General features: G+C 63.1%; 71 protein-coding genes, 3 tRNA genes and 2 pseudogenes (1 of these 76 running past the window's edge). 30 read left to right on the top strand and 46 right to left on the bottom strand.

All coding sequences use genetic code 11. From position 1 onward, the window contains the following. The 4 genes from BMZ70_RS08865 to BMZ70_RS08880 form a co-directional block, all read right to left on the bottom strand. Positions 1–2,775, bottom strand: the 5' portion of a protein-coding gene (locus BMZ70_RS08865) for a TonB-dependent receptor domain-containing protein (RefSeq protein WP_092272567.1). The gene continues 162 nt to the left of window position 1, outside the view; 2,775 of the gene's 2,937 nt are visible here — the first part of the coding sequence; it begins with the start codon at positions 2,773–2,775; its stop codon lies off the left edge, out of view. A gap of 154 nt (positions 2,776–2,929) precedes the next feature. After that, a complete protein-coding gene (locus BMZ70_RS08870; RefSeq protein WP_092272570.1) occupies positions 2,930–4,114 on the bottom strand; it encodes an ABC transporter substrate-binding protein in 1,185 nt (394 codons plus the stop codon). Between the two features lie 18 nt (positions 4,115–4,132). Further along, positions 4,133–5,089 carry a PDR/VanB family oxidoreductase gene (locus BMZ70_RS08875; RefSeq protein ID WP_092272572.1) on the bottom strand — a complete coding sequence of 319 codons (957 nt, stop codon included), beginning with the start codon at positions 5,087–5,089 and terminating at the stop codon, positions 4,133–4,135. Further along, positions 5,086–6,117, bottom strand: a complete 1,032-nt coding sequence (locus BMZ70_RS08880) for an aromatic ring-hydroxylating dioxygenase subunit alpha (RefSeq protein ID WP_092272575.1) — start codon at positions 6,115–6,117, stop codon at positions 5,086–5,088. Before BMZ70_RS08880 ends, BMZ70_RS08875 begins: the two co-directional genes overlap by 4 nt. A gap of 78 nt (positions 6,118–6,195) precedes the next feature. Between BMZ70_RS08880 and BMZ70_RS08885 the strand changes: the two genes are divergently transcribed. Next, entirely contained in the window at positions 6,196–6,678 is a 483-nt protein-coding gene (locus BMZ70_RS08885) for a MarR family winged helix-turn-helix transcriptional regulator (protein WP_092272578.1), read from the top strand. A gap of 44 nt (positions 6,679–6,722) precedes the next feature. Then, the gene (locus BMZ70_RS08890) at positions 6,723–7,175 is read left to right on the top strand and encodes a cache domain-containing protein (protein ID WP_092272581.1); all 453 of its coding nucleotides are present in this window, start codon (positions 6,723–6,725) and stop codon (positions 7,173–7,175) included. A 98-nt stretch (positions 7,176–7,273) separates the two neighbouring features. On the opposite strand, the gene BMZ70_RS08895 is transcribed toward BMZ70_RS08890, so the two are convergent. From BMZ70_RS08895 to BMZ70_RS08925, 7 genes are all read right to left on the bottom strand, one after another. Next, positions 7,274–7,975, bottom strand: coding sequence for an ABC transporter ATP-binding protein (locus BMZ70_RS08895; protein ID WP_092272584.1), 702 nt, complete (start codon positions 7,973–7,975; stop codon positions 7,274–7,276). Beyond that, complete coding sequence (locus tag BMZ70_RS08900) at positions 7,968–8,726, bottom strand: ABC transporter ATP-binding protein (protein WP_092272587.1); 759 nt, start codon at positions 8,724–8,726, stop codon at positions 7,968–7,970. The genes BMZ70_RS08895 and BMZ70_RS08900 overlap by 8 nt, the downstream gene beginning before the upstream one ends. Continuing rightward, positions 8,723–9,733, bottom strand: coding sequence for a branched-chain amino acid ABC transporter permease (locus tag BMZ70_RS08905; RefSeq protein WP_092272590.1), 1,011 nt, complete (start codon positions 9,731–9,733; stop codon positions 8,723–8,725). Before BMZ70_RS08905 ends, BMZ70_RS08900 begins: the two co-directional genes overlap by 4 nt. After that, positions 9,730–10,596 carry a branched-chain amino acid ABC transporter permease gene (locus BMZ70_RS08910; RefSeq protein ID WP_092272593.1) on the bottom strand — a complete coding sequence of 289 codons (867 nt, stop codon included), beginning with the start codon at positions 10,594–10,596 and terminating at the stop codon, positions 9,730–9,732. The genes BMZ70_RS08905 and BMZ70_RS08910 overlap by 4 nt, the downstream gene beginning before the upstream one ends. A 61-nt stretch (positions 10,597–10,657) precedes the next feature. Then, positions 10,658–11,860, bottom strand: coding sequence for a 3-oxoadipyl-CoA thiolase (gene pcaF, locus BMZ70_RS08915; RefSeq protein ID WP_092272596.1), 1,203 nt, complete (start codon positions 11,858–11,860; stop codon positions 10,658–10,660). 1 nt (position 11,861) lies between these two features. Further along, positions 11,862–12,509 (bottom strand): CoA transferase subunit B, encoded by a 648-nt coding sequence (locus BMZ70_RS08920; protein ID WP_092272599.1) that lies wholly within the window; start codon positions 12,507–12,509, stop codon positions 11,862–11,864. Continuing rightward, the gene (locus tag BMZ70_RS08925; protein ID WP_092277680.1) at positions 12,506–13,171 is read right to left on the bottom strand and encodes a 3-oxoacid CoA-transferase subunit A; all 666 of its coding nucleotides are present in this window, start codon (positions 13,169–13,171) and stop codon (positions 12,506–12,508) included. The genes BMZ70_RS08920 and BMZ70_RS08925 overlap by 4 nt, the downstream gene beginning before the upstream one ends. A gap of 133 nt (positions 13,172–13,304) precedes the next feature. On the opposite strand from BMZ70_RS08925, the gene BMZ70_RS08930 reads away from it, so the two are divergent. After that, the gene (locus BMZ70_RS08930) at positions 13,305–14,132 is read left to right on the top strand and encodes an IclR family transcriptional regulator domain-containing protein (RefSeq protein ID WP_092272601.1); all 828 of its coding nucleotides are present in this window, start codon (positions 13,305–13,307) and stop codon (positions 14,130–14,132) included. A 71-nt stretch (positions 14,133–14,203) separates the two neighbouring features. On the opposite strand, the gene BMZ70_RS08935 is transcribed toward BMZ70_RS08930, so the two are convergent. Beyond that, positions 14,204–15,295, bottom strand: a complete 1,092-nt coding sequence (locus BMZ70_RS08935) for a porin (RefSeq protein ID WP_092272604.1) — start codon at positions 15,293–15,295, stop codon at positions 14,204–14,206. Between the two features lie 166 nt (positions 15,296–15,461). Between BMZ70_RS08935 and BMZ70_RS08940 the strand changes: the two genes are divergently transcribed. Continuing rightward, entirely contained in the window at positions 15,462–16,613 is a 1,152-nt protein-coding gene (locus BMZ70_RS08940; protein ID WP_229205462.1) for an ABC transporter substrate-binding protein, read from the top strand. An 87-nt stretch (positions 16,614–16,700) separates the two neighbouring features. Continuing rightward, complete coding sequence (locus BMZ70_RS08945; RefSeq protein WP_092277684.1) at positions 16,701–16,892, top strand: hypothetical protein; 192 nt, start codon at positions 16,701–16,703, stop codon at positions 16,890–16,892. On the opposite strand, the gene BMZ70_RS08950 is transcribed toward BMZ70_RS08945, so the two are convergent. From BMZ70_RS08950 to BMZ70_RS08980, 7 genes are all read right to left on the bottom strand, one after another. After that, on the bottom strand, positions 16,889–17,587 hold the full coding sequence (locus tag BMZ70_RS08950) for a Crp/Fnr family transcriptional regulator (protein WP_307183682.1): 699 nt from the start codon (positions 17,585–17,587) through the stop codon (positions 16,889–16,891). The two genes, BMZ70_RS08945 and BMZ70_RS08950, sit on opposite strands and share 4 nt — an antisense overlap. Before the next feature lie 122 nt (positions 17,588–17,709). Continuing rightward, positions 17,710–17,952: a hypothetical protein gene (locus BMZ70_RS08955; protein ID WP_092272610.1), complete on the bottom strand. Its 243-nt coding sequence runs from the start codon at positions 17,950–17,952 to the stop codon at positions 17,710–17,712. Positions 17,953–18,046: 94 nt separating this feature from the next. Beyond that, on the bottom strand, positions 18,047–18,934 hold the full coding sequence (locus tag BMZ70_RS08960) for an alpha/beta hydrolase (RefSeq protein ID WP_092272613.1): 888 nt from the start codon (positions 18,932–18,934) through the stop codon (positions 18,047–18,049). Next, entirely contained in the window at positions 18,924–21,974 is a 3,051-nt protein-coding gene (locus BMZ70_RS08965; protein ID WP_207231516.1) for a glycosyl hydrolase family 28-related protein, read from the bottom strand. Before BMZ70_RS08965 ends, BMZ70_RS08960 begins: the two co-directional genes overlap by 11 nt. Before the next feature lie 4 nt (positions 21,975–21,978). After that, complete coding sequence (locus BMZ70_RS08970; RefSeq protein ID WP_092272618.1) at positions 21,979–23,328, bottom strand: gluconate:H+ symporter; 1,350 nt, start codon at positions 23,326–23,328, stop codon at positions 21,979–21,981. Positions 23,329–23,331: 3 nt separating this feature from the next. Continuing rightward, complete coding sequence (locus tag BMZ70_RS08975) at positions 23,332–26,304, bottom strand: TonB-dependent receptor plug domain-containing protein (RefSeq protein ID WP_229205349.1); 2,973 nt, start codon at positions 26,302–26,304, stop codon at positions 23,332–23,334. A 39-nt stretch (positions 26,305–26,343) separates the two neighbouring features. Further along, the gene (locus BMZ70_RS08980; RefSeq protein ID WP_229205350.1) at positions 26,344–26,844 is read right to left on the bottom strand and encodes a gluconokinase; all 501 of its coding nucleotides are present in this window, start codon (positions 26,842–26,844) and stop codon (positions 26,344–26,346) included. 295 nt (positions 26,845–27,139) lie between these two features. On the opposite strand from BMZ70_RS08980, the gene BMZ70_RS08985 reads away from it, so the two are divergent. The 5 genes from BMZ70_RS08985 to BMZ70_RS09005 all read left to right on the top strand — a co-directional run bounded on the left by BMZ70_RS08985 (position 27,140) and on the right by BMZ70_RS09005 (position 33,193). Then, a complete protein-coding gene (locus tag BMZ70_RS08985) occupies positions 27,140–28,417 on the top strand; it encodes an MFS transporter (RefSeq protein WP_092272624.1) in 1,278 nt (425 codons plus the stop codon). Between the two features lie 197 nt (positions 28,418–28,614). Beyond that, positions 28,615–29,253, top strand: coding sequence for a response regulator (locus tag BMZ70_RS08990; protein WP_092272627.1), 639 nt, complete (start codon positions 28,615–28,617; stop codon positions 29,251–29,253). A 42-nt stretch (positions 29,254–29,295) separates the two neighbouring features. Beyond that, a complete protein-coding gene (locus tag BMZ70_RS08995; RefSeq protein WP_092272630.1) occupies positions 29,296–30,960 on the top strand; it encodes an ATP-binding protein in 1,665 nt (554 codons plus the stop codon). A gap of 67 nt (positions 30,961–31,027) precedes the next feature. Continuing rightward, a complete protein-coding gene (locus BMZ70_RS09000) occupies positions 31,028–31,405 on the top strand; it encodes a response regulator transcription factor (RefSeq protein ID WP_092272633.1) in 378 nt (125 codons plus the stop codon). A 12-nt stretch (positions 31,406–31,417) separates the two neighbouring features. Further along, on the top strand, positions 31,418–33,193 hold the full coding sequence (locus tag BMZ70_RS09005) for a methyl-accepting chemotaxis protein (protein ID WP_092272636.1): 1,776 nt from the start codon (positions 31,418–31,420) through the stop codon (positions 33,191–33,193). Positions 33,194–33,304: 111 nt separating this feature from the next. Here the strand turns inward: BMZ70_RS09005 and BMZ70_RS09010 are convergent, their stop codons facing one another. From BMZ70_RS09010 to BMZ70_RS09030, 5 genes are all read right to left on the bottom strand, one after another. Next, positions 33,305–33,748, bottom strand: a complete 444-nt coding sequence (locus tag BMZ70_RS09010; RefSeq protein WP_092272639.1) for a cache domain-containing protein — start codon at positions 33,746–33,748, stop codon at positions 33,305–33,307. After that, positions 33,738–34,034: a DUF1932 domain-containing protein gene (locus tag BMZ70_RS28555; protein WP_207231515.1), complete on the bottom strand. Its 297-nt coding sequence runs from the start codon at positions 34,032–34,034 to the stop codon at positions 33,738–33,740. The genes BMZ70_RS09010 and BMZ70_RS28555 overlap by 11 nt, the downstream gene beginning before the upstream one ends. Before the next feature lie 177 nt (positions 34,035–34,211). Beyond that, positions 34,212–34,895, bottom strand: a complete 684-nt coding sequence (ligK, locus tag BMZ70_RS09020; protein ID WP_092277688.1) for a 4-carboxy-4-hydroxy-2-oxoadipate aldolase/oxaloacetate decarboxylase — start codon at positions 34,893–34,895, stop codon at positions 34,212–34,214. A gap of 11 nt (positions 34,896–34,906) precedes the next feature. Beyond that, positions 34,907–35,932, bottom strand: a complete 1,026-nt coding sequence (locus tag BMZ70_RS09025; RefSeq protein WP_092272642.1) for an amidohydrolase family protein — start codon at positions 35,930–35,932, stop codon at positions 34,907–34,909. Positions 35,933–35,944: 12 nt separating this feature from the next. After that, positions 35,945–37,054 carry a 4-oxalomesaconate tautomerase gene (locus BMZ70_RS09030; protein WP_092272645.1) on the bottom strand — a complete coding sequence of 370 codons (1,110 nt, stop codon included), beginning with the start codon at positions 37,052–37,054 and terminating at the stop codon, positions 35,945–35,947. Between the two features lie 119 nt (positions 37,055–37,173). Here BMZ70_RS09030 and BMZ70_RS09035 point away from each other — a divergent pair, with 119 nt between their 5' ends. From BMZ70_RS09035 to BMZ70_RS09050, 4 genes are all read left to right on the top strand, one after another. Further along, positions 37,174–38,379, top strand: coding sequence for a LysR family transcriptional regulator (locus BMZ70_RS09035; RefSeq protein ID WP_092272648.1), 1,206 nt, complete (start codon positions 37,174–37,176; stop codon positions 38,377–38,379). 131 nt (positions 38,380–38,510) lie between these two features. Next, entirely contained in the window at positions 38,511–39,845 is a 1,335-nt protein-coding gene (locus tag BMZ70_RS09040; RefSeq protein ID WP_092272651.1) for an MFS transporter, read from the top strand. Between the two features lie 12 nt (positions 39,846–39,857). Beyond that, entirely contained in the window at positions 39,858–41,141 is a 1,284-nt protein-coding gene (locus BMZ70_RS09045) for a gallate dioxygenase (RefSeq protein WP_092272654.1), read from the top strand. Between the two features lie 22 nt (positions 41,142–41,163). Continuing rightward, complete coding sequence (locus tag BMZ70_RS09050; RefSeq protein WP_092272657.1) at positions 41,164–42,258, top strand: porin; 1,095 nt, start codon at positions 41,164–41,166, stop codon at positions 42,256–42,258. On the opposite strand, the gene BMZ70_RS09055 is transcribed toward BMZ70_RS09050, so the two are convergent. Continuing rightward, positions 42,259–42,966 (bottom strand): siderophore-interacting protein, encoded by a 708-nt coding sequence (locus BMZ70_RS09055; RefSeq protein WP_092272660.1) that lies wholly within the window; start codon positions 42,964–42,966, stop codon positions 42,259–42,261. It lies immediately after the preceding gene. A gap of 32 nt (positions 42,967–42,998) precedes the next feature. Between BMZ70_RS09055 and BMZ70_RS09060 the strand changes: the two genes are divergently transcribed. The 3 genes and pseudogenes from BMZ70_RS09060 to BMZ70_RS27970 all read left to right on the top strand — a co-directional run bounded on the left by BMZ70_RS09060 (position 42,999) and on the right by BMZ70_RS27970 (position 44,439). Further along, positions 42,999–43,451, top strand: coding sequence for a MarR family winged helix-turn-helix transcriptional regulator (locus BMZ70_RS09060; protein WP_092272663.1), 453 nt, complete (start codon positions 42,999–43,001; stop codon positions 43,449–43,451). Between the two features lie 126 nt (positions 43,452–43,577). Next, positions 43,578–44,021: pseudogene (locus BMZ70_RS09065) on the top strand (manganese catalase family protein); the annotation flags it as partial. Positions 44,022–44,124: 103 nt separating this feature from the next. After that, on the top strand, positions 44,125–44,439 hold the full coding sequence (locus tag BMZ70_RS27970) for a hypothetical protein (RefSeq protein WP_130300838.1): 315 nt from the start codon (positions 44,125–44,127) through the stop codon (positions 44,437–44,439). Here BMZ70_RS27970 and BMZ70_RS09070 read toward each other — a convergent pair whose 3' ends face one another. Beyond that, the gene (locus BMZ70_RS09070; RefSeq protein WP_092272666.1) at positions 44,440–45,993 is read right to left on the bottom strand and encodes a PAS domain S-box protein; all 1,554 of its coding nucleotides are present in this window, start codon (positions 45,991–45,993) and stop codon (positions 44,440–44,442) included. 130 nt (positions 45,994–46,123) lie between these two features. Then, positions 46,124–46,423, bottom strand: coding sequence for a hypothetical protein (locus BMZ70_RS27975; RefSeq protein WP_130300836.1), 300 nt, complete (start codon positions 46,421–46,423; stop codon positions 46,124–46,126). Here BMZ70_RS27975 and BMZ70_RS28560 point away from each other — a divergent pair, their 5' ends adjacent. After that, positions 46,424–47,725 carry an arsenate reductase/protein-tyrosine-phosphatase family protein gene (locus tag BMZ70_RS28560; RefSeq protein WP_207231514.1) on the top strand — a complete coding sequence of 434 codons (1,302 nt, stop codon included), beginning with the start codon at positions 46,424–46,426 and terminating at the stop codon, positions 47,723–47,725. Next, positions 47,722–49,983, top strand: coding sequence for an acyltransferase family protein (locus BMZ70_RS09080; RefSeq protein WP_092272669.1), 2,262 nt, complete (start codon positions 47,722–47,724; stop codon positions 49,981–49,983). Before BMZ70_RS28560 ends, BMZ70_RS09080 begins: the two co-directional genes overlap by 4 nt. A 1-nt stretch (position 49,984) precedes the next feature. On the opposite strand, the gene BMZ70_RS09085 is transcribed toward BMZ70_RS09080, so the two are convergent. Next, positions 49,985–52,306, bottom strand: a complete 2,322-nt coding sequence (locus BMZ70_RS09085) for a glycoside hydrolase family 31 protein (protein WP_092272672.1) — start codon at positions 52,304–52,306, stop codon at positions 49,985–49,987. Between the two features lie 190 nt (positions 52,307–52,496). Here BMZ70_RS09085 and BMZ70_RS09090 point away from each other — a divergent pair, with 190 nt between their 5' ends. Continuing rightward, positions 52,497–53,648, top strand: a complete 1,152-nt coding sequence (locus BMZ70_RS09090) for a GGDEF domain-containing protein (RefSeq protein ID WP_092272675.1) — start codon at positions 52,497–52,499, stop codon at positions 53,646–53,648. 410 nt (positions 53,649–54,058) lie between these two features. Then, positions 54,059–54,358 (top strand): annotated as a pseudogene (locus BMZ70_RS29295) (DUF2971 domain-containing protein); the annotation flags it as partial. 55 nt (positions 54,359–54,413) lie between these two features. Here the strand turns inward: BMZ70_RS29295 and BMZ70_RS29300 are convergent. After that, a complete protein-coding gene (locus BMZ70_RS29300) occupies positions 54,414–54,647 on the bottom strand; it encodes a type II toxin-antitoxin system RelE/ParE family toxin (protein ID WP_092272679.1) in 234 nt (77 codons plus the stop codon). Positions 54,648–54,981: 334 nt separating this feature from the next. Here BMZ70_RS29300 and BMZ70_RS09105 point away from each other — a divergent pair, with 334 nt between their 5' ends. The 3 genes from BMZ70_RS09105 (at position 54,982) to BMZ70_RS29190 (ending at position 60,654) form a co-directional block, all read left to right on the top strand. Further along, entirely contained in the window at positions 54,982–57,789 is a 2,808-nt protein-coding gene (locus BMZ70_RS09105; RefSeq protein ID WP_165403495.1) for a TonB-dependent receptor domain-containing protein, read from the top strand. A 145-nt stretch (positions 57,790–57,934) separates the two neighbouring features. Then, complete coding sequence (locus tag BMZ70_RS09110; RefSeq protein WP_165403494.1) at positions 57,935–58,984, top strand: ABC transporter substrate-binding protein; 1,050 nt, start codon at positions 57,935–57,937, stop codon at positions 58,982–58,984. Positions 58,985–59,085: 101 nt separating this feature from the next. After that, positions 59,086–60,654, top strand: a complete 1,569-nt coding sequence (locus BMZ70_RS29190; RefSeq protein WP_092272688.1) for a methyl-accepting chemotaxis protein — start codon at positions 59,086–59,088, stop codon at positions 60,652–60,654. On the opposite strand, the gene BMZ70_RS09120 is transcribed toward BMZ70_RS29190, so the two are convergent. The 10 genes from BMZ70_RS09120 to BMZ70_RS09160 all read right to left on the bottom strand — a co-directional run bounded on the left by BMZ70_RS09120 (position 60,651) and on the right by BMZ70_RS09160 (position 71,384). Then, the gene (locus BMZ70_RS09120; RefSeq protein ID WP_092272690.1) at positions 60,651–61,604 is read right to left on the bottom strand and encodes an AEC family transporter; all 954 of its coding nucleotides are present in this window, start codon (positions 61,602–61,604) and stop codon (positions 60,651–60,653) included. The genes BMZ70_RS29190 and BMZ70_RS09120 overlap by 4 nt on opposite strands. 66 nt (positions 61,605–61,670) lie before the next feature. Next, a complete protein-coding gene (locus BMZ70_RS09125; protein WP_092272693.1) occupies positions 61,671–62,036 on the bottom strand; it encodes a cupin domain-containing protein in 366 nt (121 codons plus the stop codon). Positions 62,037–62,073: 37 nt separating this feature from the next. Further along, positions 62,074–62,298, bottom strand: a complete 225-nt coding sequence (locus tag BMZ70_RS09130; RefSeq protein WP_092272695.1) for a hypothetical protein — start codon at positions 62,296–62,298, stop codon at positions 62,074–62,076. Further along, a complete protein-coding gene (locus tag BMZ70_RS27980; RefSeq protein ID WP_130300832.1) occupies positions 62,285–62,596 on the bottom strand; it encodes a hypothetical protein in 312 nt (103 codons plus the stop codon). The genes BMZ70_RS09130 and BMZ70_RS27980 overlap by 14 nt, the downstream gene beginning before the upstream one ends. Before the next feature lie 165 nt (positions 62,597–62,761). Further along, positions 62,762–63,205 (bottom strand): FKBP-type peptidyl-prolyl cis-trans isomerase, encoded by a 444-nt coding sequence (locus BMZ70_RS09135; protein ID WP_207231513.1) that lies wholly within the window; start codon positions 63,203–63,205, stop codon positions 62,762–62,764. 69 nt (positions 63,206–63,274) lie between these two features. Further along, positions 63,275–65,860, bottom strand: coding sequence for a bifunctional aconitate hydratase 2/2-methylisocitrate dehydratase (locus BMZ70_RS09140; RefSeq protein WP_092272701.1), 2,586 nt, complete (start codon positions 65,858–65,860; stop codon positions 63,275–63,277). Positions 65,861–65,989: 129 nt separating this feature from the next. Beyond that, positions 65,990–68,182 (bottom strand): OsmC domain/YcaO domain-containing protein, encoded by a 2,193-nt coding sequence (locus BMZ70_RS09145; protein WP_092272704.1) that lies wholly within the window; start codon positions 68,180–68,182, stop codon positions 65,990–65,992. Between the two features lie 73 nt (positions 68,183–68,255). Further along, a complete protein-coding gene (locus tag BMZ70_RS09150; protein WP_092272707.1) occupies positions 68,256–69,191 on the bottom strand; it encodes a PDR/VanB family oxidoreductase in 936 nt (311 codons plus the stop codon). A 4-nt stretch (positions 69,192–69,195) separates the two neighbouring features. Then, the gene (locus BMZ70_RS09155) at positions 69,196–70,215 is read right to left on the bottom strand and encodes an aromatic ring-hydroxylating oxygenase subunit alpha (RefSeq protein ID WP_092272710.1); all 1,020 of its coding nucleotides are present in this window, start codon (positions 70,213–70,215) and stop codon (positions 69,196–69,198) included. A gap of 11 nt (positions 70,216–70,226) precedes the next feature. Beyond that, positions 70,227–71,384 (bottom strand): ABC transporter substrate-binding protein, encoded by a 1,158-nt coding sequence (locus tag BMZ70_RS09160; RefSeq protein WP_092272713.1) that lies wholly within the window; start codon positions 71,382–71,384, stop codon positions 70,227–70,229. Positions 71,385–71,501: 117 nt separating this feature from the next. Between BMZ70_RS09160 and BMZ70_RS09165 the strand changes: the two genes are divergently transcribed. Beyond that, positions 71,502–72,401, top strand: coding sequence for a LysR family transcriptional regulator (locus BMZ70_RS09165; RefSeq protein WP_092272716.1), 900 nt, complete (start codon positions 71,502–71,504; stop codon positions 72,399–72,401). Here the strand turns inward: BMZ70_RS09165 and BMZ70_RS09170 are convergent. Continuing rightward, positions 72,395–73,699 carry an MFS family transporter gene (locus BMZ70_RS09170; RefSeq protein WP_092272719.1) on the bottom strand — a complete coding sequence of 435 codons (1,305 nt, stop codon included), beginning with the start codon at positions 73,697–73,699 and terminating at the stop codon, positions 72,395–72,397. The genes BMZ70_RS09165 and BMZ70_RS09170 overlap by 7 nt on opposite strands. A gap of 167 nt (positions 73,700–73,866) precedes the next feature. Here BMZ70_RS09170 and BMZ70_RS09175 point away from each other — a divergent pair, with 167 nt between their 5' ends. The 5 genes from BMZ70_RS09175 to BMZ70_RS09195 all read left to right on the top strand — a co-directional run bounded on the left by BMZ70_RS09175 (position 73,867) and on the right by BMZ70_RS09195 (position 80,114). Then, on the top strand, positions 73,867–75,996 hold the full coding sequence (locus tag BMZ70_RS09175; protein ID WP_092272722.1) for a sensor histidine kinase: 2,130 nt from the start codon (positions 73,867–73,869) through the stop codon (positions 75,994–75,996). After that, the gene (locus BMZ70_RS09180; RefSeq protein WP_092272725.1) at positions 75,993–76,592 is read left to right on the top strand and encodes a response regulator transcription factor; all 600 of its coding nucleotides are present in this window, start codon (positions 75,993–75,995) and stop codon (positions 76,590–76,592) included. Before BMZ70_RS09175 ends, BMZ70_RS09180 begins: the two co-directional genes overlap by 4 nt. 300 nt (positions 76,593–76,892) lie before the next feature. Beyond that, positions 76,893–77,456 (top strand): PEP-CTERM sorting domain-containing protein, encoded by a 564-nt coding sequence (locus BMZ70_RS09185; protein ID WP_165403493.1) that lies wholly within the window; start codon positions 76,893–76,895, stop codon positions 77,454–77,456. Between the two features lie 14 nt (positions 77,457–77,470). Further along, on the top strand, positions 77,471–78,334 hold the full coding sequence (locus BMZ70_RS09190; protein WP_130300829.1) for a GNAT family N-acetyltransferase: 864 nt from the start codon (positions 77,471–77,473) through the stop codon (positions 78,332–78,334). Further along, complete coding sequence (locus BMZ70_RS09195; protein WP_165403492.1) at positions 78,324–80,114, top strand: tetratricopeptide repeat protein; 1,791 nt, start codon at positions 78,324–78,326, stop codon at positions 80,112–80,114. Before BMZ70_RS09190 ends, BMZ70_RS09195 begins: the two co-directional genes overlap by 11 nt. A 125-nt stretch (positions 80,115–80,239) precedes the next feature. On the opposite strand, the gene mqo is transcribed toward BMZ70_RS09195, so the two are convergent. The 6 genes from mqo to BMZ70_RS09225 all read right to left on the bottom strand — a co-directional run bounded on the left by mqo (position 80,240) and on the right by BMZ70_RS09225 (position 83,519). Further along, positions 80,240–81,955, bottom strand: a complete 1,716-nt coding sequence (mqo, locus tag BMZ70_RS09200; protein WP_092272736.1) for a malate dehydrogenase (quinone) — start codon at positions 81,953–81,955, stop codon at positions 80,240–80,242. A 367-nt stretch (positions 81,956–82,322) separates the two neighbouring features. Continuing rightward, positions 82,323–82,823: a GNAT family N-acetyltransferase gene (locus BMZ70_RS09205; protein WP_130300825.1), complete on the bottom strand. Its 501-nt coding sequence runs from the start codon at positions 82,821–82,823 to the stop codon at positions 82,323–82,325. Beyond that, positions 82,786–83,094, bottom strand: a complete 309-nt coding sequence (locus BMZ70_RS09210) for a type II toxin-antitoxin system TacA family antitoxin (protein WP_139212876.1) — start codon at positions 83,092–83,094, stop codon at positions 82,786–82,788. The genes BMZ70_RS09205 and BMZ70_RS09210 overlap by 38 nt, the downstream gene beginning before the upstream one ends. A 133-nt stretch (positions 83,095–83,227) precedes the next feature. Beyond that, positions 83,228–83,303, bottom strand: a tRNA-Gly gene (locus BMZ70_RS09215). A gap of 10 nt (positions 83,304–83,313) precedes the next feature. Then, positions 83,314–83,387: transfer RNA gene (locus BMZ70_RS09220), tRNA-Cys, on the bottom strand. A gap of 56 nt (positions 83,388–83,443) precedes the next feature. Then, positions 83,444–83,519: transfer RNA gene (locus BMZ70_RS09225), tRNA-Gly, on the bottom strand. Between the last annotated feature and the right edge of the window lie 2 nt (positions 83,520–83,521).

An 83,521-nucleotide genomic window follows, 5' to 3' on the forward strand; every position in this document is an offset into this window, starting at 1 on the left:
GCCAAGGTCGAAGATATCGTACTTGGCCACGCCGGCGGTCGGACTGGCGGGACGGGTCACGGTGGTGACGTCGTCCATCGCCGGGATGTGACGCCAGCGCAGGTTGCCGGAGAAGGCGCCCAGGTCATAACGGAAGGTGACGGTGGACTGCCACGCCGGACGAATCACCGTATCCACCGTGCCCTTGAATTCCTTGATGGCGTCGCCCGGCAGCGCTTGCGATTGATAGCTGTTGGTGAAGCTGACCGCCGTGTTGATGTTGAAGGTGCCGGCATCCTTGGACAATCCGACCGCCGACAACGGGAAGCGCCAGTCCAGCTGCACGTCCACGCCGGAAGTCTTCAACAGGCCGAGGTTCAGGTACGGCGCCGAAACTTGCGTCAGCAAGCCGTTGGCGTCGCGCGAGATCAGCTGGCAGAAGGCATTCGATGCCGAGTAAGTCGGATTGGAGCCATCGAGGTTGTAGCACTTGTTGAGCGCCGATGCCGCCGGCACCGCCGAAATGGTGTCCTTGATCTTGATGGTGTAGTAGTCGACCGAACCGCTCAGCTGTGAGAACAGCGGCCAAGGCAGCTGCGGCGTGAACACCAGCCCCAGGGTGCGGGTATCCGCCACTTCCGGCTTCAGGTTCGGATTGCCCGAGGAGACAGTGGACGTGGCGACAGTCGGGAAGGTGTAGCTGTCAACCACATTGGACGGCACGCCGGTTGCGACGCACAGTGCGCGCAGCTGCGCCGCGTTGGCGCCGGTGCGGGCAGCGGTGCGCACGTCGCAAGGCTCGCCGCCGTTTGGCGGGCTGCCGAACTGCACCTGATTGCCGCTGGCGGCGCTGTACAACTCACCGATATTCGGCGCGCGGATCGCGTGCTGCACGCCGCCGCGCACCAGCCAGTTCTTCACCGGCGTCCATTCCACTTCCACCTTGTAGGTGCCGGCATTGACGCCGGTATCGTAGTTGGAGCGGCGGTAGCCCGGTGTGACGCCAAGCGATTTGGCGAACGGCGCATCGGCCAGCAGCGGGATGCGCAGTTCCAGCGCAATCTCTTTCACAGAGGTCTTGCCCGACGAGCGCTGCGAGGCAATCACCGCCTCGATGTTCTGCGCCGCCAGCTGCGAATCCGGCACGTAGTCGTAAGTGTTCTTGCGGTAGTTGGCCGATGCCGAGAACTGCATGTCGCCTGCCGGCAGCGTGGCCAGTGTGCCTTGCAGGCTGGCTTCAGCGATACGTTGGGTGAGACTCTCGCGGCTCAGGGCATTCGTCGAAATGTAGTTGCGGCAGGCGTCCGACAGCGACTGCGAATTTGCATCGCCGAACGGATTGAAGCCGCCGGCGCAGATCGAGGCGCCGCCGTCCTTGGCGTTCAGCAGTTCCTGCACGCGCGAAGTCAGGACCGCGTTGTACTGGGTCTGGTCGTGCACCGTGCGGTCGGCCGACACGTAGGCGTCCCAGCTCCAGTCGCGGAATGGCAGCTCGCCGCGCGCGCCGACGATCAACTGGTCAACCGTGTAAGCCTCGTCCCACTGTTTGTTCGGCACGCCGACAAAGCGGGTATTCCACAGGAACGGCGCGCTGGCGTCGGGGCGTGAGGACAGGATGGTCTTCAGGTCGGCCGGGACGAAGGGATTGGTCAGCGGCACCAGCGTATTGGCGCCCTGCCCGAACTGGGTCAGCGTGCGGCCGGAGTTGGTGTGCGCCACCGAGTGCGTATGCAGGAACTGGGCGTAGCCAGTCAGCTCCGGCATGAAGCGGTAATCGAGTTTTTCAAACAGGCTTTCCCGGCGCAGGCCATTCAGCAAGTCATTCTGGATCAGCACCGGCATGCGCACATTGCCGCCGACGAGAGCGTAGTTGCCGCTGGTGGCGCCAAGATAGTTGACCGCGCCGCTTTGGCTGAACAGCGTGCCGTTGTCGTTGAAGCCGAGGTTATTGGTGCGCGGGACCGTCGCGGTTACGCCGTACTTGGCGAACACGCTGTTGACGGCGGCCTGCGTCGGCAGGTTGTTGGCGGACGGCAGATAGGTGCTGGTGCCCAGATAGCTCGACGGCACGCCGAGCGCGAAGAACGGACGCGCGCGGCCCGGCAGGCTTTCACGGTCGTCATAGCTGACCGAGAACAACGAGAAGCCTTTGCCTTCATCGAACTCGGTGCCCGCCGTCAGCGAGGGGCTGACCTTGCGCAGGTCGTTCTTCTGCGAGTTACCGTATTGGACGTCGAACACGATGCCCTTCATCTTGCGCAGCGATTTGAAGTTGATCACGCCCGACATCGCATCCGAGCCATACACGGCGGAGGCGCCGCCGCTGATGGTTTCGATGCCGTCGATGACGGCCTGCGGCACGGTGTTGATGTCGACCTGGCCGAAGGCGCTGGCCAGCGGCAGGCGGCGGCCGTCCAGCAGCACCAGGTTACGGTTGTCGCCAAGGCCGCGCAAGTCCAGCGTGGCGCGCGCGCCGGTGCCCTGCCCGCCGGTGGCGGCGGTGCCGGACGGTGTGAACTGCGGCAGCTGGTTCAGCGTCGCTTCCAGCGTGACGTTGCCGCTTTCCTGCAGCACGTCCTTGGTGGTGGCGACGATGGGGCTGGGCGAGGTGTAGTTGCGGGTGGCGATACGGGAACCGGTAATCACCACCGACTCCACCTTCGGCATATCTTCGGCTGCTGGCACCGCCGGCGCTTCCGCCACGGTCTGCGCCTGCGCGCTGATTACTGCACTAAAACCAAGCACACTGCTCTTCAGGGCGAAGCCTTGCCACGCACCGATGCGAATCTTGTTCATCTGCTGTCTCCGTCGTTGTGGTTGTTTTTTTGATCCTGAGCAGACATTACACTAACTAGATAGTTAACTTCAAACAGAATCTTTGCAGCGCGCTAAAAAAAATCGCGCCACACAGGTGCGGCGCGATTCTCGCGTAGCTATTCCGCCACAGGTTTTACACGCCGGGATCGCGCACTTTATCGACCTGGTCGAACTCCACGTTGAACCACGCCCCGCCATTAGCTTCAGCTTTGCGGATGTAGACCGTCTGCACGATATCGCGCGTGGCCGGGTCGATGCTGACCGGGCCACGCACGCTGGTCCATGCCATGCCCTTCATTGCCGCCAGCAGCTTGTCGCCGTTGCTGTCGCCGCCGGTTTGCTTGAGCGCCTGGTACAGCAGGTGCATGCCGTCGTACGCGCCGACCGAGTGGAAGTTCGGTCGCATGCCCTTATTGGCCTTGCCGAATGCCTCGACGTAGGCCTTGTTCTCCGCCGACGGATGCGCGGCAGAGTAGTGATGGCTGCTGACCACTCCCGCAGCGGCGGGACCGATGCTGGCCATCAGGTCATCGTCCAGCACATCGCCGGTGCAGATCAGGCGAATACCTGCGGCGGCCAGTCCACGGTCGGTGAACTGCTTGAGCACCGCAGCGCCCTCGCCCGACGGCACGAACACGAACAGCGCATCCGGCTTGAGGTCCTTCACTTTGGCGAGGAACGGCGCGTAATCCGGATTGCGCAGCGGAGCACGGAGGCTGTCGATTACTTTGCCGCCCGTTTCGGTGAAGCCCTTGACGAACACCTTCTCGGCATCCAGCCCCGGCCCGTAGTCGCTGACGAAGGTCACGACCGACTTGATCTTGTTCTTGCCAGCCCATTGCGCCATTGGCGCGGTCACCTGCGCCAGCGTGAAGCCGGTGCGGACGATGTACGGCGAACGCTGAGGAATCACCGAGGTGGCGGCGGCCATCACGATCATCGGCACCTTGGCTTGCGTGGCCACAGGCGCGGCAGCGAAAGCCAGCGGCGTCAGGCCGAAGCCGGCCAGCACCTGCACCTTGTCGCGCGCGACCAGCTCCTGCGCCAGGCGCTTGGTCACGTCCGGCGACACGCCGCCGTCGTCTTTCAGGATGATTTCGACTGGGCGGCCGCCGGCCACCGCACCGTTCTGCTGCATGTACAGCTTGACCGCCGCCTCGATCTGGCGCCCGGTGGAAGCGAACGGGCCGGACATCGGCACGATCAAGCCGACCTTCAAAGGCTCGGCGGCGCTGGCGATGGACGGCAGCACACCCGCCGACAACGCGGCGGCGCCCAGCAGGATATGGCGACGTTGCTGATTGAATTCTTGTGTCATGTTGTCTCCTCTACTTTTTTATAAATCCAGCAGCAAGCTGGCGGTTTTGGAACGGGAACAGCAAGGTGCAAAAATATCGTTGGCCGCCTGTTCGGCTTCGGTCAGATACAGGTCGCGGTGATCGGGAACGCCGTCCAGCACGCGCGTCAGGCAGGTTCCGCAAACGCCCTGCTCGCACGACGCCGGTACGAACACGCCCGCGTCGTTCAGCACGCGCAGCACGGTGACGCCGGGAGGAATGGTATAGCACTTGCCGCTGGACTTCAGCTTGACTTCGAACGGCTGGTCGCCATCGATCGGCACGGCGGCGGCCGCGCCAAAGTATTCGAGGTGCAGTTGCTCCGGTGGCCAGCCTGCGGCGGCGGCGCTGGCTTTCACGTGGTCGATAAAGCCCGCCGGGCCGCAGAAGTAGATGTGCGTGTCGCGTTCCAGCCCAGCCAGCAGCGCCGGCAGGTCCAGCGGCTGCACGCTGTCGTGATGGAAGCGCACTTGCGCCGCATAGGGTGCGCTCAGGAGGCGGTCACGGAAGGCGGTGCGCTCGGGCGAGCGGGTACAGTAGTGCAGCGCGAACTGCGCACCTTGCGACGAAAGCGTTTCCGCCATCGCCAGCAGCGGCGTGATGCCGATGCCGCCGGCCAGCAGTACGCTGCGCGGCGCATTCACCAGCGGGAAGTGGTTTCGCGGCGCGCTGATAGTGAGCGCGGCGCCGGCGCGAATCTGTTCATGCATGGCTTGCGAACCGCCACGCGAGGCCGGATCGCGCAGCACGCCGATCACGTAGCGGTGCCGCTCGTGCGGCGGATTGCACAGCGAGTACTGGCGCACCAGTCCAGGTGCGACATGCACGTCGATGTGCGCACCGGCGGTGAAAGCTGGCAGCGGCGTACCGTCCGCGCTGACCAGCTCATAGCTGCAAATGCCTTCGGCTTCGTTGTCGCGCCGCTCGACCCGCACGGTCAGCAAGTCGGCGTTCATGATGCCTGCTCCTGCGCCAGCCATTGATCGAGGATGCGGCGCGACTGCACGCCGCCGGCGTCGATATTCAGCATCAGCAGCTTGCGGTCAGGATGGCGCAGGATGTTCTGCTGCTGCAGTTCCAGCATTTCGCGGTCTTCGGAGAAGATCTTGCCCTGCCCTTCGCGGATGGTGGCGGTGAGCTCCTTGTCCTCCGGCCTGAAATTACGCGCCATGCCCCAGAAGTACCAGTGCGAGGTTTCCGTCTCCGGCGTGATGAAGTCCACCACGATACTGGACGCCTTGTGCTCCGGCGCGGCGTCGTAGCCGCCCTTGCCCGCATGCGCCACGCCGACCTCGATCATTACATGGCTCGGCGGCGAGAAGCGGCAGATCTGCCAGCGGTCGACCGGCACATCATCGGCCAGGCCGTTGCCGCGCAAGGCCGCGCGCCAGAAAGGCGGCGCCATGATGTTCTCCATGTAACGGCTGGTGATGACCTGCTCGCCCTCGACGCGCGTGTTGACCGGCGCCTCGTCGATTTCCTTCTGGCCGATGCTGTTCGCATGCACATAGGTCTCGTGCGTGAGGTCCATCAGGTTGTCGATCATCAGGCGGTATTCACAGTTGATATGATACAGGCCGCCGCCATAAGCCCACTCAGGATTGTCGGCCCATTCGAGATGATGGATCAGCGCCGGATCGGCCTTCTCCTTGTCGCCGGTCCAGACCCAGATAAAGCCATAGCGCTCTTCCACCGGATAGCTGCGGATGCACGGGAAGCCGCGCACGCGCTGGCCCGGCATGCTGACCACCTTACCGTCGCAGCCCATCTCCAGGCCGTGGTAGCCGCACACCAGCTGTCCCTCGCGCACAAAGCCCAGTGACAGCGGCGCGCCACGATGCGGGCAGAAGTCCTCCACCGCAGCGACCTTCCCTTCCGCGCCGCGATAGAACACGATCTTCTCGCCGCAGATAGTGCGGCCCAGTGGTTTGCCGTCGATTTCGTCGGGCGTGCAAGCCACGTACCAGGTGTTTTTTGGGTACATCTTCGTCTCCTTGCGTTTTATATTCAGTACACTGAATATAGTAGACTACGAAGTCACGCAGCACAAGCAGAGAATTCCATGCCTGAAACCGAAAGCAAATTAATCAACCTGTACGAGCATCCGGGCCACTTGCTGCGTCGCGCGCAGCAAATCTCGGTGTCGATTTTTTACGACGAAATGGGAAGCGAGCTGACGCCGGTGCAGTATGCGATGCTGCGCAACCTCGCGGCCCAACCGGGCATCGACCAGGTCTCGCTGTCGGCCGCTTGCGGCATCGATACCTCAACCGGCGCCACCGTGTGTGCGCGGCTGGAAGAGAAAGGCCTGTTGGAGCGCAAGGTGATACCAACCAATCGCCGCCAGCGCGCGCTGACCATCACGGCGGCGGGCGAACAGCTGCTGGAAGACCTGATTCCGGGAGCGCAGCGCCTGCGCCGGCGCATCCTCGCTCCCCTCACCGGTGCGGAGCAATTGCAGTTCATGGAGCTGCTGACCAAACTCGTACAAGAAAACAACGAACAAAGCCGCGCGCCGCTCGCGCCGCGCGACACAGTGCGCTAGCATAGTCCCTGCAGTACCTTGAAAAAAACTAGACAGGAGACAGCATGAAACTCAAACACCTGGCGGCAGCGATTGCGATGCTGGCGGCGCTGCCCGCGTTTGCACAGGACAGCAAGCAGGACGCCATTGCGCTGGTCGATAAGGCCGTCGCGAACATCCAGAAAAAAAGTATCGAAGACGCGTGCAAGGATTTCGCCGATCCGAAAGGCGGCTATATCCAGGGCGAGCTGTATGTGTTCGTGTACGAGGCGAACGGCTTCATGAAATGCCACGCCACGAATCCCAAGCTGAACAACAAGGACATGAACCAGCTGCGCGACGCCAACGGAAAATACTTCTCGAAAGAGATGCGCGATCTGGCCATGTCGGGCAAGACCGGCTGGGTGGATTATGTGTGGGTCAATCCAGTGAACAAACAGCTGGAGCCAAAGTCCTCCTACGTGAAGAAGGTGAACGACAGCTACTTCGTCGGCGTAGGCATCTACACTAAGAAATAAGATATGTCGCCCCGGCGAAGGCCGGGGGCCATAGAACGTATGCGATAACACAGCTCATATGTTCTATGGGTCCCGGCCTTCGCCGGGACGACGCGCGGCTACGCTACTGCGACCAGCTTATCCAGCTTGTCGCCGTCGGCCAGCAGGCTGGCGCTGTCCGAGTCGTGCACGATGCGGCCACGATCGAGCACGATGGCGCGCTGCGTCAGCGACAGCGCCAGGCGCGCATGCTGCTCCACCACGATCACCGACATACCCTCCTCCTGTACCAGCTTGCGGATCACGCGCACCAGCTCCTGCACGATGATCGGCGCCAGGCCTTCCATCGGTTCATCCAGCAGCAGGATGCGTGGATTGGTCATCAGCGCGCGCGCAATCGCCACCATCTGCTGCTCGCCTCCCGACAACTGGTTGCCCATGTTGTTGCGGCGCTCGAACAGACGCGGGAAGATCTGGTAGATCTTCTGCAAATTCCACGGCCCCGGACGCGCCACCACCGTCAAGTGCTCCTCCACCGTCAGCGACGGGAACATATGACGCTCCTGCGGCACCCAGCCCAAGCCAGCGCGCGAGCGCTTGTGGGTCGACACGCGCGAGATATCGCCGCCGGCCCAGCGGATGCTGCCCTTGTGCAGGCGCGTGAGGCCCATCAGCGTCACCAGCAAGCTGGTTTTGCCGACGCCGTTACGGCCCAGCAGCGCCAGCGAATCGCCTTCCTTCAAGGTGAACGACACATCTTCCAGCACGATCGATTCGCCATATCCGGCGGTGACCTTATCCAACACCAGCAACTCAGTCATGTTCCGACTCCCCCAGATAAACTTCCTTGACGCGTGGATCCGCCGCGATTTCCGCCGGCGTGCCCTCGGTCAGCACCTTGCCGCCCACCAGCACCGTGATGCGGTCGGCGAAGCGGAACACCAGGCTCATATCATGTTCGATGAACAGCACCGTCACATCGCGCGGCAACTGCGCCAGCACTTCGAACAGCTCCTTGCTCTCCGCTTGAGGAATGCCGGCCGCCGGTTCATCCAGCAGCAGGATGCGCGGCTTGGTGGCCAGCGCCAGCGCAATCTCCACCAGCCGCTGCTTACCGTAAGCCATGCTGCGCGTGATGCTGTTGGCCTGGTCGCTCAGTTTCAGGGTCGCCAGCAGTTCCATCGCTTCGGCGATGACTTCAGGATGATTCTCGACCGTCTTCCACCACACATTCTGCAAACCGCGACGCTCGTTAATCGCCAACACCACCGATTCCAGCACCGTCATGCCTGCGAACAGGGTGTTGAGCTGGAAGGTGCGCGTCATACCGCTGTGGACGCGTGCGTGCTGCGGCAGATGCGTGATGTCCTCGCCGCCCAGATACACCTTGCCGCTGCTTGGGCTGAAGGCGCCGGTCAGCAGGTTGATGAAGGTGGTCTTGCCGGCGCCGTTAGGGCCGATCAGCGCGTGGCGCGCGCCCGGTTCAAACGTCAGCGACACGTCGCTGTTGGCGACGAACGCGCCCCACTTCTTGCTCAGGCCTTCGGTACGTAAAGTGATATCGCGGCTCATGGCTTCTCCTTGCGCAAGCGTTCCAGTCCACCCAAGATGCCGCCGCGTGCGAACAGCACAATCAGCACCAGCAACAAGCCGATATAGAACTGCCAGTAGGTTGGATTCAAACCGGCGATGTAATCCTGCAGCAGCATGAACACCGCCGCGCCTACCAGTCCGCCGTACAGGCGACCGGTCCCGCCCAGCACCAGGATGATGACCAGTTCAGCGGAGCGCGGGAAGCCCAGCGCATCGAGGCCGACGAACTGCGTGGTCTGCGCCAGCAACGCACCGGCGACACCAGCCACCGCAGCACCCACCGTAAAGATGACAACAAGGCGGCGATTGACGTTCACGCCCAGCGACGGCATGCGGCGCACGCCTTCACGGATACCGATCAGGGTCAAACCAAACGGCGACTTGACCACCCGGCGCAGCACCGCGAACAGCACGAACAGCACAGCGAAGCTGTACCAGAAGGCGACGTTGCCGTTCAGGTCAAACTCGAAAGTGCCGAACAGCTTACCGACCATCATGCCAGACAGTCCATCGACGCCGCCAGTGATGGACGACGCCTTGTTGGCCGCTTCAAACAGCATCAGGCCGATGCCCAGCGTGACCATCAGGCGCGTAAGATCCTGGCCGCGCACCACCAGGAAGGAAGTCAGCAGGCCGGCAACGCCGGCCACCACCGCAGCAGCCAGCAAGCCGCTCAACGGCTCGCCCCAGCCGTGCACCGCCAGCAGGCCGGCGGTGTAGGCGCCAAGCCCGAAGAAAGCGGCGTGGCCCAGCGAAACGATACCCGCATAGCCGAGGATCAAATCCAGCGACACCGCAAACAGGCCGACGATCATGATCTGGCTGATCAGCACCAGATAACCGGGGAAGGCAAAGTACGCCGCAATCGGCAGCAGCCAGAAGACGATTTCCAGCGGCTGCCAGCGGTCGTTAGGCAATTTAGGCGCAGGCAGCATGGCGGCAACCTTGGCGACAGGTTTGGTTTCAGTATCAGCAAAAGCGTTCATGCTTTCCTCCGCATCAGGCCAGCAGGGAACAGGATCAGCAGCACCACCATCAGCGCGTAGATCACGAAGGCGCCGACTTCAGGCACGTAGTATTTACCGGCGACGTCGAACACGCCAAGAATCGCAGCTGCCAGCAGCGGCCCTTTGATGGTGCCGGCGCCGCCCACTGCCACCACGAGCAGGAAGTAGACCATGTATTTAACCGGGAAGGTCGGATCGAGGCCCAGCACGTCGATACCCAGGCCGCCGCCCAGACCGGCCAGGCCGGAGCCCAGCGCGAAGGTCAGGCTGAACACGAGGCTGACGTTGATGCCCAGGCCCGCAGCGGCGGTCTGGTTGTCCACCGAGGCGCGGATCTGCGCGCCGAAGCGGGTGCGTTCGATCAGCAGGCCAAGCGCCACAGTCACCAGCACCACCACGCCAATCAGGAACAGGCGATACGCGCCGACGTCGAGGCCCAGCAGCGATACCTGGCCGCGCAGCCAATCCGGCAGCACCACCGGCTGCTGGGTCGGACCGTAGATGTAGGTCGCGCCCGCGACGGCCATGAAGGTCAGGCCGATCGAGAACAGCACTTGATCCAGATGACTGGCTTTGTACAGACGGCGATACAGCACCCGCTCCAGCACCAGCCCTACCACCGCCGAAGCGATGAAGGCCAGCGGCAGCGACGCCAGGAAGGGCACGCCGAAACGCGACAGCAACGTCACGCTCACATACCCGCCCAGCATCGCGAACGCGCCGTGGGCCAGGTTAATAAAGTTCATCATGCCCATCGTGACCGACAGGCCGACACTGATCAGGAACAGCAGGCTGCCATAGGCAATGCCGTCGAACAGCACGCCGGCGAAGTTAGCTAACATGGCTGCCTCCTGTGATTGTTATGCTTTTCATTGTTGTCTCCACTACTTCCTGCAAACCAAATTACACTCTTTCGATAATCATCGCAATTCCCTGCCCCACGCCGATGCACATAGTGCACAGCGCGTAGCGGCCGCCGGTGCGGTGCAGCTGGTAAGTCGCGGTGGTGACGAGGCGTGCGCCGCTCATGCCCAGCGGGTGGCCCAGTGCGATAGCGCCGCCGTTCGGGTTGACACGCTTGTCGTCATCCTTCAGGCCCAGTTCACGCAGCACGGCCAAGCCTTGCGCGGCAAACGCTTCGTTCAATTCGATCACGTCCATCTGATCCAGCGTCAGGCCGGTCTGGCGCAGCAGCTTTTGCACTGCCGGCACCGGGCCGATGCCCATCACGCGCGGCGCGACACCGGCGGTGGCCATGCCGACGATGCGGGCCAGCGGTTTCAGACCGTGCTGCTTGGCCGCCTCGCCGCTGGCGACCAGCACTGCGCAGGCGCCGTCGTTGATGCCCGAGGCGTTACCGGCGGTGACCGAGCCATCCGCACGGACTACGCCTTTCAGCTTGGCCAGCGCTTCGGTGGTGGTGGCGCGTGGATGCTCGTCCTGGGCGAACACGATCGGATCGCCTTTTTTCTGAGCGATCGATACCGGCACGATCTCCTGCTTGAACACACCGGCCTCAATGGCGGCAGCGGTCTTCTGCTGGCTGGCCAGCGCAAACGCATCCTGGTCGGCGCGGCTGACGCCATAATCGGCGGCGACGTTTTCCGCCGTCTCCGGCATAGTCTCGGTACCGTAGACTTCCTTCAGCGCCTTGTTGACGAAACGCCAGCCCATCGTAGTGTCTTCGATCTTGGCGCTGCGCGAAAATGCGCTGTCGGCCTTGCCCATGACGTAAGGCGCGCGCGTCATCGACTCCACGCCGCCAGCGATAATCAGGCTGGCATCGCCGGCCTGGATGGCGCGTGCGGCGGTGCCGATGGCGTCCATGCCCGAGCCGCACAGGCGGTTGATGGTGGTGCCCGGAACTTCCTGCGGCAGGCCGGCCAGCAGCGCCGACATGCGCGCCACGTTGCGGTTGTCCTCACCGGATTGATTGGCGCAGCCGTAGAACACATCGTCCACCTGGTCCCACTGCACGCCGGGATTGCGTTCCTTCAGCGCGCGCATCGGAATCGCACCCAGGTCGTCGGCACGCACGTCCTTCAGTGCGCCGCCGTAGCGGCCGATGGGAGTGCGGATGGCATCGCAGATAAATGCTTCAGTCATTTCATTGTCCTTTCAAAAGCTGGGCGCCAGTGGCGGCCTGCAGTTCTTCAAACGTCAGGCCCGGGGCCATTTCGCGCACGGCCAGGCCGTTCGGCGTCACGTCCAGCACGGCCATATCGGTGTAGATGCGGTTGACGCAAGCCACGCCGGTCAGCGGATAAGTGCACTCGGCGACGATCTTACTCTCGCCGGTCTTGGTCTGGTGTTCCATCATCACGAACACCTGCTTGGCGCCCAGCGCCAGGTCCATCGCGCCGCCCACCGCCGGAATCGCATCCGGCGCGCCGGTGTGCCAGTTCGCCAGGTCGCCCTTGCCCGACACCTGGAAGGCGCCCAGCACGCACACGTCGAGGTGGCCGCCGCGCATCATCGCGAACGAGTCGGCGTGGTGGAAGTAAGCACCGCCGGTCAGCAGCGTCACCGGCTGCTTGCCGGCGTTGATCAGGTCATCGTCTTCCTCGCCTTCGGCTGGCGCAGGACCCATGCCCAGCAGGCCGTTCTCGGAATGCAGGAACACTTCGCGGTCGGTCGGCAGGTAGTTCGCCACCTTGGTCGGCAAGCCAATGCCGAGATTGACGTAGGCGCCTTCCTGAATGTCTTGCGCGACGCGGGCGGCCATCTGGTCGCGGGTATAACGATTTGCGCTCATGCCGATTCCTTCACCACGCGTTGTACAAAGATGCCCGGAGTGACGATGTTTTCCGGATCCAGCTCGCCCAGCGCCACCACGTCCTGCACCTGCGCGATGGCGACCTTGGCGGCCATCGCCATGATCGGGCCGAAGTTACGCGCGGTCTTGCGGTACACCAGATTACCCCAGCGGTCGCCCTTCAGCGCCTTGATCAGCGCGAAGTCGGCGTGGATCGGCGATTCCAGCACGTACTGGCGGCCGTTGATCAGGCGCGTTTCCTTGCCCTCGGCCAGCAGCGTGCCGTAGCCGGTCGGTGTGAAGAAGCCGCCGATGCCGGCGCCGGCGGCGCGGATGCGCTCCGCCAGATTACCCTGCGGCGTCAGTTCCAGCTCGATTTCGCCGGCGCGGTACAGCGCGTCGAAATGATGGGAGTCGGACTGGCGCGGGAACGAGCAAATAATCTTGCGCACGCGCTTGGCCTTGAGCAGCGCGGCCAGGCCGGTCTCGCCGTTGCCGGCGTTGTTGTTGACGATGGTGAGCTCTTTCGCGCCCTGCGCGATCAGCGCGTCGATCAGCGCCGATGGCATGCCGGCGTTGCCGAAACCGCCGATCATGACGGTGGCGCCGTCATGGATGTCGGCGACCGCGCGCTCCAGTGATTCAAAAGTTTTATCGATCATATCTTCTTTCCAGTGCATGTTGTGCGATAATCGAACTAATGATTGATTATCGCACACCCAGTGTAGAACTTGCGCTGGCCGGGGTCAAGAAAAAAACGCCTATCGCATCCAACGCCTGCATTAAAATCACGCCATGTCCAAAGCTACCCAACCTCTCGACGCGGAAGACGACCGCGAACCAACCATCGCCGAGCAGATCGACGCGATGACCGATCCCAGTTTCATGACCTCGCTGGCGCGCGGCCTGGCGGTGCTGCGCGCCTTCAGCGACGCGCGCAAACCGCAGACCATCGCCAGCATCAGCCAGAAGACCGGCATCCCGCGCGCCGCCGTGCGCCGCTGTCTGCACACGCTGCGCGAACTGGGCTACGTCGACGCGGAGCTGAACAACTTCTCGCTGCGCCCCAAGGTGCTGACGCTGGGTTATTCCTACCTGTCATCGACGCCGCTGACGGTGTCGGCCCAGCCCTACCTGAACAACATCAGCCGCGCGCTCAATGAATCGAGTTCGCTGGCGGTGCTGGAAGACGGCGAAGTGCTGTACGTCGCGCGTGCGGCGACCTCGCGCGTGATGTCGGTGGCGCTGAACACCGGCAGCCGCCTGCCTGCTTACTGCACCTCGCTGGGCCGGGTGATGCTGGCGCATTTGCCGCCGGAGCAGCTGGACGCTTATCTTGAGCACACGCGCCTGCGGCCGATGACGGTCAACACCATCGTCAACCAGAAGCGCCTGCGTGAAGTGCTGACCCAAGTGCGGCGCGACGGTTATGCCATCAACGATGAAGAATTGGAACTGGGACTGCGGTCGATCGCGGTGCCGGTGCGCGGCGCGTCCGGCACGGTGCTGGCGGCGCTGAACGTGGGCGCGCAAGCGGCCCGCGTCAGCGTGGAGCAGCTGCAGCATGAGTTCCTGCCGGTGCTGCAACGGGGCGCGCAGGAACTGGCGGTACTGCTGCCGTAATCCGCACGTCGCCCCGGCGGAGGCCGGGGTCCAATTAAATTGGGTCCCGGCCTCCGCCGGGACGACATCGATTAGAACGAGTGGCGGATGCCGGTCATGACGCCATTCTGCGTTTTGCCGGCGCCGACGGTGCCGCCGGCATCCAGCGCCACCGCCGACAGACCCGAGTTTTTCATGCGCCCCACGCCGCCATATACAGCGGTGCGTTTGGAGAAGTAGTAGGTCAGGCGCGCGACCAGCATGGTGGCGTCGTCACCGCTGTTCTTCACATCCTTGCGGGCCCACTGCGCATCCAGCGTGGTCAACGGCGTGACCGGATAGCTCACACCAAAGAAGTACAAGTCCGACTCGGTCAGGCCGGTGGCCGCACGCGTGGTGCGATCAACCACGCCGCCGGCCAGCTTGCCCTCGCCGACCTTGACGTAGGCATTGGCGGTCACGCGCTTGTCGCTGTTGTTGCTGGAGGTCAGGCCGCCAGCCGCGCCGGTGTTGCCGTACAAGATATCGTACGAAGCATTCAGGCCGAACGCCGGAGTCTCGTAGCCGAACAGGCCGGTCACCTGACGGCAAGCCTTGGAATTACCCGCCACTTCACCACCGCAACCAGTAGCAGCCGGGCCGCCGGCAGCCGAACTATCGCGACCAGTACTGTAGGTGGCGCCGACGATGAAGTTATTGAAGCTGCCCAGGTAGCTGATCGAATTGTCGCTGCGCGCATTCGGCAGATAGGCGTCGATGCTGCCGATGGCGAACAGGTTAGGCCCCATCACGTCCGACTTCAGCATGGCGATGTAGGTCATGTTGATCTGGCGGCCGATGCTGACGGTGCCGAAGTCGCCCTTCAGGCCGATGGTGGCCTGGCGGCCGAACAGGCGGTTACCCTGCCCCATCGTGCCGGTGTCCACGGCCAGGCCGCTTTCCAGGGTGAAGATGGCCGACAGGCCGCCGCCCAGGTCCTCGGTGCCGCGGAAGCCGATACGCGACGGGAAGCTACCGGTCAGCGACGGTACGCGGGTGACGGCGTCGCCGGCCGCGTTCACATTGGTCACGTGCTCGACGCCGCTATCCAGCAGGCCGTAGATGGTGACGTTACTCTGGGCCATAGCGGCCGATGCGCCAATCCCGCACAGCAGCGCAACCGCGCCGCGAATGGTGTTTTTCATTGCTAGTCTCCTCGTTTTATTAATGTTGTGCGATTATCGAACAAGTGGTTGTTAATCGCACGTGTATTGGATACTATGATTCTCACGGTATATTGTCAATCGCCGTCATCAGAACAACACAGGAACCAGACAGGAGACAACGATGAGCATGAAAAATGTAGTGAAAATGGCGACACTTGCAGCATTTACCCTGGCCGCCGTGCCGGCCGCATGGGCGCAAGACACCATCAAGGTCGGCGTGATTGCCGCGTTCTCCGGTCCGTTCGCCGACTACGGCAAGCAGATGGAAGGCGGCATCAAGGCCTATATGGCGCAATACGGCGATACCGTGGCGGGCAAGAAGATCCAGATCATCATCAAGGACACCACCGGCCCGGCGCCGGAAGTGGCCAAGCGTCTGGCGCAGGAATTGGTGGTGCGCGACAAGGTCGACTTCCTGGCCGGCTTCGGCCTGACGCCGGAGGCGATGGCCGTGGCGCCGATCGCCCAGCAGGCCAAGAAACCGATGATCGTGATGAACGCGGCCACCTCGGCCGTCACCACCAAGTCCGACTACATCGCGCGCTTCTCGATGACGCTGCCGCAAATCTCCGCCCCAATGGCCACCTGGGCGGTGAAGAACAAGATCAAGAAAGTGGTCACGCTGGTGGCCGACTACGGTCCGGGCATCGATGCCGAAGCGGCTTTCAAGGCGGAACTGGTCAAGGGCGGCGGCACGGTGACGGAAGCGATTCGCGTACCGCTGCGCAATCCGGAGTTCGCGCCGTTCATCCAGCGCATCAAGGATGCCAAGCCGGACGCGGTATTCGTGTTCGTGCCGGCCGGCGAGCAAAGCATCGCCTTCATGAAAGGCTACCGCGAGCGCGGCCTGGCCGAAGCGGGCATCAAGGTCATCGCCACTGGCGACCTGACTGACGACCACGTGCTGCCGGCGATGGGCGACGCCACGCTGGGCGTGATCACCACCTTCCACTACTCGGCGGCGCACAAGTCGCCGGAGAACGCCGCCTTCCTGAAGAGCTTTGCGGCGGCCAATCCGAACGGCGGCCGTCCGAACTTCATGGCCGTGGGCGCATATGACGGCATGGCCGCCATCTATGAAGTGGCACGCAAACTGAACGGCAAGATCGATGGCGACCAGGCGATGGCCATCCTCAAGAACATCAAGCTGAACAGCCCACGCGGCCCGATCGCCATTGACCCGGCCACCCGCGACGTGGTGCAGACCGTGTATGTGCGCAAAGTGGAAAAAGTCGGCAACGAGGTCTACAACATCGAGTTCGACCAGTTCGCCGACCAGAAAGATCCGGGCAAGTAAATCCGGGGCAAGCCGTGTCCGTGTAGGTGAGCCAGCGTACAGCCGCAGCATCGTGCGCTGGGCAGAATATGCTGCATGGACACGCACATGACAATTCGCCCGCGCCGCAAGGCCCCGCCCGCCGTGTATGCGCTACAGCGCCAGATGGCGGCGGTGCGCCGGACTGTGACGGCGCTCACCGTCGACGAATCGCAGCGCGCGGCGCGCTGGGCGCAAGCCTGGTACCAGGTGGTGCAGCGCAAGCTGGACCAGCTGCAGCACCGGACTCACTTGCATTAAGCGTGGGAGTAGCAGCCGCCGGCGCGCTGCTCCATGCCGCTGCGGTCGATGACGGTGACGCAGCCGCGCCGGTACTCAATCAAGCCCTCTTCCTGCAGCTTGCCGGCGCAGCAGGTAATCGACTCGCGCCGCACGCCCAGCATATTGGCGATCAGCTCCTGCGTCACTTTCAATTCATTGGACAGAGAACGGTCCAGCCGTTCCAGCAGCCAGCGGCACAGGCGCTGTTCGATGCTGCCGTGGCGCACACCGGCCACCGTCTGCGCCAGCTGGGCGAACAGCGCGCTGGTGTGACGCATCAACTGCTGCGCCAGCGCGCCGCCACTGAAGAAGGCTTCGCGCAGCACCGCGGACTTGATGCGGTAGCCGTAGCCGGCGGTTTGCACCACCGCGCAGCAATGGGAGCGTTCCTGCTCATACATCGACACCCCGACCACACCTTCGCGGCCAACCACCGCCACCTCCGCCACGCCGCCGTCTTCGGTCACATGCTGCAGCGAGACGATGGCGTTGGTGGGGAAGTAAGCGTATTCCATCAGGTCGCCGGCGTCGAACAGGCGCTTGCCTGCTTCCAGCGGCACCAGGTCGAGGTGGGTGAACAATTCGAGCAATTCTTCGCGCGACAGGGCGCGCAGCAATTCATTCTGTTGAGCGCCAGCCAGACTGATCGTGGGCGCAGCATTGCTTGCGTACATAGCGTGCCTCATCCATAAAGTTTTGAGATGAGTTGCACTATATCGCTGCTATGTGCGCTGGCTTATAGGAGCACGGACCAGCCCTGTGTAGGCTGGGAACATAGTCGTATGTCAGCGTGTTCCTACAGGAATTTGTTGGCGCGCGAGCTTTCTTCGATCATGCGTTCGTCGCGCGAGCGGCGGCGGCCGGGGTTGCGCCGATGTTCCGGTTCGGAAATAACGCGTTTGATGACGTCCTCGGCCACGCCACGGTGGCTCAGGTATTCGGCCGCGCTCTCGGGGCCAAGCCGGTCGGCCCGCTCGATGCCGGCCTCCACCAGCTCGGCCGATTGATGGTCGGGGCGGAAAGTTTGCGTGGTAGACATCGCTGCCTCCTGAATTGGGAGAGGGAAATCCAATTCTCGGATTCTACCGCAGCGGCCGCCGTGCGGAAACGCACGTAGTGGCGGCCGCGCAACTCTACTGCGGCGACGGCACGCCGAGCGGCGCACGGCCGTTGCGCGGGATCAACCAACCGCCGTCGCTGAGCCAGTCGGCCAGCCGGTCCGGCCAGTGCACGTCGGAAAGCCGCTCCGAGCGCTGGCCCATGTTGAAGGCGTGGTCGGTGTCGGCGTACAGGTGCAGTTCGGCCGATACGCCGGCGCCTATAAGTTGCTGGTACAGAGTCAGCGCCGGCGGCATGCAGCACTTGTCGGCCGAGCCGGCCACGATGAAGGCCGGCGGCGCGTCCTGCGGCGCCCTGGCTGGCGAGCCCAGCGGGCCGGGATAGACCAGGATCTGGAAGTCCGGCCGCGCGCTTTGCTTGTCGATAGCGTCCTGACGTACCGGTGGAGATGGCTCGGGATTGTCCGCCACCAGCGACACCAGCTCGCCGCCGGCCGAGAAGCCCATCACACCCACGCGCTGCGGATCGACGCCATACTCGGCCGCATGGGCGCGCACCCAGCGCACGGCGCGCCGCAGGTCGGCGGCGGCGTCGTTCTCGATCGAGTAGCTGGAGCCAGAATCGCGCGCCAGCCGGTACTTCAACACGAAGGCCGTCACGCCGACGCGGTTGAGCGACTTTGCCGCCACCATGCCCTCGTTCTGGAATACCAGCATACGGTGGCCGCCGCCCGGCGCGATGATGACCGCCGCGCCGTTGGCATGGCGCGGATTGGCCCGCGCCACCGTCAGCGACGGATCGTGGATGTTGCTGACGTAGGTGTTGTCGACTTTCTCCGCTTCGTTGTGGCGTTTCTCGGCGCCCGGCGCGCCTTCCGGCCACAGCCTGGCCGCCTGCGGCGCCTGCTGCGCGCTGGCTTGCGCGCAAAGCACCATCAGCAAACATGCGAGTTTATTGCGCATGGAATTCTCCTGTCGCGTACAGCGAGTGATGGGTGAGGATGAACAGCGTACGGCCATCGGCGCCGCCGAAGATCAGTTGCAGCGGACGTTCCGGCACGTCGATGCGGCCGATCTCCTTGCCGTCCGCCGCGTACACGAACACCTGGCCGTTGGCGACGTAGACATTGCCGTTGCGGTCCACCGCCGCGCTCTCGCCACCGCGATTGGCCGCCAGCTTGAGGTCCGTGATGCCGCCGCCCGCGCCGATCACGCCGCTGAAGGTGCGGTTCTCGGAGCCGTTGGTGAACACCACGCGGCCGTTGGCGCCGGCCGACACCAGGCCGTGCGTGTCCAGCGTGTCGGAGAAGCGGTAGCCGAGATGGTCGTTCGGGCCTTGCTTGAACACGCGGTAGGCAGGCAGCACCAGGCTGCCGTCCGGCGAGACGTATTCACGCGCCTTCGGCTTGGCGACGTCGCGTGCGAACATCTCGGCCAGCGTGGTGAATTCGTAGGTGTCGAAATTGAGCTGGTCGCGGAACTCGCCGTTCTGCCAGAAGTTCACCGGCACCACCGTACGTGCGCCGGCGTTGGCCTTCACCGGCGTCGGCTTGATGATGGTGACCGGGCCGGCCGGCTGCCCGGGATTGAAAGAGTACACCTTGCCTTCCGGCCCGGCCGACGACAGCACCATGATCGCGCCGCTCTTGTCGATGGCGAGGTTGACCGGATCCAGCGGCGCATCGCGCACCACCGCCAGCCCGCCCTCTTTCGACCAGCTGTAGATGCGGTTGAAACGGCGGTCTACAAAATACAGTTTGCCCTGAGCGTCCACCGCTGCGCCGGCGATGGAGTAGAAGTCGCCTTCCAGCTTGTCGACCTTGGCCGCCGCGAGCGGGCCGGTGGCGGCGCGCGCCGGAGCGGCTGCATTGGCCGCCGTGGCAGGGCCGATATCCAGCACCGCGAATTCATGCTCGCGCACTTCCTGCTTGCGCGTCAGATCCTGCAGCGTGTTTTCGAACGGGTATTTGCTGGCGCGCAGATAGGTATCGCAGCCGTTTTCATCGCAAGTGGCAAAGCCGCTTTCGGCATTCACGTGCACATTGCGGAAGCGGATGTCGCCCGAGTTGGTCATCTTCACCGCCGACACGGCCGGCTTGATCGAGCGCGTCACGCGATACGCATGATAGTTAGCGAAGGTGATGTTGCGCGAGTTGCGGATCTCAAGCGACACCGCATCCATGCCGTCTCGCACCTCCTGCTCCGTTTGCGGCGCGAGGAATTCCCAGTTCTCGACATTATCGAGCACGATCTCGGCGCGGATGTGGTGCTCGGCCGACAGCTCATACACCTTGCCCGGCGTCTTGGTGTTGGAGACGTAGAAGCCTGCTTGCGCAAAAGTGCTCGGCGTCCAGCACGCGACAAACGTCCCGCCACCGCCATCGGTCACCCAGATGCTTGGATACTGACGGTCCCAGTGCAGCGTCGGATCGAAGTTGGCGGATTTCTGATACGGGTCGCGGCGCTTGCCGTCATACAGCCGCGTGCCGTGGCCGCCCTGGATGCGGATATCGTCCACCAGCGAATCGGCGCCCGCCCTCCACAGCAGTGCCGTGGCGCGCGGATTGACTTCGCCGGTGGCGAGACCAAAGCCCGTCACGATGGCGTCGCCGCCCTTGGCGCTTTCCAGCAGCGCCTTCGGACCATCGGCGCCGGCGTAGGCGGCCGAACCATTCGGCAGCACCAGTTGCGTCACGCCCGGATGCAGGCCAATCAGCACCGTGTCCGGTTTCAGCCGGATGGTGTCCTGCACCATGTAGAAGCCCTGCGGCAGGTATACCACGCGCTTGCTGTCGATGGCCTTCTGCACCGCCGCCGTGTCGTCGGTCACGCCGTCGCCCACCGCGCCGAAATCACGCACGCTGGCCCACTGTTTGGTCGCAGGCAGCGTGCGCATCACCGGTGCGCGCTGCGCCGGCAAGGCTTTCAGTGCTTCGCCCTTGACGTTGGTGGCGAACTTGCCGGTGCTGCCAAGGCCCGGCAACATCAAGCCGTAATTGAATTCGCTGATGCGGTAAGCCGCACCGTAGCCTGGCACGGTCTTGCCGCTGTCGCGGAAGCGCGCGAACACTGGCGTGTTTTTGGCGACCGCGTTATCAAACCCGACCTGCGTGTAGACGTTGTCCTCGTTGCTGATGATGACCGCCGCCTTCGACACGTTCTCGAAGCGCACGTCCTTCCCCCACAGCCAGTCGCCGTAGCCACGGCTGACCTCAATGCCCACCGGCGTGTTGCGGATCGAGGTGTTGATCAGCGTGAGGCCGGCCTCGTGGCCGCGTATCGCCGCCTCGCGCTGGCCCTCGAAGGAGGAATCCATCAGCGTGTACTGCCAAGCGGGCGAGGTCTTCTCGGTCAGGATGCCGTAACGGCCGCCGTAGAATTTCAGGTCGAAGCTCTCGTTGCCGACCATGTACACCCCCGCCAGACCAGAGCCGATGTGGAAGTCCATGTGGCTCAGGTAGGAGTGCTGCGCCGTGCGCAAGCGCACCGCCGCTGCCGCCGGATTGCCGTCGCCGATTTCGATATCCACATTGCTCATGGCCGAATAGAAGGTCGCCGAATTCGCATCGCGCACGTTCTCGCTGTACGGCACCGCGCTCTTCACCGGCACCGGCACCTTGCCAACCGTGTACTGGTCGCCGCCGGTGAACACCACCATGTTGGCCACGCCTTTCTGGAAGCCCGGCGTGTTCGCACCCAGCACCAGCACCGGCCGCGTCGGACCGACGCCGTACAGGCGCACCGCCAGCGGCACCAGCAGCGAGCGCGTGATGCGGTAGCGGCCGGACGGCAGGAACACCACCCCGCCCTCGCCCTTGTTGGCGGCGGCGTTCAGCGCCTCCTGGATCGCCGCCGTATCATCGGCACGGCCGTCAGCCACCGCTTTCACCTTAACGGCGCGCGGATCGTCCGGCATGGTCTGGTAGGCCGAAATCGACGCGGCCTGCACCAGCATGGGCGCGGCAAGGGCTGCCGCGGCCAGCATATTCAACATTGGTTTCATCTGTTTATCCTATGAAGGCAGAAAGAATCAATACGAAAACAAGTCCGAACACGCCAACCAGCGTTTCCATCAGCGTCCACGAACGGAAGGTATCCTTCAGCGACAGCCCGAAATACTCCTTGAACATCCAGAAGCCGGAGTCGTTCACATGGCTGCACATCAAACTGCCGGCGCCGATCGCCAGCACCATCAGCGACGGATCGATACCGGAGGCTTGCACCACCGGCGCCACGATGCCGGCCGCCGTCAACCCGGCCACCGTCGCGGAGCCGAGGCAAATGCGGATCAGCGTCGCCACCAGCCAGCCCAGTACCAACGGCGGCACCGGCAAAGCGCCCAGCTGCGAACCCAGTTGCGCGCTGACGCCGGAATCGACCAGCACCTGTTTCAGCGCGCCAGCGCCGGCGATCACCAGCAGGATAGGCGCGATATCACGCAGAGCATCCTGCGCACCGGCCATCAGCACCGGCAGCTTCTGGCCGCGCGCCACGCCCAGCGTGAACACCGCCACCACCAAAGCTGCCAGCATCACGATCATCGGATTGGCGACGAACGCCACCAGCGATTTCAGCGCCGGATCGGCAATCGGCAGCATGCTGGCGCCTGTGGCGGCGGCCAGCAGCCACACCGGCAGCAGCGCGGTTGCAAAGCTATTGAACACGCCGGGCAGCTCGGCCTCGTCGCGCAAGCCGCTGCGGAACATCGGCGCCGGTTCGGCCTTGATGCGCTTGAGCGTCATGGCGAACAGCGGGCCAGCGATAATCAGCGTCGGCACCGCGACCATCATCCCGTAGAACAGCGTGCGGCCCATATCGGCATGGAACTGCGCCACCAGCGCGGTCGGCGATGGATGCGGCGGCAGGAAGCCGTGCGCAATCGACAACCCGGCCAGCAGCGGTATCGCCAGCGCCACCGCCGGCCGTCCGCTCTGGTACACCAGCGAGAACACCAGCGGCACCAGCAGCACGAAGCCGACGTTGTAGTAGAGCGGGATGCCGGCCACGAAGCCGGTCAGGGTCAGCGCCACCGGCATGCGCGCGGAACCGAACACGCCGATCAGATAACTGGCGATGCGTTGCGCCGCCCCGCTATCGGCAATCAGCTTGCCGAACACCGCGCCAAGGCAGACGATCACGATCAGCGATCCAAGCAGATCGCCGATGCCTTTGTCGATGGACTTGGGGATGCTTGCCAGCGGCATTCCCAGCAACAGGGCCGCCAGCAAAGCCGCCGCCACGAACGCCAGCAGCGGCTGCACCTTGGCCCACGCGATCAGCAGCGTGAGCGTACCGACTGCCAATGCCACGGCAATCAGCGCCCATGCTGCCGGCGTCACCCCGAAGAGCGCGGCCATCGCTTAGAAGCTGTAGCGCATGCCGACGCGGTACACGCGGCCGATCACATCGTACAGCGCCGGGTTGATACCGAAGCTCAGGTTAGTCTGAGGCGCGGCGGCCGGATCAACGTTGCCGATGTTATCGATCTTGAAGAAGGCCGTGCCCTTGTCCGAGAACTTCCAGCTGCCGCCCAGGTCCACGTAGAAGGCGCCCTTCATGTGGTTGTTGTAGATGGTCGGATGGATCACGGTCGATACCGGGCAGTTGGTCTGGCACTCGATAAACTCGTTGCTGTACTTGCCGCTGCTGATCCAGCGCTCGCTCAGGGTCAGGCTGTATTTATCGGTATCCCACGACTGCGACAGCAGGCCTTTCCAGCGCGGCGTGCTCCCCAGATTATTGCCCGCGCCTTCCGATGGAATGGTGCCGACTACGCCCGGATCGGTCAGGAAGCTGATGTTACGGGTCAGCAGGCCACGCACGGTGAAGCGGCCCGGCAGGTTCCAGTCCTTCAGGTTCATGCGGTACGAGGCTTCCAGGTCGTAGCCCTTGCTATGCAGCGAAGCCAGGTTGAAGGCTTGCACCGTCACGTAGTTATTGGTCGACACCGCGTTATTGAGCGACATGGCGCCGCAGATTTCCTTGTTACCGGCCACGCACAGATCCACTTCCTGCTGCGCGCTCAGCGACGAGATCACGCCATTGACCTTGATGTCGAAGTAGTCGACCGACGCGCTGAAGCCCGGCGCCCAGCTTGGACGATCCAGCACAATGCCGAAGATGTTGTTGCGGGCGATTTCAGGACGCAGCTTGGTGTTGCCCACGGTGCGCTGCTGGATGGTGACGGTGTTGCCCTGATACTGGACGATGTTGTTGACCACCACCGCCGCCGCATACAGCTCGCTCAAGTTAGGCGCGCGCACGTCTTTCGAGGTGACTGCACGCAAGCGCAGGCCGTCGATGCCGGTCTTCCAGTTGGCGCCCAGCTTCCAGCTTTCCACGTGGCCGGAGGTGCTGTACTTGGTGTGGCGGTCGGCGACGTTGATGTTCGCCTCGCCCCACGTTGCCGATTTCAGCACCGGCACGTTCAGCTCCAGATAGGCTTCCTTGACGTTGTAGGTGCCGGAAGCGTTGTGGTAGTTACCGGCGTACCAGTTGTTGCCGACCGTGGAATTCAGGATAGGGTCGGCCGGATACTGCGCGGTGTTAGGCGAATCGGCGAAGATGCCATTGCCATATGGGTCGCCGTTGACGCGGTACGACTCGCGGCGCCACTCGGCACCAGTCGCCACGGCAATCGGGCCGGCCCACGATTCAAACGCTTCGCCGTTGATATTGAAGCTACCCACGTCCTGCTGCTGACGGGTGTGCTGCTGCGGGCCGTTTTGCGGTGCCACGTAGTTCCAGGTCGCCGCGCTGACCGGCACATTGCCGATGATGTTAAGCGGGACGCAACCGGAAGCGCGTGCCACCTCGTTGCGGCACACGATGCTGCCGTCGGCCAGCTTCACCGCGTCGATGGCAGCGTTGTAGCGCGCGTTCAGCGTCATGTCGTGCACGATGATGTCGGTGAAGTTGATGCCGCGTTCTACGTAAGCGTCATAAGTCCATTCCTTGCCGAAGGCCGGGAAGCGGCCATTCGCCCCGACGGTCAGGCGGCGCATTTCGCGGGTCGGATGGACGTTGATATTTTCAGGGAAGATGGCGTTGGCCGTACCGTACTGGAAGCTGGTGATGTTATTCGCCGCGCATGCCGCCGCGATGGAAGCCGGCAGGTACGGGTTCGAGCACTGGATGGTCAGGTTGGCGTTCTTGGCCGCGCCGGGATTCGGCGAGAACTCCGACTTCACTTTGCCGAAGTTGGCGGTGAAGTAGATCTCGTGGTCCGGATTCACATCAAAGCCCACGCGGGTGTATGCCACCTGGCGGGTCAGGTCCATCGCCAGGTTGGTGCCGGCGCCCACGCTGCCGCTCAAGTCACCGCCGATGCAGAATGGATTGACGCAGCCGGTGACCGCGCCGGTGCCGGTCGGTACGCCGTTGGAGCCATACTGGAACTGGTACGGCTGGCCGTTGGCGCCGAACGCCGTGCCTTGCAGCGGGCCGTTGGTAATCAGGCCGTACTTGGCGTACTGGTACTGCTGCGCGTGTTCGATGACGGTGTACTGCGGCTTGCCATCGTTGGTCTGTGACAGTGGGCGTACTTGATACGCCGGATTCTTGTACCACGTACGGCCGTTAGGCCCCACTTCGCCGAAGCCCGGCGACTCGATGCCCTTCTCGCGGCCATATTCCACGCTGCCCGTTACGTGCAGGCGGTCGTCCATGAAAGCCTTGCCGAAGGCGGCTTGCAGGGTGCCGTTTTTGTCGTCGCTGTAGGTGGTCTGACCGCCTTCGACGTTGAACTTGAAGCCTTCGTATTTTTTATCGGTGACAAAGTTGACCACGCCGCCGATGGCATCCGAACCATACGATGCGGACGCACCGCCGGTCACCACATCCACGCGCTTGACCAGCAGCTGCGGGAACTGGCTTACGTCAGTCACGCCGGTGACGTTGGCGCCGACCACGCGCTGGCCGTCCAGCAGCGTCAGGGTGCGGATCGGGCCGAGGCCGCGCAGGCTCAGGGAGCTCAGGCCCTGGATGCCGCTGGAGGTGCTGTTGGTGCTGGTGGTGCGGCCGGTGCTGCCCTGCAGTGCAGGCAGTTCGGCGATGGCGTTGAACAGGTTAGGCTTGGCGGTCTTGGCCAGGTCGTCGGAACTCAGTACGGTGGTCGGCGTCGGCTGGGTGAAGCCGCGCGCCGAGATGCGCGAGCCCGATACGGTCACCACGTTGTCAACCTTGGCTTCCGGTTCGGTGGCGGCAGCGGCAGGTGCGTCGGCTTGCTGGGCCTCCGCGACTTGCTGTGCGTGGGCCGCCGTGATGGCGATCCAGCTGCAAGCGCTGGCCACGGCCAGGCGCATGATGGTGTTACGGGTAGTCAGTGTAGTCATGGTCAGTCTCCAGTCTAATTATTTTGATTTTTTTACTACTTACTTCTGCTCCCGGATCTGCGTCACCAGTTCCGTGGGCGGTGTTTCGATATCGAGCGTGATGCCTGCTTCATCGGGTTGCAGCGGTTCCAGATCGCGGAACTGGCTGTCCAGAAGAGAGGTCGGCATGTAGTGGCCGACGCGCGCCTGCATGCGCGCGGCGATCAATTCTTTGGGACCGTTCAGGTGCGCGAAGCGCAGCGCCGGATCGCCCAGGCGCAGCAGGTCGCGGTAGCGGCGTTTGAGCGAGGAGCAGGAAATCACCAGGCCTTCGCCGCGCAGCCGCGCCGCGCTGACCTGCGCCTGCAGCGCCAGCAGCCAGTCGGCGCGGTCGTCGTCGTTCAGCGCCTGGCCGGCCGACATCTTGGCCACGTTGGCGGGCGGATGGTACTGGTCGCCCTCGACGAAAGGCACGCCATTCGCCGTCGCCAGCGCTTGTCCGACCGTGCTCTTGCCGCAGCCGCTCACGCCCATTACCACCCAACGGATACTCTGCTGCATCCACATCTCCAAGGTTAGATAGCGCTAACATATCGTTTTAAAAAAATAGATGCGAAACAATTGCATCTACCTAGTGATTTTTTTGTCAGCGCTAAGATAGCGTTATCATTTTTTAAGGACTTTAGCTTACCGTCGGAATTTGTAAAGCCAAATCCATGCTGCGGCGCAGCACACGAAGCCCGTGTAATGCTGATTACCGCTGCTGCTGCGGCGCACCACAAACTGCGGCACAAAAGCCACACTGTGGGTGCTATGCTACGTTTGCCCTATTTTCATCAACCGACAAAAACAAAACATGCACAACACCGAGACCGCACGTCCGCTCACGCGCCAGGACTACAAAACCCTGTCCCTCGCCGCGCTGGGCGGCGCACTGGAGTTCTACGATTTCATCATCTTCGTCTTCTTTGCCAACGCCATCGGCCAGTTGTTCTTCCCGCCCGAAATGCCGGACTGGCTGCGCACCTTGCAGACCTTCGGCATCTTCGCGGCCGGCTATGTTGTGCGTCCGCTGGGCGGCATCGTGATGGCGCACTTCGGCGACCTGCTGGGCCGCAAGCGCATGTTCACGCTGTCGATCCTGATGATGGCGGTGCCGACGCTGGCCATCGGCCTGCTGCCGACCTACGCCAGCATCGGCCTTGCGGCGCCGATGCTGCTGTTGCTGATGCGTGTATTCCAGGGGGCGGCGGTAGGCGGCGAAGTGCCGGGTGCGTGGGTATTCGTGTCCGAGCACGTGCCGTCCCGTTACACCGGCTATGCCTGCGGCGTGCTGACGGCCGGCCTCACCTTCGGCATCCTGCTTGGATCGCTGGTGGCGACCGCGCTCAACACCGCCTACCAGCCGGCCGAAGTGCAGGCTGGCGCATGGCGCGTGCCGTTCCTGCTGGGCGGCGTGTTCGGCCTCGGTGCGATGTACCTGCGCCGCTGGCTGCATGAGACGCCGGTGTTTGCCGAGATGGCGCAGCGCAAAGCGCTGGCGGCCGAGATGCCGTTGAAGTCCGTGCTGCGCAGCCATCGCGGCGCGGTGGTCGTCTCCATGCTGCTGACGTGGATGCTGTCGGCAGGCATCGTGGTGGTGATCCTGATGACGCCTGCGCTGCTGCAAAAGGTCTACCACATCGACCCGCGCACCTCGCTGGGGGCGAACACGGTGGCGACCCTGGGACTGGCGATAGGCTGCGTGGTGTATGGCGTGCTGGCCGACCGGCTGGGCGCCAAGCCGGTGCTGTTCGTCGGTGCGCTGCTGCTGGCGATCTGCACCTACGTGTTCTACACCACCCTGCGCGTGCAGCCGGAACTGCTGCTGCCGCTGTACGGCCTGACCGGCTTCTGCGTCGGCGTGGTGGGCGCGGTGCCGTGCGTGCTGGTGCAAGCCTTCCCGGCGCAGGTGCGCTTCTCGGGCCTGTCGTTCTCGTACAACCTGTCCTACGCCATCTTCGGCGGCCTGACGCCGGTGGTGGTGACGCTGATGCTGAAGAACGATCCGCTCGGCCCGGCGTGGTATGTGATCGCCGTCTGCGCCATCGGCATGCTGACCGCGCTATTTATCCGTAAAGCTGAACTTCACTAATCCGGCGCTGCGTCATCAACAGCAGCGCCAGTGTCAGCATGACGCTGGCGGCGGGTTTGGGAACAACAGGCCGACGCAGTGGCTGCTTGACGCGTTCATGGAACCAGTTATCCTATACAACATCGTCAGTCTCAAGAAAACAATAATAAAATGATTAACCTGGAACTCACAGGCAAATTAAACCGCTTGGAAGCCAATTGAAGCCGCGTATCCTGCTGGCCGACGACCACGCGATAATCCGCTACGGCTTGCGCATCTTGTTGGAAATGGCCGAGATGGAGGTGGTCGGCGAAGCCAGCGAAGGCCGGCAAGCGGTGGACATGGTGCAGGCACTGCAGCCGGATGCCGCCATTTTTGACCTCAGCATGCCTGGCTTGAATGGCATCGACGCCGTGGCTATCCTGCGCGATCGCTGCCCCGGCACCCGCATCCTGATCCTGTCGATGCACTCGAACTCCGAACATGTGCACCGTGCCTTGGCGGCAGGCGCCTCGGGCTACCTGCTGAAGGGTTCGGTGAGCGAGGAAATCGTGGCGGCGGTGCGCGCCGCGCTGGTAGGACGCCGCTACCTAAGCGGCGAGTTGGCGCACATGGAAGACAATCCGTCTATCGGCGCGGGCGATACCGGGCCGCTCGGGCGCTTGAGCGCACGCGAACGCCAGGTGTTGCAGTTGGTCGTGGAGGGCCACTCGAGCAGCCGCATCGCAGCGCTGGTACACCTGTCGCCCAAAAGCGTGGATACCTACCGCAGCCGTATCATGCAAAAGCTCGGCGTGCGGGACGTGACGGGACTGGTCAAGCTCGCCGTTGAGCACGGGCTTACGCCCGGAAGCTGAACCCAGGGTCGCCCCAGCCATGCCTAACACGCAAAGCCCGACATGATCAACGATCCCGTACTGCAGACTTGCATCGTAGGCGCGTTTATCACGCTGATCGCCAGCGCCATTAGCTCATATCTATGGCGCCAGGACCGCAGCGAGCGATACCTGCTGTTTTGGTCAGTGGCGTTCGCTGGCAGCAGTTTACGTTGGATGTTGCACTACCCTGCACGCGTCGACGAGCTGGCACGCAACCTGGAGGGTGCCGCATTCCCATTGCTGCTCTGGCTCCAGGTGTTGGGCTGCTATGCAATCCTGCCTGTCAGGAAGACGCCCCGCAAGGTGGCAACCTGGGCCACCAGCATCCTGTTCGCCATATACGAGGTGCAGACCATTGCGCACGGCCCGTCGCTCAATGTGGCATATATAATTTTCATCAGCGTCCTCGCATTCAGTGCCTACTGCATGTGGCGCGCCTGGCAGATTGAGCGCTTGAGCGGCTACGTGTTCGCCATCGGCTGCTTCATCTGGCAGGCTGTCATGGTGAGTGTGATGCTGAATTGGCTGGGACGCGCGACCTTCGACCATATCATCCTGCCCCTGGTCTACAACACGGCGCTGATGCTCAGCATTGTGGTCATCGCGTTCCAGCGCCACCGGCGCAAACTGGAGGAGAGCGAGTCCACGCTGCAGAAGATCTTTGACACGGCGCCCGCACCTATCATCATTACGCGCCCGCCCAACGGCGTCATCGAACGGGCCAATGCCGTTGCCTTCGACATGCTCGGGCTCACTGCGGGCTCGGCAATCGGCAGCAACGGTGTCGAGCAAGGACTGTGGCGAGACCTGGACGAGCGTCGGCAACTGTATGGCGAGCTGGCGGCTGGACGCCCTGTGCGCGGCCGCGAAATCGTGATCACCCGAGGCGATGTCATGCGCATTCTGAGCGTGAACGCCGATCGGCTGGAACTGGCCAGCGGAACGCGCTACATCTTTTCAACGTTCGACCTTACCCATTTGCGCCAGGCGGAAGACGCGCTGCGCTTCACCGCCAAAGAAATGCAGCAATTGTACGCGCGCCTGGCCAATGCCGTGGACCAGGAGCGGCGCGTCCTGCACGCCGAACTGCACGACCAGGTCGGCGCCAACCTGGCGGCACTGAACCTTGAGCTGGATATTTCCATTAGCTTGCTGGCGCGCGGAAAAATGGAGGAGCTGCGGTGCCACCTGCAGAGCGCGCGCGAAGTCGGCGCCGAAACCATCGTGATGGCACGCGACCTGATGGCTGAATTACGCCCGCCCGCGCTGGACGACTTCGGCCTGCTGGCCGGACTGCGCATCTTTGCCGAAGTGCTGTCCACCCGCTTCAGCCTGCGCATCGACGCCGACGGCTCGCCCCCGGAGCCACGCCCTGGCCCCGGGGTGGAAAACACATTGTTCCGCATCGCGCACGAGGCGGTCATGAATGCCGTGCGCCATGCCGCGGCAACGCGCATCACCATCAACATCGGGCAGCAGGCGGGACTGCTGACATTGCAGGTCAGTGACGACGGCTGCGGCTTCGATCCCGCTGCGCCCTGCGACAGTCCCGACCACTGGGGCCTGAAGACCATGCGGGAGCGGGCCAGGTCCATCGGCGCAACCTTGCATATCGATTCCGCGCCCGATACCGGCACCCGGGTAGGCGTCACGCTGGATACCGGCCAGCCCGCACCACCGCGTTAGACGGATATTTGTTTCTGTACAGAACTCCCGACAGCTAGCGGCGCCATTCCGGCGCATAGTGAGGGCTGTGAAGATCCTGATCATCGAAGATAACCGGCATATGCGGCGCATGCTCAGTGAGATGCTGGGCAGTGCGCTGGAGCCCCATACGGTGCACGAGGCCGCCGATGCGCACAGCGCTCTCATTCTATGCCGCGACCTGGCGCCGGAACTGGTGCTGATGGACGTCGACCTGCCCGACGCCAATGGGATGGCCCTGACGACGACGATCAAGACGCTGCATCCCGGCGCCCGCGTGGTCATTTTATCGAGTCATCGCAACCAGGTTTATCAGGATGCAGCGCGCGCGGTGGGCGCCACCGCCTACGTCTTCAAGGATGAGATCCACGCCCGGCTGCTGCCGCTCCTGGCCGCCCTGCTGGCGGATCGTCCAGACCATATTTAACCGGAGAGAAAAATGCAAAGCTCTAGCATCAAAACAATGTTTGCCGCCACGCTGGCTGTCGTGCTGGGGATGGTTGCCATCCTGGGATTTGGCATACGCCAGCTCGGCACGGCCAACGAAGCGGTGTCCAGGGCCAATCAATCACGTTACGCCTCCTACTTGCTGGCAGACGAAATGCGGCAAAGCTCCGACGATCTGACGCGCCTGGCGCGTACCTATGTGGTGTCGGGCGACCCGAAATGGGAACAGCAATATCTGGAGATACTGGCCATCCGAAACGGCAGCAAGCCCCGTCCCAAGGAGTATGAAAAGATCTATTGGGACTTCCGGGCCGCCGATATCGATCCGGGCAAGGGCTACGAGGCGACAATTTCGCTGAACGATCTGATGAAACAAGCCGGCTTCACGGATGCCGAATTCGCCAAGCTGAAGGAAGCAGGCGACAACTCGAACGACCTGGTCAAGACGGAAACCATCGCCATGAACCTGGTCAAGGGACACCAGGCCGATGGCCAGCAAGGGTCGCCCGATCTGGAGAAAGCGCGCAGCATGATGCACGATGCCGCCTATCACCGCAACAAAGCCAAGATCATGAAACCGGTCGATGAATTTCTGAGCATGCTGGACCATCGCACCCATGCTCAGATTCTGGTGGCGGAGACAGCCAAACAGCGCTGGTTCACCATCCTGATCGCGCTCGCGCTGCTGCTACTGGTCAGTGTGAGCGCCGCACTGCACTATGTCTACCGCCAGATCGCACGCTCGTTGCAGCATGCCGTCCAGCTGTCCGACACGATGGCCGCAGGCGACCTGTCGCTTGAAATCGAGGCCGAGGGCCCTGCCGAGGTGGCCAAACTGCTGCACGCGCTTAAAATCATGCACGCCAATTTCGTCAATGTGGTGAGCAAGGTCCGCAGCGGCTCCGAAGGCGTGTCGACCGCATCGAGCGAGATCGCGCAAGGCAATATGGACCTGAGCGCCCGCACCGAGGCCCAGGCCAGCGCCCTGGAGCAGACCGCCGCTTCGATGGAAGAACTCAATTCGACGGTCAAACAGAATGCGGACAACGCCCGCCAGGCCAATCAGTTGGCGCAGAGCGCTTCCAACATCGCCAGCACTGGGGGCGACGTGGTGTCGCAGGTGGTGCTCACCATGCAGGAAATCAGCCAGTCCAGCAACAAGATCGCCGACATCATTAGCGTCATCGACGGCATCGCGTTCCAGACCAATATCCTGGCGTTGAATGCCGCCGTGGAAGCGGCCCGCGCCGGTGAGCAGGGCCGCGGCTTCGCCGTGGTCGCCACCGAAGTGCGCAGCCTGGCCGGGCGCAGCGCCGAGGCGGCCAAGGAAATCAAGCAACTGATCAGCGATAGCGTCCAGCGGGTCGAACAAGGCAGTGCCTTGGCCGACACCGCCGGCAGCACCATGACCGACATCGTCGCCAGCATCAAGCGCGTGGCCGACATCATGGGCGAGATCAGTTCCGCCAGCATCGAGCAGAGTCAGGGCGTGGCCCAGGTGGGTGATGCCGTCACCGATATGGATACGGTGACCCAGCAAAATGCCGCACTGGTCGAGCAAATGGCCGCCGCTGCCGCTGGGCTCAAAATCCAGGCCAAGGAACTGGTCGATACCGTGGCGGTATTCAAGCTGGCGGCCAGCATCGGCGGCCAGCCTGCGCCGCGACTCGCCGCCAAGACAAGCGCGGCGCCGCGCAAGCAGCTGGCCACCGCGCGCCAGCCGGCCAAAACGCCGCAGCCGGCCACCGCCGACTGGGAGGAATTTTGATGCCGGACGCAGCTATGTCGTCACCGGCAATCAGCGCTACCAGCGCGCCTTCCAGGATGTGCTGACCAGCACCTCGCTGGGCGACAGTTTGAACAGCTTCTCAGATTTGGCTTATTTGTAGAAACCCGAACCGACGATCAGGTCGCCCTGGCGTTCGATGTAGGATTTTTTATCCTGCATTTTTTGCGTGGCCGGGTTGGTCCATTTGTATTCGACCCAGCCGCTACCCTTGGTGGTGGCCAGGCTGACCATCTCTTTGTTGAAGTATTTACCGTCCATGTCCTTCACTTCGATCATGTCCTTGCCGACGGTGCGCGGGCTGCCGGGATTGCACAGCATTTTGGCGTGGATGTCGTGCACGTAGACGTAGCTGCCGTTCGGACGGAAGCCCTTGGCCGGATCGGCAAAGTCGACACAGGCTTTGTCGATGCCGTTGGCCTTGATGTAGGCCGAGGCTTTCTTGACCAGCGCCTGCGTGTCGTCTTCCGGCGTGGCGCTGGCCACGGCCATCATCCCGGCCAGCATGGCGAACGCTGCGATTTTTTTATACGTCATTTCTGTCTCCTTTGAGGGTTGTAAGAATACGGTCTGCTTCGATGCGCCAGTCGGCGCTGCGGGCAAAGGAACCGTCGCCTTTGCTGCCAAATCGTCCTGCTTCCGACAGGTCGGCCACCCACGCCTGACGCTCGGCGGTGCCGCGCGCCGACAATGGCGTCAAGCCCACATCGGCCACGGTGCGGGCGGATTCGCGCATTTCCTCGGCACGGCGGCGGCCATGCTCGATCACCATCGCCTCCAGTCCCTTGATCATCGCGCTGCGGCACGGCGGGATTGAGGTCATTATCGCACCTTCCACAAAGCGCGCGCCGGCGGCCTCGAGCGTCGCCCACAGGCTCGCCCAGCTTCAAGTCGACAACGCAAACAGCCACAGTCTGGCGGCGCAAGTCCTCCGCCAGAATGCGGCCCACTTCACCGTAGCCCACCAGGCCTACGGTCCACTCCTTGGAGCGATAGTGCATCAGTCGATGTATTTGAGACCCGCCTGCTCCAGCGGACCGCGCATGTTGTACATGTCCAGACCCAGCACGCCCGCCGCCAGCTTGGCGCGCTTCTCGGCTTCCAGGTCTTCGCGCTTCTGCGCCACGGCAGCCACGCGCGCCACGTCGGCGGCCGGCACGATCACCACGCCGTCGTCATCTGCGATTACGGCGTCGCCGGGATTGACCAGCGCACCGGCGCATAGCACCGGAATGTTCACGGAGCCCAGCGTCGATTTGATGGTGCCTTTGGCGCTGATGTTCTTGCTCCACACCGGGAAGCCCATCTCGGTCAGGAAGCGCACATCGCGCACGCCGGCGTCGATGATCAGTGCTTTCGCGCCGCGCGCCTTGAAGCTGGTGGCCAGCAGGTCGCCGAAGTAGCCGTCGGTGCATTCGGCGGTGATGGCTGCCACCACCACGTCGCCAGGCTGGATCTGTTCCGCTACCACGTGCATCATCCAGTTATCGCCAGGGTGCAGCAGCACGGTGACGGCGGTGCCGGCTACCTGTGCGCCTGCGTAGACAGGACGCATATAAGGCTTCAGCAAGCCCACCCGGCCCATCGCTTCGTGCACGGTGGCGCTGCCGAACTGGCCGAGGTGCTCCACGTGTTCGCGCTCGGCGCGCACGATGTTGCGCTTTACGATGCCGAGTTGGTTAATCAATGGCGTAGTCACAGGCCCTTCTCCTTCAGTGCGCGGTCCAGGCGTGGGAATACGCGGCGCGCGTTGCGTTCAAAAATATCGGTGCGATCGTCGGCAGTCAGGTTGGCCGCTTCGATGTAGCGCTTGGTGTCGTCGTAGTAGTTGCCGGTCTCCGGATCGATGCCGCGCACGGCGCCGATCATCTCCGAGGCGAACAGCACGTTCTTGACCGGCATGACCTTGGTCAGCAGGTCGATGCCCGGCTGGTGGTAGACGCAGGTGTCGAAGAAGATGTTGTTCAGCAGGTGCTCGGTCAGCAGCGGCTTTTTCATTTCCTGCGCCAGGCCGCGGAATCGGCCCCAGTGGTATGGCACGGCGCCGCCGCCGTGCGGGATCAGGAATTTCAAGGTCGGGAAGTCCTTGAACAAATCGCTGGTCAGGCATTGCATGAAGGCGGTGGTGTCGGCGTTCAGGTAGTGCGCACCGGTGGTGTGGAAGCACGCGTTGCAGCTGGTGCTGACGTGGATCATGGCGGGAATTTCGTACTCCACCATTTTCTCGTAGATCGGATACCACGAGCGGTCCGACAGCGGCGGCGCGGTCCAATGGCCGCCCGACGGATCGGGATTGAGGTTGATGCCGACCATGCCGTACTCTTTGACGCACTTTTCCAGTTCCGGAATGCTGGTCGCAGGATCGACGCCCGGCGATTGCGGCAGCATGGCCGCGCCGATGAAGTGGTCCGGGAACAGCTGCGCCACCCGCGCGCACAGCTCATTGCAGATAGCGGCCCACGTCGCGCTGGTGTTGAAGTCACCGATGTGATGCGCCATGAAGCTGGCGCGCGGCGAGAAGATGGTCAGGTCCGAGCCGCGCTCTTTCATCAGGCGAAGCTGGTTGGTTTCGATGGAGTCGCGCAGTTCGTCGTCGCTGATTTTCAGGTCAGCGACTTTCGGCCCGAGCTCCGGCGTGTTCAGGTTGGCGATCTGCTTGTTGCGCCATTCTTCCAGCGCTTTCGGCGCGGTGGTGTAGTGGCCGTGGCAGTCAATAATCATGGATGGATCCTTTTAGAGGTGCGCGGGGACCAGCACTTCGCCCCGCATGATTGGACGGGCGGTACGCAGCAACGCGGCGCGTACGACCTGCCCTGATTGGTCGGTTTCCAGTTCGACGCTGAATTCGCCGGTGGGATGTTCGATCGAAAGCGCCTGGCACGCCGCGCTGCCCACGGCGGCGATGCCGTCGGCCACGGTGCCCGGCAGGACGCAGGCTGTGGCCACGGTCACAGCGGCCAGCACGCCGATGGAGTCGTGGCAGACGTGCGGAATGAAGCAGCGGGTGCTGACTGCGCCGCCCTCGCGCGGCGGCGCGATGAGGCACATCTTCGGGTAGTTTTTGGCGGCGACGTCGCCAAGGCCCATCAGCGGGCCGGCGGCGAGACGCAGTGCTTCGAGGCGGGCCCGTAGTGCGTCGTTGGCGGTCAGCTCGGCGGCCGGCTCGTATCCGGTGATGCCAAAGGCGGAGGCACGCACCAGCACCATCGGCATGCCATTGTCGATCAGCGTGGCGTCGACTTCGAACGGCGAGGCGGCGGGTACGGTGATGCGGTCCAGCGTGCGGCCGGTGGGCAGCAGCGATGGGCATACAGAACCGGCGGTGTCGAGGAAATTGATGCTGATCGGCGCGGCCGAACCGGGCACGCCGTCGATGCGGGCGTCACCATCGTATTGCAGCTTGCCGCCCGGCGTTTGCACGGTGACGTCGCACTGCATATCGGTGTTCAGGGTAAGGATGCGCGCAGTGGTGGTGCCCTGCGCGATCGGCAGCAGCCCGCGTTCCAGCGCAAACGGCAGCACCGCCGCCAGCATATTGCCGCAGTTGGGCGTGACATCGACCGTGTCGTTATTCGGCTGTAGCTGGGCGAACAAAAAGTCCAGGTCCACGCCCGGCGTATGGCTGCGGCGTACGATGCCAACCTTGCTGGTCAGCGGGTGCGCGCCGCCCAGACCATCGATCTGGCGCGGATCGGGCGAGCCCATAGCCGCCAGCAGGAAGCGGTCGCGCGCGGCGCGGTCGGCCGGCAGGTCGGACTCGAGAAAAAACGGACCACGCGAGGTACCGCCGCGCATCAGCATGCAAGGCACGGCGCGCTGGTCGGAAACGGGATGTAGGCTCATGGTGGCGGATGTCTGTGCAGTGTGAATGCCACCAGTATCCGCGTCAGCCTCATTTGCGTGGTTGCGTTGTAGGCTGTGATTTGTTCTAATCTGCTTATTGCAGCCTTAAAACCCTCACCATGTTCCTGGTCAGCCTGCGTCACCTTCATGCCTTCAATGCGGTCGCCGCCAGCGGCGGCATCCGCCGTTCGTCCGAGAGCTTGTACCGCGCCTCGTCCGCAGTGGCGCGCTCGGTGGCAGCGCTGGAAGAGAGCCTCGATGCGCAGCTGTTCGAGCGCAAGGGACGCGGCATGCTGCTCACCGCCGCCGGCGATGTAGTGCGCAAGCGCGCCGACCGCATCGAGGCCGAACTGCACGCGGTGCGCGACGAAGCCATGCGCCTGCGCGACCGCAACGGCGCCAAAGTCGGCGGCATCGAAGCGCTGCTCAACGAACGCCGGCTGCAGGCCGCGTCGCTGCTGGCCGAGATGCACCATATGCCCAGTGTGGCGCACGTGATGGGGGTATCGCAGTCGGCCGTCAGCCAGGCCATCGCCCGGCTGGAAGACATGCTGGGACAGGCGCTGTTCCTGCGCACCGCGCACGGCATGGTGCCTACCGATGCCGGCCGGCGCTGGACCGAATCGTTTGAGCGCGTGCTGTCGGAGCTGCGCCACATCCCGGAAGACATCGCCGCGCTGGCCGGCGTGGTGCTGGGCGTGGTGACGATCGGCGCGCTGCCGCTGGCGCGTTCGCAGCTGCTGCCTGTGGCCATTTCGTCAGTGTTGAAACGCCATCCACAATTGCAAATCCGTTCTCTGGAAAGCCCGTATGAAGAACTCACCGCCAGCCTGCTGAGCGGCCGTATCGACTTTATCGTTGGCGCGCAGCGCGCCGGCGCCGGCGATGCGTTCGAATCGCGCTCGCTATTCGAGGACAAGGCGGCGCTGGTGGCGCGCACCGGCCATCCGCTGGTCAAGCGCAGCAAGCTGACGCTGGAAGATCTGGCCGGCTACCCGTGGGGCCTGTCGCGCAGCGGCACGCCGTTGCGCGAATCGCTGGTGCAGTTTTTTGAACGCCACGGCAAGCAGCCACCCTCGCCCGCCGTGGAAACCGGCGACCTGGCGCTGCTGCGCGGCCTGTTGGTTTCCAGCGACATGCTGACCGTGTTATCGGCGCATCAACTACATCACGAAGTTCGCACGGGCCAGCTGGTAGTACTGCCGTTCGAAATGCCCGGAATGGAACGCAGCATCGGCGTCACAACCCGCAAGAATGCGCATTTGTCGCCCGGCGCCTACGCGCTGCTGGCCGAAATCGAGGCGATCAGCCGAAACTGGCGATAAGCAGATTGAAACGGTTCAGCAAGCAATAGCAATACACCCCCTTCTGTCCAAACGTACACTGGTGAAGCGGTGGCGGTATCAGCCGCCTTTACACCACTTTACAAAAAACCTAGCTGTACACAGGAGACTTAATGAATATAGGACAAACGCTCGACGTCCGGGCACACATCAACGGCCGGAGCATGAGCCGCTATCAATGGCTGCTGCTCGCCCTCTGCTTCCTGATCGTCGCCACCGACGGCATGGATGTGGCCATCATGGGCTTCCTCGCCCCGGCCATCACCAAGGAATGGGGCATCTCGCGTGCCGCCTTCGGCGTGGTGATGAGCGCCGCCCCGATCGGCCTGGCCATCGGCGCCATTCTGGTCGGCCCGATGTCGGACCGCTTCGGCCGCAAAAAACTGCTGATGACTTCCGTCGCCTGGTTCGGCGCCTTCAGTGTATTGAGCGCCTTTGCGCAAGACGTCACCACCTTGTCGCTGCTGCGCTTCCTGACCGGCCTCGGTCTGGGCGCGGCGATGCCGAACACCACCACCCTGCTGTCGGAGTACGTGCCTGAACGTTCGCGTTCGACGCTGATCGCCATCATGTTCACCGGCTTTAACCTCGGCTCCGCACTGGTCGGTTTCGGTGCGGCGGCGCTGCTGCCGGACTACGGCTGGCGCGCAGTGCTGATCGCCGGCGGCGCGATTCCGCTGGCCTGCCTGCCGATCTACCTGCTGCTGGTGCCTGAATCGGTGCGCTTCCTGGTGGTGCGCAAATTCCCGGCCGAGCGTATCGGCCGCACGCTGCGCCGCGTGGTCGGCGGCGAAGTGCCGGCCAATGCGCAATTCACCATCAGCGAACCGCAAGTGACCGGTTCGCAACCGGGCAAGGTACTGTTGTCCGCTGCTTATCGCGGCACCACGCTGTCGCTGTGGGGCACCTACTTTATGGGTTTGCTGGTGATCTACCTGCTGAGCGGCTGGCTGCCGACCATGATCAAGGATGCCGGCCTGCCGATCGAACGCGCCGCCAACATCACCGCGCTGTTCCAGTTGGGCGGCACCGTGGGCGCGCTGCTGGTGGGCTACTTCATGGACCGCATCTCGCCAAACAAAGTCATCTCGCTGGCCTACATCGGCGGCGCCGCCTTTATCCTGTGCCTGTCCTCGGGCAGCGTGGAATCGTCGCTGTTCTCGCTGTTCGTGCTGCTGGCAGGCTTCTGCATGAGCGGCGCGCAAACCGGCCTGAATGCCTACGCCCCGTCGTGCTACCCGACCGTGGTGCGCGCCACTGGCGTCAGCTGGATGCAGGGCATGGGCCGCTTCGGCAGCATCTTCGGCTCCTTTGCCGGCGGCGTGCTGCTGTCGATGGGCTGGGGCTTCAGCGCGGTGATCGCCATCCTGGCGGGACCGGCCACGCTGGCGGCCATCTTCATCATCATGAACAAATTCGGTCAACGTACCGTCGCAGCAAAAGCATAAATAGGAACTATCATGGCTAACATCATCGGCGCCATCGCCTCTTCCCACACCCCGACCATCGGCTTCGCCCTGGACGCCAACAAGCAGCAGGACGCTGCGTGGGCGCCCATCTTCAAGGCCTACGAGCCGGTGCAGCAATGGCTGGCGGAGAAAAAGCCCGACGTCCTGCTGGTCGTCTACAACGACCACGTGACCTCGTTCTTCTTCGACCACTACTCGGCCTTCGCGCTGGGGATCGGGAACAGCTACAAGGCGGCCGATGAAGGCGGCGGACCGCGCAACCTGCCGCCGGTGGCCGGCCACGCGGCGCTGGCGCGCCACATCGGCCAGTCGCTGATGGCGGACGAATTCGACATGTCCTTCTTCCAGGAGAAGGCGCTCGATCACGGCTGCTTCTCGCCGCTATCGATTTTGTGGGATCACAAGGACGGCTGGCCGGGCGCCATCGTGCCGCTGCAAGTGGGCGTGCTGCAGTTCCCGGTGCCGTCCGCGCGCCGCTGCTACAAGCTCGGTCAGGGCCTGCGCCGCGCCATCGAAAGCTATCCGGAAGACCTGAACGTGGTGCTGGTCGCCACCGGCGGCCTGTCGCACCAGGTGCACGGCGAGCGCGCGGGCTTCAACAACACGCCGTGGGACCACCAGTTCCTCGACCTGTTCGAGAATGATCCGGAAACGCTGCTCAATATGACCCACGCCGATTTCGCCCGCCTCGGCGGCTGGGAAAGCGCGGAAGTGGTGATGTGGATGGCGATGCGCGGCGCCATGTCCGATAAGCTGAACTGCATTCACCGCGAGTACTACCTGCCGTCGATGACCGGTATCGCCGTGGCGCTGTACGAGAACGCGGCATCGACCGACAAGTCGCTCAACGCCACCGCCATCGAAGCGCACCGCGCCCACATCGCGCACCAGACCAAGGGTGTGGAAGAACTGCCGGGCACCTATCCGTTCACGCTGGAGACCAGCGTGCGCGCGCACCGCATCAACAAGTACCTGCACCAGCTGGTCAAGCCGGAGTTCCGCGTGCAGTTCAAGGAATCGCCGGAAGCGACCTACGACGCCGCCGAATTGACGGCCGAAGAGCGCGACCTGATCACCCGCCGCGACTGGCGCGGCATGATCCAGTACGGCGTGATCTTCTTCCTGCTCGAGAAGCTGGGCGCCGTGGTTGGCGTGTCCAACCTGCACATCTACGCCGCTATGCGCGGGCAGTCGCTGGAAGACTTCCAGAAAACCCGCAACGCGCCGGGCGCTTTGTATTCCGTAGGCTCGTCCGCTACCTGGGACAAAAAATAAACACAACTAGGAGACTTAAAACATGAAAAAAACCATCGCCATTGCAGCAGCTATTACCACCACCATCATCGCATCGGGCGCCGCCCAGGCGCAGAGCAACGTCACCATGTACGGCATCATCGACGCCGCCGTGGAGACCTACACCAACGCCGATGCAGCCGGCAACAGCGTGACCCGTATGCCTTCGCTGGGCGGCGGCATGTTCCCATCGCGCCTCGGCTTCCGTGGCACGGAAGACCTGGGCGACGGCCTGAAAGCCATCTTCCAGCTGGAGAACGGCTTCGCGCCGGACACCGGCACCCAAGGCCAGAACCGCCTGTTCGGCCGCCAGGCCTGGGTCGGCCTGCAAGGCAAGTGGGGCCAGGTAACGCTGGGCCGCAACTACAATATGCTGAATATCTCGACCTACGATGTGGACATCCTCGGTCCGTCGCAGTACGGACTCGGTTCGCTCGATTCGGCCATCCCGAACGGCCGCGTCGACAACTCGATCGCCTATCGCGGCACCTTCAGCGGCGTGACCGTCGGCGGCACCTATAGCCTGGGCCGCGACACCTCGACCGCCGGCGGCCCAGCCGGCACCAGCTGCGCCGGCGAAAGCGCCACCGACGCCGTGGCTTGCCGAGAGTGGTCGGCGCTGCTGCGCTACGACGGCAACGGCTATTCACTGATCAGCGCCTATGACCGCATCTACGGCGGCGCCGGCGCTGCCAATGGCCTGACCAGCAGCAGCAAGACCGACAGCCGCGCCCACGTGGCCGCGTTCATCAAGCAGGACGACTGGAAGCTGGGCCTGGGCATCATCACCCGCAACAACGAGGGCTCGACCACTCAGCCGCGCAGCAATCTGCTGTACATCGGCGCCGCCTACAATGTGACGCCGCTGTTCACCGTCGACGGCCAGATCGCCAGGCTTGACTACCGCGCCACCAATAACGACAGCAAGCAGGTGCTGATTCGCGGTATCTACAACCTGTCCAAGCGCAGCGCGTGGTACATCGCCGCAGGCCATATCTCGAACGACGGCACGGCGGCATTGGCACTGAGCGCCGGCGGCTCGGTCGGCGCCGGCATGGGCCAGACCGGCATCATCACCGGCATCAAGCACTCGTTCTGATCAGCTGAGATCTTCGTGGTGGCCGGAAGCGCCCTGCTTCCAGTACGCCGAGATACGGGCCGCCTCGCGCGGGTGGCCCTTGTCGACCAACACGGCGTCGCGCACTTGCGCGGCCACCAGCGCCTCTCCCGCAAACCAGAAGAAACCTTCGCCGTCCGGCAGCTGCAAGGCACGGATGGCGTCCAGCAGCGCCTTGTCGTCGGCAAAGCGCTGCAGCGTTACCTGCGCCGCGCTGTCGAACGATAGCGCGGCCGCTTCCTCGCCCGCCACCAGTACCTGCACTTTCGCGCTCGCTGGCAGTTCTTCGAGGCGGCGGCGGATGGCCGGCAGCGCGGTCGCATCGCCGGCCAGCACATGCCACGCATAATCCATCGGGATAATCATCGAGCCGCGCGGGCCGGCGATCACCGCCACCTGCCCCGGCGCCGCCTGACGCGCCCAGTCGGAGGCCGCGCCGGTGGCGTGCAGCGCAAATTCCACCGTCAGTTCGCGCGCCGCGTGGTCGTAATGACGCGGCGTGAAATCGCGCCGCACCTCGTCGCTCAGCATGAATTTGACATGGTCGTCGTAGGAGGCCGAGACGAAATCGTGTAAGGTCTCGCCTTTGAATGTTACGCTGACGTAGTTCGGAGCCAGATGCCGCACCTTGACCACTTCCAGTTCGCGCCGTTTGATTTCATGCCGTACGCGTTGAATTCGATTGCTCATCTTCGGCTCCTTAGTTGATAATGTCACCTATTATGACCAAACAAGTTAATAAAGTCAACCAATCCGAACAAGTGTTCGACGCCATCCATTCGGTGATGCACCTGTACCGGGCGCGCCAGCTGCGTGGTTTGCGCGATACGCCGCACGAGCTGACCCATATGGAATACAAGGCGCTGGGCTTCTTCTCACGCCATCCCGGCGCCACGCAGGGCGATCTGGTGGCGCACTCCGGGCGCGACAAGGCGCAGCTGGCGCGCCTGCTGAAAGGCTTGCGCGACAAGGAATTGCTGGACGCTGCGCCCGACGACAACGACCGCCGCATCACGCGCCTGACATTGAGCGCCGAAGGCCGGCGCGTGTTCGACGGCTTGCACAACCTGGGCGTGCAAGCCTCCAACGCGGCGGTGGCCGGCATGAGCGCCGAGCAGCTGGCGCAGTTGCAAACCCTGCTGCAACAGATACGCAACAACCTCGCAGACGAGTAAACACAGCTGAGCCGTTGCGATGCCGTGCCAGCGCTGTCTTACAGCGCGCAGGCACGGGCGCTGATATCCGGCGTGCCACAGGTTGCCTAACATGGACTTCCAACTTACCGCAGGAGGTTCGCCAAGTTCGCCCACAACAAACGTCTGCAATACACTGTACGGGTCAGTGAAACCAATCCCGGCCTCGCCAACCTGATGCTGGAACAATTCGGCGGCCCGCAGGGTGAACTGGCGGCGGCATGCCGCTATTTCACCCTGCGGGCCGAGGATGACCCAGGCCGCAAGGACATGCTGTTCGATATCGCCACCGAAGAATTAAGCCATCTGGAAGTGATCGGCAATATCGTGGTCATGCTGAACAAAGGCGCGAAGGGCCGGCTGGCGGAAGGCGCCGATGAGGAAGCCGAAATGTATCGCGCCATCTCCGGCGCCGGCAACTCCAGCCATGTGACGCAGCTGCTGTATGGCGCCGACGCGCCGCTGATCAACTCGGCCGGCGTGCCGTGGAGCGCGGCCTATATCGACACCATCGGCGAGCCGACCGCCGACCTGCGCTCCAATATCGCGGCCCCTGAAGCCGACCCGCTGACCGGTGCGGAACTGGGCGAGGCGCTGAATGGCGTCGCCGCCAGCGACGGCCAGACCGGCAACGCCAGCCTGCCGCGGTAAGCACATGCACAGCCCCCCCCGTGCGTCATCGCCTACGGTGGCGCATGCTGGCCGGCGCAGCGATCGCGCTCGCCGGGCTGCTGCTGTTGCTGCACGACGGCGCGCTGCTGATAGCCGCCCTGCCCCCGAGGGCGCACAGTGCACTGATCGGCGGCTGCTGGGCGGCCGCGTGGCCATCGGCGTCGGCTACGGCGGCGTGGATACGCTCAAGGCCCACACGCTGGCCACCGGCATCGCGCACGGCCATTGCAATACCGCCGCTTGTGCGCTGGTGATCGGCTTCATTGTCATGATGGTGCTGGATACGGCGCTGACCTGACTACAGCACCTTCAGGGTGCGAATCAGATCACTGAGGCGGTAAGGCTTGGCAATCAGCTCAAACTCGCCGACGTCCGGCATCTGGTCGCGCAAGGTGCTCTTGACGTAGCCGGAGGCCAGCACGATTTTCAAATCGGGGAAGTCGCGCCGCGCGGTCGTGCCCAGTTCCGCGCCGCTCATGCCGGGCATGACCACGTCGCTGAACAGGATGGCGATGTCGGGCTGGCGGCGCAGCATATCCAGCGCCTGTGCGCCGTTGTCGGCCGACACGGCTTTGTAGCCAAGGTGGGTAAACAGGCTGATGGCCGCTTCCAGCACGTCGGGCTGGTCATCCACCACCAGCACCTTGACCGCGCCGGCGCCGGCGTCGGCGTCGGCATCGGCCTCCACCCGCTCGCGCGCCACCGCGCCCTCCCCGCTCACCGCCGGGAAGTACAGCGACACCGTGGTGCCCTCGCCCACGCGCGAATCCAGTGCCAGCGCCCCCTGGCACTGCTGCATCATGCCGTACACCTGGCTCAGGCCCAGTCCCGTGCCCTTGCCGATTTCCTTGGTGGTGAAGAACGGCTCGACGGCGCGCGTGATGGTCTCGGGCGTCATGCCGGTGCCGCTGTCGCGCACCGTCACGCGCACATAGCGGCCGGCGGGCAGGCGGTCCACCTGGTTGTCGGCCAATGCCACCGCGTCCGCCGCCACATCGACCTGCCCGGCCTCGCTCATCGCGTCGCGGGCGTTGACCACGAGGTTGAGCAGCGCCGATTCAAACTGGGTGGGATCGATCATCGCCTGTGGCAGCTCGCCGTTCAGCTGCAGGGACAAGTGCATATGGTCCGGCAACGCGCGCCGCAGCACGGCCTCGAACGAACGGATCACCGGCGCCAGATCGTGCGCCTCTTGCCGCAACGGCTGCTGCCGCGCAAAGGCCAGCAGCTGCTGCGTCAGCGCCGCACCGCGCTGGGCGGCGCGCGTCATGGTATCCACCGAGCGCGCCGTGACGGCCGGATCGCGCGATAGCCGCAGCAGTTCCAGCCCGTTCATGATGACGCTCAGGAGATTGTTGAAGTCATGCGCGATACCGCCGGTCAGCTTACCGATGGCTTCCAGCTTCTGCGACTGGAACAGCGCCTCGCGTGCCCGTTCCAGCTGCTCGGCCGCCTCGTGGCGCTCGGTGATGTCGCGCGTGATCTTGGCAAAGCCCAGCAGTTCGCCCTGCGGATCGACGATAGGGTCGATCACCACGCTGGCCCAGAAGCGGCTGCCGTCCTTGCGCACGCGCCAGCCCTCGTCCTCGAACTTGCCGGTGGTGCGCGCCACCTCCAGCGCAAAGGCAGGCCGGCCGTTCGCGCGGTCCTCGTCGGTGTAGAACATGGAAAAGTGACGGCCGATGATTTCGTCCGGATGGTAGCCCTTGAAGCGCTGCGCGCCGGCGTTCCACGTCACCACCACGCCATCCGGCGACAGCATGTAGATGGCGTAATCGGTCACGCCCATGATGAATTGGCGGAACCGCTCGGCTTCAATCGCGTGTACGCTGGACAAGGCACTCTGCTGCATGGGCATCTCCGGGGGCTGATTTCGCCATTCTACTTGAGCCGGGGCGAAAACCGGGCACAGTTGGGATATCGTCCGTCATGGACAAATGAAGGAGGTTTGATCGAGCGCATATCCGGTAAGGCGACGATGACTACACTGGTCTGATTGCCGTCGGGGGGCTGTCATGCGCGTCTGCTTTACCATCGATACGGAGTTCAGCATCGCCGGGGCGTTTGCCGATCCGGCGTTGCGCCCGGTCGGCGTGCCGATGGTGCTGTGCGAGGCCGGAGGCCATTCGCAGGGGCTGGATTTTTTGCTGGGCTGTTTCCGGCGGCGTGGCATGCACGCCACGTTTTTTGTCGAGACGGTGCAGCGGCATTACTTCCGTGATGATCCGATGCGCGCGCTGGCGGCGCGCATCGCTCAGGACGGGCATGAGCTGCAGCTGCATGTGCATCCTTGCTGGGCGGTGTTCCAGCATGAGGACTGGCCGCAGCGGGTGCGCTTGCAACCGCGCCAGGACGATCTGGCCGGGCGCGAGCTGGCGTCGACGGTGGCGCTGCTGCGGCAGGGACAGGCGACGTTTGCGGAGTGGGGATTGCCCTCGCCGCAGGTGTTTCGCGCGGGGAGCTTGCAGCATGACGAGAATCTGTATCGCGCGCTGGCTGCGGTGGGGATTCCGTACAGCTCCAACATTGGCCTGGGCGTCTACAACTGCGGACTGGCAGATTATCAGTTGCGCGCGGGGCGGCATGTGCGGCATGGGGTGCAGGAATGCCCGGTGATGACCTTTGCGGACTGGCCGGGGCATGCGAAGACAGTGTCGGTGTCCGGGACCAGTTTTGCGGAGATGCGCGCGCTGCTGGATAGCGCGCATGCGGCGGGGCTGGAGCTGGTGGTGATCCTCAGTCATCCGTTTGAGTATGTGCAGAGTTATGGCGACGGCTTCCGAGTGCTGCGGCGGCATGCGGTGAATCAGTCGCGGCTGGAGCGCTTGTGCGACTACATCGCCGCCAATCCGGACCGGTTCCAGGCCAGCGGCCTGGCCGCTGCGGCCAGCCAGCCGATGACCGCCGCGTCGTCCGCCAATCCCCTGCTGCGCGGCCGTCCGTGGCACACCGCCGCCCGCCTCGCCACGCAAGTGCTCTACGACCGTTACGGCCAACTCGTGCTGGCCGCGCGGCAGTTGCTGCTTGGGTGGCTGGAGCGGCGGCATGGGACCTGGCGGGGCGTGGTGCGGGCGCTATTGGCCCGGGGCGCGCTGCGCGGTGGTCTGTTGAAGGCTTATCGCCTGCGCCATCCCGAGCGCGTGCGGCGGCTGGTGTTTGTCTGTCTCGGGAATATTTGCCGCAGCGCGTATGCGCAGCACGTCGCCATACAGCTTGGCTTGCCGGCGGTATCGATCGGTCTCTCGACCTGCACCGGCACGGCCTCGCCCGATGCCGCGTTGCGCGCTGCGCAGCGCTGTGGCGCAGACCTGAGCGTCCATCGTGCTACCGATTTCCGCGATTTTGAAGTCCTGCCGGGCGACCTGTTTCTGGCGATGGAAGTCCGCCACGCCCACGAGCTGCAACACCGCCTGATCGCCCGCACTGACGTGCAGATCGAGCTCCTCGGGCTGTGGTGCGAGCCGCCGATGCCGCACCTGCACGATCCCTACACGCTATCCGACACCTATTTCGACCGCTGCTTCGCGCGCGTACGGCAAGCCGTTCATGGTTTGCACCGCGCGCTCTCGGGGAGCGCGGCATGAACCGCTCGTTCTCCATCTACCTCGATCTGGTGCGCGTGCTTAGCGCGCTGGCGGTGGTGCTGTACCACTCCAATCTGCGCCTGCTCAGTACAGACAAGCTCCCCTTCAGCAACCACGGACACGCCGCCGTCATCGTGTTCTTCGTACTGTCCGGCTACGTCATTTCCCACATCACCGCCACGCGCGAGAACACGCCGCTGGAATACTGGTCGAGCCGTCTGGCGCGTTTTTACTCGCTCGCGCTGCCGGTGGTCCTGCTTACGCCTTTACTGGACCAGCTGGGCGAAGCGATGGCGCCACAGTTCTACGACGGCCGCACCACGCACGATCTGGCCTGGCTGCGCATCATCACCAGTCTTGCCTTCCTCAACGAAGCGTGGACGCTGTCGATCATGTCATTCTCCAACGTGCCGTATTGGTCGCTGTGCTACGAGTTCTGGTACTACGTGCTGTTTGCGATTCTCACCTTCACGCGCGGGCGTAAGCGCGTGTTGTGGTGTGGCGCGGTGATGCTGCTGATCGGGCCCAACATCCTGCTGCTGGCGCCGGTGTGGGCAACGGGTGTGGTGCTGCATCGCTGGGCCGCCTTGCAGCGCATGGGCCGCACCGGCGGCCTTGCACTGCTGCTGGCGTCGTGCGCAGCGTATGGCGCGTTCCATCATGCCGGCCTGACCGAAGCAGGCAGCGCGTGGCTACGCCAGTTAATCGGTACGCACTGGCACCAGCAGTTGGCGTTCTCGCGCTACTTGGTCACGGACTATCTGCTCGCGCTGATCGTGGCAGCGCATTTCGTCGGAGTGCGAGCGCTGGCCGGCGCGCTGCCGCTGGAACGCATCGCATCGCCGGTGCGGGCGACGGCTGCCTACACCTTCAGCATCTACCTGCTGCACCAGCCGTTGATCCAGTTCTATGCAGCGCTGTTCAACGGTGACCCGTCCGGGCCGGGCTACTATCTCGTCACCATGCTGGCGGTTTTTTCCAGCATCTTCGTGATCGGCGCCGTGACCGAGCAGCAGCGCCACCACTGGCGGCGAGCGATCCACGGCTGGCTGGCATCGCCCGCGCCGCAGCCGCTGCCCGCCGTGGTGCTGGGCATCGATACGCCGATCGGGCTTGCCATCATCCGTGATCTTGGCCGGCATGGTGTGACGGTTTATGGCATTGCCCGCAGCGAGGGTGCGCTGGGCCTCAGCTCGCGCTATCTGCATCGCGGCATGCAGCGCGCAGACGACGTGGTGGCGCAGCTGCGCAGGTTGGGCGATGAGATCGGACCGGCGGCGCTGTTTGCCATCGCGGAAACCGACATCCTCGCGCTCAACAAGGCTCGCGTCCAGTTGCCCGGCTATCGCTTCATGTTTGCTGACCGTGAGCGCATGGAGCGCGTGCTGCGCAAGGATCTGACCTACGCTGCGGCGGCACAGGCCGGCGTGTTCGTGCCGCGCACCTGGCATCCGGCCAGCATCGATGACGGTGCCACAGCCGCTGCTCAGGCGCGCTTCCCGGTGGTGCTGAAATGGGCGGATCCCAACGCGATGATCCCCCTGCTGCGGCAGGCGGGCATGCGGCTGGAGAAAGCGCAGTACTGCGATGATGCGGATACGCTGATGGCGGCGCTGCGCCGTTATCAAGTGCTGGCGCGGTTTCCGATGGTGCAGGAATACTGCGCCGGCTATGGCCTCGGGCAGTTTGTGCTGATGAAGGATGGTCAGGCGTTGTACCGCTTCCAGCACCAGCGACTGCACGAGTGGCCGCCAGAGGGCGGAACGTCGACGTTGTGCGTGTCGCTGCCCGCCTCCCGTCATGTGGAGTTGATGCGGCAGTCGGTGGCGCTGCTGCGGGCGTTGGAGTGGGAAGGCGTGGCGATGGTGGAGTATCGCTACGATTCGTCCACCGGGCGCGCGGCATTGATGGAGGTGAATGGGCGATTCTGGGGCAGTTTGCCGTTGGCCTGCCAGGCCGGCGCGAATTTTCCGTGGTACTGCTATCAGGCGCTAGCCTTGCAGGAACAAGTCGCCGGCACGGCGTACGAGGAAGGTGTGCGATGCCGCTACATGACGGCAGAGACGCGCCGCCTGCTGCACGTGAGAACGTGGCGCGAGCTGGCAGGCTATCTCACCGAATTCCTGCGCCCGCGCTCCGGCTACTTCGTGCATGACTGGCGGGATCCGCTGCCGCTGTGGCGCGACTTGCGCCACAGCGTGCTACAACGCTTGCCGCAGCGGGTGCGCCAAAAGCGCTATCCCGCCAAAGCCAAGTGACTTACTTGCCGATCACCTTGACCGGCGCCGAACCGCCGCCACTCAGCTTGCCGGCCGCATCGTCCCATTTCAGGACGGTGGTGGTTGACTTGCCTTTCTCGTAGTCGTAGCTCACGCCATCGTCTTCGTACAGGCGGAACTCGCCGCTCTTGCCCGGATAGACGTTGATGCTGGCGATGCCTTGCTTGGTCGCAGTCGACTGCACATCCGCACCAATCGGCACGATCGAACCGGCCTTCACGAACACCGGAATCTGATCGATAGGCGCGGCCACTTTCACCCAGCGTCCGCCGGCCAGTTTCTCGTTGGTCCAGAAGTTATACCAGTCCGCGCCAGCCGGCAGGTAGACGTCCTTCTCGGTCTGTCCCTGCTCCGTCACCGGCGCCACCAGGAAGGCCGGGCCGAACATGTACTGCGTGCCGATGTTGGCCACGTTTGGATCGTTGGCGAAGTCCATCCACAGAGGACGCATGAACGGCGCGCCGGTGTCGTGCGTGAACTTGGCCTGCGAGTAGATGTACGGGATCAGCTGATAGCGCAGCGTGTCGAAGCGCGCCATCACCGCCTCCGCCTGTTTGCCGAAGGCCCAGATCTCGGCCGCCTTGCGTTCCCCGTGCAGGCGCAGCGTCGGCATGAAGGTGCCGTACTGGAACCAGCGCGTCAGCAGTTCAGGATAGTCGTGATACTGGCCCACCACATCGCGCGCATCGGACGGGTCGAGCAGCGGCGGCTTCACCGCCGACGACTCGCGCGGCAGGTTCTGCCAGCCGCCGATATCGTTGCCCCAGTATGCGATGCCGGACGCCGTCATATTCAAGCCAGTCGGCACCTGGCGCGCCAGCGCTTCCCAGGTCGGATGAATGTCCGAAGACCAGAACAAGGCGCCGGTGCGCTGCGAACCCAGATACGCGGCACGCGACAGAATCAACACGCGCTTGTTCGGCTTCCAGCCGCGCATATTCTCGGCCACGCCTTCCACGTGCATCAGCGGGAACAGGTTGTGATAGCGGTCGCCCGAGCCGATCGAGTAGAAGAAGCCACTCGGCACCAGATCCGGCTCGGTCTCGTCCAGCCACGGATAATCGAAGCCCTGCGACAGGATATTGTCGCGCGCCTTCTCCCAGAACCACTTGCGGGCCGCAGGATTGGTCGGGTCGATCAAGCCGCCGGTGCGGTCGGAGCGGAACGGCAGGCCGTCCACCGTCTTGCCGTCCTTGTCCTTCAGCAGATAGCCCTTGCTATCCAACTCATTGAAATAGCGGCCCGAGGTCTCGTAGCGCGGCCAGATCGAGATGATGGACTCCATGCCCATGTCGTGCAGCTGCTTGTTCATCGCCTTCGGATCAGGGAACTGCGCCGGATCGATATCCATCTGGCCCATGCGGGTCCAGTAGAACCAGTCCAGCACCATCACGTCCAGCGGGTACTTCTTCTCGCGATAGGTCTTCGCCACGCGCAGCAGTTCCTGCTGGCTGTCGTAGCGGGCCTTCGACTGAATCAGGCCAAACGCGGACTTCGGCGGAATCGGCGTCTTGCCGGTCACGCGCGCATAGCCCGAGTAGATTTCCTCCGGCGTCGAACCGGTGATGACGAAGAAGCTCACGCGCTCGCCCACATTCGACTGGAACGCCGTGCGGCCATTCACGCCGGCCACGAAACGCGTGGCGGACGGGTTGTCCCACACGATGCCGTAGCCCTTGGACGACACCATGAACGGCACGCACACGCTCTCGCCGGCCGGCGCGTCGTACCAGTGCTTGCAATCGAGCGTGCGGCCGCGCAGGTCCAGTGGGCCGAGCGATTCCTGGTTCTGGCCCATGCCGTAGTAATGCTCATCGCGCGCCACCGAGAACGAGGCGCCGACCTGGAAAGTCTTCTCCGTGTTGACGGTCTGCGGCGACATCTCCCAGCCGTTCATGCTCACCACCTGTTCGCCCTTGGCGTTCAGCACCTGCAGGCCGACCGGCGCCAGCGACGGCGCGAAATACTTCTGGCCCTGCGTTGGCACGGAAGGCGGCGGCGCCGGATTCACGCGCACCGTCATGGCGGAGGAAGTGAATACGTCAGCTTCGCGGTTGCCGCCGCTGTGGCGGAAGGCGCTGTTGTCGCTGTTCTTCGGCAGGATGCCGTAGCCGGGACCTTTCAGGACCTCGGCCTTGTCGACCGCGATGGTGACGTGCACCACGTTCGGGCCGTAGGCCTCGATCGAGACGAAGGCGCCGTCGCGGTCCAGCGTGGCGATGGGGGCGGCAAAAGCGGTGGCGGAAAATGCAAAGATCGATGCGAGCGCGGTGAACACCGGCGTGTGGGCGAGCAGTCTCATAGGCCTCTCTATGGTTGAGATGTGTCCAGCATTTTGCTTGGTCATTTTCAGAATATCAATTGCGAAAATCACCAAGTCGACCAACGTTTCTGCCTGAGCGAAATTGCACGAAATTTCACGAATGTTGCATATAAAACACGTTTTTCCCGGCGACCACAAGGCATAATCACTGCATATTGCGAGGTGCCCGATGTCCTACGAGATAGTGCATACCTTTGGTTTCACGGTGTATTTTGTGTTCCTGCTGTTCTTCCTGTGGATCAGCAGGTTCGCCAGGACCAGTTCCGGCGCCGGCTGGTGGGCGCTATCGCTGGCGCTCGCGCTGTGCGGACGGCTGGCGTTGTTCCTGATGCTCCCGTCCAGCAATGTGCACCCGGCCACCTTCATCTACGCCATCTTCATCGTGCTGGAAAAGCCCTTCCTGCTGACCGGCCTGACGCGCTTCCTCAACCTCGACCTGCGCGAGCGCTGGTTCTGGCTGGCCGCCGCCATCGCCGAACTGTGGATCATGCTGACCTGGATGGCCGACGCGCCGAACCTGATGCGCAGCGGTGGCTACACGCTGGTCAACGCTGCCTTCCTGGCCTACGTGGCGTGGCTGGCGTTCCGCCATCGGCACGATGTTCCCGGCTGGGCGCTGACCATGACGGCCGCCTCCTCTGCCGCCCTGGCAGTGCATTGGCTGGTGGCGCCCTACATCATCGCCGTGCAGCCGTTGTGGTTCCGCAACGGCTTCGTGCTGGGGACCATGCTGGTGCTGTTGCAGTATTCCTCGCTGCTGTCGGCCATCCTGCTGCGCTTCCAGAAGCGGCTGGTGGATGCCGAGGCCAGGGCGCTCGGCATGGCCTTCCTCGATCCGCTGACCGGCCTGAAAAACAAGCGCTACATGGAGACCCTGTTCGACCATGCGCTGCTGCTGGCCACGCGGCCGCACCAAGTGGTGGCCGTGTTCTACATCGACCTCGATAACTTCAAGCCGATCAACGACAGCGCCGGCCACGCGGTCGGCGACCAGGTGTTAAAGGAAGTGGCGGCACGGCTGCAAAAACACACCCGCAGTACCGACATCTGCGCGCGCGTGGGCGGCGACGAATTCATCGTCATCGGCACCCAGCTGGAAAATCCGGACCAGGCCTACGAAATCGCCAAGAAGCTGCTCGACCAGCTGACCGCAGAGATCCCCGCCGGCGGCGCCAGCTACGCGCTGGGCGCCAGCATCGGCATCAGCCTGTACCCCATCCACGGCACCCAGCTAGCCGACCTGATCGAACGCGCCGACAAGGCCATGTACCAGGTCAAACGCAACGGCAAGAGCGGCTACGAGATCTACGACGCACGGTGAACCTCAATGCGGCTTGTCGGTAGCAGCAGTCACTCGCTTTCAAAATAGAAAATAAATCTATGAAGACTGACAATACTTCCCCATTGAGGAAAATTAGCTTCAAGTACCGAGCAGGACCCGCAGCATTGCGTTGCCTATCAGAAGGAGCTGCCTACTTTGCGCGCCCCTCAGAATTCAACGACTGTCTTGAAGCACAATTCGATCACTCTAGTGTGGCTGACTATATCGCGCAAATGGATCAAACCATTAAAGAGATTGCGCAGCAACGCGGGGGAGTTGGCGGCTACTCCCTACCCGAGCACGCATTAGCTTCATTTGAGACCAAGTACGCATGCGACAACGCGAGCTTTTTGGATGCCGCTCAAAAAGTGGGCATCTATTCCACGGCAAGCCGACCTGACAACCAGCCCATGTGGGCCTATTACTGTGATAATTCCAAGGGATTTTGTTTTGAACTAGAGTGGCCCGATCCGCTGCTGGCAAAGTATCAAATAGTGCCAATCGGCGTGGACTACTCTTCAACAGCCCGAATATATAACCGAGCTGACGTTTTTGAGAAATTAATCCGTGAAGAGGCCAACTTGCATCCAAAATGGTCGATGGCACAAATTCTAGAAGAGACCCGAACTGATTTTTTTAATTTCCGCTTTCAGATGCTAAATACCTGCAGAGCAGCATCAATCAAGCACAGTGACTGGGCTCATGAGAACGAAGTAAGATTCATCACTCCTCGTGCTGGTCCCGTGCCGATAATAAAGGACATACTTAAGCGTGTTTATTTCGTACGTACAGGTGCCAGCTACGCAATGAATGGTCGGCAAAGAAATGTGCGTAGCGACGCGAACCGATATGGGGCTCATCACAAAGATCCTGCAAGGCAGCCTCAAGCTCATCCACAAAACTGTCTGCCAACTGATCCGACACCTCTGCGTAATAGTCGGCAATTTCTTGCACGTCCAGCTCGGCGGTAGGCGAAAGTTTAAAATTCACATCATCCACGCCGAGAACGAATGCGCGCCTTGAGTGACGTGCTTAAGGCCGAGATAGTAGTTGGCTTCGACGGACCACTGTTCACGCCCTCCATGACCAGGTCGTAGACGCGCTTCTCCGCATTATTTTGCGGACCTGTTGCCTCGGCAGCGCGAGGCAGCGGGAGCTTCCGTTTTTTGGGTGACGTGGTCATGAACCAATTATAGGCTCCTGCGGACTGTGTTGAAAGGTGCAAGTGATTCTCCTTTTCGTCCAAAGCCACGCGGTTGATCTTTCTATACGCTCCTAGTCAATGCGGCATCCGCCGCAGACAGAGAGTGAAAAAAATCACCACGTAGGAGACATGATGAAGACACCACAGCACATTTTGATGTGCGGCGCAGGCATGCTTGCGCTCTGCGCCCCCGCCGTCGCGCAAACCGAAGACGCTGCGCCGGCGGATGCCCAACTGACCTCGGTCACCGTCACCGGTTCGCGCGTTATTAAAAACGGCGACAGCAATCCATCCCCCACCACGGTCATGAACGCCGACGATCTGCTGACCGGGAAACCAGGAGCAACGCTGGCCGATGCACTGAATTCGCTGCCAGTGTTCGCCGGTTCGCGCGGCTCGGCCAGCAACCCCACCACCGCCGGCAGCGCCGCCGGCGGCAGCGGTTCCGCTAACCAGCTTAACCTGCGCAACATCGGCGCCCTGCGCACGCTGGTGCTGATGGACGGTAAACGCATTCCGCCTACCCTGTACAACGGCGCGGTCGACGTCGACCTGATCCCGCAGCTGTTTGTCGAACGAGTAGATGTGGTCACCGGCGGCGTCTCCGCCGTCTACGGTTCGGACGCCATGACCGGCGTGGTGAACTATGTGCTCGATCACAAATTCAACGGCGTCAAGGCCGACGCCAGCTATGGCGCATCGCAACTCGGCGACGCCAAAAAATCCAACGCCGCCCTGGCCTGGGGCGCAAACCTCGGGCGCGGCCTGCACGTCGAAGCCGGCATCGAATACCGCAAGGAAGACGGCATTGACCGCCGCTCGGACCGCGACTGGCTCAATCAGGTCGGCGTCACCGGCACCGGCACCGCCGCCAATCCCTACGTGCTGCAATCGAACCTGCGCCAGAAGGGCTTTCCTTTCGGTGGCCTGATTACCAGCGGTGCGCTGGCCGGAAAAACCTTCAAGAGCAATGGCGTATTGAGCCCGTTCGTGGCCGGCACCGCGACCGGCACTGCAGCGATTGAAGTAGGCGGCGATGGTGGTTACTGGGACTCCGGCCTGCTGTCGCAGCTGGAAGCCAAGCAGCTGTTCGGCCGCGTCGATTACGACCTTTCGGGCGACACCCACGTCTACGCCCAAGTCGCCGGCAACCTGAAGACCAATACCAACTTCGCCGAGACCAACCAGTTGAACGGCGTACTCCTGCGCCGCACCAACGCCTTCCTGCCGACCGAATACCAGGCGCTGATCCCGAGCACGCAGGCCACTTTCGGCTTCAGCAAATTCATGGGCGACATTCCGCGCCTGACCGCTGAATCGGACTCGAAGCAATGGGTCTTCAACACCGGCATCGAGGGCAAGACCAAAGAGCTGAAGTGGAATGTCGACTATACCTACGGCCGCGCCAAGCTGAATACCGCGATGTCCAATGTGCTGAATCGCCAGAAGCTGTCGGCCGCGCTGGACGCCGTCAGCAGCGGCGGCAAGACCGTCTGCAACGTCACCGTCACCAATCCGGGCGTGGCCGATGACTGCGTGCCCCTCGACGTATTCGGCCCGAACGCGGCTTCGGCGCAAGCCATCGACTACGTGACCGATACCGTGTTCTTCGACTCCACCACCGTAATGAACGATATCTCGGCCAATGTCGCCGGCAGTCCGTTCAGCACCTGGGCCGGTCCGGTCAACGCCGCCGTGTCGGCCGAGTGGCGCGACATGTCGTTCAACTCGCACAGCAACTCGCGCCCTTCGGACCTGGTCAACTGCACCGGCCTGACGCTGAACTGCGCCAGCACCGCCACCCGTACCGAATACGTGTTCGGCGAAAGCCCGCAAGGCGTGAGCCAGCGCGTATGGGAAGTGGCCGGCGAGATGGATGTGCCGCTGTCGAAAACCGTGAGCACCAACGCCGCCGCACGCTACACCTCCTACAACACCAGCGGCAACTACACCACGTGGAAGGTCGGTATGGACTGGGCGGTGCTGGACACGCTGCGCTTCCGCGCCACCCGCTCGCGCGACATCCGCGCCCCGACGCTGTACGACTTGTTCGCACCGGTGTCGCAAGTGCAGGTGCGCCCGACCGACCTGTTGACCGGCGCCAGCCCCACCGTGCCGCAGATCGACGAGTCGAATCCGAACCTGAAGGCGGAAATCGGCAACACCATGACGCTGGGCCTGATCTGGAAGCCGCTGCCGAAAATGAGCTTCGCGGTGGACGCCTACCGCATCAAGATCTCGGACGCCATCACCACCGTATCCGGCTCCACCGCCGCGTTCCAGCAGGCCTGCTACCAGAGCGGCGGCACCTCGCCATACTGCGCGCTGCAAAAGCGGCCCAATGGCTACAAGGACACCTCGGCCGCCAACGCCGTCACCTCGTGGGTCAATCGCAGCGTGAATATCGCGGAAGTGGAAACCTTCGGCGTCGATTTGGAAGGCAACTACGCGACCAAGCTGTTTGACCGCCCTGCTTCGCTGCGCGTGCTGACCGCATGGCAGCCACACGTCTACTACCGTCAGCCCGGCCTGGCGACGGTGGACCAGGGCGGCGCAGCGTTCGGCGCAGGCGGAATGGCCTCCACGCCGGCAGTGCGCGTGTCCGGCTTCTTCCGCTTCCGCCCGATGAACGACTTCACGGTCGACATTTCGGAACGCTGGCGTAGCGCCATGAAGCTGAGCAAGGATCCGGCCGAGGTGTGGGTCAACAACCATATGCGTTCGTTTGCCACCACCGGCATCAACCTCGCGTACAAGGTTGACCTGGGATTCGGCGATGCGCAGGTCTACTTCAACGTCGAGAACCTGTTTGACGCCGAACCGCCGATCGGAGCATTCTCCGGCAACGGCACCCGCGCCGGCCTGCGTGACGGCTTCGCGCAAGCCGACGATCCGCGCGGCCGCTACTTCACGCTGGGCGTGCGTTCACTGTTCTAAACAACAAATATTGTTTAGTGAACGGCAGCGGTCACGCTGCCGTTTCTTATGATGCTTGCAATCTTGTATTGACATGCACGGAGGCCGCCAACACACTACAAGCATGCTTACGTCATTTTTTCGCGCCGGATTAGCGACAACCCTGTTGTATGCGGCCCTCGCATTGCCGGGTGTCTGCATCGCCGAAGACCTGACGATCGACTATGTCATATCCAACAGCCCCCAGCGCAGTGCATGGATAAGCATCATCAACCAGTTTGCCGCCGCCAACCCGGACCTCAAGGTAACGCACTGCGGCTACCCGCAGGAGCAGTACAAGCGGGAGTTCTTAACGCGGCTGCAAAGCGGCAGCGCCGACCTGGCCTTCTGGTATGCGGGTGAGCGCCTGCGCGACGCCGCCAAAAATAAACTACTCTCCCCGCTCGATGCCGAGATGTTGGCGCTGTTGAAAAAGCAGAAATTCGTCACCACCGCGATCGAAAGCACGCGCATCGATGGCGACCTGTATGGCTTTCCGCTGTATTACTACGCATGGGGCTTCATCTATCGCAAATCGCTGTTCGAGCGTGTCGGCGTGCGCCCGCCGGCCACATGGAGCGAATTCCTGCAAGTGTGCGAACAGTTGAAGGCGGCCGGCGTCACGCCGCTGGGGCTGGGCGCAAAGAGCGTGTGGCCGGCCGCCGGCTGGTTCGACTATCTCAACCTGCGCATCAATGGACTGGATTTCCACCACAAGCTGCTAAATGGCGACGTGCGCTTTACCGACGCGCGCTTCACCACGGCGATGGCCCAGGACTTCGGCTTCTTCGCCTTCCCTGCGCTGTCGCCCACTATGCCAGCCTACGAAGAAGCGCCGCTCGATGTTCTGGTCTTGCCCGCAAACGGCCCCAATCCCAAGGCGCGCAAGCGATTCCTGACCTTCCTCGCGGAGAGTGGCGCGCTGCGCCAGATGGCCGATGCCGATCAAACCCTGCCGGCCAAGGCGGGGACCACATCCGCGAATGTACTGCTGGCGGAAGTCACTGGCGCCACCGTGGCCAATGCCGCCGGACTGACTCACTTCTTCGACCGCGACGCCAGGGCGGAGCTGGTGGCGCCGGTGTATGAAGGCTTGCGCCAGTTCCTGAAAGCGCCGCATGACACCGAGCAGGCGGTCCGCTACATCGAGCAGGCGCGCCGCAAAGACCTGCCCTGACCTGGGCCGGGGTCCTGATGACGCCCGCCATACTTTAGTGGGGTCATTAATTCGACCAGCAAACGTAGAATTCCTGCGGCTCAAACCTCGTGGAAAAACGCATGCTGAAGAATACCTCCATCAAATCCAGGCTGATCTTCGTGATCGGCCTGCTCTCCTTGCTGATGACGGCGATAGGCGCGATTAGCCTGTTTCGCCTGGACGCGGCCAACGCTACGCTCAAGACGGTGTATGACGACCGGCTGATACCAGTCGGACAGCTGGACCGCGTGGTGCGCGGCCTGCAGAATGTGCAGCTGAATCTCCAGGGCGGCCTGCAGGAAGCCGATCCGGCCGAGGCGCGCCGCCAGCTGGCCGCAGCGGACAAAGCGTGGCAGGAATACATGGCCACCTATCTGACGCCCGAAGAAACCGTGCTGGCACAGCGCTTTGTAGTCGTGCGCGATGCCTTCCTGGGCCGCCATGTGCTGCCGCTGCTGGAAGGCCGCCAGAGCGAGGACACGCCGCACCTGCGGCGCGACTACGAGGCGGTGTCGGAAGCCGTCAATCGCCTGATCGCCTTGCAGCAGACGGTGGCGGCGGACGACTACGCCCAGTCGCAGCAAGCTTTTTCTCAATTCCGCATTGTGGCGCTGGTGCTGCTGGCAAGCGGGCTAGCGGCTGGTGCGTTGGTCGGGGTGTGGCTGATACGCAGCATCACCATGCCGCTCGATTATGCGATCGAGCTGGCGCAGGCGGTGGCCGATGGCGATTTAACCCGCGAGATCACCGTCGATACGCACAATGAAATGGGAAAGCTGCTGCTGGCGCTGCGCGAGATGAACCACAGCCTGCGCCAGATCGTCAGCCAGGTTCGCGGCGGCACTGACACCATCGCTGCCGCTTCAAGCCAGATCGCCGGCGGCAATCTCGATCTGTCGGCGCGCACGGAGCAGCAAGCCAGCTCGCTGGAAGAAACCGCGTCGGCGATGGAGCAGTTGACCGCGACCGTCCGCCATAACGCCAGCCACGCGCAGCATGCGACTGAGCTGGCGCAGTCGGCGTCCGAGGTGGCAGGCCGTGGCGGCGCCGTGGTGGCGGAGGTGGTCAGTACGATGAATGCGATCAATGAGGCTTCGCGCCGTATTGCCGATATCACGACGGTGATCGACGGACTGGCGTTCCAGACCAATATCCTGGCCTTGAACGCGGCGGTGGAGGCGGCGCGCGCTGGCGAGCAAGGACGTGGTTTTGCGGTGGTGGCGTCGGAGGTGCGCACGCTGGCGCAGCGTTCCGGCGATGCGGCGCGCGAGATCAAACTGCTGATCGAAGATTCGGTCGGCAAGGTGGATGCGGGCAGCCAGCTGGTGGCGCAGGCCGGCGACACCATGCAGGATGTGGTGCGCAGCGTGCAGAAAGTGGGCGGGATCATCAGCGAGATTAGCCTCGCCAGCCGTGAGCAGAGCGAGGGCATTGAGCAGGTCAACCTCGCCATCATGCAGATGGATACGGTGACGCAGCAAAATGCGGCGCTGGTGGAAGAAGCCGCAGCGGCTGCGGCGGCGCTGAGCGAGCAGGCGGCGGCGCTCAGTCAGGCGGTCGGCGTGTTCCGCACGCCAGCCATGCCACGCGCAGGCGGCACAGCCGCGTATCACGCTACGCCGCGCCAGCGGCTGAGGATTGTGGCTTAGCCGGGGTGCACGATCCACATCCACGCGCTGAGCGTGAAGAAGGACGTCACCATGCAGATCAGCAGCGCTGCGGCGCTGCGGTCTGCTTCGCCGTAGGCTTGCGCCAGGATCGGATAGATACTCAGCATCGGCATGGCTGCCATCAACAACGCGGCGGCGTGCAGCTGCGGCTCCATCGCCGCCACGCCGATCAGCGGCAGCAGCGACGCCACCAGCAGCACCGCCAGCGGATGGCCGATCAGCTTCGCCAGCACCAGCGGAATCACGCGCTGCCAGCCGCTGGTCAGCGACAAGCCAAACAGCGTACCGCCGATAGCGAACAAGGACACGCTGCCGCTGGCCTGCGCAAACAGGTTCACGGTGCGCACCACAGGCTGCGGCAGCTTCACCTCCGCGAGACTGATAATCAAGCCAGCCATCACCGCCAGCACCAGCGGATTGCGCATCAGGCGCTGCGCCGACTGCCGCACCACCTGATGCCACGCTCCCCCGCCGCCATCGCGCGCGCTTTCGGCCATCGCCAGCAATAGCGGCAGCATCACCAGATTCTCGACGATCACATTGAGGCCCAGCGCCACGCCGGCCACCGGCGCCACCATCAGCAGCAAAATCGGGAAGCCGATAAAACTGCTGTTGGAGCAGGACACGCCCATCGCCAGGAAGGTACTGCGGGTGCGGCTTAAACCGCCGAGACGCCGGGCCAGCAGGTAGGCCAGCACCAGCATCGTCAGCGAACCGAAAAGATAGGACAGCAGATACGCGGGATGCAGGATCTCGCCGATGCGGCGCTGCGCCAGCGCGTTGAAGATCAGCGCGGGCAGCGCCAGATTAAGTACGAACTTGCCGAACACCTGCATGTCCGTGCGAGCAAAGAGGCCCATGCGGGTGGCGAGATAGCCCGCAAGGACCACAAGGTAAATCGGGCCGGTAATGGCGAGAATGTCCAACATGTGGTGCCTGAAAACGCAAAAACCGACAGTGTGACAGATTTATCTGCCCGCCGGCATCTTCGTGATTTAAACGGCGCGGTCCACAATCACATAGTGCTTGCGGACCGGCTCGACCACTTCGAACACGCCCTTGAAGCCGGCGGGGATCACCATCGCGTCGCCGGGGCCGGCCTCGGCGGCGTAGCCATCTTCGTCGATCACGCGGCAGCGGCCTTCGAGCACGCAGAAATACTCATCCTTGTGCGGCCCGAACGCAATGCGCCAACTACCGCGCTCGCAAGCCCAGATGCCGGCGCTGACTTCGCCGCTGGCGTTGGTGAAATGGTTCCAGGTGGTGCGGCGCGGATTCCCCACCAGCCGCCGCTCCTCGCGCGGATGGTCATACTCAGGCGTCGGCGATTGCAGGCGGAATTCGGTAATGGCGGGTTTCATTGAGTGCGATGGACGGAGGCAGAAAGCCGGAATTGTACTACCCCGCTTTCAGGGCAGTGGACTGCGGCGCGGCGAGCACCTCGCGCAAAGCGGTCTGCCAATCTTCCCACATCGCCGGGTCAGCAGGACGGCCATCGGCAAACAGCTCCAGATTCATACCTCCTAGCAAATCACCGAGATCGTCGGACTGAGTCAGCTCGTAGTACTTTTCGAGAAACCTGAACATCGCCTTATAGGCTTGTTCTTCGCTAATCATTTCCATGATTCTTCCTCCACTGTTTTTTCACTGGCACCGACAAGCCCGTATGCGGGCTCAACGCTCGGGGAACGTTATTTATTCCGCCGCTAACAATCCGATCACCACGAACTTCCACCCATATCTGACGGCCTTGGGCATCAATGCGCGCGTACCATGACTTCCCATACCGGTCATAGGCAACCCACGCTTGAGGATCATTTGCCACATCTTCAAGCAGCCTGCGGTTATCCGGCGTATCCGGCATATGCCCGGGCTTACCGCTAAAAATATGCTTTGCGCGAGTGTCGTCAATGAGATTCATTATAGGCCTCCGTTCCGAAACTATCCTGCGGAACCCAATATGGAACCTTGCGACAAAACAAATGCTATGGCCGACTTTCCCACGCTGGCGCTCCGCGACGGCTCGCTGCAGCTGGCCGTGCTGGAGCAAAAGGTGGATCGCTGGATCGCCGAGTCACAGTAAGGCTTACTGAACGTCCAGCAGTTCGACGTCGAAGATCAGGGTGGCGTTGGGTGGGATCGGGCCGACGCCATTGTCGCCGTAGCCCATGTTGGCCGGGACGATCAGGGTGCGCTTGCCGCCCACTTTCATGCCTTTGACGCCTTCATCCCAGCCGGGAATCACCTGCCCCGCGCCGAGCGGGAAGCTGAACGGGCCACGGCCGACCGAGGTATCGAACTGCGCGCCGTGCTGCGATGGCGCGTCGGCCACGTACAGCCAGCCGGTGTAGTTGACCACGGCGGTCATGCCGGTGGCGGCCTCCTTGCCGGTGCCGACGGTGGTGTCGATTTTCTGGAATGGCACGGCGGCGGCAAGCGATGCCGATGCCGACTCCGGCGCCTTGGCGCGTTCGCAGCCGGTGATAGCCAGCGTGAGGCCCAGTGCGCAAGTGAACAACAGTCGTTTCAAAATAATCCTTCGCGTGAGATGAAAAAAAGGGCAGCCCTTTCGGACTGCCCTCATTCTAAGCCTTAAAGCTTAGACCTTGACGGTATCCGCTACTTCGCGGAACTCTTCGATCTGGTCGAAGTTCATGTAGCGGTAGATATCAGCAGCGTTCTTGTCGATCACGCCGATGTGCGACATGTACTCTTCCTTGGTCGGGATGCGGCCCAGCGCCGAGCACACCGCCGCCAGTTCGGCCGAACCCAGATACACATTGGTGTCGATACCCAGACGGTTCGGGAAGTTACGGGTCGAGGTCGACATCACGGTGGCACCCTTGCGGATCTGCGCCTGGTTACCCATGCACAGCGAGCAGCCCGGCATTTCCATGCGGGCGCCGGTGCGGCCCAGCGTGCCGTAGTGGCCTTCCGAGGTCAGCACTTGCGCGTCCATCTTGGTTGGCGGAGCGATCCACAGGCGAACCGGGATATCCGCCTTGCCTTCCAAAATTTTCGACGCGGCGCGGAAGTGACCGATGTTGGTCATGCACGAACCCACGAACACGTCGTCGATCTTGTCGCCGGCCACTTCGGCCAGGGTCTTCACATCGTCCGGATCGTTCGGGCAGGCCACGATAGGCTCGTGGATGTCGGCCAGGTCGATCTCGATCACGGCAGCGTATTCAGCATCAGCGTCCGGCGCCAGCAGCTGCGGGTTGGCCAGCCAGGCTTCCATTGCTGCGATACGGCGTTCCAGCGTGCGCTTGTCCTGGTAGTTATTGGCGATCATCCACTTCATCAGGGTGACGTTCGAGTTCATGTACTCGATGATCGGTGCTTTATCCAGGTGCACGGTGCAACCAGCGGCCGAACGTTCTGCCGATGCGTCCGACAGTTCGAATGCTTGCTCAACCTTCAGATCCGGCAGGCCTTCGATTTCCAGGATACGGCCGGAGAAGATGTTCTTCTTGCCTTTCTTGTCCACGGTCAGCAGGCCGGCGCGGATCGCGTACAGCGGAATCGCGTTGACCAGGTCGCGCAGGGTCACGCCAGGCTGCATCTTGCCTTTGAAGCGCACCAGCACCGATTCAGGCATATCCAGCGGCATCACGCCGGTGGCTGCGGCAAACGCCACCAGGCCGGAACCGGCCGGGAACGAGATACCGATCGGGAAGCGGGTGTGCGAGTCGCCACCGGTGCCGACGGTGTCCGGCATCAGCAGGCGGTTCAGCCACGAGTGGATCACGCCGTCGCCTGGACGCAGGGCGATACCGCCACGGTTCTCGATGAAGGCCGGCAGTTCGCGGTGGGTCTTGACGTCGACGATTTTCGGATACGCTGCGGTGTGGCAGAACGACTGCATCACCAGGTCAGCCGAGAAGCCCAGGCAAGCCAGGTCTTTCAGCTCGTCGCGGGTCATCGGGCCGGTGGTGTCTTGCGAACCGACGGTGGTCATCTTTGGTTCGCAGTAGGTGCCTGGGCGGATGCCCTGGCCTTCTGGCATGCCGCATGCGCGGCCAACCATTTTCTGCGCCAGCGAGTAGCCCTTGCCGGTGTCGGCCGGGTTCTGCGGCAGGCGGAACAGGGTCGATGCTGGCAGGCCCAGCGCTTCACGCGCCTTGGTGGTCAGGCCACGGCCGATGATCAGCGGAATACGGCCACCGGCGCGCACTTCGTCGAACAGCACGTCGGACTTGACGGTGAATTCGGCGATCACGGCGCCGTTTTTCAGGGCCTTGCCTTCGTATGGACGCAGTTCGATGACGTCGCCCATTTCCATCTGGGTCACATCCAGCTCGATCGGCAGTGCGCCGGCGTCTTCCATCGTGTTGTAGAAGATCGGAGCGATCTTGGTGCCCAGGCAGACACCGCCGAAACGCTTGTTCGGGATGAATGGAATGTCTTCGCCGGTGAACCACAGTACCGAGTTGGTTGCCGATTTACGCGAAGAGCCGGTGCCGACCACGTCGCCGACGTAGGCCACCAGGTTGCCCTTGGCTTTCAGCGCTTCGATCTGCTTCAGCGGGCCGATTTTGCCCGGTTCTTCAGGGTTGATGCCTGGGCGCGGGTTTTTCAGCATCGCCAGCGCGTGCAGCGGGATGTCCGGACGGGTGGTCGCATCTGGTGCTGGCGACAGGTCGTCGGTGTTGGTTTCGCCGGAGACCTTGAACACGGTCAGGGTCAGGCTTTGTGGTACTTCAGGACGCGAGGTGAACCACTCGGCGTCGGCCCACGATTGCAGCACGCCCTTGGCGCGGACGCTGCCCTTGTCGGCCAGTTCCTTGACGTCATGGAAGTAGTCGAACATCAGCAGGGTTTTCTTCAGGCCTTCGGCGGCCACTTCGCCCACGACGTCGTCGTCCAGCAGGTCGATCATCGGCTTGATGTTGAAACCGCCCAGCATGGTGCCCAGCAGCTTGGTTGCCAGTTCGCGCGAAATCAGCGGCGAGGTTTCCGAGCCTTTGGCAACGGCGGTCAGGAATGCTGCCTTGACCTTGGCCGCGTCATCCACACCGGCAGGAACGCGGTTGGTGATCAGGTCGACCAGGAATTGTTCTTCACCGGCTGGCGGGGCCTTCAGGAGTTCCACCAGGTCGGTGGTCTGGGCTGCGGACAGTGGCAGCGGAGGGATACCAAGGGTTGCACGTTCGGCAACATGGGCGCGGTAGGCAGCTAGCATGAAAGACTCTCAGTTAAGGTTGACTGCAGGACGGCAGGCCGAAGCCCGCCGAGACTGAACGCTATTGTACATCAACAAGTCTTATATAAGACATATAACAGGAGACAGCAGCCGCCTTTTTGCCACGATTTACGCCTTGGCGCGGGCGGCGTGCAGCTTTTTGTAGCTATCCAACAGGCGCTGGTGACGGTCCAGGCCTTCGAGTTTCATGCTGGTCGGCGTCAGGCCGTGGAAACGCACGCTGCCGTCAACCGAGCCCAGGACGGCGTCCATGCGGGCGTCGCCGAACATGCGGCGGAAATTGACCACGTAGTCGTCCAGTTCCAAGTCCTCGTCCAGCGTCACTTCCAGCACCACGTTCATGGCCTGGTAGAACAGGCCGCGATCGACGGTGTTGTCGTTGTACTGCAGGAAGGCGCCGACCTGCTCCTGCGCCTCTTCCAGCTGGCCGAGGGCGAGGTTGATCAGCAGCTTCAGCTCCAGCACGGTCAGCTGGCCCCACTCCGTATTTTCGTCGAACTCGATGCCGATCAGGGTGGCGATGTCGCCGTATTCGTCCAGTTCGTTGTTTTCCAGTCGGTCCAGCAGCGCTTCCAGCTGCTCGTCGTCCAGTTGGTGCAGGTTAAGCACATCCTTGCGGAATAACAGCGACTTGTTGGTGTTGTCCCAGATCAGGTCTTCCACCGGATAGACTTCCGAATAGCCAGGCACCAGGATGCGGCAGGCGGTCGCGCCCAGCTGGTCGTAGACCGCCGTATAGGCCTCCTTGCCCATCTCTTCAAGGATGCCGAACAGGGTCGCGGCTTCTTCGGCGTTGGAGTTTTCGCCGTGGCCCGAGAAGTCCCACTCGACGAATTCGTAGTCGGCCTTGGCGCTGAAGAAGCGCCACGACACCACGCCGCTGGAATCGATGAAGTGCTCGACGAAGTTGTACGGCTCGGTCACGGCTTCGCTGGCGAAGGTCGGGCGCGGCAGGTCGTTCAGGCCTTCGAAGCTGCGGCCTTGCATCAACTCGGTCAGGCTGCGCTCCAGCGCCACTTCCAGGCTGGGGTGCGCGCCGAACGAGGCGAACACGCCGCCGGTGCGCGGGTTCATCAGGGTCACGCACATCACCGGGTACTGGCCGCCCAGCGAGGCGTCCTTCACCAGCACCGGGAAGCCCTGCTCTTCCAGGCCCTTGATGCCGGCCACGATGCCCGGATACTTGGCCAGCACCTCTTGCGGCACGTCCGGCAGTGCGATCTCGCCTTCGAGGATTTCGCGCTTGACGGCGCGTTCGAAAATCTCGGACAGGCACTGCACTTGCGCTTCGACCAGCGTGTTACCGGCGCTCATGCCATTACTGGCGTACAGGTTTTCGATCAGGTTGGACGGGAAGTACACCGTCTCGCCATCCGACTGGCGGGTGAACGGCAGCGCGACGATGCCGCGCTCGACGTTGCCGGAGTTGGTGTCGATCAGGTGCTTGCCGCGCAGTTCGCCGTCGGCGTTGTAGATGGCCAGCGTGTAGTCATCCAGCAGGCCGGCCGGCAGCTTGCCTTTTGCGGCTGGCTTGAACCATTTCTCGTTCGGGTAGTGCACGAACTCGGCGTTGGCGATGTCCTCGCCCCAGTAGGCGCCGGCGTAGAAGTGGTTGTTGCTGATGCGTTCGATGTACTCGCCCAGCGCCGAGGCCAGCGCGCTTTCCTTGGTCGCACCCTTGCCGTTGGTGAAGCACATCGGCGAGTGCGCGTCGCGGATGTGCAGCGACCACACGTTCGGCACGATATTGCGCCACGAGGCGATTTCAATCTTGATGCCGATATCGGCCAGCAGGCCGGACATATTGGCGATGGTCTGCTCCAGCGGCAAGTCCTTGCCCTGGATGTAGGTGGTGGTCTCCTGGCCGGCCGGCGCCAGCGTCAGCAGCGCCTGCGCGTCGGCGTCGAGGTTTTCCACCTCTTCGATGATGAAGTCCGGGCCTTCCTGCACCACCTTCTTCACCGTGCAGCGGTCGATCGAGCGCAGGATGCCCTGGCGGTCTTTTTCGGAGATATCTTCCGGCAGCTCGACCTGGATCTTGAAAATCTGCTTGTAGCGGTTTTCCGGATCGACAAGGTTGTTCTGCGACAGACGGATATTTTCGGTCGGAATATTGCGCGTATTGCAATACAACTTCACGAAATAAGCCGCGCACAGGGCCGACGAGGCGAGGAAGTAGTCGAACGGGCCGGGCGCCGAGCCGTCGCCTTTATAGCGAATCGGCTGGTCGGCGATTACCGTGAAGTCGTCGAACTTCGCTTCCAGGCGTAGCTTATCGAGAAAGTTGACCTTAATTTCCATGAGGGGATCCAATAGTGCTCAAAACAATGTGGCCGCTATTATCCCTCTTTTCCTCGCATCCGCCGAGCGCTAGTCAAAGATCAAGCACCAGCACCGGCGTCAGCGCCCGCGATACGCAGGGCATGAAGCAATTATTGGCTTGCCGCTCGCCGTCGCTGAGGACCGCGTCGCAGTGGAGCGGCGTACCTTCCAGCACCGTCGTGCGGCAAGTTCCGCACACGCCTACCTCGCAGGAACAGTCCAGCTCAACGCCAGCCTCTTGCAGGCATGCCAGCGCCGTGCGGCCTGCCGCCACTTGCACCTGCCGCCCGGAGCGATGCAGGGTCAGCGTGAACGCCGTTTCGGCATCGGCATTGGCGGGCGGCGCGCCAAACGATTCCTGGTGCACGGCAAACTGCCCTGCCTCGGTTGCCACCGTCTGCATGAACGGCGCCGGTCCGCATACGTAGACGTGGGTTCCCGCCACCGGATGCGTCGACAGATCCGTGCGGATCCGCGCCGCCGTCTGCTCGGGCGTCAGGCCCGCCAGCACCTGCACCCGTCCGGCCAGCGGGCCGCTTTGCAGCTCCGCAGCGAAGGCCGCACCGGCCACATCGCGCACAAAGTAGTACAGCTGGAACGGCTGCCGGCGCCGCTGCAAGGCATACGCCATCGACAAGATGGGCGTGATGCCGATACCGCCCGCAAACAGCAGGTGCATGTCGGCCTCGGGAACGAGAGCGAAGGCATTGCGCGGCTGGCCGATCTGCAGCGTCATGCCCACTGTCGCCTCGTCATGCAGCCACGCCGAGCCGCCGCGCGATTGCGGCTCGCGTTTCACGGCGATGCGATACGCGTCACCGCCCGGCTGGCGGCAGCACAGGGAATACTGTCGCACCAGTCCATTACCCAGCGTGACGTCGATGTGTGCACCGGCTTCATATGAGGGCAGCTGCGCGTCTCCCTCCGCGCGCAGCTCCAATACGCGCACGCCGGCGCTATCGGCAATCGCATGAATTCGAACTTGCATACGCTTACCCCGCCTGCCTTGCAACGTGGGCCGCCACGATACGGCGCGCACGGTTTGGACCACTGTCCACATGGATGTCCACCATCGGACCGGCGCCGTACTCGCACATATTGCGGTACTGCGCTTCGATCAGCACACGGTCTTCCTCAAACGTTTGCGCTGTCTGCTGGTACACCACTTCCGCATTATCAGGTTGATCCGGATGGGCGGAACTGGCCATCGTCCAGAAATAGTGCGAGGTGGTGCCGGTTTCCGGCGTAATGCCGTGGAAGCCGCGCATGTGGAAACCCTCGCGCTCCGGATTGTCCAGCGTATCGGCTCCCGCATCGACAGCGCCGGTGAAGATCTGCAAGTGGGTCAGGCGGAAATCAATTTCCTGCCAGCGGTCGATCTTGCCCTTGAACGGCCATGCGGCGCTGTAGGTTGCTGGCGGCAGCGAACCGGGCATGTGGCGCACCACGCGCACATGGTCGCCCTCTCCGGACACCGTGGTCGGCGCTTCCATGTGCACCTTGGCGTTGCCGCCGATGGTGCGCCCATGCAGATAGCCGACATGGCTCAAGTCCAGCAGGTTGTCATGAATAAGCTGGTAAGGCGCATCGTAGTGGAATACGCCGCCCTTCCAGGTGTAGCGCGGATTCTCGTGCGCCGCGACTTCCGGCGGCGGGCCGGATGGCTGCTCCTCCGGCTCGGCGCCAAACCAGATCCAGATCACTTCGTTGCGGATCTCGGCCGGGAACGCGCGCACCCTGGCCTTGCCCGGAATTTTGACTTGGCCCGGAATTTCCAGGCACTGCCCTGCCGCGCCAAACAGCAAGCCGTGATAACCGCAGCGGATGCCTTCGCCCTCCAGCGTGCCGCAGGACAGCGGAACGGCGCGGTGACAGCAACGATCTTCCAGCGCGGCCACGCCGCCCTCGGTGCGGAACATAACGATCGGGTAGTTCAACAGTTTGCGCGCGAGGGGCTGGTCCTTCAACTCCCACGCAAAGCCTGCGACGTACCACTGATTCAATGGGAACATAACTATCTCCTTTACTTGGCTGGATCTTTTACCGCGTCGTAGCGGTCAATCTCGACGGCTCCGTAACTACCGTTGGGCAGCTTGTCGATGCGGCGGATGTAGATGGTCTGGACGACGTCGCTGGTCTTGGCGTCGATAGTGACGATGCCGCGCGGGCTGGCAGCGCTGTAGCCCTTGGCCGCAGCGATGAACGACGGCCCATCGACCTTGCCGCCATTCTTGGTCAGAGTGGCGGCGATCAACGCCATGCCGTCATACGCGGAAGCAGCCTGGAAATTGGGCTTGAAGCGGTTGTCCACCGTCTTGGCGAAAGCCTCGGTAAAGGCAGCGTTCTCACGACCGGACTGGAAGTACGAGTAGAAGCCCGCCGTGTAGATGCCGGACATAGTCTCGCCAGCGGCCTTCAATACATCTTCATCAGCCCAGCCTTCGCCACCGAGGAAGCGGATGCCCGCCTTGTCCAACCCTTTCTCACGATAGCCTTTCATGAAGGCGACCATCGGCTGGCCATTTGGCAGGAACACATGGATGGCATCCGGCTTGGCGTCCTTGATGCGCTGCAGGTAGGCGCTAAAATCCAGCGTGGACAAAGGCACTTTGACCGAATCGATCACTGTGCCACCTGCGGCTTTGAAGCTGCTGGTGAACCACTGGTCGGCGTCATGGCCCGGCGCATAATCAGCGACCACCGAGAACACCCGGCGCGATCCGGTCTTGTAGGCCCATTGCGCCAGCGGCTGCACGGATTGCGCAATGGTGTAGGAAGTGCGCGTCAAAAAGGGAGAGCGCGTCGTGATGGCGGAAGCGGCGGCGCCAGTGACGATCATCGGCTTTTTGGCGCGCTCGCTGACGCCTGCAGCGGCAATCGCATTCGGCGTGAAAACGAAGCCGGCCAGGATGTCGACCTTGTCGCGGCCGACAAGTTCCGTGGCCAGCCGCTTGGCGACTTCCGGCTGCGGGCCGGTGTCGTCCTTGTAAATCAATTCCAGCTTGCGGCCGGCAGCCTTGCCGCCGTTCATGCGCATCCAGGTGTCGATGCCGGCCTTCATTTGCTCGCCGCTTTGCGCGGCCGGGCCGCTGAGGGATGTGATCACGCCAATGCGGATCGGCTCTTCCGCCGCCTGCGCGGAACACACGGTAAAGCACAGCGCCAGTAAGGTGCGTTGCATGTTGTCTCCTTGGTTTTATGAGTGTTGTGCAGTCATAATCAAGGACAACTGAGTATTTTCAAATAGAATAAACAGAATAACGTTTATATGAATTTCGAATTTAGCTAAGAGGCAGCCATGAAGGGATTTGACTTGAACCTGTTGCCGGTGGCGCTGGCCATCTACGAAGAGCGCAGTGTCAGTGGGGCCGCGCGGCGGCTCGACATGAGCCAGCCGGCGGTCAGCGTGGCCTTGAACAAACTGCGCAAATCGCTGGGCGACCCCTTGTTTGTCCGTACCGCCCAAGGCATGGCGCCGACGCCACGCACGCTGACGCTGGTCGATCCAACCCGCGATATCCTGCAGCGCCTGCGCAACGACGTACTGGCCAGCACCGCCTTCGATCCAGCCAGCAGCGACCGCTGTTTCACCATCGCCCTGTCGGATGTGGGAGAAATGACATTCCTGCCTCGCCTGCTGGAACACCTGCGGCGCGAAGCGCCGGGCGCCAGCATCGCCTCAGCCACCCTGCCGCCGGCGGAACTGGCGGTGGCGCTGGAGGAAGGCCGGGTCGACCTGGCGGTCGGCTATTTCCCCGATCTGAAACACCGCAACTTCTTCCAGCAACGGCTGTTCTCACACGACTTCATTTGCATCCTGAGTGCAGACCATCCGTTCCGGGGGAAACGGCTGACGATGGATCGGTTCCTGAGCATGGGACATGCGGTGGTGAAGGCGGAAGGCCGCAGCCAGGAGGTGTTCGAACAACTTCTGAGCCGTAAGCGCATCTCGCGCCGCGTGGTGCTGTCGACACCGCACTTCATGTCGATTCCGTTTGTGATCGCGGCCAGCGACCTGATTGCGACCGTGCCGCGTGCTGTGGGAGAGAGTTTTGCGCGGTTCGCACCAGTGAGGCTGGTGGAACCGCCTATCGAAGTACCGGGCTTCGATCTGAAACAGCACTGGCACCGCAAGTACGCCAAGGATGGCGGTAATGCATGGTTGCGGGCAGCGCTGGTCCAGTTGTTTGGTCAGTGATCCGTGTGCAGGTACGACGGCGTCTTCGGCAGGCGCAGGCTGACCAGGAAGGCGACCGCCATCATCACGGTGACGTAGACGTAGAACCAGCTTTCGTGGCCGAGGTTCTTGAACGACAGGCCGACGAATTCCGCCGAGCCACCGAAGATGGCGTTGGAAATCGCATACGACAGGCCCACACCCAGCGCACGCACTTCAGGCGGGAACATCTCCGCTTTCACCAGGCCGCTGATGGAGGTGTACAGGCTGACGATGGCCAGCGCCACGGTAATCAGGACGAAGGCCAGCACCGGGCTGGTGTTCCCATGCAGGATGGCCAGGATCGGATAGGTCGCCAGCGCGCCCAGTGCGCCGAACAGCATCATCGAATGGCGGCGGCCGATGCGGTCCGCCAGCATGCCGAACACCGGCTGCATGCACATGTACAGGAACAGGCAACCAGTCATGACGATACTGGCCGTCTTGGCCGGCATGCCGGCCGTGTTGACCAGGTATTTCTGCATGTAGGTAGTGAAGGTGTAGAAGATCAGCGAGCCGCCGGCGGTATAGCCCAGCACCGTGATGAAGGCGGCGCGATGGTGCTTGAACAGGTTAGCCAGCGTGCCGGCTTCCTTGCTGTTGCGGTCTTCGGCCTTGATGGTTTCATGCAGCGTGCGGCGCAGCATCAGCGACACCAGCGCAGCCACGGCGCCCACCACGAACGGCACGCGCCAGCCCCAGGCCTTCAATTCAGCCGAGGTCAGGAACTGCTCCAGGATCACCACCGTCAGCACCGCCAGCAACTGGCCGCCGATCAGGGTCACGTACTGGAACGACGAGAAGAAGCCGCGCTGGCCGCGCAGCGCCACTTCGCTCATGTAGGTGGCGGTGGTGCCGTATTCGCCACCCACCGACAAGCCTTGGAACATCCGGATGATCAGCAGCAGGATAGGCGCGGCGACGCCGATGCTGGCGTAGGTCGGCAGCACCGCGATGGCCAGCGAACCGCCGCACATCATCAGCACCGAGACCAGCATCGATTTCTTGCGGCCGACGCGATCGGCGATGCGGCCGAACATCCAGCCACCGATAGGACGCATCAGGAAGCCGACTGCAAACACTGCAGCCGATTTCAGGAACTCCGCCGTCGCATTCCCGCTCGGGAAGAACTGACTGGCAAAGTAGATCGAGGCGAATGAATAAACGTAGAAGTCAAACCATTCCACCAGGTTGCCGGACGAGGCGCTGATGATGGCGAACACGCGCTTGCGGCGTTCCTCGGCGCTGTATTGTGGTTGTGGGGGTTCATGCATGTTCATGCTGTGCTCCTGAAATATTATTATTGGGTGGGTATGGAACCAGCATCGCACATCGGCGGCCCGGCCACATCCGCAACTTTGGCGCACCGTCCTCCGTAAAATTACGGAGGACGCCCACACCGGCGTGCACAACTGTTATTGTTCCCCTATTTGGTCGCGGAGCATCCATGTCCCTCCTGTTCAAGCCGCATTACTGGCGCAGAGCCTTGGCCGTTGCCGGGGCGCTGGTGCTGATCGTGCTGTCGGGGAACTGGGCCGAACAGCGCGAACGCCAGGCCAAGATGCAAGCCTTGCGCCAGGCCAGCGCGGCCCACGTGCTGGGATTGCGCGGGCTGGTGGAAAAACACGATTTCCTGCCCTACGCCGCCGCGCGCCATCCGGAAGTCCAGCAACTGCTGCGCGCGCCGCGCGATGCGGCTTTACTGGCGCGCGTGAACCATTACTTTAAGGATTTGCAAACCACCACCGGCGCCGCCGCGCTCTACCTGGTGGACCGCAACGGTATGACGCTGGCGTCCAGCAACTGGGATACGCCGTCCAGCTTCGTCGGCGAGTCCTACCGCCAGCGCCCGTATTTCGAAGATGCGCTGAAAGGCGGCCGGGGCCTGTTCTACGGCCTTGGCCTGACCACCGGCCAGGCCGGTCTGTTCATCGCCGAGCCGGTACGGGTAGGCGCCGACGTGCTGGGCGTCGCCGTGGTCAAGATCAGCCTCGATCCGCTCGAACAGGTCTGGCAGCGCAGCGGCTACCCGGTGGTGCTGCGCGACAGTCGCGGCATCGTATTCCTGAGCGCGGTGCCGGAATGGCTGTTTCATAGCATCGCGCCGGTCCCGGCCGCCGACAGCCAGTGGATCAGCGCACACGCGCAATACGGCACGCGCAGCAGCTTCGATGTGCTGCCGTGGAAAATCAATACCGACCAGGACACGCCCGGCTTCGTCCTGCAAACCTCTATGCAAGGACACAAGGCCAAACTGCTGGCGCTCGATACGGCGCTGCCGGAACTGGGCTGGACCCTCACCGTCACCGAGGACATGCGCGATGTCCAGCAAGCCAAACAGGCGGCACTGACGCTCGCCACCCTGGCCGCCGCCTTGCTGCTGCTGGCCGTGCTGTACTGGCGTCTGCGCGAGCGCCGCTACGCCGAGCAGCAAGCGGCGCGATTGGAACTGGAACAGCGGGTCCAGGAACGCACGCGCGACCTGCAGGAAGCCCACTCCCTGCGCAAGGCGATGGAAGACTCGCTGCTGGTTGGTATCCGCGCGCGTGACCCGGAGGGAAAAATCATGTACGTCAATCCGGCCCTGTGCAACATCGTCGGCTACAGCGCGGACGAACTGCTGGGGCGCTACCCGCCCTACCCTTACTGGCATCCCGAGGATCTGGAAAAGCAGACGCGCGAAAGCGACGAGGCCTTGCAGGGCCGCGCCGCGCCCAGCGGTTTCGAATCGCGCATCCGCCACAAGGACGGCCACGATGTCATCACGATGGTCTACACGGCGCCGCTGATCGATGCCGAGGGCGTGAACCGTGGCTGGCTCAGCTCCGTGGTCGACATCACCGCCCAGAAGCAGGCCGAGGCCCGCCAGCGCGACCAGGAAGTCCGCTTGCAGCGCAGCGCACGGCTGGCCAGCGTCGGCGAGATGGCGTCGACGCTGGCGCATGAACTCAACCAGCCGTTGATGGCGCTGTCCAACTTCGCGGTGGCGGCGCGCGCGCTGGCCGGCCGCGCCTCGCCGGAGATGCTGGCCGGCGCACTGGACGACATCATCGAGCAAGCCAAGCGCGCCAGCGAAATCGTGCGGCGCGTGCGCTCGCTGATCAATCCGCAGCGCGGCCACTTTGAGAGCTTTGCCGTTGGCGACATCATCCTGCACGCGGAGGCGCTGCTCAAGCCCGAACTGCAGCGCAGCGGCGTCACGCTCAAACTGTCGATGGAAGACCCGGCGGCACAGGTACGCGGCGACAAGGTGCTGCTGGAACAGGTGCTGGTCAACCTGATCCACAACGCCGTGCAAGCCATGCAGGAGCAGCCGCGCAACCGCCGCTGCATTTCCCTGACCAGCCACTGCGCCGGCGCCAGCCTGCGGATCGCCGTCAGCGACCAAGGGCCAGGTATCCCGGACGACCAGCTGGAACAAGTGTTCGCGCCCTTCTTCACCACCAAACCGGACGGTCTCGGGCTGGGACTCAATATCTGCCGCACCATTATTGAAGCCCACAGCGGTATCATGACGGTCGAAAGCCCCGCCGGCGGCGGCGCCACGTTCTCGTTTACTCTCCCTATCGTGCCATGAAAGACGCTCCCCTCACCCTCTACGTTGTCGACGATGACGAAGCCCTGCGCCGCTCGCTGCTGCTCCTGCTGTTTTCGCAGGGGCTGGCAGTGCAGGCGTTTGCATCCGGCGAGGCGTTTCTGGAAGCGGTCGACCTGCGCCAGCCGGGCTGCGTGATCCTCGATCTGCGCATGGGCGCCATGAGCGGGCTGACCGTGTTTGAGCAGATACGCAGCACGCACAGCCCGCTGGTGACCTTGTTCCTGTCCGGCCACGGCGACATTCCGACCGCGCTGGAAGCGGTGCGGCGCGGCGCCTACGACTGGGTGCAGAAGCCGGACACCCAGCAACTGCTGGACAAGCTGCCCGCCGCCATCGTCGAAGCGCGCGCACGCGGCCAGGCCCAGCGCATGTGGGAAGACCTCACCGCGCGCGAACGCGAAGTCGCGCGGCTAGTCGGGCTGGGACAGCCGAACAAGGAAATCGCGCGGGTGCTGGTGCCGCCCTGCGGCCCGCGCTCGGTGGAAACCCATCGGGCCAACATCTTCAACAAACTGCAGTGCGCCAACGACAACGAGCTGGGCCGCTGGCTGGCGGCCCATTCTTGGCTGGAGTGAGTTCCACTATAGTGGTATGATGCACAACAAAGGTTAATATTTTAACTATTAAACTGCTATCGAGAAGCCATGACGCCACCATCCAGTCCCCTCCCCTCGTCCTATAAAGGCAGCGCCGCCGCATTGCTGGCGTTAAGTGCCGCGCATGCCAGTGCGAATGTCGTCGTCGTTCCTGCGCAAACGTTCATCGACGTGCCGACGCCGGTCGCTGGGCAAGATTCAAGCTACAGCCTCACCTTCGATGTCGATCACAACGGCACGGTTGATCTTACCTATTCCCGCGAGATTTTTTACGTTGGCATGACCCAGCCTCCGTCCTCCGGCATCGCGCCGCAACCGATGTACAACACCTTCAGCTACCTCAGCGCCGGCCTGGGCGTGGCCGATCCGCTCGCTCCCGGGACCCTGATCGGGCCGTCGCTGGCATGGACGCCAACCTCGCAGCTGGGGCATACGGTGGACGATCAGCACTACTCCAGCGTCCTGTCCAACGCTCCCGGCTGCAAGAACGCTTGCACCACGATGGTAGGCGGCCGCATCACACTCAGTTATCAGGATTCGGTGACGAAGAACCCGCTTTATGAGGGGATCAGCCAGTACAACTATATCCCGTTCTCGTTTTTTGATGGGGAGCATACCGACTATGGATGGGTGAAGGTGACTGGCTACCTGGGCAACCAGGTAATTCTGATCGATACCATCGCCTACGATGACAGCGGCGCATTCATCCACGCCGGCGAATTCACCAGCACGGTACCCGAGCCTTCCTCGCTGGCCATGTTGGCCACCGGCCTGGCCGGCCTGGCAGTGTATCGCCGCGCCGCGCCGGCTGCACGCCGCCGCAAACCGAAGACCCCGGATTGACGCTGCAAGCCGCTGTGCAAGTACGCATCGCGCGCGGCGCCGAGGTCGACCTTGCCTTCGGGCTGATGCCCCACGTCGCCAACCAGGGCGTCCCGCCCGCAGGCATCCTGATCGCCGCAGACGCTGAAGACCAGGTCGCCGGGGTGGCGGCGTTTTCGCTGCTGGGCCGCGATCACCAGCTGCCCGGCCTGCGCGCCCATCTGTTTGTCCTGCCCTCGCAACGCCGGCGTGGCGTGGGCCGCACCCTGCTGCGCGGCCTTGCCGCCGAGGCGGCGCAATGGGATGTGGACTACCTGCAAAGCTGGCAGGAATGGAGCGATGACGAGCCGCCCGCTTTCCTGCTGCACCTGGGCGCGCAACGGCTGCGCACGCTCCACTATTTCGAGGCCGACGCCGCCGCCGGCCACCACCATTGCAGCGCATTTCTGGCCCGCCTTCGCGACACCGGCCGCATTCCGCCCGGCGTGCGGACCGAAAACCTGCAGCCGCATCACTGGCCGGCCGCCGCGCAACTGTATGCGCTGCACAGCCGCACCGCCGCCACGGCGCTGCAAGATCACCTGGCAGCGACTTGCGCCGATACGCAGAACGCCGCCCTGTCGTTCGTCCTGATGCTGGGGGAAGAGCTGATCGGCTTGCTGCTCAGCCAGCGCGACCAGGGCTTGCCCGGCGTCGACTTGTGGATCACCCATCCCCGCTACCGTCACGGCTGGCCGGCGCTGATGCTGCTGCAGGCGGCCAGCGTCGTCATGCTGGAACGCGGCCTGCCGCGCTGCCGCTTTCACTGCAACGACGAGTCGCGCGCCACGCTGGGCATGGCGCGCCGCGCCGGCGCCGAATTGCTCCATTCCCGTTCCAGCTATGCCCTTGCCATCTAAACGCTTCGTCATGCTGGCCATCGACGGCATGGACTGGCACCGCTTGCAGCAACTGGCGGACCGTGGCCTGCTGCCGATGATCTCGTCGCTGATAGAGGCCGGCGCGTGCGGCTGGCTGGACTTTCCACCGTCGCCCTGTGCCGACAGCGGCTGGGCCAGCGTCGCCAGCGGCGTGCTGCCCGACCGGCACGGATTGCTGCATGCGCTGGCGCCATTGCCGCAATCGCTATTCCTGCGTCCGGCAGGCGATCTGCCCTTGCGCACCCCGGCCGTGTGGCATTGGGCCGATGACGCGGGCCTGCCCACTGCCGTGGTGGGCTGGCCCGCCACCCACGGCTTACAGCTGCGTCATGGCTATGTGCTGGCGGCCGGACTGGAAGCGGGCCTGAACGGAGATGGCTGGGCCTGGCCGCTGGCGCCGCAGGCCGTCCATCCCCCGGCATTGCGCGACCTGGTGCACGAGGCGCGCGTGGCGCCCGATGAAATCAGGCCCGGCGATACCGACTTCCTGTTGGCCGGCTTCCCGCCGGCGACCAGGGCCTTGCTGGCGGCCCCGATGGCGGCCGCGCTGGCGCAGTGCGCCACCCTGCACGCACTCGGCACTGCCATGATCGAACAGCACCGTGCCGGCGGCCTCGTGCTGCGGCTGAAATTGCCGGCGGCCGTGCAAGCGCTGCTGGCCGGTCAGGCCGATACCGCTGCGGTAGAACTGAGCATCGCGCGCAGCTATCAATTTCTCGACCTGATTTGTGGCCGCTACTTCCAGCTATTGGGTCCCGCTACGGCCTGGGCCCTGATGTCGAACGGCGCCGGCCTGAATGACGGCTTCGTCGTCATGGCCGGCCCCGGCATCGCGCGCGACCGCAACATCGGCTCGCTCGGCGCGTGCGATGTGCTGCCGACACTGGCGGCCGGCATTGGCCTGCCCGTGCCCGCCAACCTGGACGGCGATCCGATCGACGAGGTGTTTGCCTCCCCGCGCCGCGCCGTGATTGCGGCCAGTGCGGTATTGCCGCCGCCGCTGCGGCCCGAGGACATTCCTGTCACACCGGAGGCGCCATTGTTTGATACCCAGCTATTCGAGCGGGAGGGGCTGCCCATGCCGGACTATGCCGTGCAGCAGGCTTTCGCGGCCGAGGCCGAATGCGCCACCCTGTTTGCGCTGGCCACCACCACCATCCATCGGGGCCTGCGTGCGCAGGCCATCGCACAGTTGCGCCGCCTGGCGACACGCTTTCCGCACGCCTTGAACGTGCGGGTGTCGCTGGCGGAACAACTGCTGCTGGCCGGCGAGCTCGCCGCTTGCGAAGCGCTGGTCAGCGCCTTTCCCCTGCTACAGCTGGAGCAGCAATGGGCCGACGCCGTGTACGGCATCCTGGCCCTGCTCAAAGGCGATCACCATCAAGCGCAGCAGCGGCTGACCGCGTTGACCGGGCTCGAGCGCCCGCCGGTCAATCCGCATCTGTGGCTGGGTCGCATGCACCAGCAGCAGTCCGCCTGGCCGCAGGCGCTGGCCAGTTTTGAAGCTGCCGTCATTCAGTGTCCGCAGGATGCCGAAACATGGCTGGGTCTGGGGCGTGCCGCCATGAAGTGCGGCACGGCGCAGAAAGCCGTCGAAGCGTTTGGCCACGCGGTCAGCCTGCAGCCGCGTTCAGCCGAGGCCCTGAGCGGCCTGGCGGCAGCGTGCGAAGCCAGCGGCGATCACGCCCGCGCCGCCAGCGCCCGCACACGTGCCATGCGTTGCAACCCTGCGACCCTGGCCCGCAGCCTGGGCGCATGACACGTTGCGAACGATTCGGCACTGTCAGCAGTAACTGATCAACGCAGCGGTGCCAGCAGCAAGGCGGCCGACTGGAACAGCTGCGGCCGCATCCTGCTTTACTCCGACTGAGCAGGCTATCGGGATTACAGCGCGATATCCGGCACTTTTTTCACCAGTCCCGGCTTCTCGGACGGGGCGGCAGCCGGCGCGTAACCCGCCAGGCTTGGCGAGGCGATCGCCAGTTGCAAAGTGTCAGCGGTAGCAGCCCATTCGCTCACCAGCAGTTCCGGATTCTCGTTGAGCTTCTGGCCGTAGGTCGGCACGATTTCGCGTATCTTGCCGCGCCAGGCGGCGGTCTTCATCCGGTCGGGGAACACTTTCTCCAGCAGCGACAGCATGATTGCCGGCGAAGTCGAGCCGCCCGGCGAAGCACCCAGCAAGGCCGACACCGAGCGGTCGGCGGACACCACCACCTCGGTGCCCAGCTTGAGCACGCCGCCCTGCCCCGGCACGTTCTTGATGATTTGCACGCGCTGGCCGGCCTGCCACAAGCGCCAGTCCTCGTCCTTCGCCTCAGGCATGTAGCGGCGCAGGGCGGCCATCTTTTCCTCTTTGGACAGTTCCAGCTGCTGCGCCAGGTATTTGACCAGTGCAAATTCATGCATGCCTACCTGCAGCTGCGGAACGATATTCGACGGCGACGTCGCCTTGGCCATATCGAAGTAGGAACCGTTCTTGAGGAACTTGCTGGACCACGTCGCAAACGGGCCGAACAGCAGCACCGTTTTACCATCCAGCACGCGGGTGTCCAGATGCGGCACCGACATTGGCGGCGAGCCGGTGTCGGCCAGGCCGTACACCTTGGCCAGGTGGCGCGAGGTGATCTGCGGATTTTCCGTGACCAGGAATTCCCCGCCCACCGGGAAGCCGCCATATTGCTTGGCCTCGGGTATGCCCGACAGCTGCAGCAGCGGCAGCGCCGCACCACCCGCGCCGATGAAGATGTGGCGCGCATCCACCGTCTGCACCTTCGACTTGTCCTTGATGTCGAAGGCGGACACCCGCCACGAGCCATCATCGTTGCGCGTGATCGAGCGCACTTCAAAGGCGGTCGAAATCTTCACGCCGTGTTGGTTGAGGTGCTGGTAGAACTGGCGGGTGATCGCACCCAGGTTGACGTCAGTGCCCAGCGGCGAACGGGTGGCGGTCACGACCTCTTCCGGCTTGCGGCCTTCCATCATGATGGGAATCCACTGCTTGATCTGGACCGGGTCGGTGCTCATTTCCATGCCGGCGAACAGCGGCGACGCCTTCAGCGCCTCGACCCGCTTGCGGATGAACGCGCGATTTTCCTCGCCAAAGACCAGATTCATATGCGGCGTCGAATTGATGAATTCACGCGGATTGCCCAGCACGCCCTTGCGCACCTGGTGCGACCAGAACTGGCGGGAGATCTGGAAATTCTCATTGATCTCCACCGCCTTGGCAATCTGCACCTTGCCCTTGTCGTCCATCGGGGTGTAGTTCAGTTCGCACAACGCCGAGTGGCCGGTGCCGGCGTTGTTCCAGCCGTTGGAGCTTTCCTCCGCCACCTTGTCGAGCCGCTCGAACACCTCAAATGTCCAGCCCGGCTCCAGCTCGGCCAGGTACACGCCAAGCGTTGCGCTCATGATGCCGCCGCCAATCAGCAGCACATCCACTTTGCGATCCGCCTTGTCGGCGCGGAACTGGCCGCCGAACAGGACCGAGTAACCGCCCCATACGGCTGCGGCGCCAACCGCCGCCCCGATAAACTGGCGGCGCGAGAAGCGACGGCCTTTGGCGGCCACGTCCGCATTATTGTTACTGGATGGGCTCATGGATTTATCCTCTTGAAAAATTTTGAAACGACGGGCGACCGCAAGCGCCAGCGGTGGACGCTATTCGGCGCTGCTGCCTTGATGGCGGGCGCGGTACTAATCGTCCATCTTGTGGACGATGTCTCCGGATGACAGGAATGTTTTGGCGCGTGCGTCTGGCGTTAGCCCGCACACGATTGTCTTGGCCGGCATCTTAAATGACGCCAGACGGTTGAGCCATTGTGGTTAACCGACATGTTACAAAAGCAGGCAATAACGGGGCGCGCGACTGCTTTGTTCACGCGAGCGTGATTATTCATTTGCGAACACGCCGTGCTGTCAAGAAGTGGACGCCGGCTGCTTGCGAAGCATGGTGGCAGGATCTGGATCAATCGGGGAACTTCGGCATTGCAGCGATGGGCATCACCAGCGTATTGGGATCATCAATCAGCGGCTTGAAACCGAAGTGTTCGTAAAATGACGCCAAGCCATCCTTGGCATCGACAAATAAGGCGTATCCGCCCACGCTCATGGATGCCCTGTAGGCACGCTCCATTGCTTCCAGCAGAAGAAATGCCCCGAATTTCCGTCCCTGAGCCAGGACAGATACCCCTAATCGAGCCAACGTGAAACCGGGAACTTGGCGTGGTAACTTACGTTGCAAGTCCTGCGGCAAGACCTCACTCGGCGTCAAGGTTCTGATCGCCATCGTAAAGAAACCGAGAACGATGCATGGCTCTCCATCATCAATCAGTACAAACGTCTTGGATGTGCCGTTCCTCTGATGCTGCATCGCGATCGTTTGCAGCCAAGTGTTCAGCTTGCCCTCGCCGCAATCGAAATGCGTCACATCATGCGCTTTTTCCAGGGGTACTATTTTCTGCACCATATTTCACCTGTATAAAGCGCTCAAACGCCTTACTCATTGCCGCATTCGGCGACGGTGGGTTGTCGAGCAGGTCAAGTAAAACGGCAGCATCTTGGTTCGATATGAAGATGGTCTTCTCACGATCTATCACACGCTGCGCCTCCTTCAACGCGGCTTGGACCACGAAGCTCGACAAGGTGATGCCACTCAAGTCCGCAGCCTCATTCAATGTTTCCGCTACAGCAGCAGAAACGCGAGCAGAAATCCGCCCTCTATCGCCCATCGTGTTCATATGAATATCCTTCCTTGCGGCAGAGCCGTCAGCGACAGGCTAGCACTGGTGGAGGCAAATTGCCACCACATCTTGGAAGATTTGAATCGCTGAAAGCAAAAAGGGCAGCCCACTGGGCTGCCCTTCTACATTTTGGAGCGGGAGAAGAGTCTCGAACTCTCGACCTCAACCTTGGCAAGGTTGCGCTCTACCAACTGAGCTACTCCCGCTTAGGAGCTTTGGAGGCGAGGATCGGAGTCGAACCGACCTAGACGGCTTTGCAGGCCGCTGCATAACCGCTTTGCTACCTCGCCAGAGGAAACTTTTACTGCAAGACCACAGCGGGGTTACGCGCTGTAATCCAGAATTCTGGAGCGGGAGAAGAGTCTCGAACTCTCGACCTCAACCTTGGCAAGGTTGCGCTCTACCAACTGAGCTACTCCCGCAT

The organism is Duganella sp. CF402, assembly GCF_900109645.1.
Lineage (GTDB): Bacteria > Pseudomonadota > Gammaproteobacteria > Burkholderiales > Burkholderiaceae_D > Rugamonas.

Coding starts and splice junctions, on each gene's coding strand:
- BMZ70_RS09175 (WP_092272722.1), top strand. CDS start 73,867: ATGTCCCTCCTGTTCAAGCCGCATTACTGGCGCAGAGCCTTGGCCGTT.
- BMZ70_RS09090 (WP_092272675.1), top strand. CDS start 52,497: ATGTCCTACGAGATAGTGCATACCTTTGGTTTCACGGTGTATTTTGTG.
- BMZ70_RS08970 (WP_092272618.1), bottom strand. CDS start 23,328: ATGGCCGCGCTCTTCGGGGTGACGCCGGCAGCATGGGCGCTGATTGCC.
- BMZ70_RS08940 (WP_229205462.1), top strand. CDS start 15,462: ATGGCGACACTTGCAGCATTTACCCTGGCCGCCGTGCCGGCCGCATGG.
- BMZ70_RS09040 (WP_092272651.1), top strand. CDS start 38,511: ATGAATATAGGACAAACGCTCGACGTCCGGGCACACATCAACGGCCGG.
- BMZ70_RS08905 (WP_092272590.1), bottom strand. CDS start 9,733: ATGAACGCTTTTGCTGATACTGAAACCAAACCTGTCGCCAAGGTTGCC.
- BMZ70_RS09140 (WP_092272701.1), bottom strand. CDS start 65,860: ATGCTAGCTGCCTACCGCGCCCATGTTGCCGAACGTGCAACCCTTGGT.
- BMZ70_RS08875 (WP_092272572.1), bottom strand. CDS start 5,089: ATGAACGCCGACTTGCTGACCGTGCGGGTCGAGCGGCGCGACAACGAA.
- BMZ70_RS09205 (WP_130300825.1), bottom strand. CDS start 82,823: ATGGTGCAGAAAATAGTACCCCTGGAAAAAGCGCATGATGTGACGCAT.
- BMZ70_RS09030 (WP_092272645.1), bottom strand. CDS start 37,054: ATGAGCCTACATCCCGTTTCCGACCAGCGCGCCGTGCCTTGCATGCTG.
- BMZ70_RS09160 (WP_092272713.1), bottom strand. CDS start 71,384: ATGCAACGCACCTTACTGGCGCTGTGCTTTACCGTGTGTTCCGCGCAG.
- BMZ70_RS08890 (WP_092272581.1), top strand. CDS start 6,723: ATGAAACTCAAACACCTGGCGGCAGCGATTGCGATGCTGGCGGCGCTG.
- pcaF (WP_092272596.1), bottom strand. CDS start 11,860: ATGACTGAAGCATTTATCTGCGATGCCATCCGCACTCCCATCGGCCGC.
- BMZ70_RS09120 (WP_092272690.1), bottom strand. CDS start 61,604: ATGTTGGACATTCTCGCCATTACCGGCCCGATTTACCTTGTGGTCCTT.
- BMZ70_RS09125 (WP_092272693.1), bottom strand. CDS start 62,036: ATGAAACCCGCCATTACCGAATTCCGCCTGCAATCGCCGACGCCTGAG.
- BMZ70_RS28555 (WP_207231515.1), bottom strand. CDS start 34,034: ATGACCTCAATCCCGCCGTGCCGCAGCGCGATGATCAAGGGACTGGAG.
- BMZ70_RS09045 (WP_092272654.1), top strand. CDS start 39,858: ATGGCTAACATCATCGGCGCCATCGCCTCTTCCCACACCCCGACCATC.
- BMZ70_RS09025 (WP_092272642.1), bottom strand. CDS start 35,932: ATGATTATTGACTGCCACGGCCACTACACCACCGCGCCGAAAGCGCTG.
- BMZ70_RS09085 (WP_092272672.1), bottom strand. CDS start 52,306: ATGAGACTGCTCGCCCACACGCCGGTGTTCACCGCGCTCGCATCGATC.
- BMZ70_RS09035 (WP_092272648.1), top strand. CDS start 37,174: ATGTTCCTGGTCAGCCTGCGTCACCTTCATGCCTTCAATGCGGTCGCC.
- BMZ70_RS09050 (WP_092272657.1), top strand. CDS start 41,164: ATGAAAAAAACCATCGCCATTGCAGCAGCTATTACCACCACCATCATC.
- BMZ70_RS09210 (WP_139212876.1), bottom strand. CDS start 83,094: ATGAACACGATGGGCGATAGAGGGCGGATTTCTGCTCGCGTTTCTGCT.
- BMZ70_RS09180 (WP_092272725.1), top strand. CDS start 75,993: ATGAAAGACGCTCCCCTCACCCTCTACGTTGTCGACGATGACGAAGCC.
- BMZ70_RS08895 (WP_092272584.1), bottom strand. CDS start 7,975: ATGACTGAGTTGCTGGTGTTGGATAAGGTCACCGCCGGATATGGCGAA.
- BMZ70_RS09055 (WP_092272660.1), bottom strand. CDS start 42,966: ATGAGCAATCGAATTCAACGCGTACGGCATGAAATCAAACGGCGCGAA.
- BMZ70_RS09080 (WP_092272669.1), top strand. CDS start 47,722: ATGAACCGCTCGTTCTCCATCTACCTCGATCTGGTGCGCGTGCTTAGC.
- BMZ70_RS08925 (WP_092277680.1), bottom strand. CDS start 13,171: ATGATCGATAAAACTTTTGAATCACTGGAGCGCGCGGTCGCCGACATC.
- BMZ70_RS08880 (WP_092272575.1), bottom strand. CDS start 6,117: ATGTACCCAAAAAACACCTGGTACGTGGCTTGCACGCCCGACGAAATC.
- BMZ70_RS08955 (WP_092272610.1), bottom strand. CDS start 17,952: ATGTCTACCACGCAAACTTTCCGCCCCGACCATCAATCGGCCGAGCTG.
- BMZ70_RS08965 (WP_207231516.1), bottom strand. CDS start 21,974: ATGAAACCAATGTTGAATATGCTGGCCGCGGCAGCCCTTGCCGCGCCC.
- BMZ70_RS09185 (WP_165403493.1), top strand. CDS start 76,893: ATGACCCAGCCTCCGTCCTCCGGCATCGCGCCGCAACCGATGTACAAC.
- BMZ70_RS09155 (WP_092272710.1), bottom strand. CDS start 70,215: ATGTTCCCATTGAATCAGTGGTACGTCGCAGGCTTTGCGTGGGAGTTG.
- BMZ70_RS08885 (WP_092272578.1), top strand. CDS start 6,196: ATGCCTGAAACCGAAAGCAAATTAATCAACCTGTACGAGCATCCGGGC.
- BMZ70_RS08985 (WP_092272624.1), top strand. CDS start 27,140: ATGCACAACACCGAGACCGCACGTCCGCTCACGCGCCAGGACTACAAA.
- BMZ70_RS09010 (WP_092272639.1), bottom strand. CDS start 33,748: ATGACGTATAAAAAAATCGCAGCGTTCGCCATGCTGGCCGGGATGATG.
- BMZ70_RS08935 (WP_092272604.1), bottom strand. CDS start 15,295: ATGAAAAACACCATTCGCGGCGCGGTTGCGCTGCTGTGCGGGATTGGC.
- BMZ70_RS08920 (WP_092272599.1), bottom strand. CDS start 12,509: ATGAGCGCAAATCGTTATACCCGCGACCAGATGGCCGCCCGCGTCGCG.
- BMZ70_RS08870 (WP_092272570.1), bottom strand. CDS start 4,114: ATGACACAAGAATTCAATCAGCAACGTCGCCATATCCTGCTGGGCGCC.
- BMZ70_RS27980 (WP_130300832.1), bottom strand. CDS start 62,596: ATGAATCTCATTGACGACACTCGCGCAAAGCATATTTTTAGCGGTAAG.
- BMZ70_RS08945 (WP_092277684.1), top strand. CDS start 16,701: ATGACAATTCGCCCGCGCCGCAAGGCCCCGCCCGCCGTGTATGCGCTA.
- BMZ70_RS27970 (WP_130300838.1), top strand. CDS start 44,125: ATGCACAGCCCCCCCCGTGCGTCATCGCCTACGGTGGCGCATGCTGGC.
- BMZ70_RS09060 (WP_092272663.1), top strand. CDS start 42,999: ATGACCAAACAAGTTAATAAAGTCAACCAATCCGAACAAGTGTTCGAC.
- BMZ70_RS09165 (WP_092272716.1), top strand. CDS start 71,502: ATGAAGGGATTTGACTTGAACCTGTTGCCGGTGGCGCTGGCCATCTAC.
- BMZ70_RS08900 (WP_092272587.1), bottom strand. CDS start 8,726: ATGAGCCGCGATATCACTTTACGTACCGAAGGCCTGAGCAAGAAGTGG.
- BMZ70_RS09005 (WP_092272636.1), top strand. CDS start 31,418: ATGCAAAGCTCTAGCATCAAAACAATGTTTGCCGCCACGCTGGCTGTC.
- mqo (WP_092272736.1), bottom strand. CDS start 81,955: ATGAGCCCATCCAGTAACAATAATGCGGACGTGGCCGCCAAAGGCCGT.
- BMZ70_RS09105 (WP_165403495.1), top strand. CDS start 54,982: ATGATGAAGACACCACAGCACATTTTGATGTGCGGCGCAGGCATGCTT.
- BMZ70_RS09170 (WP_092272719.1), bottom strand. CDS start 73,699: ATGAACATGCATGAACCCCCACAACCACAATACAGCGCCGAGGAACGC.
- BMZ70_RS08980 (WP_229205350.1), bottom strand. CDS start 26,844: ATGCAGCAGAGTATCCGTTGGGTGGTAATGGGCGTGAGCGGCTGCGGC.
- BMZ70_RS08975 (WP_229205349.1), bottom strand. CDS start 26,304: ATGACTACACTGACTACCCGTAACACCATCATGCGCCTGGCCGTGGCC.
- BMZ70_RS29190 (WP_092272688.1), top strand. CDS start 59,086: ATGCTGAAGAATACCTCCATCAAATCCAGGCTGATCTTCGTGATCGGC.
- BMZ70_RS08950 (WP_307183682.1), bottom strand. CDS start 17,587: ATGTACGCAAGCAATGCTGCGCCCACGATCAGTCTGGCTGGCGCTCAA.
- BMZ70_RS09150 (WP_092272707.1), bottom strand. CDS start 69,191: ATGCAAGTTCGAATTCATGCGATTGCCGATAGCGCCGGCGTGCGCGTA.
- BMZ70_RS09130 (WP_092272695.1), bottom strand. CDS start 62,298: ATGGAAATGATTAGCGAAGAACAAGCCTATAAGGCGATGTTCAGGTTT.
- BMZ70_RS09070 (WP_092272666.1), bottom strand. CDS start 45,993: ATGCAGCAGAGTGCCTTGTCCAGCGTACACGCGATTGAAGCCGAGCGG.
- BMZ70_RS08930 (WP_092272601.1), top strand. CDS start 13,305: ATGTCCAAAGCTACCCAACCTCTCGACGCGGAAGACGACCGCGAACCA.
- BMZ70_RS08995 (WP_092272630.1), top strand. CDS start 29,296: ATGATCAACGATCCCGTACTGCAGACTTGCATCGTAGGCGCGTTTATC.
- BMZ70_RS08910 (WP_092272593.1), bottom strand. CDS start 10,596: ATGTTAGCTAACTTCGCCGGCGTGCTGTTCGACGGCATTGCCTATGGC.
- BMZ70_RS27975 (WP_130300836.1), bottom strand. CDS start 46,423: ATGCAGCTGCAGCTCATGCCCGTCCTGAGCGATGCGCGCCGCCAGCGC.
- BMZ70_RS08960 (WP_092272613.1), bottom strand. CDS start 18,934: ATGCGCAATAAACTCGCATGTTTGCTGATGGTGCTTTGCGCGCAAGCC.
- BMZ70_RS09145 (WP_092272704.1), bottom strand. CDS start 68,182: ATGGAAATTAAGGTCAACTTTCTCGATAAGCTACGCCTGGAAGCGAAG.